The 115343-nt window shown below is 69.6% G+C and carries 110 protein-coding genes, 4 pseudogenes and 1 riboswitch (2 of these 115 cut by a window edge); of the genes and pseudogenes, 63 read left to right on the forward strand and 51 right to left on the reverse strand.

From position 1 onward, the window contains the following. Positions 1-310, forward strand: the final stretch of a protein-coding gene (locus ACH442_RS16400; protein ID WP_396338836.1) for a hypothetical protein. The gene continues 1565 nt to the left of window position 1, outside the view; only the last 310 of its 1875 coding nucleotides appear in the window; its start codon lies off the left edge, out of view; its stop codon occupies positions 308-310. Here ACH442_RS16400 and ACH442_RS16405 read toward each other — a convergent pair. From ACH442_RS16405 to ACH442_RS16415, 3 genes are all read right to left on the reverse strand, one after another. Continuing rightward, positions 291-3119, reverse strand: a complete 2829-nt coding sequence (locus ACH442_RS16405) for a BTAD domain-containing putative transcriptional regulator (RefSeq protein ID WP_396338837.1) — start codon at positions 3117-3119, stop codon at positions 291-293. The genes ACH442_RS16400 and ACH442_RS16405 overlap by 20 nt on opposite strands. Before the next feature lie 111 nt (positions 3120-3230). Then, positions 3231-4499 (reverse strand): exo-alpha-sialidase, encoded by a 1269-nt coding sequence (locus tag ACH442_RS16410; RefSeq protein WP_396338838.1) that lies wholly within the window; start codon positions 4497-4499, stop codon positions 3231-3233. A 324-nt stretch (positions 4500-4823) separates the two neighbouring features. Next, positions 4824-5438, reverse strand: coding sequence for a TetR/AcrR family transcriptional regulator (locus ACH442_RS16415; protein ID WP_396338839.1), 615 nt, complete (start codon positions 5436-5438; stop codon positions 4824-4826). Between the two features lie 384 nt (positions 5439-5822). Here ACH442_RS16415 and ACH442_RS16420 point away from each other — a divergent pair, with 384 nt between their 5' ends. Continuing rightward, a complete protein-coding gene (locus ACH442_RS16420; RefSeq protein ID WP_396338840.1) occupies positions 5823-6893 on the forward strand; it encodes a M35 family metallo-endopeptidase in 1071 nt (356 codons plus the stop codon). Between the two features lie 294 nt (positions 6894-7187). Next, the gene (locus ACH442_RS16425; protein ID WP_396338841.1) at positions 7188-7748 is read left to right on the forward strand and encodes a hypothetical protein; all 561 of its coding nucleotides are present in this window, start codon (positions 7188-7190) and stop codon (positions 7746-7748) included. A 261-nt stretch (positions 7749-8009) separates the two neighbouring features. Here ACH442_RS16425 and ACH442_RS16430 read toward each other — a convergent pair whose 3' ends face one another. The 4 genes from ACH442_RS16430 to ACH442_RS16445 all read right to left on the reverse strand — a co-directional run bounded on the left by ACH442_RS16430 (position 8010) and on the right by ACH442_RS16445 (position 11091). Continuing rightward, on the reverse strand, positions 8010-8426 hold the full coding sequence (locus ACH442_RS16430) for an SRPBCC family protein (RefSeq protein ID WP_396338842.1): 417 nt from the start codon (positions 8424-8426) through the stop codon (positions 8010-8012). A gap of 164 nt (positions 8427-8590) precedes the next feature. Beyond that, positions 8591-9439 (reverse strand): NAD-dependent protein deacetylase of SIR2 family, encoded by an 849-nt coding sequence (locus ACH442_RS16435; RefSeq protein ID WP_396338843.1) that lies wholly within the window; start codon positions 9437-9439, stop codon positions 8591-8593. Beyond that, complete coding sequence (locus ACH442_RS16440) at positions 9436-10248, reverse strand: protein-ADP-ribose hydrolase (RefSeq protein WP_396338844.1); 813 nt, start codon at positions 10246-10248, stop codon at positions 9436-9438. Before ACH442_RS16440 ends, ACH442_RS16435 begins: the two co-directional genes overlap by 4 nt. An 84-nt stretch (positions 10249-10332) precedes the next feature. Next, positions 10333-11091, reverse strand: coding sequence for a nuclear transport factor 2 family protein (locus ACH442_RS16445; RefSeq protein WP_396338845.1), 759 nt, complete (start codon positions 11089-11091; stop codon positions 10333-10335). Positions 11092-11188: 97 nt separating this feature from the next. On the opposite strand from ACH442_RS16445, the gene ACH442_RS16450 reads away from it, so the two are divergent. Then, complete coding sequence (locus tag ACH442_RS16450; protein WP_396339014.1) at positions 11189-12106, forward strand: helix-turn-helix domain-containing protein; 918 nt, start codon at positions 11189-11191, stop codon at positions 12104-12106. A gap of 151 nt (positions 12107-12257) precedes the next feature. Continuing rightward, positions 12258-13079, forward strand: coding sequence for a helix-turn-helix domain-containing protein (locus ACH442_RS16455; RefSeq protein ID WP_396338846.1), 822 nt, complete (start codon positions 12258-12260; stop codon positions 13077-13079). On the opposite strand, the gene ACH442_RS16460 is transcribed toward ACH442_RS16455, so the two are convergent. Continuing rightward, the gene (locus ACH442_RS16460) at positions 13072-13296 is read right to left on the reverse strand and encodes a DUF397 domain-containing protein (RefSeq protein WP_396338847.1); all 225 of its coding nucleotides are present in this window, start codon (positions 13294-13296) and stop codon (positions 13072-13074) included. The two genes, ACH442_RS16455 and ACH442_RS16460, sit on opposite strands and share 8 nt — an antisense overlap. A gap of 313 nt (positions 13297-13609) precedes the next feature. Between ACH442_RS16460 and ACH442_RS16465 the strand changes: the two genes are divergently transcribed. Further along, positions 13610-14542 (forward strand): diguanylate cyclase domain-containing protein, encoded by a 933-nt coding sequence (locus tag ACH442_RS16465; protein WP_396338848.1) that lies wholly within the window; start codon positions 13610-13612, stop codon positions 14540-14542. Between the two features lie 16 nt (positions 14543-14558). On the opposite strand, the gene ACH442_RS16470 is transcribed toward ACH442_RS16465, so the two are convergent. Further along, a complete protein-coding gene (locus ACH442_RS16470; RefSeq protein ID WP_396338849.1) occupies positions 14559-15485 on the reverse strand; it encodes an NADP-dependent oxidoreductase in 927 nt (308 codons plus the stop codon). Positions 15486-15746: 261 nt separating this feature from the next. Here ACH442_RS16470 and ACH442_RS16475 point away from each other — a divergent pair, with 261 nt between their 5' ends. Beyond that, positions 15747-16313: an RICIN domain-containing protein gene (locus ACH442_RS16475; protein WP_396338850.1), complete on the forward strand. Its 567-nt coding sequence runs from the start codon at positions 15747-15749 to the stop codon at positions 16311-16313. Between the two features lie 82 nt (positions 16314-16395). Here ACH442_RS16475 and ACH442_RS16480 read toward each other — a convergent pair whose 3' ends face one another. Genes ACH442_RS16480 through ACH442_RS16490 form a run of 3 tightly spaced genes read right to left on the reverse strand, consistent with a single transcriptional unit; the run spans position 16396 to position 19772 of the window. Next, the gene (locus ACH442_RS16480) at positions 16396-17052 is read right to left on the reverse strand and encodes a response regulator (RefSeq protein WP_396338851.1); all 657 of its coding nucleotides are present in this window, start codon (positions 17050-17052) and stop codon (positions 16396-16398) included. Further along, positions 17049-18245, reverse strand: coding sequence for a sensor histidine kinase (locus tag ACH442_RS16485; protein WP_396338852.1), 1197 nt, complete (start codon positions 18243-18245; stop codon positions 17049-17051). The genes ACH442_RS16480 and ACH442_RS16485 overlap by 4 nt, the downstream gene beginning before the upstream one ends. Before the next feature lie 39 nt (positions 18246-18284). Continuing rightward, on the reverse strand, positions 18285-19772 hold the full coding sequence (locus ACH442_RS16490) for an alpha/beta hydrolase (protein ID WP_396338853.1): 1488 nt from the start codon (positions 19770-19772) through the stop codon (positions 18285-18287). 243 nt (positions 19773-20015) lie between these two features. Between ACH442_RS16490 and ACH442_RS16495 the strand changes: the two genes are divergently transcribed. Next, complete coding sequence (locus tag ACH442_RS16495) at positions 20016-21461, forward strand: dienelactone hydrolase family protein (protein ID WP_396338854.1); 1446 nt, start codon at positions 20016-20018, stop codon at positions 21459-21461. Between the two features lie 136 nt (positions 21462-21597). Here ACH442_RS16495 and ACH442_RS16500 read toward each other — a convergent pair whose 3' ends face one another. Both ACH442_RS16500 and ACH442_RS16505 read right to left on the reverse strand, forming a co-directional pair. Then, positions 21598-23109 carry a GGDEF domain-containing protein gene (locus ACH442_RS16500; protein WP_396338855.1) on the reverse strand — a complete coding sequence of 504 codons (1512 nt, stop codon included), beginning with the start codon at positions 23107-23109 and terminating at the stop codon, positions 21598-21600. Between the two features lie 27 nt (positions 23110-23136). Further along, positions 23137-23484, reverse strand: coding sequence for a hypothetical protein (locus ACH442_RS16505; RefSeq protein WP_396338856.1), 348 nt, complete (start codon positions 23482-23484; stop codon positions 23137-23139). A 254-nt stretch (positions 23485-23738) separates the two neighbouring features. Between ACH442_RS16505 and ACH442_RS16510 the strand changes: the two genes are divergently transcribed. From ACH442_RS16510 to ACH442_RS16530, 5 genes are all read left to right on the forward strand, one after another. Beyond that, positions 23739-24671, forward strand: coding sequence for a GlxA family transcriptional regulator (locus ACH442_RS16510; protein ID WP_396338857.1), 933 nt, complete (start codon positions 23739-23741; stop codon positions 24669-24671). Between the two features lie 19 nt (positions 24672-24690). Then, the gene (locus tag ACH442_RS16515) at positions 24691-25332 is read left to right on the forward strand and encodes a DJ-1/PfpI family protein (protein WP_396338858.1); all 642 of its coding nucleotides are present in this window, start codon (positions 24691-24693) and stop codon (positions 25330-25332) included. A 229-nt stretch (positions 25333-25561) separates the two neighbouring features. Next, the gene (locus ACH442_RS16520; protein WP_396338859.1) at positions 25562-26392 is read left to right on the forward strand and encodes a lysostaphin resistance A-like protein; all 831 of its coding nucleotides are present in this window, start codon (positions 25562-25564) and stop codon (positions 26390-26392) included. Next, on the forward strand, positions 26389-27543 hold the full coding sequence (locus ACH442_RS16525) for a sensor histidine kinase (RefSeq protein WP_396338860.1): 1155 nt from the start codon (positions 26389-26391) through the stop codon (positions 27541-27543). Before ACH442_RS16520 ends, ACH442_RS16525 begins: the two co-directional genes overlap by 4 nt. After that, the gene (locus ACH442_RS16530; protein ID WP_396338861.1) at positions 27540-28199 is read left to right on the forward strand and encodes a response regulator; all 660 of its coding nucleotides are present in this window, start codon (positions 27540-27542) and stop codon (positions 28197-28199) included. The genes ACH442_RS16525 and ACH442_RS16530 overlap by 4 nt, the downstream gene beginning before the upstream one ends. A 92-nt stretch (positions 28200-28291) precedes the next feature. Here ACH442_RS16530 and ACH442_RS16535 read toward each other — a convergent pair whose 3' ends face one another. Further along, positions 28292-29800, reverse strand: coding sequence for a gluconokinase (locus ACH442_RS16535; RefSeq protein ID WP_396338862.1), 1509 nt, complete (start codon positions 29798-29800; stop codon positions 28292-28294). Between the two features lie 303 nt (positions 29801-30103). Beyond that, complete coding sequence (locus ACH442_RS16540) at positions 30104-31048, reverse strand: NAD-dependent epimerase/dehydratase family protein (RefSeq protein ID WP_396338863.1); 945 nt, start codon at positions 31046-31048, stop codon at positions 30104-30106. A gap of 85 nt (positions 31049-31133) precedes the next feature. Here ACH442_RS16540 and ACH442_RS16545 point away from each other — a divergent pair, with 85 nt between their 5' ends. Beyond that, positions 31134-31571, forward strand: coding sequence for a MarR family winged helix-turn-helix transcriptional regulator (locus tag ACH442_RS16545; protein ID WP_396338864.1), 438 nt, complete (start codon positions 31134-31136; stop codon positions 31569-31571). Between the two features lie 159 nt (positions 31572-31730). Here ACH442_RS16545 and ACH442_RS16550 read toward each other — a convergent pair whose 3' ends face one another. Further along, on the reverse strand, positions 31731-32594 hold the full coding sequence (locus ACH442_RS16550; protein WP_396339015.1) for a LysR family transcriptional regulator: 864 nt from the start codon (positions 32592-32594) through the stop codon (positions 31731-31733). Positions 32595-32663: 69 nt separating this feature from the next. Between ACH442_RS16550 and ACH442_RS16555 the strand changes: the two genes are divergently transcribed. From ACH442_RS16555 to ACH442_RS16585, 7 genes are all read left to right on the forward strand, one after another. Continuing rightward, complete coding sequence (locus tag ACH442_RS16555; protein ID WP_396338865.1) at positions 32664-33410, forward strand: SDR family NAD(P)-dependent oxidoreductase; 747 nt, start codon at positions 32664-32666, stop codon at positions 33408-33410. 95 nt (positions 33411-33505) lie between these two features. Continuing rightward, positions 33506-34261, forward strand: a complete 756-nt coding sequence (locus ACH442_RS16560; protein ID WP_396338866.1) for an ArsR family transcriptional regulator — start codon at positions 33506-33508, stop codon at positions 34259-34261. Then, positions 34258-34653, forward strand: a complete 396-nt coding sequence (locus tag ACH442_RS16565) for a VOC family protein (protein ID WP_396338867.1) — start codon at positions 34258-34260, stop codon at positions 34651-34653. Before ACH442_RS16560 ends, ACH442_RS16565 begins: the two co-directional genes overlap by 4 nt. Continuing rightward, on the forward strand, positions 34646-35815 hold the full coding sequence (gene chrA / locus ACH442_RS16570; RefSeq protein WP_396338868.1) for a chromate efflux transporter: 1170 nt from the start codon (positions 34646-34648) through the stop codon (positions 35813-35815). Before ACH442_RS16565 ends, chrA begins: the two co-directional genes overlap by 8 nt. 248 nt (positions 35816-36063) lie before the next feature. Then, positions 36064-36270, forward strand: coding sequence for a heavy-metal-associated domain-containing protein (locus ACH442_RS16575; RefSeq protein WP_396338869.1), 207 nt, complete (start codon positions 36064-36066; stop codon positions 36268-36270). Positions 36271-36273: 3 nt separating this feature from the next. Further along, complete coding sequence (locus ACH442_RS16580) at positions 36274-37236, forward strand: hypothetical protein (protein WP_396338870.1); 963 nt, start codon at positions 36274-36276, stop codon at positions 37234-37236. Between the two features lie 12 nt (positions 37237-37248). Beyond that, a complete protein-coding gene (locus tag ACH442_RS16585; protein WP_396338871.1) occupies positions 37249-39513 on the forward strand; it encodes a heavy metal translocating P-type ATPase in 2265 nt (754 codons plus the stop codon). Between the two features lie 94 nt (positions 39514-39607). Here ACH442_RS16585 and ACH442_RS16590 read toward each other — a convergent pair whose 3' ends face one another. From ACH442_RS16590 to ACH442_RS16605, 4 genes are all read right to left on the reverse strand, one after another. After that, positions 39608-40207 (reverse strand): C40 family peptidase, encoded by a 600-nt coding sequence (locus ACH442_RS16590; RefSeq protein ID WP_396338872.1) that lies wholly within the window; start codon positions 40205-40207, stop codon positions 39608-39610. Positions 40208-40213: 6 nt separating this feature from the next. Continuing rightward, a riboswitch (cyclic di-AMP (ydaO/yuaA leader) is annotated at positions 40214-40390 on the reverse strand. Between the two features lie 651 nt (positions 40391-41041). Beyond that, positions 41042-41341 carry a metal-sensitive transcriptional regulator gene (locus tag ACH442_RS16595; protein ID WP_396338873.1) on the reverse strand — a complete coding sequence of 100 codons (300 nt, stop codon included), beginning with the start codon at positions 41339-41341 and terminating at the stop codon, positions 41042-41044. A 244-nt stretch (positions 41342-41585) separates the two neighbouring features. Then, positions 41586-41960 (reverse strand): hypothetical protein, encoded by a 375-nt coding sequence (locus tag ACH442_RS16600; RefSeq protein ID WP_396338874.1) that lies wholly within the window; start codon positions 41958-41960, stop codon positions 41586-41588. Positions 41961-42337: 377 nt separating this feature from the next. Then, on the reverse strand, positions 42338-43633 hold the full coding sequence (locus ACH442_RS16605) for a serine hydrolase domain-containing protein (protein WP_396338875.1): 1296 nt from the start codon (positions 43631-43633) through the stop codon (positions 42338-42340). Between the two features lie 177 nt (positions 43634-43810). Between ACH442_RS16605 and ACH442_RS16610 the strand changes: the two genes are divergently transcribed. Beyond that, positions 43811-44026: a hypothetical protein gene (locus tag ACH442_RS16610; RefSeq protein WP_396338876.1), complete on the forward strand. Its 216-nt coding sequence runs from the start codon at positions 43811-43813 to the stop codon at positions 44024-44026. A gap of 142 nt (positions 44027-44168) precedes the next feature. Beyond that, a pseudogene (locus ACH442_RS16615) lies at positions 44169-44455 on the forward strand (hypothetical protein); the annotation flags it as partial. Between the two features lie 10 nt (positions 44456-44465). Here the strand turns inward: ACH442_RS16615 and ACH442_RS16620 are convergent. Further along, entirely contained in the window at positions 44466-45320 is an 855-nt protein-coding gene (locus ACH442_RS16620; protein WP_396338877.1) for a hypothetical protein, read from the reverse strand. A gap of 65 nt (positions 45321-45385) precedes the next feature. Between ACH442_RS16620 and ACH442_RS16625 the strand changes: the two genes are divergently transcribed. Together ACH442_RS16625 and ACH442_RS16630 are read left to right on the forward strand one after the other, a co-directional pair. Continuing rightward, positions 45386-45904, forward strand: a complete 519-nt coding sequence (locus ACH442_RS16625) for a nitroreductase/quinone reductase family protein (RefSeq protein WP_396338878.1) — start codon at positions 45386-45388, stop codon at positions 45902-45904. Next, a complete protein-coding gene (locus tag ACH442_RS16630; RefSeq protein WP_396338879.1) occupies positions 45901-46575 on the forward strand; it encodes a YceI family protein in 675 nt (224 codons plus the stop codon). The genes ACH442_RS16625 and ACH442_RS16630 overlap by 4 nt, the downstream gene beginning before the upstream one ends. A gap of 753 nt (positions 46576-47328) precedes the next feature. On the opposite strand, the gene ACH442_RS16635 is transcribed toward ACH442_RS16630, so the two are convergent. From ACH442_RS16635 to ACH442_RS16650, 4 genes are read right to left on the reverse strand one after another with little or no spacing between them, the layout of a single operon-like run. Continuing rightward, on the reverse strand, positions 47329-47583 hold the full coding sequence (locus ACH442_RS16635; RefSeq protein ID WP_396338880.1) for a hypothetical protein: 255 nt from the start codon (positions 47581-47583) through the stop codon (positions 47329-47331). A 2-nt stretch (positions 47584-47585) separates the two neighbouring features. Next, positions 47586-48107 (reverse strand): GAF domain-containing protein, encoded by a 522-nt coding sequence (locus ACH442_RS16640; protein ID WP_396338881.1) that lies wholly within the window; start codon positions 48105-48107, stop codon positions 47586-47588. Beyond that, on the reverse strand, positions 48104-48400 hold the full coding sequence (locus tag ACH442_RS16645) for a hypothetical protein (RefSeq protein WP_396338882.1): 297 nt from the start codon (positions 48398-48400) through the stop codon (positions 48104-48106). Before ACH442_RS16645 ends, ACH442_RS16640 begins: the two co-directional genes overlap by 4 nt. 24 nt (positions 48401-48424) lie before the next feature. Then, positions 48425-50026: a methyl-accepting chemotaxis protein gene (locus ACH442_RS16650; protein ID WP_396338883.1), complete on the reverse strand. Its 1602-nt coding sequence runs from the start codon at positions 50024-50026 to the stop codon at positions 48425-48427. Positions 50027-50185: 159 nt separating this feature from the next. Between ACH442_RS16650 and ACH442_RS16655 the strand changes: the two are divergent. Then, positions 50186-50566: pseudogene (locus ACH442_RS16655) on the forward strand (MerR family transcriptional regulator); the annotation flags it as partial. Between the two features lie 508 nt (positions 50567-51074). Then, positions 51075-52364, forward strand: a complete 1290-nt coding sequence (locus ACH442_RS16660; RefSeq protein WP_396338884.1) for an SLC13 family permease — start codon at positions 51075-51077, stop codon at positions 52362-52364. On the opposite strand, the gene ACH442_RS16665 is transcribed toward ACH442_RS16660, so the two are convergent. From ACH442_RS16665 to ACH442_RS16690, 6 genes are all read right to left on the reverse strand, one after another. Next, the gene (locus ACH442_RS16665; RefSeq protein WP_396338885.1) at positions 52361-52777 is read right to left on the reverse strand and encodes a CBS domain-containing protein; all 417 of its coding nucleotides are present in this window, start codon (positions 52775-52777) and stop codon (positions 52361-52363) included. The genes ACH442_RS16660 and ACH442_RS16665 overlap by 4 nt on opposite strands. A gap of 45 nt (positions 52778-52822) precedes the next feature. Then, positions 52823-54088, reverse strand: a complete 1266-nt coding sequence (gene nhaA, locus ACH442_RS16670; protein ID WP_396338886.1) for a Na+/H+ antiporter NhaA — start codon at positions 54086-54088, stop codon at positions 52823-52825. Between the two features lie 170 nt (positions 54089-54258). Further along, positions 54259-55455: a hypothetical protein gene (locus ACH442_RS16675; protein ID WP_396338887.1), complete on the reverse strand. Its 1197-nt coding sequence runs from the start codon at positions 55453-55455 to the stop codon at positions 54259-54261. A gap of 233 nt (positions 55456-55688) precedes the next feature. After that, the gene (locus ACH442_RS16680) at positions 55689-56792 is read right to left on the reverse strand and encodes a glycoside hydrolase family 11 protein (protein WP_396338888.1); all 1104 of its coding nucleotides are present in this window, start codon (positions 56790-56792) and stop codon (positions 55689-55691) included. Between the two features lie 402 nt (positions 56793-57194). Continuing rightward, positions 57195-57470: a response regulator transcription factor gene (locus ACH442_RS16685; RefSeq protein WP_396338889.1), complete on the reverse strand. Its 276-nt coding sequence runs from the start codon at positions 57468-57470 to the stop codon at positions 57195-57197. Between the two features lie 133 nt (positions 57471-57603). Next, positions 57604-59181: an MFS transporter gene (locus ACH442_RS16690; protein WP_396338890.1), complete on the reverse strand. Its 1578-nt coding sequence runs from the start codon at positions 59179-59181 to the stop codon at positions 57604-57606. 98 nt (positions 59182-59279) lie between these two features. On the opposite strand from ACH442_RS16690, the gene ACH442_RS16695 reads away from it, so the two are divergent. After that, positions 59280-59828 carry a CGNR zinc finger domain-containing protein gene (locus ACH442_RS16695; protein WP_396338891.1) on the forward strand — a complete coding sequence of 183 codons (549 nt, stop codon included), beginning with the start codon at positions 59280-59282 and terminating at the stop codon, positions 59826-59828. Positions 59829-59970: 142 nt separating this feature from the next. Here the strand turns inward: ACH442_RS16695 and ACH442_RS16700 are convergent, their stop codons facing one another. Continuing rightward, on the reverse strand, positions 59971-60312 hold the full coding sequence (locus ACH442_RS16700; RefSeq protein WP_396338892.1) for an ABC transporter permease: 342 nt from the start codon (positions 60310-60312) through the stop codon (positions 59971-59973). A 61-nt stretch (positions 60313-60373) separates the two neighbouring features. Here ACH442_RS16700 and ACH442_RS16705 point away from each other — a divergent pair. Then, a pseudogene (locus tag ACH442_RS16705) lies at positions 60374-60810 on the forward strand (transposase family protein); the annotation flags it as partial. 1108 nt (positions 60811-61918) lie between these two features. Here ACH442_RS16705 and ACH442_RS16710 read toward each other — a convergent pair. Both ACH442_RS16710 and ACH442_RS16715 read right to left on the reverse strand, forming a co-directional pair. Further along, positions 61919-62296 carry a hypothetical protein gene (locus ACH442_RS16710; protein WP_396338893.1) on the reverse strand — a complete coding sequence of 126 codons (378 nt, stop codon included), beginning with the start codon at positions 62294-62296 and terminating at the stop codon, positions 61919-61921. Between the two features lie 47 nt (positions 62297-62343). Next, positions 62344-64122, reverse strand: coding sequence for an APC family permease (locus ACH442_RS16715; protein ID WP_396338894.1), 1779 nt, complete (start codon positions 64120-64122; stop codon positions 62344-62346). Between the two features lie 256 nt (positions 64123-64378). On the opposite strand from ACH442_RS16715, the gene ACH442_RS16720 reads away from it, so the two are divergent. Both ACH442_RS16720 and ACH442_RS16725 read left to right on the forward strand, forming a co-directional pair. Beyond that, positions 64379-64981, forward strand: coding sequence for a hypothetical protein (locus tag ACH442_RS16720; RefSeq protein WP_396338895.1), 603 nt, complete (start codon positions 64379-64381; stop codon positions 64979-64981). 75 nt (positions 64982-65056) lie between these two features. After that, positions 65057-65293, forward strand: coding sequence for an integrase core domain-containing protein (locus ACH442_RS16725; RefSeq protein ID WP_396338896.1), 237 nt, complete (start codon positions 65057-65059; stop codon positions 65291-65293). A 238-nt stretch (positions 65294-65531) separates the two neighbouring features. Here the strand turns inward: ACH442_RS16725 and ACH442_RS16730 are convergent, their stop codons facing one another. Both ACH442_RS16730 and ACH442_RS16735 read right to left on the reverse strand, forming a co-directional pair. Then, complete coding sequence (locus ACH442_RS16730) at positions 65532-66185, reverse strand: STAS domain-containing protein (protein ID WP_396338897.1); 654 nt, start codon at positions 66183-66185, stop codon at positions 65532-65534. After that, a complete protein-coding gene (locus tag ACH442_RS16735; protein ID WP_396338898.1) occupies positions 66182-66979 on the reverse strand; it encodes an ATP-binding protein in 798 nt (265 codons plus the stop codon). Before ACH442_RS16735 ends, ACH442_RS16730 begins: the two co-directional genes overlap by 4 nt. Positions 66980-67395: 416 nt before the next feature. On the opposite strand from ACH442_RS16735, the gene ACH442_RS16740 reads away from it, so the two are divergent. Both ACH442_RS16740 and ACH442_RS16745 read left to right on the forward strand, forming a co-directional pair. Next, a complete protein-coding gene (locus ACH442_RS16740; RefSeq protein ID WP_396338899.1) occupies positions 67396-67899 on the forward strand; it encodes an HXXEE domain-containing protein in 504 nt (167 codons plus the stop codon). Positions 67900-68215: 316 nt separating this feature from the next. Beyond that, positions 68216-68359 carry a hypothetical protein gene (locus tag ACH442_RS16745; protein ID WP_396338900.1) on the forward strand — a complete coding sequence of 48 codons (144 nt, stop codon included), beginning with the start codon at positions 68216-68218 and terminating at the stop codon, positions 68357-68359. Between the two features lie 63 nt (positions 68360-68422). Here ACH442_RS16745 and ACH442_RS16750 read toward each other — a convergent pair whose 3' ends face one another. Then, complete coding sequence (locus ACH442_RS16750; RefSeq protein ID WP_396338901.1) at positions 68423-69238, reverse strand: hypothetical protein; 816 nt, start codon at positions 69236-69238, stop codon at positions 68423-68425. 319 nt (positions 69239-69557) lie between these two features. Between ACH442_RS16750 and ACH442_RS16755 the strand changes: the two genes are divergently transcribed. Both ACH442_RS16755 and ACH442_RS16760 read left to right on the forward strand, forming a co-directional pair. Further along, complete coding sequence (locus ACH442_RS16755) at positions 69558-70190, forward strand: trimeric intracellular cation channel family protein (protein ID WP_396338902.1); 633 nt, start codon at positions 69558-69560, stop codon at positions 70188-70190. A 400-nt stretch (positions 70191-70590) separates the two neighbouring features. After that, a complete protein-coding gene (locus tag ACH442_RS16760; protein ID WP_396338903.1) occupies positions 70591-72759 on the forward strand; it encodes a heavy metal translocating P-type ATPase in 2169 nt (722 codons plus the stop codon). Positions 72760-72831: 72 nt separating this feature from the next. Here ACH442_RS16760 and ACH442_RS16765 read toward each other — a convergent pair whose 3' ends face one another. Beyond that, complete coding sequence (locus ACH442_RS16765; protein ID WP_396338904.1) at positions 72832-73260, reverse strand: MerR family transcriptional regulator; 429 nt, start codon at positions 73258-73260, stop codon at positions 72832-72834. 9 nt (positions 73261-73269) lie between these two features. Between ACH442_RS16765 and ACH442_RS16770 the strand changes: the two genes are divergently transcribed. The 5 genes from ACH442_RS16770 (at position 73270) to ACH442_RS16790 (ending at position 77030) form a co-directional block, all read left to right on the forward strand. Continuing rightward, entirely contained in the window at positions 73270-74052 is a 783-nt protein-coding gene (locus ACH442_RS16770; RefSeq protein WP_396338905.1) for a methyltransferase domain-containing protein, read from the forward strand. Between the two features lie 74 nt (positions 74053-74126). After that, complete coding sequence (locus ACH442_RS16775) at positions 74127-74570, forward strand: DUF6153 family protein (RefSeq protein ID WP_396338906.1); 444 nt, start codon at positions 74127-74129, stop codon at positions 74568-74570. Positions 74571-74656: 86 nt separating this feature from the next. Beyond that, positions 74657-75331, forward strand: coding sequence for a DUF305 domain-containing protein (locus ACH442_RS16780; protein WP_396339016.1), 675 nt, complete (start codon positions 74657-74659; stop codon positions 75329-75331). 134 nt (positions 75332-75465) lie between these two features. Then, the gene (locus ACH442_RS16785; RefSeq protein ID WP_396338907.1) at positions 75466-76632 is read left to right on the forward strand and encodes an HAD-IC family P-type ATPase; all 1167 of its coding nucleotides are present in this window, start codon (positions 75466-75468) and stop codon (positions 76630-76632) included. An 89-nt stretch (positions 76633-76721) separates the two neighbouring features. Beyond that, positions 76722-77030: a (2Fe-2S) ferredoxin domain-containing protein gene (locus ACH442_RS16790; RefSeq protein WP_396338908.1), complete on the forward strand. Its 309-nt coding sequence runs from the start codon at positions 76722-76724 to the stop codon at positions 77028-77030. Between the two features lie 253 nt (positions 77031-77283). Here the strand turns inward: ACH442_RS16790 and ACH442_RS16795 are convergent, their stop codons facing one another. Further along, positions 77284-79629 carry a PAS domain S-box protein gene (locus ACH442_RS16795; RefSeq protein ID WP_396338909.1) on the reverse strand — a complete coding sequence of 782 codons (2346 nt, stop codon included), beginning with the start codon at positions 79627-79629 and terminating at the stop codon, positions 77284-77286. 1825 nt (positions 79630-81454) lie between these two features. Here ACH442_RS16795 and ACH442_RS16800 point away from each other — a divergent pair. The 16 genes from ACH442_RS16800 (at position 81455) to ACH442_RS16875 (ending at position 101957) form a co-directional block, all read left to right on the forward strand. Next, positions 81455-85165, forward strand: a complete 3711-nt coding sequence (locus ACH442_RS16800; RefSeq protein ID WP_396338910.1) for a nitrate reductase subunit alpha — start codon at positions 81455-81457, stop codon at positions 85163-85165. Next, complete coding sequence (gene narH, locus ACH442_RS16805; protein ID WP_396338911.1) at positions 85165-86862, forward strand: nitrate reductase subunit beta; 1698 nt, start codon at positions 85165-85167, stop codon at positions 86860-86862. The genes ACH442_RS16800 and narH overlap by 1 nt, the downstream gene beginning before the upstream one ends. Continuing rightward, positions 86859-87482 (forward strand): nitrate reductase molybdenum cofactor assembly chaperone, encoded by a 624-nt coding sequence (gene narJ / locus ACH442_RS16810; RefSeq protein ID WP_396338912.1) that lies wholly within the window; start codon positions 86859-86861, stop codon positions 87480-87482. Before narH ends, narJ begins: the two co-directional genes overlap by 4 nt. Next, positions 87479-88201 (forward strand): respiratory nitrate reductase subunit gamma, encoded by a 723-nt coding sequence (narI, locus tag ACH442_RS16815; protein ID WP_396338913.1) that lies wholly within the window; start codon positions 87479-87481, stop codon positions 88199-88201. The genes narJ and narI overlap by 4 nt, the downstream gene beginning before the upstream one ends. Positions 88202-88238: 37 nt before the next feature. Then, positions 88239-88571 carry a cupin domain-containing protein gene (locus tag ACH442_RS16820; protein WP_396338914.1) on the forward strand — a complete coding sequence of 111 codons (333 nt, stop codon included), beginning with the start codon at positions 88239-88241 and terminating at the stop codon, positions 88569-88571. Positions 88572-88640: 69 nt separating this feature from the next. Then, positions 88641-89300, forward strand: a complete 660-nt coding sequence (locus tag ACH442_RS16825) for a molybdopterin-binding protein (RefSeq protein ID WP_396339017.1) — start codon at positions 88641-88643, stop codon at positions 89298-89300. A 306-nt stretch (positions 89301-89606) separates the two neighbouring features. Further along, positions 89607-90779 (forward strand): MFS transporter, encoded by a 1173-nt coding sequence (locus ACH442_RS16830; protein WP_396339018.1) that lies wholly within the window; start codon positions 89607-89609, stop codon positions 90777-90779. Next, entirely contained in the window at positions 90772-91248 is a 477-nt protein-coding gene (locus ACH442_RS16835) for a hemerythrin domain-containing protein (RefSeq protein WP_396338915.1), read from the forward strand. The genes ACH442_RS16830 and ACH442_RS16835 overlap by 8 nt, the downstream gene beginning before the upstream one ends. Before the next feature lie 569 nt (positions 91249-91817). Next, a complete protein-coding gene (locus tag ACH442_RS16840; RefSeq protein ID WP_396338916.1) occupies positions 91818-94259 on the forward strand; it encodes a molybdopterin oxidoreductase family protein in 2442 nt (813 codons plus the stop codon). Then, complete coding sequence (locus tag ACH442_RS16845) at positions 94259-94729, forward strand: hypothetical protein (RefSeq protein ID WP_396338917.1); 471 nt, start codon at positions 94259-94261, stop codon at positions 94727-94729. Before ACH442_RS16840 ends, ACH442_RS16845 begins: the two co-directional genes overlap by 1 nt. Before the next feature lie 244 nt (positions 94730-94973). Next, on the forward strand, positions 94974-96743 hold the full coding sequence (locus ACH442_RS16850; protein ID WP_396338918.1) for a thiamine pyrophosphate-dependent enzyme: 1770 nt from the start codon (positions 94974-94976) through the stop codon (positions 96741-96743). Further along, positions 96743-99736, forward strand: coding sequence for an FAD-binding and (Fe-S)-binding domain-containing protein (locus tag ACH442_RS16855; protein ID WP_396338919.1), 2994 nt, complete (start codon positions 96743-96745; stop codon positions 99734-99736). The genes ACH442_RS16850 and ACH442_RS16855 overlap by 1 nt, the downstream gene beginning before the upstream one ends. Further along, a complete protein-coding gene (locus tag ACH442_RS16860) occupies positions 99726-100835 on the forward strand; it encodes an enolase C-terminal domain-like protein (protein WP_396338920.1) in 1110 nt (369 codons plus the stop codon). Before ACH442_RS16855 ends, ACH442_RS16860 begins: the two co-directional genes overlap by 11 nt. A 23-nt stretch (positions 100836-100858) precedes the next feature. Then, entirely contained in the window at positions 100859-101365 is a 507-nt protein-coding gene (locus ACH442_RS16865) for a MarR family winged helix-turn-helix transcriptional regulator (RefSeq protein ID WP_396338921.1), read from the forward strand. A 77-nt stretch (positions 101366-101442) separates the two neighbouring features. Then, on the forward strand, positions 101443-101640 hold the full coding sequence (locus ACH442_RS16870) for a hypothetical protein (protein ID WP_396338922.1): 198 nt from the start codon (positions 101443-101445) through the stop codon (positions 101638-101640). Next, complete coding sequence (locus ACH442_RS16875; RefSeq protein WP_396338923.1) at positions 101637-101957, forward strand: hypothetical protein; 321 nt, start codon at positions 101637-101639, stop codon at positions 101955-101957. Before ACH442_RS16870 ends, ACH442_RS16875 begins: the two co-directional genes overlap by 4 nt. 93 nt (positions 101958-102050) lie before the next feature. On the opposite strand, the gene cysK is transcribed toward ACH442_RS16875, so the two are convergent. From cysK to ACH442_RS16890, 3 genes are all read right to left on the reverse strand, one after another. After that, positions 102051-102938 (reverse strand): cysteine synthase A, encoded by an 888-nt coding sequence (gene cysK / locus ACH442_RS16880; protein ID WP_396338924.1) that lies wholly within the window; start codon positions 102936-102938, stop codon positions 102051-102053. Then, positions 102935-103444, reverse strand: a complete 510-nt coding sequence (epsC, locus tag ACH442_RS16885; protein ID WP_396338925.1) for a serine O-acetyltransferase EpsC — start codon at positions 103442-103444, stop codon at positions 102935-102937. Before epsC ends, cysK begins: the two co-directional genes overlap by 4 nt. Before the next feature lie 193 nt (positions 103445-103637). After that, entirely contained in the window at positions 103638-103880 is a 243-nt protein-coding gene (locus ACH442_RS16890; RefSeq protein WP_396339022.1) for a hypothetical protein, read from the reverse strand. Between the two features lie 61 nt (positions 103881-103941). Between ACH442_RS16890 and ACH442_RS16895 the strand changes: the two are divergent. Continuing rightward, positions 103942-104319, forward strand: a pseudogene (locus tag ACH442_RS16895) (Tn3 family transposase); the annotation flags it as partial. Between the two features lie 85 nt (positions 104320-104404). On the opposite strand, the gene ACH442_RS16900 reads toward ACH442_RS16895, so the two are convergent. Beyond that, positions 104405-105454, reverse strand: coding sequence for a helix-turn-helix transcriptional regulator (locus ACH442_RS16900; protein ID WP_396338926.1), 1050 nt, complete (start codon positions 105452-105454; stop codon positions 104405-104407). Positions 105455-105588: 134 nt separating this feature from the next. On the opposite strand from ACH442_RS16900, the gene ACH442_RS16905 reads away from it, so the two are divergent. The 6 genes from ACH442_RS16905 (at position 105589) to ACH442_RS16930 (ending at position 109690) form a co-directional block, all read left to right on the forward strand. Beyond that, the gene (locus ACH442_RS16905; protein WP_396338927.1) at positions 105589-106002 is read left to right on the forward strand and encodes a DUF1761 domain-containing protein; all 414 of its coding nucleotides are present in this window, start codon (positions 105589-105591) and stop codon (positions 106000-106002) included. Positions 106003-106132: 130 nt separating this feature from the next. Continuing rightward, positions 106133-106594 (forward strand): VOC family protein, encoded by a 462-nt coding sequence (locus tag ACH442_RS16910; protein ID WP_396338928.1) that lies wholly within the window; start codon positions 106133-106135, stop codon positions 106592-106594. Between the two features lie 77 nt (positions 106595-106671). Continuing rightward, positions 106672-107706 carry an aldo/keto reductase gene (locus ACH442_RS16915; protein WP_396338929.1) on the forward strand — a complete coding sequence of 345 codons (1035 nt, stop codon included), beginning with the start codon at positions 106672-106674 and terminating at the stop codon, positions 107704-107706. 278 nt (positions 107707-107984) lie between these two features. Further along, complete coding sequence (locus ACH442_RS16920; protein WP_396338930.1) at positions 107985-108653, forward strand: recombinase family protein; 669 nt, start codon at positions 107985-107987, stop codon at positions 108651-108653. A 134-nt stretch (positions 108654-108787) separates the two neighbouring features. Continuing rightward, positions 108788-109084, forward strand: a complete 297-nt coding sequence (locus ACH442_RS16925) for a hypothetical protein (protein ID WP_396338931.1) — start codon at positions 108788-108790, stop codon at positions 109082-109084. Positions 109085-109246: 162 nt separating this feature from the next. Continuing rightward, entirely contained in the window at positions 109247-109690 is a 444-nt protein-coding gene (locus tag ACH442_RS16930; protein WP_396338932.1) for a hypothetical protein, read from the forward strand. Positions 109691-110196: 506 nt separating this feature from the next. Here ACH442_RS16930 and ACH442_RS16935 read toward each other — a convergent pair. The 7 genes from ACH442_RS16935 to ACH442_RS16965 form a co-directional block, all read right to left on the reverse strand. Continuing rightward, positions 110197-111582 carry a rhodanese-like domain-containing protein gene (locus tag ACH442_RS16935; protein ID WP_396338933.1) on the reverse strand — a complete coding sequence of 462 codons (1386 nt, stop codon included), beginning with the start codon at positions 111580-111582 and terminating at the stop codon, positions 110197-110199. A 40-nt stretch (positions 111583-111622) separates the two neighbouring features. Further along, positions 111623-111748 (reverse strand): hypothetical protein, encoded by a 126-nt coding sequence (locus ACH442_RS16940; protein ID WP_396338934.1) that lies wholly within the window; start codon positions 111746-111748, stop codon positions 111623-111625. A 115-nt stretch (positions 111749-111863) separates the two neighbouring features. Further along, positions 111864-112640: a sulfite exporter TauE/SafE family protein gene (locus ACH442_RS16945; RefSeq protein ID WP_396338935.1), complete on the reverse strand. Its 777-nt coding sequence runs from the start codon at positions 112638-112640 to the stop codon at positions 111864-111866. A gap of 52 nt (positions 112641-112692) precedes the next feature. Beyond that, complete coding sequence (locus ACH442_RS16950; protein ID WP_396338936.1) at positions 112693-113280, reverse strand: rhodanese-like domain-containing protein; 588 nt, start codon at positions 113278-113280, stop codon at positions 112693-112695. 34 nt (positions 113281-113314) lie between these two features. Continuing rightward, positions 113315-113623, reverse strand: coding sequence for a rhodanese-like domain-containing protein (locus ACH442_RS16955; protein WP_396338937.1), 309 nt, complete (start codon positions 113621-113623; stop codon positions 113315-113317). A 108-nt stretch (positions 113624-113731) separates the two neighbouring features. After that, the gene (locus ACH442_RS16960) at positions 113732-114001 is read right to left on the reverse strand and encodes a metal-sensitive transcriptional regulator (RefSeq protein WP_396338938.1); all 270 of its coding nucleotides are present in this window, start codon (positions 113999-114001) and stop codon (positions 113732-113734) included. A 274-nt stretch (positions 114002-114275) separates the two neighbouring features. Next, positions 114276-115343, reverse strand: the 3' portion of a protein-coding gene (locus ACH442_RS16965) for an ATP-binding protein (protein ID WP_396338939.1). 555 nt of this gene lie beyond the right edge of the window; 1068 of the gene's 1623 nt are visible here — the last part of the coding sequence; its start codon lies beyond the right edge, outside the window; the stop codon is at positions 114276-114278.

Raw genomic sequence — 115343 nt, forward strand, 5'->3', positions numbered from 1 at the left:
CAAGGCGTACGGCTGGGACTTCTGGTACGACTTCGCCCAGTCCAAGGGTCTGCCGTTCGCCCTCGCCGAGTACGGCGTGATCTCCGCGAACGTCGCCTCCAACCACTCGGGCGCGGACAACCCCACGTACCTGACGTACGTCTACAACTGGCTGTCGGCGAAGAACACGGCCAAGCCCGGCTCGATCGAGTTCGTGTCCTACTTCAACGACACCGACGCGAAAGGCTGGAAGTCGAGCGTCTACCCGACGACGACGAACCCCAAGGCCGCCGCCCGGTACAAGGCGATCATCACCTCGCTGAAGAACTGATGGCTTCCCGTAACAACGACCGCGTCTGCTCCGCGGCGTTGACGAGTCCCATCTCGCGGTAGCCGGCCTCGGCCGCGGTCAGCAACGGGACCGCGGCCGCGGGCCGGCCCTTGATCAGCTCGATCCGCCCGGCTGCGCGCCGGGCGGACGCGACACCCCAGCGGTGTCCGGCCGCCAGGGCCCTCGCGAGGCACTGCTCCGCAAGGGCCCGGGCATGCTCGACCGAGCCGAGCTCCAGGTAGACGTTCGCCAGCACGATCTCGGCGACGGTCAGCTGCATCTGGTCGCGCAACTCGGCGTACGTGTGCACTGCGGCCCGTGCGTGCCGGGCCGCGACGGCGGGCAGCTGCCGGCGCCGGTAATCCTCGGCCAGGAACGTGTGCGCCTCCGCGCCGCCCCAGGTGTCGTGCGCGGCCTCGAAGATCTCCAGCGCCCGGTGCAGGGCAGCGGACTCCTCCTCCGGCGTGGAGCTGATCGGCCGGCGGAACGCGAGGTGCACATAGCCCGGTGTCGGTGTGCCGTCGAGCACGGCAACCTGCCGGACCGCCCGGTCGTACGCCGCCAGGGCCTCCGGCAACCGGCCCAGCTGCTGCGCGGCCACGGACCAGCCCAGCGCGGCCCCGGCCATGCCCGCGGCGTCACCGAGTTCGTCGTACAGGTGATAGGCCCGGCGCAGATGCGGCAGGGCCGTGGCGTTGTCGTCACGGAAGCGTTGGAGGCTGCCCACGCTGAGCGCCAGCAGAGCCGCCGTCGCCGGGGTCAGCTCCGCGCCGGCCGGGATCGCCTCGTGCGTGGCGGCCCAGTCGTCGACCCGCCCGCGCAGCACACAGAAGTTGACTGTCGCCGTGGCCAGCCGCGCCGCCAGGTCCACGTGACCGTGCCGGATCAGCAGCGGGATCAGCGCCCGGATGCCCTCCAGCTCCGTCTCGAACCACTCCACGGGAGCGGCCGAGGCCTCCACCACAGCTGTGGTGGGGGCGGGCAGCGCCATCGGCCGGCCGGGCAGCCGCCGGTTCGCGGAGAGGGCCGCGGCCAGGTACACCCGTCCGGCCGCGGCGACGAGTTCCTCGGCCGGTGGTCCGGCCTGCTCGCTCGCGGAGAGCCGCACCAGGTCGTGCATGGCGTAGCGCTCGTCGCCGGTACGGCTCAGCACCTGCGCCTCGCAGAGCTGTTCGGCGAGGTGGTGGGCTCCCGGCTCGCCGATGCCGAGAAGGGCCGCGGGCAGCCACGGCGAGAACGTCCGCATCGGCAGGATGCTCATCATCCGCAGCAGGGACAGGGCTTCGGGGCGCAACCGGCGGTAGCTGAGGGCGAGGCTGGCCCGCAGGTCGATGTCGCCCACGGTGAGCCGGTCGAGGCGCTGATGCTCGTCGGACAGCCGCGCCGCCAGCCGGGCCAGGGAGAGGGCCGGCCACGCCGCCGAGCGGACGCCGACCGCACGGATGCCCAGCGGCAGGCCCCCGCACAGCTCGGCCAGCGCGGCGGCGGCCTCGGGCTCGGCTGCGACGGCGTCCCGCCCGGCGATCCGGTCCAGCAGCGCCACCCCGGCCGCGGTGTCGAGCGGCCGTAGCTCCATCAGATGGGCACCCGGCACGGTCAGCACCGCCCGGCTCGTCACCAGCAGCGCGCTTCCCGGCCCCGGCATCAGCTGCCGCACCTGTTCCGCGTCCACCGCGTCGTCGGCCACGATCAACACCCGTCGTCCGGCCAGGAGCGATCTGAGCTGCGCGGCTCGCTCCACCCCCGCAGGAGCCAAACCCTCTTGCGGTACGCCGAGAGCGCGCAGAAACCCGCCGAGCACCCGGCTCGGCGGCACCGGGGTGCCGTCCGACTCCTGCAAGCCGGCGTAGAGGCACCCGTCCGGGAAGGAGCCGGCGACCTCGTGGCCGACGCGGACCGCGAGGGTGCTCTTGCCCGTGCCCGCCATGCCGGTCAGCACCGCGGTCAGTCCCGCTCCCGGCACCGGCTCCCGGTGGCGCAGCAGCCGCTTCAGGTGCTCGATCTCCGCCTCGCGACCCACGAAGTCCGCCACTGAGGGCGGCAGCTGGAACGGCACCCCCAGCCGACTGTGCTCCCCGGCCAGCAGCCGGTCGTCGTGGCGCAGCACGGCCCGATGCAGCGCCGCCAGCTCGGGGCCGGGATCGATGCCCAGCTCCGCGGCGAGCGCCGCCCGTGCCTCCTGGTAGGCGGCCAGCGCGCCGGCGGGGTCACCGCTCTGATAGATGGCCAGCACCAGCAGGCTGCGCAGGCGTTCCCGCAGCGGATGCTCGCGTACCGTGGCCCGGAGCAGCGTCCGGGCGGCACCCGTGTCCCCGGCGCGCAGCAGCAGCTCGCAGTAGGTCTCGACGGCCGCGAGATAGTCGTCCTGGGCGGCGGCGGCGCGTGCTTGCAGCACCGGTCCGATCGGTTCACCCTCGAACGGCTGCCCCCGCCACAGGCTCAGGGCCTGCCCCAGCCGGTCGCGTGCCTCAGCGGGCCGGTCGGCCGCCCGCGCCCGGCCGGCCGCGACCAGCGCGGAGAACTCGGCGAGGTCGAGCTCGCCGGCCGCGACGGCGAACCGGTAGCCGCCCGGCTCGGCCTCGATCCGGCCGGGCAGCAGCCGCCGCAGTTGTGAGATGTAGGTCCGCACGTTCGCCAGGGCCGAGGCCGGCGGTCGCTGTGCCCACACCTCGTCGATCACGTTGTCCAGTGAGACGACCCGGCCGCCGCTGGTCAGCAGCAGCAGAGCCACCAGGCGCGGCTTGGCCGCCATGCGAACCGGGCCGGCCCCGGACCGGAGTTCGGTCGGGCCGAGTACCCGGAACAGCATTCGTCCCTCTTCCCGCGGCCGCCATGATGATCAGTCCATTCTCGATCATTCCGGCGGCCGTGGGCTCAAGGGGAGTGCCAACTCACACGTCGCTGCGATCCCGCGGGCGCGTCATGAACAGGTGCCCGGGCCGGCGAAGACCCAGCGCAGCTTCATCTTGCGGAAGACGATCGAGCGGTGCGAGGTCGCGCTGGCGTCCGTGTCCTCGTTCACCTCGACCAGGGCGCCGATGGTGAGGTCGGCGGTCTTGGCGATGCTGGAGTAGCCACCCTCCTTGACCGCGAGGCTGCCCAGGCCCGACCAGCCTGGCGCCGTGTGCGACGGCAGGGGCGCGTCGTTGAGAGAGCGGTAGCAGGGCCAGGTCTTGCCCTCGTCGTTGCTGATCTTCACCTCCATCTTCGTCCGGCTGATGGTGCTCGCGGAGTTGAGGAAGACAATGCGGGCGGGGGAGCTGAGGTTGTAGCGCATCGTGGAACCCTCGGCCGGAGGGTCCAGCAGGCGGTTGTCCGGCGCGTACGTGTCGAAGCCGTCCTCGATCGTGCCGCGGCTGACCCAACGGCGCTGGGTCGAGGGCACGTCGCGGTCCCAGTAGGCGCCGGTGGCCCGGTCGTTGCGGTAGAGCCGGCCGTCGGTGAGCTCCAGCACCGTGCCCTCGCTGGTGCCCTCCATCGGGTTCCCGGTGCCCTTCTCGGTGATGACCTGGGCCTTCCATGTCACGCCGTGATCGTCGCTGTAGATGTTGCGGTTGATGGCGGGGATCACCAACCGGCCCGCGTGCTCGCCGCCGGCGATTTGGATCCCCACGCCGGGCCCCACGGCGTCCCAGGCCCGGACGGTGCCGTTGCCGAGGGTCCTGGGCTTGACCGCATCGCTGATGTCGACCGGCGTGGCCCAGCTCACCCCGTCGTCGTCGCTGGAGGTCACGTAGACGCGGCGCTGGTCCCACTCGGTGATCTCGGTTGTCCCGGACAGGCCGTGCTGGCTGTAACCGGCCGGGTTCCACGACATGAACAGCCAGATCTTGCTGTTGCTCTGGTCCACCACCGCGGTCGGGTTGCCCCAGGTGCCGGAGCCCGCGCCGACCACCTCACTCAGCGCCGACCAGCTGGCACCGTTGTCGGTCGAGCGCTTGTAGACCAGGTTGATGTTGCCCCAGTCGGAGTTGTCCGCCGCGCGCCCCTCGGCGAAGGCGAGCAGCGTGTGCTTGGTGGTCTGCACCAGCGAGGGAATGCGGAACGAGTGGTAGGTGATGCCGTTGAGGACCTCACTACCACCACCGTCGAAGAGCAGTCTCTCTGTATGGTCGTCCTCCGCGGCACCTGCCGGTGCCGGTGGGATGACGGTGGCGACCCCGGCCGCCAGCAGCGAGACGGCCGCCACGATCGCAGTACTGCGCCGTCCCAGCTTCCGGATTCGACGAAGAGAACCTGCCGTCGGCACTGACAATGTCATCCCTCCCGTAACGGTGTCCACGAAGGACGCCGGTCGACTCATGATCGACTCGGGTAACTGTATGGACGCCGCATGGCCGGCTCAAGTGCCACCGGGCCCGGGCCCCGGACGCGGGTCCTGATACCGGTCGCAGCCGACGGCCGTCGTCCTTTCGGAAGGCGGCGGTCGCCTCGGCGGCCGACGAGCGGGCGGACGCCGGCGACGGGGAGCGGACCGTCTGAACGGCAAGCGTTGCGCTCGGACGGGTCGGCGTCAGCCGGCGGACTTGCGCTGGCCGTGGATGCGGATCAGGCCCTCGATGCCGCGGAGGAAGGTCTCGACCGCCAGGGCGGGGTCGGCCAGGCAGCCGGCGGCCATGGCACCGTCGCGGAGCATGACGAAGTGACGCGCGGCTGCGTCCGGCGAATCCTCGGCGACCTGCGTCATCAGCGTGGTGAGGGTGTCCAGGAACCACTGCCGGTGGGCGATGATCTGCTGGTGGACGGGGTGGCCGGCGTCGGGGAACTCCGCGGCGGCGTTGAGGAAGGCGCAGCCGCGGAATCCCGGACGCTGGATGCCCGCGGCGATGGTGTTCGCGATGGCCAGAAGTGAGCCGGTCGCCGTCGTGTTGGCGGCGATGGCCGCGGTGACGGCGTCGCGATCCATCTGGTGCACTTCCTGCAGGTAGCTGACCACGAGGTCGTCCTTGCCGGGGAAGTGGCGGTAGAAGGTCGCCCGGGTGATCTTGGCCTCGGCGATGATCCGGTCGACCCCGACGGCGTGGATGCCGTCGGCGTAGAAGATCTCGATGGCCGTGGTGAGAAGCCGTTGCCGTGCCTCGGAAGGCCGGGCCTTGGAGGGTGGGGTGTCGGCTACGCCACGCGTCATCCACCCATCTTAGCGGATAGAACGTTCGGTCTTAAGGCTGTGGCCGACAGTCGGCGCACCCAGCACCGCCGCGCCTCGACGCTGATCTGACGCTACCGGAGACGCCGCCACTGGCACGGCCGCACCACCGTCCGGCGGCGGCGCTTTCGCCGCCCGGCACCGTGGGCGACCGGCTCGGGAGCTGGAAGGTCTGCTGACGAAGGCTCGGCCGCGTCGTGTGCCCTGTCGTCCCATCGCGATATGACCCATCAGGGATGAAAAGTTTTATCAGCGAGAGAAGACAACCATATAGATTGATGCAAATTGATGTACGTGCGTCGGCTCCCGAACCTTCCCCGATGGAGGGTCAGCCCGGGGGCGTCGATGGCCGGGAAAGGAAACCACGTGCGCATCTCTCGACCTTCGCTCTGGGCAGTGTGCCTCGCTGTCGGGGCGGCCGTTCCGGCGGCCGCCACCGTCGGGGTGGGCGCGGCGGCAGCCGCCGGTAACGCCGGTCTCACGGCGACCGTCCAGATCGGCCAGGTGACCGGCAACGCCCTCGACGTGCGTGTCACGATGCGGAACACCGGGTCGTCGGCGGTCGACGTGCTCTCCCGGGACCTGCCGCAGGCCCGCGAGACCAAGGCCGTCCTGGCCGTGACCAGAGACGGTGTCCCGGTCCCGTACCGGGGCAAGGTGGTCAAGTCGGCGGCCGAATACACCCACATTCCCGCCGGTGGCACCTACGCCGTGACCGTGAATCTGGCGGGCGACTACGACCTGTCGCGGCCGGGGACGATCGCCGTCGGGCTGGCATCGACCCAGGTGCGTTCCCTGGCCGGGGCGAAGACGCTCCGGGTCGACGCCGGTCGCGCGACCGTTCGCACCGGCACCGGCATCCGGGCCGCCGCCGGCCCGGCCGCTGCCGCGCCGACGACCACCGAGCAGGTGAAGGTCGCCGCCGCCCGTGCCGCGGTCACCATCACCTACCGTGGTTGCACGACGAGTGAGAAGACCGCGCTGGCGACCGCCGTCACCAACGCCGCGACGTACTCGCAGAAGTCCCAGACCTGGCTCGCGGCGAACCCGTCCGGTGGGGGCGCCTACACCACCTGGTTCGGTACCTACAGTTCGTCGCGGTTCTCGCGGGTGACCTCGGCCTACAGCAAGATCACCAACGAGCTGACCAGCAAGACCGTAACGCTCGACTGCACCAGCGACGAGGACTACTACGCCTACGTCTACCCGGATGACCCGTACGTCATCTACCTCTGCAACGCGTTCTGGACGGCGCCGGCCACCGGTACCGACTCGAAGGCCGGAACCCTGATCCACGAGTCGAGCCACTTCACCGTCAACGGCGGGACCGACGACCACGCGTACGGCCAGACCGCGGCGAAGCAGCTCGCCGCGTCGAACCCCGGCAACGCCGTCGACAATGCCGACAACTACGAGTACTTCGCCGAGAGCCGCTGACCGACGATCGGCACAAAGCAGTTCCTACCGATTCTGTAGGCAATTGGTCGACTGCACGAAGAGTCCGGGAGCGCCGTCCGAGTGAACTCACTCGGACGGCGTTGTCGTGTGCGCGGGCCGATCGGGCGAAACCGGTCGCCGATCAGGCCGACCCGGCAGAACGCTTGTTCTCGCGTCGGTCATGCTCGCCTTCAAGCGGGATAGAACGTTCGGTCTTGACACGGCGATTGTCGCTCGCCATGCTCTGCTCGACAGAACGTTCGATCTCCTGAGAATTCGACCGAAGGGGTCACCGTGACCACCACCGCTGCTTCGCCCGGCATCGCCGCGACCGCGTCCGCGCTGCGCCGGCTGTACTTCGTCCGCTTCGCGTTCGCCATCGTGTGGGCCGTCGTGGCGACGACGACCGCGAAGGAGATCGACCCGTTGACGGTGACCCTGTTCGTGCTCTACCCGCTCTTCGACGTCGGCGCCGCCGTCTACGACCTGCGCTCGTCGCGGACCACCAACTCGCCGGCCCTGCTCTCTGTGAACATCGCGGTCAGCCTGCTCACCGCTGTCGGACTGGGGGCCGCGGCCACGTCCGGCATCCCGGCGATGCTGCGCGTGTGGGGCGCCTGGGCCGTCCTGGCCGGCCTGGTCCAGCTGATCGTGGCGATCCCGCGCCGCAAGATGGGCGGCCAGTGGCCGATGATCGTCAGTGGCGGGATCTCGGTGCTCGCCGGTGGCTCGTTCATCGCCGGTGCCTCCGCGGACAACCCGGCGCTGACCAACGCGGCCGGCTACGCCGTGCCGGGCGCCGTCTTCTTCCTGATCGCCGCTCTGCGTCTCGGTCGTGCGGCCAAGGGCAACTGAAACTGCCGCCCGGCGTCTTGCCGCGCAGCCAAGGGCAGCTGGCCTGACTCCGGCACCGGCCGGTCGGGAGGGCAGGTCGCTGACGCGCTGCCTGCCGGGACCCGGCAGGCGGCGGTGGCTACGCCGGTTGAATCGACCGGCGTCGCCCCGTCGCGTGCTCGCGGCGGGGCGAAGTCGTCGTGACCGGACCGCGCGTCCTCAGCGTCCCCGGCTTCCTCACCTTGCTCGGCTTCCTCACCTTTCTCACCTTCCTCACCTTCCTCACCTTGCTCGGCCGACGAGCCGGCGCAACGCCCAGCGAGCGACGGGCAGGTAGCTCAGCACCACAGGGGCCGGACCGTCGACGGTCAGCCCGGTCCGGGTGCCGGCGTCCACCGACTCGACGGTGTGTCGCAGCACCAGCCGCAGCCCGGCCACCGACACGGCCCACGACCAGCTGCGGACTGGTCCGGTCGGATCGACGGCCAGCACCCGGAAGCGGACGCGGAGACCGGCCGGGCCGTGCACGACCCCGCCGGTGCCCGGGCGCAGCGTCTCGCCGGGATAGTCCACCGCCCGGATCTGTGGCGACCACTGCGGCCAGCGTTGCGGACGCACGTAGCTCTCCCACACGGCGTCCGCGGCGCGCGGGCCGCGGACTTGGATGTGGCGACGTGTGGCGGGCCGGCGCAGCTCCATGACTCCGGATTCCCTCCACCGTTCGAACCAATCCACCGGTCGGAGCAGGCCGTTCACGCCGGGCAGCCGGGCCGTCCTGCCCTCGAGGAACGCCCGTCGGCAGACGTTTCTCAGTGATCCACGTGAGGTGGCCCGGTGGATCCGTGCGGGCGGGCAGGTCGCGGCTACTTCGCCGTGGCGAGCGCGGCGAGCACCGGGCCCGCGTCCCAGCCCAGACCGAGCCCCCGGTCGTCGAGTTCCTCGGGGACCTCGGGATGGTCGCGGTTGATCCGGATCAGCCGGGCGTTCGGATATCCCACGGCCAGCCGTTCCATCGGCCGCCGCACCACGGTCGGGGTGTTGTAGCCGGTGCCGATGTCCAGGACCACGATGTGCTCGTCGGACGGCAGGTCGCGCAGCCACTGCTGCATCCGGCGGCCGGTCGGGAGGTACGGGTCGACGATGAACTCCGGTCCCTTGCGCACGTTGAGGAACACCTCGCCGCCGCAGCGTGGACAGGCGGGGATCGCCGCCGGGTCGGTGACCTGACCGGACTCGGGGTCGTAGGCGTCCAGGGCGGCCTCGACGATCGGTTCACTGTCCCAGGTCTCGCGGCTGCACGGGATCTCGCACTGGTAGCGCGCGTAGTCGCCCTGCGGCGTGAACACCCGCTCTGCGTCGAAGCCGTTGCGGGCGAACAATCCGTCGACGTTGCTGGAGAGTACGTAGTGGTCGCGGTCGCCGGCCAGCGTGCGAAGGTTCTGGTAGACCGGGTGCCGCCCGAGGCCGAACCGGATGTCGGCGACGTGCGTGGCCCAGTAACCCCACATCAGCGGTGGCGGCAGCCGGCGGCCGATGAGCTGATAGCGGGCGCGCAGCCCTCGGCGGTGCATGGCCGGGAACAGTTCCTCGAACCGCCGGGTGTCGGTGTAGTCGAACCCGGCCGCCGCGGACAGGCCGGCCCCGGCGCCGATGACGATCCGGTCCGCCTCGGCCAGCCACTGACGGGCCTGGTCCAGTGATGCTTGGTTCACAGCGCTTCCTCATAAACAGCCAGGTCGTCGGGGGAGAAGGCGTCGAAGACGACCCGATCCAGCACTCCGGGGTGCTCGTCCAGCCACGCGGCGGTGGTGTCCAGGGCGATCCGGGCGGCCGGCGCTTTCGGGAAGCCGAACAGGCCGGTGCTGATCGAGCAGAACGCGACGGTGCGGATGTCGCCCACCTCCGCGGCAAGATCCAGGCAGGAGCGGTACGACGAGGCGAGCGCCGCCGCGTGCCCGGCGCTCAGCGACCCGTCGACGATCGGGCCGACGGTGTGCAGCACGTACCGGGCGGGCAGGTGATAGCCGCGGGTGACCTTCGCACCGCCGGTCGGTTCGGGGCCGCCCTGCGCCGACATGATCGTGTGGCAGTCCTCGCGCAGCCGGGGGCCGGCCACCGCGTGGATCACGTTGTCGACGCAGCGGTGGCTGGGCTGGAAACAGCCGAGCAGGGCGCTGTTGGCGGCGTTCACGATCGCGTCGGCGCGCAGTGTGGTGATGTCCCCGCGCCACAGCACCCGCGTCCCGTCGGCGGTCGGCAGGGTGCGCACGTCGACGGTGGGACGCAGCGATCGTTCGCCGCCGAGCAGGGCGTCCAGCGGACGCTGCCCGGACGGCATGAGAGCGCCGGGCTCGCGGACGGTCAGCATCGAGCGCAGCGTCTGCCGGTCCCGGGTCCGATCTCCGGTGATCTCGGCGATCAACTCCTCGAACCGTTCGGGCGGTGCTGGATCGGCCGTTGGCCGGAACGGCCGATCCAGGTCGATGAGCTGCCGATAGTCGTCAAGTACCAAGGTCGGCAAGGAGGTCTCCAGGCGCGGCTGGTGGTCCGAGACCGGGCAGGCCTCGGGCCACGGGAGATGTTCCGGGCCCCGGGCCGCGAGCGATCAGAACAGGCCGTTGTCGTGCGGCAGGTCCGTCTTGATCTCCGGTGTGATGTCCCAGTGCTCGACGATCTTGCCGTTCTCCACCCGGAACAGGTCGTAGAAGGCGGTCGGCGTCGGCCCGAACGAGCCCTCCGAGACGGTCACCACGAAGTTGCCCTCGGCGATGACCTTGTGCACCGTGTGGTAGACCATGGTCACGCCCTGCTCGGCGAGCGCGGTCAGGGCGGCGCCCAGGCCGTCGAGGTTGTCACCGATGCCCACGTTGTGCTGCGCGTACGACTCGGCGCTCAGGTAGTCGGTCAGGCTGCTGACGTCCCCGCCCTTGAGCACGTTCTCGACGAAGCCCTTGACCAGCGCCCGGTTGGCGTCGGTCCGGTCCAGGCCGGTGACCTCGATCGGGCCGTCGGTCTGCGAGCGGCCGGATACGGTCTTCTCCACCACCGGGGTCAGCGCGTCCCAGTGTTCGGCCAGCTTGCCGTCCTCGACCCGGAAGATGTCGAACGCGACGAGCGGGTCCGGGCCGAAGCCGTGGTACGTGCCGTGCAGCGCGACCAGGTCGCCGTCGGCGATCACCCGGTGCAGGTCGTAGCTGAAGCCGTCGGGAAGGCTCGCCACCAGGCCACGCAGACCCTCGGGGCCGTCCGGGGCCAGAGAGCTGTGCTGCTTGTAGGTCGGCGCCACCCAGCGGTCGACGGCCGACGGGTCCTTGTCACCGAACAGCTGTCCCGCGGCTGACAGAACGGTCTCTTTGGCGGTCATCGACGATCGCTTCCCCTCATGGTCATGTCCGAGATGAGCTTGCTGGTCAAAGGTAGGGGCGCCAGAACGGGCCGAGGGGGTACGGTGGCGACTCGTGATGGTAAAAAACCGACACACCCGAGCCGGAGACATCCGGGATCTGGACTTCTCGGCGCCCGCCGGGATCCCGGACGAGGTCGAGGTGATGAGCCTGCGGCAACTACGCTCGCGCACCGGCCGCACGGGCCTCGGCACACCCCAGCGGCCGACCTTCCACCACCTGCTCACCCTGGAGCGCGGCGCACTGCACCACACCGTCGATTTCACCGGGTACGACCTGGTCCCCGGGGCGTGGCTGTGGGTGCGCCCCGGGCAGGTCCAGCAGTGGGGCGACCTCAGCGACGTCGACGGCACCCTGATCCTGTTCGAGCCGGCGTTCCTCGAACCGTCCACCGCGATCAGCGCCGGGCTCGACGACCCGCACGCGCCCACCCGCTACACCTTCGCCGGCGCGGATCAGCAGCGGCTGTCGGTCGCCACCCGCCACCTCGCCGGTGTATTCGCCGGCCCCGGCTCGCTGCCGTTGGAGGTGCGGCGGACCATGCTGCGGCACCTGCTGGCCGTCCTGGTCCTGCAACTGGCCCATCTGGGTGCCGACACGGTCGGCCCGACGCCCGGATCCGACGACACCTTCCAGCGCTTCCGCGACGCGCTCGAACGCAGTTTCACCCGTGTCCACAAGCTCGACGACTACGCCCGATCGCTCGGCTACTCCGCCCGCACCCTGTCCCGGGCGACGCAGGCCGCGGCCGGGGTCAACGGCAAGGAGTTCATCGACCAGCGCATCATCCTGGAGGCCAAGCGGCTGCTCGCGCACAGCGGCCACACCGCCGCTCAGGTCGCCGCTCGCCTCGGCTTCGTCAGCGCCACCAACTTCAGCAAGTACTTTCACGCGCGTACGGGCCTGACCCCGATCGCCTTCCGCGCCGGCCTGACTGCGGCGGCGAGGTCCGGTCAGACGGTCCGGGAAAGATGAGCGACCCGGGCGGCCAGGATTTCGTGTGGCCCGATTCGAGGCCGTTTCTCCGACCCCGATCGGTGGGGCAACGACGGGTTGCCTTTTGACAACAGGGTGTCGCGGGTACGTTGGTCATTGTCCACAAGGGTTGGCAAGGTGGAGGTCAGGCGTGCCGGTCACGGGCCAACGCGTCGTGCGGCGGGCATTGGGGCGGCGGCTGACGCGGCTGCGCACGGCGTCCGGGATGAGCCGGCGTGACGTGGTGGAGGCGCGGCTGGGCATCTCGGAGCCGACGCTGCACCGCATCGAGACGGGCAAGGTGCCGGTCACCGGGGCCAACGTCCGCGCGCTCTGCTGGCTCTACGGTGCGGACCCGAGCATCACCGACGCGCTCGCCGATCTCGCGCTGGGCACGTCACAGCAGGAGTGGTGGGACGCCAGTCCGGTGATCCCCGAGTGGTTCAAGCTGTACGTCGGGCTGGAGGCGTCCGCGTCCCGGATGTTCGGATACGACGGCGAGGTCGTTCCCGGCGAGCTGCAGACCTCGGAGTACGCCCGAGCGGTGTTCGGCGCCGACCAGCCGGTCGACTCCGAGATCGCCGAGCGCCACATCAACCTCCGCCTGCAGCGGCAGAAGACGCTCTTCGCCCGCAACCCACCGGTCCGCCTCGTGGCGGTGCTCGGCGAGGGGGCACTGACCCGGGCGGTCGGCGGGGAGCAGGTGATGAAGGGGCAGATCGAGCATCTGCAGCGGCTGTCCCGGGAGGACGCGGTCGACATCCGGGTGCTGCCGTTCTCGATCGGGGCGCACGCGGCGATGGCCGGCGCCTTCCGAATCCTGGAGTTCGACGACCCCGAGGATCCGGACGTGGTCTACCTCGAGTCGCACGTCGGCGCGCTCTACCTGGAGGAGCAGGTCGAGGTCGACGAGTACCGGCGGATCTTCGGTCTCATCAGCAAGGCTTCCGTACCGGTCGGGGAATTCAGCTGACGCCCTGCTCTCGGTCGGTCAGGAGCTGGTCGAACTCGCCGCGCTTGGCGCCGAAAAGGAACGAGTCCCACTCCTCGATCGTGAACACCACGGTGCCGGCTTCGCGAGCCTTGCTGTTGCGGACCTCGATGAGCCCATGCCGGCGACGGGCCTCGACGCAACTGCCTCCGTTGGCTGTCGACATGCTGGACATGATCCAGCCGGTTTCACTACTCATCAGCGTCCCTCCCGGCCCTGCTTACTGTGAGTAATTGTTTCGCCACCGAATCCCCGCCAGGAGCAGTGTTCAAACCCTGTCTGACGTGCAAAATTGGGATTCCACGTCGCAAGGCGAATCTTTCATCACGAAAGTGTACGTACTCAGAGTAGCTGACGACCCTTCGGGGGTGCATCACGTCACCGTGACAACTGTCGCCGTGAAATCTTGCACGGGCCTCGGTCGACTGTCATGATTCCACTGTGGCGCTCGGCGATCACTCGCCGTCGACTGACAGCTCCCGCTGGTACGCCGCAGTCTGAGAGGACGGCCGATGCGGATCCTCGATCCTGCCGCCGCCGACCCGGGCGGCGCATTGCCAGACGACGATCAGGCGCGGATCGAGCCCGACACGGCCCGCCTCCAGGCCCGCATCGATCAGCTCGCGGCGCACGTCCAGCGGCTGGAGCAGGAGCGCGCCTCGCTGCGCTGGATGGCCGGTCACGACGAGCTCACCGGACTCGCCAACCGCCGCCTCTTCCACGCGCTCGCCCCCGGGCTCCTGCGCGGCGACGACTGTTCGTCGGCCGTCGTGATCCTCGACCTCAACGGCTTCAAGCCGATCAACGACACGTACGGGCACGACGCCGGCGACGAGGTCCTCCGCGTGGTCGCCCAGCGCATGGCCGCCTGCCTCGGTGATCACCTGGTGGCCCGGTTCGGCGGGGACGAGTTCGCCGCGCTGCTGCGCGCCCCGCGCGCCGACGTCCCGGAGGCGTGGTGGCACGACGTGGCCGCCTCGCTGAGCGCCGCCATCGCACCCCCGATGGACGTGAAAGGCCACACCGTGTCGGTCACCGCCTCGATCGGCGTCGTGCCGGCCGAGGGCTCCGCCGATCTTCCCCATCTGTTGCGCCGTGCGGACCAGGCGATGTTCAGTGCCAAACGGAGCGGGAACGTCACTGACCGGGCCGGCATCACCTGGGTCGTGGCCACCGGGAACGGAGACCACATCCGGACGTACGAGCCGGGCCCGGCCACCTCCGGAACCGTCGAAGCATGCCGGCCCGGCGACCCGGTATGGGTGCACCGGAACAGCACCCGTCGCGCCGGAGTGGTCGAGAGCGCCTGCGAATGGGCGGCCCTGGTCCGCTACCGATCGCCGAACGGCGCCGGCACGATGGTCGACACGATCCCCACCAGCTGTCTCTCGATCCGGGAGGAAGCCGATCCGTACCTGGATCGGCAGTCACTCCCGTACCGGTGATCGCTGGCGTCGGCCGTCAGCCCACCGTCAGCACGATCTTTCCGCGCAACCCGCCGGCCAGCACCCGCCGGTGAGCGTCGGCCGCCTCGGTCAACGGCATCGTGGCCGCCACCCGCGTGCGCAGGCGACCCGCCGCCACCTGACCCACCAGGTCGGCCAGCAGCTCGCGGTCGAGCCGGATGAGTTGCAGCTCCTGGCGCACCCCACGGGCCGGAATGATGGGCGCCGTGGGCCGGGTCGCGACCACGATGCCCCGGTCCTCGACGGCAGCGGCCACCGCCTCACCGACGGGAACCGCGTCGTACACCGCGGCCACCGGCCCCACCGTGGCCAGGTCGGCGGAACGAGAGATCACCTCGTGGGCGCCGAGACCGCGCACCCATTCCTCGTCCCCGTGGCTGGCCTGCGCCACGACACGGTAGCCGGCCTGAACGGCGAGCTGGGTGACGAAGCCGCCGACACCGCCGCTGGCCCCGGTCACCAGCAGGCTGCTCCCGGCCGGGAGCAGGGCCAGCGACACCAGGGAGAGCCCTTGGTGTGCGGTCTGGGCGTTGAGCGGCACCGTGGCCGCGGACACGAAGTCGAGCCCGCCCGGCAACCGCACCAACCAGTCCGTGTCGGCGGCCACGAACTCGGCATAACCACCCGGCGCACCTCGGGTCAGATACCACGGGATCATCCCGACGACACGATCACCCACCGCGAGATCGGCCGTGCCGGGGCCGACCGAGGCCACCTCGCCGGCGATGTCCCAACCGGGCGCGAACGGCGGCGTGTCCGGGCCTAGGGGAATCTCTCCGGTGGTGGCGGCGACGTCGGCCGGGTGCACACAGACCGCCCGGACGCGCACCACCACCTGCCCGGACCCCGCCTTGGGCTCCGGTAGATCGGTCACCTGCAACACCTCAGGACCGCCGAGCGCGGTCGCGACGACTCCCCGCATTCGTCCACTCTAGACCGCCGCCCCTGGATGCACAGCCTGTGACCCCTCCGGGCGTTTCCTCTTCGTGGCCGCTCGGAGGGTGTGCCCGCAGGCAGCACGACCGCGTACGTCAGTCGCGGTGATCGGGTCCGCCGGCGGTCCGCCGGAGGGTGGGCCGGGAATTCCCGGTACGCCAATCCGACGCCGTCCGATGGGTGACAGTCCGGCGCGGACGCATCTCATAGCCTCACCGTGATCGAAGTCGATCTATTGAGGAGAGTTATGCGCATCGGCAGACTGCTTACCGCTGTCACCACCGTCGCCTTGTCCCTGCTCGCCCTGCTCGTCGCCCCGGCGGCGGCGCAGGCCGCCGGCCCGATCTACATCAGCGTGCTCAAACCGACCAGCATCAGCCCGACCCGGGTTCTCGACATGACCGGCTGGTCGATGGACGACCTGACCCAGGCCCAGCTGTGGATCTACCGGAACCAGGACGAGGTGCGTAACCAGCGCTGGTATGTCGACCTCATGTACAAGGACTCCGGCATGGGCGTCTACCACCTGCGCAACGCGCTGAGCAACAAGTGCCTGGACCGCCGCCTCGACGGCTCGCTGGACAACGGGGACGTGGTACAGCAGTACACCTGCAACAACTCGAGCAAGAACCAGCAGTGGCGCGCCCACGTGATCCCCCAGCAGACCGGTGACACGAACCTGAACTGGGTCCGTCTGGAGAACATGTCCGACGGCCGGTGCCTCGACGTCACCAATGCCAGTCACACCGACGGCGCGAAGCTGCAGGTCTGGGACTGCGGCTGGGCCTGGAACCAGCGCTGGAACATCTACTGACCGGGGATCACGAAGGTCACTGGCGGCAGCCGGCCGTGGACGCGTCGGCACGTCGACGGTGATCCTGCCCGGCCGTGACGGGTCAGAGCAGGGCGTTCTCGTAGGCGTAGATGACGGCTTGAACACGGTCGCGGAGGTCGAGCTTGGTCAGCAGGTGCGAGACGTGGGTCTTGACCGTCTGTTCACCCACGTACAGGCGGGCGGCGATCTCGGCGTTGGAGTGGCCGCGGGCGACCTCGATCAGGATCTCGCGTTCGCGGGCGGTCAGGCGGTCCAACTCGGCCGGGGCGTTCGTGGCGGGCGTGGGGGCGAGGCCGTCGGTGAAGCGAGTGACCAGCCGGCGGGTCACCGACGGGTCGATCAGGGCGTCGCCGCGGGCCACGATGCGGATGGCGCCCAGCAGTTCTTCGGTCGGCATGCTTTTGAGGCAGAAGCCGCTGGCCCCGGCGCGCAGGCCGCGGTAGATGTAGCTGTCGTCGTCATAGGTGGTCAGCAGCATGACGCGGGTGGGTCCGCCGCCGGCCAGGACGGTCTCGGCGGCGGCCAGCCCGTCCATCCGCGGCATGCGTACGTCGAGCACCGCGACGTCCGGCCGCAGCCGCTCGATCTCGGCCACCGCGGCCCGCCCGTCGCCCACGTCGGCAACGCAGTCGAGGTCGGGCTGGGTTTCCAGGGCGTTGCGGAAGCCCGAACGGTAGAACTCGTGGTCGTCGGCGAGCAGCACGCGGATGGCGGTCAACGGGACTCCTGAAGCGGAAGGGTCAGCCTGGTGCGCCAGGTGCCTGGCACACCAGGGTCGGGCCCGGTGGTGGCCGAGCCGCCGAAGAGCGCGACTCGGTGGCGAATGCCGTCCAGCCCCCGGCCGGTGCCCGGGGCACGAGGCGCACCGTGGTGGTCGTAGCCGTTGGCGGCGGTGACGTGCAGGTCGGTGGGAGTTTGTGTGACGGTCAGGGTGAGCGGACCGGTGCCGTGGCGCAGGGCGTTGGTGAGGATCTCCTGGACGATGCGGTAGGCGGCCAGGTCCAGCGACGGGGGCAGCGACTTCGGGGTCAGGCCGTCGAGGGTCGACTCGACGACCAGGCCGGCGCGGCGGGTGCCGTCGACGAGGTCGTCCAGAGTGCCGAGACCTGGTTGGCGGACGTCGTCGGACCCGTCGCCGTGCAGCAGGTCGAGCATGCGGCGAAGGTCGGCCAGGGCGGAGCGGCTCGACGTCTCCACCTGCTCCAGGGAGGCCACTGTGCGCGGCTGGTTGGCGGCCAGGCCGGAGGCCAGGCCGAGGCGGGCTGCGGCGGCGTGGACACCGACCGCGCTGACGTGGTGGGAGATCGTGTCGTGCAGGTCGCGCGCGATGGCCACCCGCTCGGCCTCCACGGTCGCCGTGAGGGAGTTGGCGGCGGCGCGGCGTTGCTCCTCGGCTTTGCGGCGGACCTCGGCGATGTAGCCGCTGCGGCCCGTGGTGTGCCGGCCCAGCATCCACGGGATGACGGTGTTGGTGACGGTGAGCAGGAGGTTGTCGGCAGTGGCGCCGAAGCCCTGCACGATTTGGGTGGCGGTCATGCCGAGCACGAGGGCGCCGAGGGTGACCCAGGAGCGGCGGCCCCGCACCCAGGCGCCGGCCCGGTAGCCGGCGACGACCAGGCCGGTGGCGTTGCCGATGCCGTTGTCGTGGATGCCGGTGGCGGTCAGCAGCAGCGCCGCCACGCCGACGCGGACGATCGCGTGGAGCACGGCCACCGGGCCGGCCGTGCGGGCCGGCAGCGCGAGCGCCAGGTCGGCGACCACGATGGCGGCCCCGGCGCCCCAGACGGCCGGGTGGGCGGGCCACTGGGACGCCTTGAGCAGGAAGGGGGCGCCGTCGCCGAGCAGGCAGCTGATCGCGATCAGCAGCGACCACCGGCGCAGGGTGCGGTTCTCGTCCTGCTGCGGGCGCACGGCTCCCCTCCCCGTCAAGCGCACGATGCTCCTCGGTTCTCAGCCGCGGATGAACTGGATGATCTCGCGTACGCCCTCGGGGGTGCTGGCGGGGGTGTGGCCCGCGCCCTCGATCACCTTTGTGGTGGCGTGGCGGAATTGGGCCGCGGCGGCCTCGCCCGACTCGATGGGCGTGTTGGCGTCCAGGTCGCCGCTGAGGACCAGCACCGGCACGTCCGGCATGGCGGCGCCGGGGGCGAACGGGGGACGCGCGGTGCGGTCGGCGGGCCACTGCAGGCAGGCGCCCGTGTCGTAGTCGGCGCGGGTCACCCAGGCCTTCGCCGAGAAGGGAGCGAAGTCGGCGTCGCGCAGCTCGGCCTGAGCGGCGTCGTACTGCCGTTCGCGCTGGGCGACAGGGGCGCCGTAGTCGAAGTCGCGCAGATAGTCGTGGCAGCTGACGGCCCAGGACTGGGTGTCGGAGACGATCCCGGCGCCGTACGAATAGATGTCGGCCGACGCGATCAGGCTCTTGCTCACCAGGGCCCGTACGGCGGAAAGGTCTCCCCGGCGGGCGGCGGCCGCGGCCGAGACCAGGGCGAGCTGGGCCTGGAGGTCGGGCTTGTTCGAGTAGACCAGGCCGGCCACCGAGGTCATCCGCCACTCGTCGAGGGCGACGCGGTGCTCGGTGCCCTTGTAGGTGACGTCGAGCGTCGCGGGGTGAGCGCGAAGCCGTTTCATCAGCGCGGCCAGGTCGGCCAGCGCCTGGTCGCCGGAGCACTCAGCGGTGCGCCGGCAGACCAGGCGCACAGCCCGGCGGAAGGCGGCGGCGCCGACCTGGCCGGTGGTGTCGACGTTCACGGCGTACGCGCCGGCCAGGCTCACCGTCCGGACGTGCCGCGGGTGACGCTGGGCGTAGGCGGCCATCAGGTAGGTGCCGTAGGAGACGCCGAGCAGGTCGAGCTTGCTCAGGCCCAGGGTGGCGCGCACGGCATCGATGTCGTCGGCCACGGCGATGCTGGTGTAGTCGGCCGCCCGGTCGCCCAGTTGCCGGCCGCACTGGCCGATCAGCCGGCGCTGCCGTGGCAGCGGGGCGAAGACGCGTGTCGGCCCGTCGAGCGCGGGGCAGGTCAGCGGGGCCGAGCGGCCGACCCCGCGGGTGTCGATGAGAAGCAGGTCGCGCCGATCGAGCAGTGGGGCCAGTGCCTCGGCGAAGGCGGTCCCGCCGAGGTCGATGGTCGAGCTGCCGGGGCCGCCCGGGTTGGGGACGATCGTGCCCAGGCCGGGCTGCGACGTGTCGGTGTGCGGGACGAGCGCGAAGGCGATGTCGACAGTGCCTCGCGCCGGCCGGCCGCGGTCGAGCGGCACGGTGATGTGCCCGCAGCGTGCGGTGGGCAGGCTGTCGAGCTCGGGGCATGCGGCCAGGGTGGCCACTGTTTCGGCGGACGCGCTCAAGGCCGGCTGCGCGCCGGGCGGGGCACCGGGCGAGGCGGCGCAGCCGGTGACGAGGGCGGCCGCTGCGGCCAGGACCACGGTCAGTCGTGCTTTCATGAGGGTCAATCCTCGGGCCGCCGGGCGGCCGAGTCGTCACCTCGCGGCGGGAACTTCCCTCACTCTCCAGGGGGAAGACCGGGACCCTCCCCGAGGTGACGACGCTCCCGTTGTTCGCGGCCCGGGTTGACCCGCGGATCAGGGCATGTCGATTTTCTGACGGGGGCGTTCCAGTGTGATCCTCTCTTCGTGGTCCGTCCTCGGCGGGGGAAGAGTTGACGGAACCGGAGCCGGGGAGAGTCCTTGAAACGTCTTCTGTTCGTTCTGCTTCTCCTCGCGGCCGGCGGCAGCTGGCTGATCGCGGGGGCCGGGCACGGCTTGCGTCACGCTCATGTCATGTCGGCCGGTGTTCCGCTCGACGAGGTGCATCCGTCCGCGAGCGGCCGGCATCCCGGTGTCGTTGTCGCGCACGGCTACGCCGGGTCGGCGAAGCTGATGGCTCCGTTCGGCGACTCGCTGGCGGCCCGTGGCTACGTCGTCGTCCTGCTCGACTTCGCCGGCCACGGCGCCAGCACCAGGCGCCTTCCGAACCAGGACTCGACCGAGGTCCTGCAGCACGATCTCGATGTGGCATCGGCCCACCTGCGATCGTTGCCGGACGTCGACGCGTCGAAGGTCGCGCTGGTCGGGCACTCGATGGGTGCCGGTGCCGTCACCCGGTACGCGGGCGCCCACCCCGAGGTGACCGCGACCGTGGCGATCTCCCTGCCGGATGCGGCCGACGCTTCGGCCGGCCGGCCCGCGCGGCTGCTCACCATGGCCGGCGCGCTGGAGTTCCCCGGCTTCCGGTCGGTCGCCGGCAGCGTTGCGGCCGGCCACGGCGACCGTGCGGTCCGGATCATCCCCGGCGTCGAGCACATCACCATCCTGTACGCCCCGGAGACGCACCGGCAGATGGTGGAATGGCTGGACGGCGCGTTCGGCGGGCCGCGCAACGACCATGCGATCCCGTTTCCCGCCCGGCGTCTGATCGGCACGGTTCTGCTGGTGCTGGCGTTCTTGCTCGGGTTCTATCCGCTGGTGGCCTGGCTGTCCGGCGCGTCCGCCCGCCCGGGGCCGCGATTCTCCGGCTTCTCCTGGCGTGCGGCGGCTCGGATGGCGGCGGTGACCGGGGTGGCAGCGGTCGTCGGGGCGGTGGTCGCCCGCTTCCTGCCCACGACCCGGCTGCCCCTGGCGATCGCCGGGTACGTCGTCGGCTATGCGGCCGTCACCGGGGCATTGCTTCTCGCCTATGCGAGCAGGCGTTCCGGGTATCGGCCCGCGGCTGCGATCAGCCGTCCCCGGTTGCTGCCGGCTGTTGCGTACGCGATCGTCTCCGTCGCCGTACCGGTGCACTGGGGAATGACTCATGCCTGGCCGGTCGGCGATCGCTGGTGGCTGCTGGTGATCGTCTGGGCGGCGTTCGCCGTGCTCGCCTACGGTTCGGAGAGGCTTGCCGGCGGCGTCGCACTCAACCTGGTCCCGATCGCGGCAGTGTTCGTGATCGTCCTGGTCGCCGCCGCCGTCGCCGGCCTGACCAGCGGCTTTGTGTTGCTCGTGTTGGTCCCGCTGATCGGTTTGCTGTGCTGGCAGGCGTTGTGGAGCGCGTTCCTGCACCGCTTCGCTGCGCCCAGGTGGGCCATCGCCCTGACCGGCGCCGCCGTCGTGGCCTGGCCGCTGGCGCTCACCCTGCCCCTCGCCGGCCCCTGAGACCGGGCCGCGGCCGGGGCACCGATCGGTCTCGGCCCGAGCCATGTCGGGGATTTTGAGATACGGCTGAGGAAGGCGCGCCACTCGCATCTGTCATCGCCGATGAGCACGGCCGCGCTGCGGTCGACGTGCCGACTCATCGGACCGGTTGACCGTGCCTGGTGCCGGATGCGGCGCCCGTCGAGGCAGCCACGACGCGGTTGCGGCCGGCGGCTTTGGCGGCGTAGAGAGCCTTGTCGGCGGCACGCAGGAGGTGGGCCGGGTCGACTGACGCGCCGGGGGACCAGGCCGCCCCGATGGAGGCGGTCACGGTGATCAGGGTGTGCTCGGTGGCCTCGATCGGCAGGTCGGCGAGACTGCGCCGGATCCGCTCGGCGAGCGGTACCAGCTCGTCCTGGTCGACGTGCGGCACCAGCACGACGAACTCCTCCCCGCCGTAACGCGCGAGCACCGTCCCGGCCCGCCGTCCGGTGAGCAGTCGCTGTGCCATGTCGTGCAGTACCCGATCGCCGGCTTGATGCCCGTACGTGTCATTGATGTTCTTGAAATGATCCAGGTCGACCATGAGCAGTCCGATCCCGTGGCCGCTCCGAGCCGCCCGCCGGCACTCGGTGACAAGCTTGGTCTCGAAGTGACGGCGGTTGCGCACCCCGGTGAGGGCGTCGGTCACGGCCGCGCGGTGCTGGGCCCTGATCAGTTCGGCCATGCGCATCATGACGAGCATGAACATGCTGATGCAGCTGACGCTGGCCACGGTGACGTTCAGGTCGGTGCCGAACAGGTGCTCGACCAGTTGCAGGCCGGGCACCATGAGCACGGCGACGGTGAGTCCCGCGAACCGCACCACGCTGTCTTCGCGAGCGGGCGTGGGGCTGCGCTGGTCGAAGTCGCGCATGGCCGGGTGCAGCGCGCATGCGGCGAGCATGCCGAGGGAGAGCATCCAGAGTCCGCCGAGGTAGGCCTCGGAGGCATTCTCGCCGCCGACGATGCCGACGACGGCGTAGGCGCTGTCGGCGGCGAACATCAGCACCAGGTATCCGAGGAGCAGACGCAGCACCGTGCTGCGGTTTCCGGCGCCCAGCACCAGCCGCACCGCCAGGATCAGGAGCATCAGATCCAGCATCGGGTACGCGGCCTCGGTGAGTTTCGCGGCCATCGGCATACTGGTCGCGGCCAGTGGCTGGATGAAGAACACCCACGTGAGCAGACCCGCGCTGAGTGCCACGATGAGCGCGTCGACCGCGGTGGCGAAGTTCCAGCCCGGGGTGCGCCGCCGGATGAAGCCGAACACCGCGACCCCGACCAGCGCGTAGCTGCTCAGATAGCAGATGTCGGCGGGCGCCGGTTCGACGAAGTCCCCGGTGCTCCACACGTCGAAGATGGACAACGCGTCTCCGGCGGCGTATGCGGTCTGGCCGGCGCACAGGGTCAGCCAGCCGGAGCGCCGCGGCGGCCGGTTCAGCAGGACACCGGCCGCGATGATCACCGGTGCGCCCGCCGAGACGACCAGGTAGGGGATCTCGTACTGCAGGTAGGAGGCCCCCAGATCCGGGAGCACGACGCGCATCAGCGCACACGCGGCGACCAGAGCCAGCCACAGCCGCCATGCCAGGAGCCTCGGGCGTACGGCGCGCCGGGCAGAGGTCATCGCTCGTGGCATCGTGACGCCGGCTTCCTAGGACCGGACCGCGACGGGGGACAGCGGAGCGACCAGGGCGATGCCGATCGCCGGACGGATCCGGACCACGACGTCACCGACGTCCACCAGCAGTTTGCGACGTGACGGGCCGCCCTCACCACGGGGCAGAAGAAGCAGCCCGGTCAGCATTATCGGATCGAAGGCCATCATCATCGGGCCGGCCACCGCTTCGATGTCGCGCTGACCGTGGAAGTCCCCGAGCAGCAGGTAGCCGACAATTGCCACCAGCAGGCCGCTCGCCACGCCGTAGAAGACCACGGACCGCCATCGGTAACGCATCGACACCTCGGTTCTGAACTCGTCGACGTTCCCATCGGCGCGCAACAGCAAGATCTGAACGGCGCAGGGACGCTGCACCCGGCGCGCAACCGGACCGTGGCAGAAAGCCCCATCGCGGGCGACCGGCCGGCGCGGCATCGCCGCACACGCCGACGACGCCGAGCCGGTGGTCGCTACCGCGCGCCGGCCGGGACCAGTTCGACGCCTGCGGCGTCAACCTGAGCGGCGCGGGTGCTGGTGGCAGGAAAGGTGGAATCTACGACATTGCTGTCAGGGCCGGCGGCCAGGATGCTGGGTTCGTGCCAGGCCGCGACGTGTTGATCATCATCTTCGAGGGTGTGCAGAGCCTTGATGTCACCGGTCCGCTGGAAGTGTTCGCCGGCGCCGGTCCAAGGGCCTACCGGGTCACCACGGCGAGCCCCGACGGGACGCCGGTGCGCACGTCGAGCGGCCTGACCCTGCTTCCCGACCTCGACCTCTCCGCCGCGCCGCCGCCGGACACGGTGGTCGTGCCCGGCGGCGAAGGAACCCGCAGCCACGACCCCGCGGTGGTGGACTGGTTGCGGCGGCACGCGTCGCGAGCGCGGCGAGTGGCCTCCGTGTGCAGCGGGGCGTTCCTGTTGGCCGAAGCGGGGCTGCTCGCCGGCCGCCGGACAACGACCCATTGGAGTGTCTGCGACAGCCTGGCCCGGCGCTACCCGGACGTCGAGGTGGACCCACAACCCATCTTCGTACGGGACGGGCCGATCGCCACCTCGGCCGGCGTCACTGCCGGCATCGACCTGGCCTTGGCACTGGTGGAGGAGGACTGCGGCCGCGAGATCGCGTTGGAGATCGCCCGGCATCTGGTGATGTTCCTGCGGCGGCCGGGCAATCAGGCACAGTTCAGCACCCAATTGTCGGCGCAGCTCGCGGCGCGGCCGGGGCTGCGTGAGGTGCAACGGTGGGTCGCCGACAACCCGCACGCGGATCTCAGCGTGCCGGCCCTGGCCCGGCGGGCGAGCCTGTCACCACGCCAGTTCGCGCGCGCCTTCGCCGGCGAGGTCGGCCAGACACCGGGCCGCTACGTCGACAACGTACGGCTGGAGGCGGCCCGCCGTCTGCTGCTCGACGGTGACGACGGGCTGGAGCGCATCGCCGCCCGCTGCGGGTACGGCACGGCCGAGACGATGCGCCGCGCGTTCATCCGCGAGTTGGGCGTCTCGCCCGGCGAATACCGGCGCCGGTTCTGACCGATCAACGGAGGTTCTCATGCAGATTGCCGTCCTGCTCTTCGACCGGTTCACCGCCCTCGACGCGGTCGGCCCGTACGAGGTACTCGCCCACCTGCCCGGAGCGCATGTCGTGTTCGTGGGCGAACGACCCGGCCCGGTACGCACCGAGGTCGGCAGCCTGGCGCTGACCGCCGACGCAGCCCTGTCCGAGGTGGGCCGGCCCGACGTGGTCGTGGTGCCCGGCGGGCCCGGGCAACGCCACCACATGGGCGACGGGCCGATCCGCGACTGGCTGCGCGCGGTGGACACCACCAGCACCTGGACCACCTCGGTCTGCACCGGCTCGCTCCTGCTCGCCGCCGCGGGCCTACTCACCGGCCGGCGCGCCACCACACACTGGCTGGCACATGACCAACTCGCCCCGCTCGGAGCAGTCCCGGTCGCACAGCGGGTGGTGACCCACGGCAAGTACATCACCGCCGCCGGAGTGTCCGCCGGACTCGACATGGCCTTCACCCTGGCCGGCCGCATCGCCGGAGATGCCGTGGCCCAGGCCGTTCAGCTGGCTCACGAGTACGACCCGCAGCCGCCCTACCAGGCCGGTTCACCGGAACGGGCGCCACGCGAGGTGCTCGCCGCAGTGCTCAGCCGCAAGGATTTCATCTTGACCCGAAGCTGACGAGGAGCCCTGGACAGCATGCTCGTGAGTGATCAGCTCCAGCACCAGGGCGTCCTTGTCGCCGGCACGCCGGTGCCGTTGACGAGCCCGGTACGGCTCCGGCCGGGTCCTTGTCCCCCGAGCGAGCTACCGGCAAGTGTCCACCGAGCGGTGACGATCTCCGGGCCATTGACCCATAGCGTTCCTTCCAGCCGCGGCGCCCCGGCGCGGACCTGGTGAAGGAGTCGACATGCGTTTCGTGAAGCAGTTCCTGGCCGTGCTGGCGGTCATGGTGGTGTGCGGTCAAACGACCGCCGCGGTGCAGGACAACCCGTGGCTGACCCTCGCCGCCGGCCTGCTGTCGGCGATCCTGACCATCGTCACCTACCGCTGGGTGGTGCGGCGAACCGAGCACCGCGATGTCACCGAATTGGCCGCCGGTGGTTCGCGGTTCGCCGTGGGGGCGCTGATCGGCGCCGCGATGTTCGCGTCGGTCGCGGTCAATCTGAGTCTCAACGGCAGTTTCCACGTCGGCGGCATCGGCTCGGTGCCGAACACGTTCGGCATCCTCGGGTTCATGGCGGCCGCCGCGGTGACCGAGGAGGTGCTGTTCCGAGGCGTACTGTTCCGGATCGTCGAGGAGCGGCTCGGCACGTACCCGGCACTGGTCCTGACCGGTGTGGCCTTCGGCGCGATGCACCTGATGAACGACAAGGCCACCCTGTGGGGGGCGCTCGCCATCGCCGTCGAAGCCGGGTTCATGCTGGCCGCCTGCTTCGCTGCCTTCCGCAGCCTGTGGGTGCCGATCGGCCTGCACTTCGCCTGGAACTTTCTGCTCGCCGGCATCTTCAGCCTCACGTCGTCCGGCAACGGCCTCGGCAAGGGCCTGCTCGACGTCACGATCACCGGCCCGGAGCTGTTCACCGGCGGCGAGTTCGGACCCGAGGGCGGCGTGGCAGCGGTCGGCGCGGGCACCCTGCTGACCCTGGTCTTCCTGGTTGTCGCCCACCGTCGCGGTCATGTCGTCCGGCCGGGCGGCCGGAGCATCGCCGTCGCTGCGGACGCTACGGTTGCCCGATGATCGACGTCGGGTGGGCGGTGGAGCGGTGGCGCCGGCTTCCCGTTCCGGTTCGTGACCTTCCGCTGGCACTGGCGCTCGCCCTCGCCTCGCTGGCGCCCGGGGTCAACAGCCACGGCACGCAGCTCGGCGACGTGCCCACCCGGCCGTTGGACGCGTTCGCGGTCGCCGTCGTCGCCGTGGAGTGCCTGCCGCTGGCGATCCGTCGCCGCTGGCCCGCCGCCGGCCTGGCGCTGGTGTCACTCGGGTTTGCCACCGACCAGCTCCGCGGATATCACACCCTCGCCGCCACAGCGCTGACCATCGCCGTGTTCAGCGCGGGCGCGCACCTGGAGCGGTACCGGCGCCCCACCGTCCTGCTGGTCACCGTCGCTTACGTGCAGCTGGTCGTGGCACTGTCCGGGACCGGAGCGGCCGAGAGCCCGGCCGGCTTCGTCACCTTCTACGCGGGGATGGCGGCGCTGTGGTGGTTCGGCGCCAACCTGCGGACCGGCCGCGCTGCCGAGGCGGAACGCCGCCGGGCCGTGGCCGAGGCGAGCCGCGCGGCCGAGCGGGCCCGCATCGCCCGGGAACTGCACGACGTGGTCACCCACCACGTGACGGCCATGGTGGTGCAGGCCGAGGCGGCTCGCTACCTGACCGCCCGTCCGGAACGCCTCGAGCAGACCTTGGCCGCGATCACCGGTACCGGTCGCCGCGCCGTCTCCGACCTGCGCAACCTGCTCGACCTACTCAACCCGGAACACGGCGGCGAGCCGCGCACCCCGTCCGTCGGGGAGCTGCGCGCCCTGGTGGAACAGACCCGGCAGGCCGGGCAGCCCGTCGAGTTCACCGAGGACGGGGGACCCCCGCAGACGGCCGGCAGCACCGAGGTCGCGGTGTACCGGGTCGTACAGGAGGCATTGACGAACGCCCTCAAGTACGCGCACGGCAGCCGCACCGTCGTTCACGTGCTGCACGCGCAAGGCGGGACGACGGTGGAGGTCAGCACCGAGGGTGCGGGGTCGGGGCATGCTTCTCCGGGCGGCAGTGGCCGTGGCCTGGCCGGGCTGCGCGAGCGCGTCGGCGTGCTCGGCGGCGAGTTCAGCGCCGGCCGCGGTGTGGACGGCGGATTCGTCGTGCGGGCCCGCATCCCCGCCGGGAGCCCGTCGTGACGGCCCCGGTCCGGGTCCTGGTCTGCGACGACCAGGCGCTGATCCGGACGGGTTTCACGACGATCATCGACGCCCAGCCCGACCTGGAGGTGGTCGGCGAGTGCGCTGACGGCCGCGCCGCCGTCGGCCTGACCGCCCGGGTGCGGCCCGACGTCGTCGTGATGGACGTGCGCATGCCGGTGCTCGACGGCATCGAGGCCACCCGGCTGCTCGCGGGCGCCGGCGTCGCCGAACCCGTCAAGGTCCTTGTCGTCACCACCTTCAACCTCGACGAGTACGTATACGAGGCGCTGCGCGCGGGCGCGAGCGGCTTCCTTCTCAAGGATGCCCCGCCGGCCCAGCTGCTGCACGGCATCCGCACGGTGGCCACCGGCGCCGCGCTGCTGGCGCCCGAGGTCACCCGGCAGCTCGTCGGCCGGTACGCGGCGCGCATCCGGCCCACGGACGACGCCACGGGCGACCCGGCGCTGACCCCGCGCGAGCTGGAGGTGCTGCGCCTGATCGCGAACGGCCTGTCCAACAGTGAGATCGCCGCGACGCTCGTGATCAGCCAGGAGACCGTCAAAACATACGTGTCACGCATCCTCACCAAGCTGGGCCTGCGCGACCGCGTGCAGGCGGTCGTCTACGCCTTCCGCCAGGGTTTGGTCACCTGAACCACTGGTCGCTGCAGAGCGGCGCCGGCGAGCTTCGGCTCGGCAGCCGTCGGCGACGATCACGCGTACCGTGCCGCTCGCCGCTGATCGGCTCACCGGGCCGAGGCAGGCCCTTTCACGCCGGGCCCGGGCACTGTCACGTCGTACAGCTCGGCGAAGCGGGCGCGGCGCTGCGCGTAGTGCTCGGCATACGCCGGGCGCGGCTCGTAGGTCGCCCCGGTGGTCCGCTGCGAGCGTTCGACGTCGGGCGCCAGCACGTCGAGCGCGAGCAGGGCCGTGCCGCGCTGCGTCGCGCGTCGCCGGGTCACGTGGGTGACCGGCCGCCCGAGCACGTCGGCGAGGATCTGCAGCCATTCCGGGTGGTCGTTGCTGACCCGGCCGGCCGCGGCCACCTGCACGACTTGCGGTGCGGCCGGGCTCAATTCGTCAGCGACCCGCGCGTACGTCATGGCCACGCCTTCGATGACGCCGCGGAACATGGCGTCGGCGCCGGTGGCCGCCGACACTCCGCCGAACAGAGCGCGCGCGCCGCCGGCCCAGCCCGGCGCCCGTTCCCCGGTGAGGTAGGGCAGCACCAGCGGCGTCGCGTCGCTGGGCGCCGCGGTGAGCACGTCGGCGAGACCGGGGCTCAGCCGCAGCGTGTCCTGCGCCCAGCTCACGGCGCGGCCCACGTCGTTGATCGCCCCGCCGAGCAGGGACCGGCCGGCGTCGACCCGGTAGTTCCACAGGCCGAACGGCAGCGGATCGGCCGGCCCGTCGAGCAGCACCCGCAACGCGCCGCTGGTCGCGGTCGCGGCGGTGAGCACCGTGGCGTCGGTCGCGCCGGCGCCGATGTTGCTGGCGAAGCCGTCGGTGATGACCGGAAACCACACGGCCCGCGCGAGCGCCGGCCAGCGCGAGAGCGTCACCGCGGGCGCCGGGTCGCTCAGGTCGCGCGGCGGGCTGAACTGCTCAGGGCGAGCGCCCACGGCGTTCAGCAGCTCGGCGTCGAGTTCACCGGTACGGCGATCCACCAGGCCGGTCCACGCCACCGTCGAGGTGCCGGCCAGTGGCTGCCCGGTCAGCCGGAACCACACGTACTCACCCAGCGACCACCAGGACGCGGCCGCGGAGGCGACCTGCGGCTGCGTGGCCGCGAGCCAGCGCAGCCGCGGCGCGTGATAGCTGGTGTGCAGGCGGGTGCCGGTGCGTTGCTGCACCGCGTGCTCGTCGAGCTGCTGCCGCAGCGCCGTGACCGCGCCGGCGCTGCGCGAGTCGGCGTAGGTCAGGCACGGGGTCAGCGCGTGGCCGGTCCGGTCGACGGCGATCAGCGAAGCGGCGAAGGTGTCCATCGCGACGCCGGCGATGCGGTTGCTCAGCCGCGGAGCGCCGGCCACCGCGTCGAGTACCTGCTCGACTTCCGCGGTCACCTGGTCCGGGTCGATGACCGACGTGCCGTCGGGCGCGACCGTGAAAGCGTGCGGAACCTTGTGCTGCAGGCCGTGCACCCGCCGGCCGGTGGCGTCGTGCACACCGCCGCGGGTCGCGGTGGACCCGATGTCCATCGCCAGCACCAGCGGATCCACCGCCGCATCGAGAGCGACGTCGTCGTTGCGGGTCATCGCACTCCTCGTCGTCGGCGGCACCTGTTCTCACCGGCCCGGCGCGCCGTGAAAGCCCGGACCAGGCCGATGTGCCCGCCGGAGCTGCTCGAGAAACCGGCCCTCGAGGAGGTGAAGCCCGCCAGTTCCGCGACGCATCCCCACAGAGATCGCCTCGTATCAGTGCCCTCGTCGTGCTCGGCAAGCCGGCATCGGCCCCCGCGCCGCCCACCCCGGCATCGGGGTCCTCGCCGGAGACGATGCGTGGTCGTCTCCGGCAAGGCCACGATCACCTGTGCCCGACGGCAGCCGAGGAGACCGGAGTCAGCGCTGATTCCCCGCGCGCAGCCAAGCGATGTAGTCCGCGGCGGCGGTGGCGGTGTCGTACCGGGGCTCGAATCCGGTGTCCTCGCGCAGGCGTGCGATGTCGAGCCAGCTCACCGGGCGATTTCCGCCCGTGGGGAGTTCGCATCGGAACCCGGGCTCGACGGACTGGATCGCGGTGAGGACGTCGGCGTTGCTCGTAGCACGACCGGAGGCGATGTTGTACGTGGAGTGCTGCAGTTTCGGCGCGAGTTGGAGCAGCGCGAGCGCGCGACCGGTGTCCTTGACGTAGAGCAGGTCGAGGGCGTCCTCGGCGTGCGGCGGCGCGATGAGACCCGACAGGTCGGGTTCGTCGTGCCGGGCTGCGGCGTGGAGCAGGGACGGGGCGGCGAAGAACGGGTCGGGCAGGTGCCCGCCGGGACCCCAGGTCCCCGAGATGCGTGCGTTCACGATGTCCACATCGGTCACCTGCGAGAGGTGGCCGGCGAGGAGCTCGGTGATCTTCTTGAAGGTGGGGATGGCGTGGAAGTGCTCGAAGGAGATCGGCACGTCCTCGGTCAGCGCGCCTTCGGACGTGAGGCCGTACACGCCGATGGTGCTCGCAGTCACGACACGGCGCACACCCCAGGCCTGCGCGGCGCGGGCGATGTTGAGGAACGCCTCCAGGGCCGCCCCCGTGGCCTCGATCGGGTCATCGTCGGTCACCGGCCAGGGCAGCGCGACGGCGAGGTGCACGATCCCGGTGATCGGGTACTGCCGGCCGACGGCGAGCAGGGCGTCGAGGTCGGCGACGTCGGCCTGGACGACGTGGACAGGCAGGTCCGCGAGGTGCGGGGGAACCTGCGGAGTGCGGCGCTGGAGCAGGACGCACTCCTCGCCGGCTTCGGTGAGGGCACGGACGGTGTGGGAGCCGATGAAGCCGGCCCCTCCGGTGACGAGGATCATGGTGTGCCTTTCATGGAGAGCCTGATCGTCATCTAGACAGATGATCAGTTCTACTGACGATCAGTCTAAGCCTAAGATGAGGGTCATGTCCACCGAGCCGAGCACCAGTGCTGACCCGCGCGATGTCCTGGGGTACCTCCTCAAGCACGCGGCCATGAAGCTCACGGCGTTGACCGACGCGGCACTCGAACCGTTGGGGATCGACAGCAAGGATTTCGGGGCCCTCCGGGTGCTGGCTCACCGTGAACCGGCGTCGCAGCTACAGGTGGCGCAGACGCTCGGCATCGACCGCACCACGATGGTGGCGCTGCTCGACGTGCTCGAACGCAAGGGCATCGTCACGCGACGACCCGACCCCGCGGACCGGCGCAGGAACGTCGTCGAGCTCACCGAGCAGGGATTGCAGACCTACGACGCGGCGCAGGTCGCGCACGGGAGGGCCGAGAGCGCGTTCCTGGCCGGGACCAGCCCGAGCGCGTCGGATCAACTCCGCCGGACGCTGCGAACCCTCATCGAGAACTGACGCGAGCCGTGGCGGTGACCGGTCGCCACGCTCGGTCCACGTGCATCGACGAAGTGGGCGGTGCGCATCCCCGTCGCCCCATCCTGGGCGTTGGCCGATATGGCACGACCACTCGGTCGTAGCTCCCGGATTGTCGCGCCACAGCGGGGCAACGATCCATCAGCGGGGAACGGGACGCCAGGCGTGGTGAGGCGCACCGGTGGCGGAGATTGCGGTACGGACGAAGGCGGCGATCTGTCGCGAGGTGGATGCCTGAGGCCAGGCGATCACGAGTGTGGCCGGCTCGGCGTCTACCACCGGGCGGCTGACCGTGCCCGACGGCAGGCGGTCGCGGACGGATTCGGGGAGCACCGCGACCATGCGGCCGAGCAGGATGAGCTGCAGCAGGTGGTCGGTGTCGGTGATGGGGTGGCCGGTCACTCCGGGGCGGGCTTCCGGCCAGCGGGGCTGGGTCTCGTCGCGGAGGTCGGCCATCGACACTGCGGTGCGCGCGGCCAGCGGATGGCGGTCGGGAAGCACCACGACTTGGCCCTCGACGTGTAGGTCGTCGCTGTCCAGACCGGTCAGGTCGTTCTGCGGCCGGTGCAGGAGCGCGAGGTCGGCGCGACCGTCGCGGACCATCGCGGCGCGTTCGCCCACGCTGAAGGCGAGGTCGACCGGCAGCGCGCCGGGGGCGGCGGCGTAGCGGTCCAGGATGGGGCGCAACAGGTCGGCGTCAGCGCCGGGTTTGAGCGCCAGGACCAGGCGAGGAGTGGTGGCGGCCGCCCGTTGGGTACGACGTACCGCGGCGGTCACCGCGCCCAGCGCGCCGCGCCCCTCGGCCAGGAGCATCGCGCCGGCCGCAGTGAGGCGTACCTCGCGACTGGTGCGTTCCAGCAGGGTGACCCCCATCCTGCGCTCGAGCAGACGGATCGCCCGGGACAGCGGCGGTTGGGCGATCCCGAGCCGGCGGGCGGCCCGCCCGAAGTGCAGCTCCTCGGCGACGGCGACGAAGTAGCGCAGTTCCCGGGTCTCGACATCAATACCGTGCGGGTATCGCTTGGGACCGGTCCGATCCTGGTCTACGGAGTCGGGCAGTGGTCGTGTGGACACATGAGCAATGATGCAGCACTCGCGTTGGTGACCGGAGCGAACAAGGGCATCGGACGGGCCGTCGCGGGCCGATTCGCGGAGCTCGGGATGACGGTGCTTGTCGGCGCCCGGGACTTGGACAAGGGCGCCGCGGTCGCGGCCGAGATCGGCGCGGCGGGCGGAAAGGCGTACCCGGTCGGCCTCGATGTGACCGACCAGCGCGGCGTGGCCGCGGCGGCCGAGGAGATCGGCGGCCGGTTCGGCCGCCTCGACGTGTTGATCAACAACGCCGGCATCGCCGGCGACCTGGAGGCGCAGTCGCCGGGCTCGGTCCGGCTCGACGGGATGCGGACGGTGTTCGAGACGAACCTGTTCGGTGTCGTCACCGTGATCGAGGCGATGCTGCCGCTGCTGCGCCGCTCACCCGCGGCCCGGATCGTGAACGTCTCCAGCGGCACCTCGTCGATGGCCTGGACGACCGATGCCACCCATTACCTGAGCCGGATGCCGGGGTCGCTGGCCTATCCGGTGTCGAAGGCCGCGCTGAACATGCTTACGGTGCAATACGCCAAGGCTCTGTCCCGTGACGGGATCCTGGTGAACGCGGTCGCGCCCGGCGCGTGCGATACAGATTTCGCCCGTGGCCTGCCGTTCCGGCTGACCCGCACCGCAGCCGACGGTGCCGCGATCGTGGTGCGGCTCGCCACGCAGGGGCGCGAGTGCCCGACGGGCGGCTTCTTCGACGACGGCGGCAGGGTGCCCTGGTGAGCGGTTCGACGGGGCAGCGAACCCATCCACAGATCTCGGGTCCTCGTTCACCTCGATCCCTATTACATCAAACCAGTTTGATGTAATCTGCGGGCGTGACCCCAGAGTCGCTCGACGCCGCTGATCTCCCCGGGTTCGTCACCGCCGCCGGCCACCCCGTGCGATGGCGGCTGCTCGGTCAGCTCGCCCGCGGTGACCTCGCCGTGCGCGAGCTGACCGCGTTGCTCGGCCAGCCGCAGAACCTCGTTTCGTATCACCTGGGCAAACTGCGCAAGGCTGAGCTGGTCACCGCGCGGCGCAGCAGCGCCGACGGCCGTGACACCTACTACTCGCTCGACCTTGCCCGCTGCGGTGATCTGCTGTCCGGCGCCGGCGCCGCCCTGCACCCAGGGCTGCGGCTGACCGGGGCTGCGCCCGCCGTCCCGGGGACCGGGCGGGTGTTGTTCCTGTGTACGGGCAACAGCGCGCGGTCACAGATGGCCGAAGCGCTGTTGCGGGACCGTACCGACGGGTCCGTGCAGGCATTCAGCGCCGGGAGCAAACCGAAGCCGATCCATCCGCGCGCGGTCAGCGTCATGGCGGTCCGCGGCATCGATCTGGCCGCGGCCCGGCCGAAACACCTCGATGAGTTCACCGGCCACCGGTTCGACATGGTGATCACGCTGTGCGACCGGGTCAAGGAAGTCTGTCCCGAGTTCCCCGGCCATCCCCGGCCGTTGCACTGGAGCATCGCCGACCCGGGCGCCGCGCCGGACGGGCCCGCCGCGTTCGAGCGCGTCGCCGACGAACTCGCCAGTCGCATCGGCTTCCTCCTGCACACCCTCGCCCATCGTCTGGAGAAGACGTCATGAACGATCCGTCCGAAGACGGCACCGTCAGCGTGCGTTACCTCGTCGACGACGTTGCCGCCGCGCTCGACTTCTACACCGCACATCTCGGGTTCACCCCGATCACCACGTTCCTGCCCGCGTTCGCCGACGTGCGGCGCGGCAACCTGCGGCTGTTGCTGTCCGGCCCGGCCAGCTCCGCCGGGCGCGCCATGCCCGACGGACGCCGTCCACAGCCTGGCGGCTGGAACCGCATCCACCTGATCGTCGCCGACATCGACGCAGAAGTGGCTCGGCTCCGAGCGGCCGGCGTCGGGTTCCGCTGTGAGGTCATCAGCGGGCCTGGCGGCCGCCAGATCGTCATGGACGACCCAGCCGGCAACCCGGTCGAGCTGTTCGAGCCCGCCCGTGCCTGATCTTCCCGCCACCACGCACCGCGCTGATCTGCGGACGGTTCTCGAGGAATGGGGCCGGATCGGCTTCATCGGTTTCGGCGGCCCGCCCGCGCATATCGCCCTGCTGCGCAAACTCTGCGTCGACGACCGGAAGTGGCTGGACGCGCAGGAGTTCGAGGACGCCATCGCGGCCTGCAACCTGCTGCCCGGCCCCGCCTCCACGCAGCTCGCGATCTTCTGTGCTTGGCGGGTCCGCGGCCGAGCCGGTGCGCTGGTCGGCGGGGCGGCGTTCATCCTGCCCGGCCTGATCGCGATCCTCGCGCTCGCAGCGCTGTTTCTCGGCGACCCGCCGACCTGGGTCAAAGCCGCCGGAGCCGGTGCCGGCGCGGCGGTCGCCGCGATCGCGTTGCAGGCCGGCACCAGCCTGATCCCGGCCGGATGGAAACGGGCAGCCCAGCAGAGCAACCGGGTGCGGTGGTCGATCTACCTGCTGATCGGCGGAGCCGCCGCAGCGGCCGTCGGGCCGTGGCTGGTACTGCTGCTCATCGCTTGCGGCATCGCCGAGGTCCTGGCCCAGCGCGCACCTGCTGGCGAACCTCGGCCGGTGGTCGCCGTTCCGGTGCTCGCCGCGGCAGGCCTCGGCGGCGGGGTTCTGCTCCCGTTGGCCTGGACCGCCCTGAAAGTCGGTGCGCTGTCGTACGGCGGCGGATTCGTGATCATCCCGCTCATGCAGGCCGACGCGGTCGGCCGGCACCACTGGATGAACGCCGGTCAGTTCCTCAACGCCGTCGCGCTGGGCCAGATCACCCCTGGCCCGGTCGTGCACACCGTCGCCGTCGTCGGCTACGCCGCCGCGGGACTGGGCGGCGGCCTGCTCGCCGCCGCTGTCGCATTCAGCCCGTCGTTCACCTTCATCCTGCTCGGCGCCGACCGCTTCGACCGGCTCCGCGGCAACCAGCGCGTACGGGCGTTCCTCGACGGAGCCGGGCCCGCCGCTGTCGGTGCGATCCTTGGCTCCGCCGTTCCGCTGATCCGCGCCCTGAACGAGCCATGGCAGTACGCGGTGCTCGCCGGCGCCGCCATCCTCACGCTCGGCCTGCGGCGGGGCCCGGTTCTGACGTTGCTGGCCGCCGCGGCGGCCGGCGTCATCATCGTTGTCGGCGGTGCCGGCCTTCCGCGGTGAGTGTTCACCCGGCGGTGAGCGGCCGCGGTGGCGCGGCCGCTGCCCTACCGGGCATTCCCCGGCAGGCTGCGCCGATGACGCCGGGCAGGCGCGTCGGTTGCTGCTGCTTGTCGGCGAGAAATCGCAGCGTGGGATCGTGCCGCCCGGTCACGACTCCCCGCGCTCACATACCCTAGGGGGGTACGGGTATGGTGGTGGTTGGAGGGCGGCACTGTGCCGTCCGTCGTCCAGAGCTGAGGGAGATCGTGATGGCGACCCAGACCTACACCGTGACCGGCATGACCTGCTCGCACTGCGTCAACTCGGTCAGCACCGAGATCGGCAAGCTGCCCGGCGTGACCGATGTCCAGGTCGACCTGCCCGCCGGGGCGGTCACCGTCACCAGCGACCAGCCTCTCGAGCAGGCCGCGGTCGCCGCGGCCGTCGACGAGGCCGGCTACGCCCTGGCGAGCTGAGCCGTGAACACCGCCGGCAAACTCGGCGGCTTCGGGCTCGGGCTGGCGGCCGTGTTCACGGCCGCCCTCGGCCTCGGCCACGTCGCCGGGCCGACCCGCGCCGCCGAGCCGTCCGCAGCCCACGCCGGGCACACCACTCCCGCCGCTGCGGCTGAGCCGGCCGGTGCACTGCCGGCCGGGCTTCAGATCAGTCAGGACGGCTACCGCCTCACCCCGCTGACCACCCTGTCCACCGGGGCACCGCAGGACTTCCGGTTCCAGATCACCGGGCCCGACACCCGGCCGGTCACCGGCTACACCACCAGCCACGACAAGGACCTGCACCTGATCGTGGTCCGCCGCGACCTGTCCGGCTTCCAGCACGTACACCCCGCACTCGGCGCCGACGGCACCTGGTCGGTCCGGTTGGCGGTGCCCGCCGCCGGGCAGTACCGGGTCTTCGCCGACTTCCAGCCCACCGGCCATGACGGTCTCGTCCTCGGCGCCGATGTTCCCGCCGCCGGCGACTACCAGCCCACCCCACTGCCGGTGGCGTCGCGGACCACGACGGCCGACGGCTACACGGTCACCCTCACCGGTGACCTGACGCCCGGTACGTCGTCGCAGCTGACCCTGTCGGTCAGCAAGGACGGCCGGCCGGTCACCGACCTGCAGCCCTACCTCGGCGCGTACGGGCACCTGGTCGCGCTGCGCGACGGCGACCTGGCCTACCTGCACGTACACCCGGACGGGCAACCCAGCGACGGCCGCACCACCGCCGGCCCTGACGTCGCCTTCCAAGCCGAAGTGCCGTCCACCGGCGCCTACCGGCTGTACCTGGACTTCCAGCATGACGGGAAGGTCCGTACCGCCGAGTTCACCGCCGTTGCCGGAACGGTCACCGGTGTGCCGAGCCCGGCACCACCGGCCGCCTCCGCCACGCCGAGTCCGTCCGGGCACGGCGCCGACGGCCACACCCACGACTAGAAGGAGAGCGTCATGGCATCCGTCGCCGGGCCGCTGCCCCTGGCCCCGAACCGGATCGAGCTGTCGATCGGCGGCATGACCTGTGCCTCCTGCGCCGCGCGGATCGAGAAGAAACTCAACCGCATGGACGGCGTGGTCGCCACCGTCAACTACGCCACCGAGAAAGCCAGCGTCGCCTACCCCGACGGCGTGAGCGCCGAGGATCTGATCGCCACCGTCGAGAGGACCGGCTACACCGCGAAGCTCCCGCCGCCACCACAGCGACCCGGCGACGATGCGGCAGAACAGGCGCAACCGGTCGACGAACTGCACGCCCTGCGGACCCGGCTGCTCACCGCTATCCTGCTCAGCCTGCCGGTGGTGCTGCTGGCGATGGTGCCGGCCTGGCAGTTCACCTACTGGCAGTGGCTGTCACTGACCCTGGCCGCGCCGGCCGTCGTCTGGGGCGGGCTGCCGTTCCACCAGGCGGCCTGGACCAACCTGCGCCACGGCGCCGCGACCATGGACACCCTCATCTCCATGGGCACCATCGCCGCGTTCGGCTGGTCACTGTGGGCGCTGTTCTTCGGCTCCGCCGGCACGCCCGGCATGACGCACCCGTTCACCCTCGACATCGGCGCCTCCGACGGGGCCGGCGCCATCTACCTGGAAGCCGCCGTCGGGGTCACCACGTTCATCCTCGCCGGCCGCTACTTCGAAGCCCGCTCCAAGCGCCGTGCCGGAGCCGCCATGCGCGCCCTGCTGGAGCTCGGTGCCAAGGACGTCGCGGTGCTGCGCGACGGCACCGAACGCCGGATCCCGGTCGCCGACCTCGCTGTGGGGGACCGGTTCATCGTGCGGCCGGGCGAGAAGATCGCCACCGACGGCGTCATCGAGGACGGCACCTCGGCCGTCGATGCGAGCATGCTGACCGGCGAGTCCGTGCCGGTCGAGGTCGCCCCGGGCGATCCGGTGGTCGGTGCGACCGTCAACGCGGGCGGCCGGCTGATCGTGCGTGCCACCCGGATCGGCGCCGACACCCAGCTCGCGCAGATGGCGAAACTGGTCGAGCAGGCCCAGACCGGTAAGGCCGCCGTGCAACGGCTCGCCGACCGGATCTCCGGCGTGTTCGTGCCGATCGTGATCGCCCTCGCGGTCGCGACGCTCGGCTGGTGGGTCGGCACCGGCGCCGGGTGGACCGCCGCGTTCACCGCCGCCGTCGCCGTGCTGATCATCGCCTGCCCCTGCGCGCTCGGCCTCGCCACGCCGACGGCGCTGCTGGTCGGCACCGGACGCGGCGCGCAGCTCGGGATCCTGATCAAGGGCCCCGAGGTGCTCGAGTCGACCCGGACCGTGGACACCGTCGTGCTGGACAAGACGGGCACGGTCACCACCGGCCGGATGAGCCTGGTCGACGTGGTGCCCGCCGCCGGCGTCGACCGTGAGCAGTTGCTGCGCCTGGCCGGGGCGGTCGAAGCCGCCTCCGAGCACCCCATCGCCCAGGCGATCGCCTCGGCCGCCGCCGACAGCGCGCCGCTACCACCGGTCACCGGGTTCGCCAGTACCGAAGGCCTCGGTGTCACCGGCACCGTCGACGGTCACACCGTGCACGTCGGCCGCCCGGCGCTGCTGCGCCAGGCCGGGCTGAGCGTGCCCGCCGACGTCGAGCACGCTGTCACCGCCGCCCACGCGGCGGGACAGACCGCCGTGGTCGCCGGCTGGGACGGCCAGGTCCGCGGCGTCCTCGCTGTCGCCGACACCGTCAGAGCGACCAGCCGCGACGCTGTGGCCCAGCTGCGGACGCTCGGCCTGTCGCCGGTGCTGCTCACCGGCGACAACGAGACCGTCGCCCGGGCCGTGGCCGCGCAGGTCGGCATCGACGAGGTGATCGCCGAGGTCCTTCCGGCCGACAAGGTCGACGTCGTCAAACGGCTGCAGGAGCAGGGCAAGGTCGTGGCGATGGTCGGTGACGGCGTCAACGATGCCGCCGCCCTGGCCCAGGCCGACCTCGGGCTGGCCATGGGCACCGGCACCGATGCCGCGATCGAGGCGTCCGACCTGACCCTGGTCCGCGGCGACCTGATGGCCGCCGCCGACGCGATCCGGCTGTCGCGGCGCACCCTGCGCATCATCAAGAGCAACCTGTTCTGGGCCTTCGCCTACAACGTGGCCGCCCTGCCGCTGGCCGCAGCCGGCCTGCTCAACCCGATGATCGCCGGCGCGGCGATGGCGTTCAGCTCGGTGTTCGTCGTCGCCAACAGCCTGCGGCTGCGCCGCTTCACCAGCATCACGACGTAAGCCGTACGACAGCGCCGCCTGCACCCACCGAGACGGGTGCAGGCGGCGCTGTGTGAAGCCCGGCCGCGAAGCGTGGTCCGTCGGGAGGACCGACTCAGACCAGGCGCCGGACCACGTAATTCGTGCTCCAGATCTTCTGCTTGGTCACCGTCTTGCCGGTTCGCGGGGCCGCCCACATCTTGCCGCCACCGGCGTAGATGCCGGCGTGCGTGCCGCGCGTGCCGGACCGGATGATGATCAGATCACCGGGACGGGCCTGGGACTTGGCGACGGCCTTGCCGTATCGCTGCTGCAGGTTCGCCTTGTGCGGCAGCTTCTTGCCCGCTGCCTTCTTGTAGACGTACATGGTGTAGCCCGAGCAGTCGAACCGCTTGGGCCCGGCGGCGCCGAACTTGTACTGCTTGCCCTTGTGCTTCGCCGCTTCGGTCATGATCCGGTTCGCGGCCATCCTGGACGCTGCCGCCTTGGACCGGGCGGCCTGGTACGCCGCCGCCTTGACGGTGATGCCGCTCTGGCTGAATGCCACGCTGGTCTGCGGAAACACCTGCGTGGTGGCGACGGCCGAGGACGGGGTCGCGGCGGAGGCCGACTGCGGTGAGCCGATCCCGCCGGTGAGAAGACCGAGACCCACGGACAGGGCGATGGTGCCGACTCCCAGGGTACGGGCGGGCCGGCTCAGGGTACTTACGCGCACGGTGAAGGAATCCCTCCGGCACGCCTGCGAGGTTAGCTGTCGGATTCGGGCGCGAAGGTTGCCCGGCCGCACGCTGGCGGCTTCACCCCGAGGTCCTCATGTCCCGGTCGCCGCAGTACGGCGTGCCGGTCGAGGACCGATAGTGGTTCCCCCGTCCCTGCCCCCGATTGCCTCATGACTCGTCATGCGGGTTCGCGCCGCCGGACCGGGGCAGGGCTCGGCGTGGTCCAGGTCGGCGCGACCGGCGAGCCTGTGCCCGCCGCCCTTCCTTGATAGCCCACCTCGCGACCGCCCCGGTTCCCCAGAATGCTCACTCATAGTGACGGCCATGCCGATGTGTGTCCGTTTCGGAAGACCGGTGCGAAGTTTGTCAGTACGTTCTGCTCACGGATGGTAGACCCAGAGTGGTTTTGATCTGTGAAAGGGAACACTTCAAATCTGTGCGGTCGCTGTGAGTAGCCTCGGCTGGGTTCCCCGGCACGGCGCGTTCCAGGCGACCGTCGGCCCGTTGATCGTGGCCGACCGTCCGGCCCTCATTGCCCGAACCGATGACCTCCCGCAATCGAGGGTCACCGAGTGGGATACGCAGGTGATGTCCGTTGCGCCGAGGATCGCACCCGAAGGCGGTCGCCGCCGCGACGCAACCGAATCGCCACAACAGGACTTTTCAACCGGTCGTGCCGTGCCCGACTGCACAACCAGCGCACACCGGTCCCGGCTGCGGCCGCACCGATCGTCACCGCACCCCACGAGGGCAGACGGCAGCAGCACGCGATCGGGCCGGTCGGCCCGGGCCGGACCGCGCAGCAGCCCCGCGAATGGATTGGACCCGGCTCAGGACTTCACGAGCCGGGCGATCGCCGCGCTCGCCTCCTTGATCTTCGAGTCCACGTCGCCTTCGACGGCGGCGTGGACCACGCAATGGCGCAGATGGTCCTCGAGCAAGCCGACGGCTACCGCGTGCAGGGCGCTCTTGGCGGCCGAGATCTGGGTCAGGATGTCGATGCAGTAGGTGTCCTCGTCGACCATCCGCTGGAGTCCGCGGATCTGCCCCTCGACCCGCTTCAGCCGGGCCATCAGCGCTTGTTTCTCCGCCGAATACCCGTGCGGCCCGGCCGGTTTCGCCTCACTCATGCCGTGCAAGATACCCGGCACCCGTATCAGCCCGGCTCGGCTGCGGACACGCCCTGGCGGTAACGCGCCCGCTGGGGTGACCAGCCGACCGTGCCCGCGCACCCGGCCCACGCCGAACCGAATCAGCGGGGGCCAGGAAGCTCTGCAGGGATCGGAGTCGTCGGGAACGGCGAGGAACCACGCCCCGCTTCCTACTCTCCTGGACGACGTCCTCGGCGGTGGGCAGGTCGTCGACCAGGAACCCTTACGCACCCGAGCTCTGCTTCAGCACAGCGAGCTCTTGCGCCGGAAAGGGACGGTTCCCCCACAGGCCGCCGTAACTGTCTCCGGCACCTGCGTCAGATACGGCCTGCGTCATACGGATGGTGGCCCGGATAAAGGCTGCCACAGAGATCCGCTCGTCCCAGACCCGAGTGACGCCGATCCAAGGGTCGTCCTGTCGGAGGTCCGGCATGTGAAGGATCTGTAGGTACACGTCCTCCGCCGCTCCACCGAACTGGAACATGTAGCCGTTGGGCATGCCGTATATACCGGCGGTCGTAGCACTGGACCCTATCTGCAGGTCCCGTGCCGCCCGCAAGAGATTCTCCAGGCTCCTGTCGAGGTATGACGTGTTCATCCTCAGCTCGTAATCGTCTGCTTGCCACGTGAACCGAGCCCAAGCGGAACTAGTGATGGTCCAGCTCATGTCGAAGCGCGCAACAGCCACTGAGACTGTCTACCCCATGATCATTCCCGTTGCGAAACGGAGCGCCGCGGTGAAAGGCCCGGGCCGAGGACGAGTCCGTGGGTGTCGGCCAGTTCGGTGGCCTGTCGGCGCAGTTCTTCGAGCCTGTTGTAGCAGTCACGGGTGTCGTCCGGCCTGTTGCTCTGCGTCGGCCCACGCTCGCCAGGTGCGCGACCATGGCGTGAATGCGGCCTCGACTCCAGCGTGAATGGTGCCGGCTTCGCCGATGTCGTCGAGCGTCGATTCGGGTCCTTTCGAATCGTCCCGGGTTATAGGTGCTTGGCGATGGTGGTGGCGGCTTCGGCGCGCATGGGGTCGGGGTTCGCCCAGGTCCAGTTGGGGTGAGCGCGGTTGGTGAGCAGGGACAGCACCAGTTTGCGGCTCGGGTCGACCAGTAGGGATGTGCCGGTGAAGCCGGTGTGCCCGAACGTGGTTGCGGACGAGAGAGTGCCCATGAACCATGGTTGGCGCAGGGTGACGCCCAGTCCGTGGTAGGAGGGGCGGCCCGGCCGTTCCGGGTCGACCGCGGGCAGTCCTTTGTTCTGGTTGGTGAGCATCTCTTTGACGATCGCGGTGGAGAGCAGGCGTTTGCCGCCGTAGGTGCCTGCGTTGAGCAGCAGCTGGCCGATGACGGCGACGTCGTAGGCGGTGCCGAACACTCCGGCACTGCCGATGATGCCGCCCATCTGGTTCGCGACGTCGTCGTGGACGACACCGCGTAGCAGGCCGCGGGAGGTGCGGGCGTCGGTGGCAGCCAGCCGCGCGGCCTGCTGGGTTTTGCTCAGCCATGTCAGTGGGGTGAAGCCGGTGCCGCGCAGCCCGAGTGGTGTGGTGATACCGGTCTTCAGGGCTGCGTCGAGGGTGGTTGCGGTGACCTTCTCGACCAGTTGCGCCGCCACCATCAGTCCCACGCTGGAGTAACGGAACACCGTGCCGGGCGTCGCCCCCTTGACCAGTGGGGTGGCCAGGACCGCGGCACGTTTGGCGGCCTGCGACGGCAGTCCCTTGATGCTCGCGCCGACGGGCAGGCCGCTGGTGTGGGTGAGCAACATCCGTACCGTGATCTTGTTCTTGCCGGTACCGGTGAAGCCGGGCAGATACCGCACGACCGGAACGTCGAGGTCGACACGACCCTTGTCGACCTGCTGCAGCAGCAGGATGGACGTGTAGACCTTGGTGAGCGAGGCAAGGTCGAAGATCGAATCGGTGCGCATCGCCACCCGTTTGGACGCGGGCAGCTGAACCGGACCGGCGGCGTAGCGCAACGCGTGACCCACGGCGAGAGTGGCGGTCACCTTGCCGTCGACCATGACGACGGCGGCTGCCCCGGCATAGGTGGGGTGCTTGGGGTTGGCCTCGGTGGGTTTCAGGTATTTGGTGAGGACCGCTTTCAGCGGCGCGACATAGGGCGCAACTGCTGTGCTGGCGGCCACCGGTGTCGTCGCTGCATCGCCTGCGGTGCCACGAGCTGTCTGCGAGGGTGAGGAACTGCTCTCGCAGCCGGTCATCAGGGCGGTGGCCGCGGTGAGCCCGGCGCCGAGCAGGCCGCGACGAGTCATCGGCATAATCGCGCATCATGCCAAGCCGGTTCGCCTTCGGCAATCACCTCAGCTGTTCGCATCAAATCTGTGTGTTCCCGCAGGCAGGTGGATCAACAGCATCGCCTGCGACGCGTTCGACAAGTGGACCCGGAACCTGCCGAGCAGCCGATGCCGGCCGATCGCGTACCGCAGAAAGTGGCAATGGTGAGCAAGAAGAAATCCAGCAACCTTCTCGTTCTCGGATTCATGTTGGTCCTGACCGTGATCCTGCGACCCAGCGTCATCCACGACGGCGGCTGGCGCGCATGGGTCGCCACGGGCGCGAGCTTCTTCGTGGTCGGATTGTTCGTCACCGAGCTGAGCACACCGCTGCGCCGGCGACGACCGTCGGAGTCGGCTCACGACGAGCAGGACTGACCGGGCCCGCAGCACATCGCAAGCCGACGATTCCGACGATGACGGCGACCACGACCGCGATACCGATGCCGCCAAGGATTTGGTTCTGACACTGAAGTCAGCCGGCGACATTCTTCTCCGGCGGGTTGCCCGAACGGTGCCGGCCGAGCTGGATCTGATGCTGGTCCCGGATGCCCACCTGGGGCGCATGCTGCTGGCGTGGTCGGGACCGGGCCGACCTCGGTGACGCCGGTGGCGGTGAAGGGTGAGTTGGAGAAGCTGGCCTACCTGCGTCGGCTGGACGCGCCCACGCTGGATCTGTCGATGCGGCCGGCGGATCGGCGCCGGTTCCTGGCCGGGGCGGGCCGGCGGTTGACCGGGCAGGCGTTGCAGCGGCGCGAGCCCGAGCGGCGGTATCCGATCTTGCTCACGCTGATCGCGCAGTCGGCGTTCGGCGGCGTCACCGGCGCGGGCCGGCCCAGGCATCCAGGGCGGTGTGGATGGAGGCGAGTCGCGCGTCATCCCACTTGGTGGCCGGGTCGGGCTCGAGGAAGGTCATCGCCGTGCTGGCCATGGCGAGCGCCGGCAGCGACCATTCCTCCTCGGTGGCCGCGCCCGACGGCCGGGCGAGGGTCACCCGGGTCGCGACCTCTGGGGTCGACAATGAGGTGATCACCAGGCCGCGCATGGCGGCGCTGAGCAGTGTCGCGACGGTGTCGAAGCCGCAGCCGAGCTCGGGGCGCAGCCGGTAGCCGAGTAGGCCGGCGAGCTGCTCCCAGGCCTTGGCGATGAGCGCGGTCTGGCCGGCCTCGGCCTGGGCCAGGGCGGCCTGGACCTGGTTGCGCAGGTCGCCGTCGGCCAGGCCGGAGAAGGTGGCGTGCAGGGCTAGGTAGGTGCGCCAGCCAGGCGAGCTCAGCACGGTGCGGAAGTCAAGCAGGGCGAGGCGGCGGACCAGCTCGAGGATGAGCCCGTGTCTGCCCTCGGGGGTGCTCAGCCAGTCCTCGTGCTCGACGACGATGTGGCGGATCAGCGTGACCTCGTCGGCGATGATCTCCGGGCTGGCCGACCGGGCGAGCTCTTTGATGAGGTCACTGAAGAACAGATCGCGGTACGGCCAGTGCCGGTACGCGGTGCTGCGTGCCACGTCCGCGTCGCGGATGACGTCTTCGAATCGGATGTGGTCGAGGCTCACCGTCAGTCCGGTCCGCTGGATGGTGTCCAGCGCGGCCCGCAGCATCCTGGCTCGCGTTTCCTCGTCGGACAGCCGTCGGTGCCGCCGCCCGAGCCCGGAGGGCACGGGGCTCTCGTTGCGCATGCCGACAATCTAGCAGCGGGACTTTAGACTCTGTGTCTCAAGTCTAAACCCATTCAGAATTGACGATGACCAGAGACGACGAGGAGCGCACCATGAGACTGTGGCCGTACGGGGAGAGCGATCTCCGCGCCATGTACCGCGGTGGGCGTGGCAACGCCACCGCCCGCCGCTTCGCCCGCTTCTGGGCCGTCGTGCAGGGTGCCGGCGTGCTACCCCGGCGCTGGGTGACCCTGGAGGTGCCCGGGCGGCGGACCGGGCGCACGACCCGCTTCCCACTCGGCATGGCCGACTGGAACGGTCACTGGTATCTCGTGTCGATGCTCGGCAACGACTGCAATTGGGTGCGCAACGTACGCGCCGTCGGCGGCGCCGTGACCATCCGGCACGGCCGCGCTCGTCCCCGGCGGCTGGTCGAAGTGCCGCCGGCCGAACGCGCCCCGATCATCAAGCGCTACCTGCAGAAAGTGCCCGGCGGCCGGCCCCACATCCCCGCGCTCCCGGACGCCCCCATCGCCGACTTCGAGGCGATCGCGGCCCAGTACCCCGTCTTCCGCATCGACGCCGTCGAGGAGCGTGTCGCATGAACGCCGAGACCTCCGCGCTGCCCCGGCGCAAGCGGCACTGGCTGCGCTGGACCCTGGCCGGCGTCGCGGCCCTCCTGGTGCTCCTCGTGGCCGGCGCCGTCGCGGCCGTGAAGCTGCAGCCGGTGCCGTCGCCGCTGACCCTGCCGGTGAACCCCGCTCCGTCCAGCGGGCCCCTGAACGGCGCTTACCAGCCCACCACAGGGTCGCTGGCCGGCTTTCGCATCCAGCAGTCCTTCCTCGGCGTCACGAGCGAGATGGTTGGCCGTACCCCCGACATCACCGGCACGGTGACGGCAACCGGCGACCGGGTCACCGCCGCGAGCCTGCGTATCAACCTGCTCGCGCTCACGTCGGGCGGCAAGAAGCCCGCGCCGCAGTACAACATCAGCCTCGACACCGAGCATTACCCGGACGCCACGGTCACCCTGACGCAACCGGTCGCGCTCAGCCAGGTGGCCACGGCGACGGGAACGCTCACCCTGCACGGCGTCACACGGACCGTCACCGCGACGATGTCGATCCGCCAGGACGGCGCGGGCCTGGACGTGGCCGGCTCGCTTCCGGTCGCCTTCGCCGACTACCGGTTGGCCCAGCCGACAGGCTACGGATCGCTGGGCTCCCTCGCCGACCATGGCACGGCCGAGTTCCTGCTCCTGCTACGTCGGCCATAAGTCAGTAACCACCGGCGCTCGATCACCGCGGCCTCCGGGCCTCGGCGGCTCGTGAGCGGGTCGACGAGGTGTCGTTCCCGGGCAGTCACGTGGCCTGGAGCGCCCCACCTACCGCTACCACGTTTGTGAAGTCAGAGACGTCGACGGAGTTGGCCCCACAAATCGACTACTCACGGTTACCGCCGAATGTGAGACACAGCCGTTCTCTTTGCAGACCCGCTCGATTCCGCGGACCGGTTACTTCATGGTTGCTGAGAGGGCAGCGGGGACCACGCCAGGAGCGGTGTTTCCGGCCCGGCACGCCGAGCTGACAAACCTCGCGGGATGGGCGCCGTGGAGGGCGGCCGCTGTCGCCGGAGCCGGCCGCTGTGGCGTCGACGGTGGCCGACCGAGACCCGCGATGGGGAGCTGGCCTTGATGCGGTCCGCCCAGCATGACCTCGAACGGATTCGAGCGAGTTTCGCTCATGACGCGTGCCGTCTGAGCGCGCCCCGTCCGGCGATTTCGTCGCACGTCCGGCCCTGGTATACCGATACCATCTGGGCCGGTAGCGGATGCCGTAGCCACCGACGGCCGGGGCACGGGTCGACTTCGTGGCCCGGTGCCCGGCGTACATCTGAGATGTGGTGGTGTGCAAACCGGGGGAGCGGCTGGGCACTCGGACCGCATAGACCCCGTCATCTGTCGATGATCATGGCGGACCACACCTCTACAGGGCCGCCGGTTCGGGTCAACCTGTCGGCAGAGCCACATCTAAGGCAGATCTGCAGTGAGGCGGTCCGCGTCGCGTAACAATGCTGTCCGCGCCCGGGTCATCGTGGTGATGGCGTCGCTGACCTGGTCCAGACCGTCGGGGTCGGTGATCGCGGGATGGTGGGCGAGCTTGTGGAGTTCGTCGAGGGCGTGGGAGATCTGCAGAGCGCCGTGCAGCAGGTGATTGACCAGGTCCTGGACCGCGTCGCCGTCTGGCGCCGGCTCCGGGGTGTCCGGAATGCCGTCGGTATGCACGGTCAGGCGAGGCGGTGCCTGTCGAGAATCCGCATGATCTCGGCAGCACCCTGGGTGAGGACGTCGAGGTCTTCCTCGGTGAAGTGCCGGGGTGTGGCGTCGAGGACGCAGTGCGCGCCCAGGACGTGTCCGCTGTCGTCGGTCAGGGGTACGCCGGCGTAGCTGCGCAGGCCGGTCATGTTGAGCAGCGGGTTGTCGGCGTGCCGGGGGTCGGCGGTGTTGTCGGTCAGCAGGAACGGGGCTCCGGCGAGCACGGTGTGGGTGCACAACGCCCATTCCGCCGGGGTGCCCTGCAGGTCGTCGCCGGTGTCGGGCAGGCCGTGGCGGCCGATGATCAGTTGGGCGCTGTCGAGCAGGATGGATGCCATGGAGACCGGTGCGTTCAGCTTGTGCGCACTGTGGGTGGCGATGCGGTCGAGGTGGTCGCGCAGTTCCGGGTGCAGCAGGTCGTAGGCGGCGAGGTGTCGCATGCGGGCGGGTTCGCCGAGCCGGTCGAACAGGTCGGTGTTGGTGGTCGAGTTCACGCGGGGCTCCTGGTGGCGAGGTGCGCGGCGGCGAGGTGGGTGTGGGAGGTCATGCGGATGCGCAGGGCCTGGGCGCACAGCCGGCTGACCGGGTCCAGATGCGTCATGGCCTCGATCAGGCGCAGCAGGGACGGTTCGTCGGTCTCGGCGCCGGTCAGTTTCGCGGCGTCCAGCAGGGATGCCCAAGCCGAGCGGCCGGTGTGGCCGTGCACGCGGTGCATGGCGTCCTGGGCGTCGGCCATGGTGGGGCGCGACAGCCCGTAGGCGGCGCCAGTTGTTTCCGGTGTGGTCACGTGGACTCCAAGTGCCCGTGGGCGTCAGTGGCGGAAGCCGCCGACGAGGTTGGTCAGGTCGCTGGCGAGCCGGGTGAGGTCGGAGGCGGCCTGCTGGGTGGCTTTGGCGCCGTCGGCGGTGGCGGCGGCTACCTCGGCGACTCCGGAGACGGTGCGGGCGACGTCACCGGAGTTGGTGGCGGCTTCGGCCACCGAGCGGCTCATCTCGGCGGTGGTGGCGGTCTGTTCCTCGACCGCTGAGGCGATGGTGGTGGTGTAGTCGCCGATCTGACCGATGACCTCGGTGATCTCGCCGATGGCGGCGGCGGCCGTGCCGCTGGAGGTCTGCAGGGCGCCGATGCGGGCGGTGATCTCGTCGGTGGCGCGGGCGGTCTGCTGGGCCAGCTCCTTGACCTCGCCGGCGACCACGGCGAAGCCTTTGCCGAGTTCGCCCGCGCGGGCGGCCTCGATGGTGGCGTTGAGTGCTAGCAGGTTGGTCTGTTCGGCGATGCTGGTGATCAGGCGGACAACGTCGCCGATCTCCGCGCTGGCCGAGCCCAGTTCGGCCACCTGGGAATTGGTGCGGCCGGCGACGCTCATGCCGCGCTGGGCGACCTCGGCGGCCTGTCCGGCGCTGGAGGCGATCTCGGTTATCGACGCGCTCATCTGCTCGGCGCCCGCGGCGATCGACTGGACGCCGGCGTTGACCTGCTCGGAGGCGTGTGAGGCGGAGTTGGCCCGCTGGGCGGCGTCGGCAGCACCGGATTGCAGCTGGGCGCTGACCGCGGACAGTTCCTCGGAGGCGCTGGCCAGCGTCACCGCTGATCCGCCGATGGTGGTCACCGTGTCGCGCAGGGTGGTCAGGGCTTTGTCCAAAGCCTGGCCCATCTGGCCGGGTTCGTCGCGGGACCGCAGGCCGGTGCTCTGGGTCAGGTCGCCGTGGGCCAGTGCCTGGCATACGTTCTTCACTCTGCTCAGCGAGCGGACGATGGTGGTGGCGGCCCAGGCGCCGAGGGCCAGCGCGGCCGAGCAGCCGAGGATCAGGATGATGATCGAGGTCAGGCGGCTGTTCTCGTAGCTGGATCGGGCGGCTGCGGCGTTCTTGGCGGCGTCAGCGGTTTCCGCGGCGCTGAGCGTGTCGATGTCCTGCTTGATCTGGGTCAGGTGCGGCAGTGCCTCGGTGTCGCGGACCTTCTGCCAGCCCACCATGTCGTTGGCCTTGCCGAGCGCCAGGAACTTGGTCTTGACGAGGTCGGTCCACGCGTTCCAGTGCGTTTGCAGGTCGGCGAGAACGGCGGGATCACCCGATGGCTCGCTGGCCTGGTAGGCGGCGACTGCGGCATCGACCGCGGTCAGGTCCGCGGTGAATGCGTCGGTGTACTTCTGCACGGTCGGCGCGTCCTGAGAGATCGCCTGGTTGCTGACGTCCAGGCGGGCCTGCCGGGTTGTCGCCTCGATCTGACCGATCGTCTTTATGCTGGCCACGTTGCTGTTGTAGAGAACACCCGCGGAGTCGCTGGCGTTGCCCAGCGCCTGCAGCCCGACAACGCCGATGACGACGGCGACCAAGACCGCTACACCGATCCCGCCGAGGATCTTGGTCTTGACGCTCAGATCGGCCAGGGAAAACCCGCTACGGCTGTTCACAGGACTGTTCGTGCTCACGGCGGTTCTCATCTCGTGCGCGCCAGAGGCAGTGGCCCGACCAGCACCGGACACTGTCGCGGCCGGTGCGGGACCGTCCGCATCAATCCGATCGACTGAGACTCGAATTTGCTGAGGAGCGCCGACGGGCAGACTGAGCCGATGACCGGCCGGCACATGCAGATCGGCGAAGCCGCGGAACGGGTGGGCTTGAACATCCGCACCATCCGCCACAACGATGACGCCGGGCTCATCGTGCCGTCCGCTCGCAGCGACGGCGGCTTCCGCCTCTGCACCGAACCCGACCTCGACCGGCTCCGCGTCGTTGAACGCATGAAACCGCTCGGGTTCACCCTCGACGAGATGCGCGACCTGCCGCAACTCCTGGGCGACCTGTCCGCCGGCACCGGTGACCGTGATGTCCTGCTCGAACGGCTCGCCGGATATCACGAAGCAGCCCGAACCCGGGTGCAGACGCTGCGGGACCAGCTCAGCAATGCCGACGGCTTCGCTCAGCAGATGAGCGAGCACCTCGACCAGCACAGCCGCTGGATACCGGGCGAGGCCACTGCGCCGACGCCCGATTCTGCGGCTCACCGCTGGCTGAGGCCGAGCAGACCCGCCGCGTCGTGGTACTCACCCTTGCTGCCGCAGGACCTCCACCTCGCCGTCATCGTCCTTGATGGGCACGTTGACTCCGAGGGAGCCTGCATCGCTGCGGGTCTGCGGGTCTGCGGGTCTGCGGGTCTGCGGGTCTGCGGGTCTGCGGGCCTGGTCGGTCAACGGGGTGGCCGACGTGTGCGACGCGTTGTGTCATCGAGCCGGGAGGCGGCCGCTTGTCGCCGTGATGAGTTCGCTGCGGACGCGCCCGCTCACCGCCATGGCTGGTGATCGGGTCGGAAGCCATAGTCGGTAGCCAGGCGGCCAGCGGTGGCTGATGCGCTTGATCACGGTCGGTTGATGGGCGGACTGATAGGTTGATCGCGGGTGTGCCGGGAAGTCTGGTCGGCGAGTGGATGACTGCTGTCCGGATCCGAGAGGCGCTCGCACCATGACCACGCTTTCCTGGATCGCTGTCGCGGTGTTCACCGTGGCGTACGTGCTGATCGCCACCGAGAAGATCAACCGGGTCGCGGTGGCGCTCGGCGGGGCGTCGATCATGCTGGCGCTGGGCGCGACCGACGCCGAGCACGCGTTCTTCTCCGAGGACGCCGGCATCGACTGGAACGTCATCTTCCTGCTGCTGGGAATGATGTTGATCGTCGGCGTGCTCAAACGCACGGGTCTGTTCGAGTACGTGGCGATCTGGGCGGCGAAGAAGGCCCGCGGCCGTCCGTTCCCGATCATGGTGATCCTGCTGATCGTCACCGGCGTCGTGTCGGCCGCTCTGGACAACGTCACCACGGTTCTGCTGGTCGCCCCGGTCACCCTGCTGGTCTGCGAGCGGCTCGGGGTGCCGCCGGTGCCGTTCCTGATCGCCGAGGTCCTCGCCTCGAACATCGGTGGTGCCGCGACGCTGGTCGGTGATCCGCCGAACATCATCATCGCCAGCCGGTCCGGGTTGACCTTCAACGACTTCCTGAGCGTGATGGCGCCGTTCGTGCTGGTGGTCTTGGTGGTCCTGGTCCTGCTGTGCCGGATCATGTTCCGCAAGGCCTTCCGGTACGACGCCGAACGCGTCAAGCGGGTGATGGCGTTGCGGGAGGCCGACGCGATCCGGGACCGCCGGCTGGTGGTGATCAGCCTGGTGGTGCTCGGCGCGGTGCTGGTCGCGTTCAGCCTGCACACCGTGCTGCATCTGGAGCCGTCGGTGGTGGCGCTGCTCGGCGGCCTGTTGCTGCTGGCCCTGTCGCGGCTGGACGCGACCGAGGTCGCCAAGGACGTGGAGTGGCCGACGCTGGTGTTCTTCGCCGGCCTGTTCGTCATGGTCGGTGGCCTGGTCGAGACCGGGGTCATCGACGCGATCGCGCGGTCGGCCACCGACGCGGTCGCGGGCAAGTTGTGGCCGGCCACAATGTTGATGTTGTGGGCCTCGACCGGCTTGTCGGCGATCGTCGACAACATTCCGTACGTGGCGACGATGAGCCCGATCGTCAGCGAGCTGGTCAACGCGGAAGGCGGCATGGGCAAGGCGCAGGTGCTGTGGTGGGCGCTGGCGATCGGGGCCGATCTCGGTGGTAACGCCACCGCGGTCGGTGCGTCGGCGAACGTCGTGGTGCTGGGCATCGCCGAACGCGCCGGCCACAAGATCAGCTTCTGGGGCTTCACCAAGTACGGCCTGATCGTGACGGCGATCTCGGTGGTGCTGGCCGTGCCGTACCTGTGGCTGCGGTTCTTCTAGAGCAGCACCCGGTCGAGCAGCCCGTCGAGGGTGATCGCACCGGTCATCACGCGGGCGGAGTCGACGACGGCGACGAGGGGCACGTTGGAGCGAGCCATCACCGACGCGACTTCCAGCAGAGTCGCGTCGCCGCTGACCGCGGGTAGTTCCGGCCGATTTTTCGGCAGCAGGTCGGCGACGGTGCGTTCGCCGATGCCGGCCAGGATGACGTCGGCGGCGGCCTCGTCGATCACCCTGGCCAGGGCAGGGTCGTCCTGGCAGTAGGACGGCAGCGCCATCCGTAATACCTGGGTGCCGGCCAGCACGGTCAGCGGCCGGCCCGTCGCGTCGACCACGATCAGCCCGGGCAGGTCCTGCGCGGCGAGCAGGCGGGCGGCCTCCCGGGCCGGCGTGCTCTCGACCACAGTGCTCATCGACGTTGCTACGTCGCTGCACGCATGACCCGACCCTACGCCCGGTCAGCTCTGGTAGACGTCGGGGATATCGTCGTTGTCGTGATCGACCTGCTCCGCCTCGTGGATGCGCCGGTAGGTGCGATCGCGGGCCCGCAGGACGACGGCGGCCAGCACGGCCGCGATCAGCGAGCCGAGCAGGACGGCGACTTTCACCCGATCGTCGGCGCCGCTGTTGTTACCGAAGGCGAGTTCGCCGATCAGCAGCGAGACGGTGAACCCGATTCCGGAGAGCACTGCCAGCCCGGCCACGTCGATCCAGGCCAGGCCGGTGTCGAGTTCGGCGCGGGTGAAGCGGGCGGTCAGCCAGGTCGCGAGCAGGATCCCGATCGGCTTGCCGAGGACCAGGCCGAGCATGACGCCGACCGCGATCGGGTCGGTGAACACCGCGGACAGGCCACTGATCGCCACCCCGGCGGACATCAGCGCGAATACCGGGACGGCGATCCCGGCGGAGATCGGCCGGAACCGGTGCTCGAAGTGCTCGGCCAACCCCGGCCCGTCCCCTGCGCCCGGTGACCGCAGCACCGGGACGGCGAAGCCGAGCAGCACCCCGGCGACGGTGGCGTGCACCCCGGAGGCGTGCACCAGTGCCCAGGTCGCGAATGCCAGCGGCAGCAACAGCCACCAGGCACGCACCCGCCGCTGCACCAGCACTGTGAAGACGGCGAGCGGCGCCAGCGCGGCCAGCAGCGGCAGGATCGACAGGTGGGCGGTGTAGAACACCGCGATGATCACAATGGCCAGCAGGTCGTCGACCACGGCCAGGGTGAGCAGGAACGTGCGCATCGCGGTGGGCAGGTTACGGCCGACCACGGCGAGCACGGCGAGGGCGAACGCGATGTCGGTCGCGGTCGGGATCGCCCAGCCCCGGACCGCTCCACCCCAGTTGACCAGGGTGTAGAGCAGCGCGGGCGCAAGCACTCCGCCGACCGCGGCGGCCACCGGCACCGCCGCACGCCGCGGGTCACGCAGGTCACCGGCGACGAACTCGCGTTTGAGTTCGAGCCCGGCCACGAAGAAGAAGATCGCCAGCAGCCCGTCGGCCGCCCACGTCCCCAGGGACAGATCCAGGTGCAGAGCGTGCGGGCCGACGACGAACCCGGTCATCGCCTCGTAGCGGTGCGCCCACGGTGAGTTCGCCCACCCGAGGGCGATCAGGGTGCCGACCAGCAGCAGCGCGCCGCTGATGGTCTCCTTGCGCAGCACGTCGGCGATCCGGCGGGCCTCGGTCCACGAACCACGGCCCAGGACACGGGGTGCAGAGTTCACAGGGCATGCCTACTTTCGGGGTCGGCTCAACTCAACTTGCCGACCAGGCTTCCCGGCACACCGACACCAACCTTACCCGCACTGTCGTGGTCCCACCGGCTACTACGGTGCCGGCGGGCGGTGATCCGCGGCTCGTAGCAGACGGTTGCCGACGCCGAGGATGGCCGCCATCACGATCGCAGGTCCCGTCTGCGGTACCCGGCGACACCGCCCGCGGTCAGGAACCCCGCCAGGACGGCCATCATCGCGGTGGCAGGCCAGTCGGCGGCGGTCAACGGCACCGCCGCGAGGTGGGCGAAAGGTGACAAGCCGCGCACCCAGCCGGGTGCCGACACGCTCTCGGCGACGACGAGCAGCAGGAACCCTCCGGTCGCGGGCAGGGCGCCGACGACACCGACCCATCGTGGCGCCCAGCCGACCGCGAACACGGCGGCGCCGAGGCTGAGCCCGACGATCGGTAGCGTGTTCCACGCCCCGGCCAGCGCGGCGGCGAGCCCGAGCTCGCCACCGGCCATGGTCACCCCGGACCAGGTCACCAGCCCGGCGATCGTGACCAGAAGGGTCGCGGCGGCCATCGTCACCGCGACCTCCGCGCCGAGCAACCTGGCCCGGCTGATCGGCGCAGCGGTGAGCAGGACCAGCCTCCGGTCCGTCTCGGCCGTGACGTAAGCGCCCATCCGTACCGCGGTGAAACCACCGGCCGGCACCGCAAGAAGGGCGAACAGCACAGCGGCGAAGCCCGCCACCGCGCCGAGCCCGTCGAAGCCGGCCTCGGCTGCCTGGCCCGCCATCGCCGGGTTGTCGGCGAGGAACTCGGTGACCGACACCGAGGTCAGGCCGATCAGCAGGTAGTAGGCGCCGATGCCGATCGCCCAGCCGGTCAGCGGCCGCAGCACCCGGCGGACCGCGAACGCCTCCACCGCGCCGAGCAGCGCCAGCCGGGGGCGCCGCCCGGCGCCGGCCGGCACCAGGCCACCACGAACCTCCCGCCGGCCGGCGAGGGCCACCGCCACTGCCGTGATCGCCGCTGACGCGGCAAGAAGGATCAGGAGCGGAAGACCCCGATTGTGTACGAAGGGTCCGCTCAAGGCCGTCAGCCCGAACGGTGACAGCCGGCGGATCCCGCCGAGCCGCGGGACTCCGTCGCCGATCATGCGCAGCAACAGGGTCACCCCCAGCACCGCGACCGCCGCCCCGGTCGCCACCGACCGCACCGGAAACACCTGAGCGGCCAGTGCCGCCACCGCGACGAAGACCATGCCGAGCAGACCGGTGCCGGCCCCGTGGACCAGCGCGCCGCCGACCGGTGTTCCCGCCAGGATCAGCACCACGGCCAGCAGGCAACCGGTGACGGCAGGGACGAGCATGACGGCGACGACGTGCCGCAGGACGGCCTCGCGCAGCGGAACGCGCCCGGCGCGATCCGAAGGGCCTGGACAGCAGAAAACCCCGGTAGGAATCGCGTGAAACGCGAATAACCTACAGGGGTTTAATGTGTCTAGATATGACACCAGCCAATGAAAATTCGATCACACGAACTCCGGCCCCTGGCGTACGAGGGGGCCGGAGCCGTGAATGGCCGGGTGCCGGTCCCGGTGGTTCAGGAGCAGGCTGCTCCGTTAAGGGTGAAGCCGCTCGGCGCACCGGTGTTGCCGCTGTGGTCGGCTTGGAAGCCGATGGTGGTCGAGCCGCCCGGCGGCAGTGAGCCGTTGTAGCCGGCGTTGGTAGCGGTCACCTGGCCGCTGCTGGGTGAGTACGTCGCGTTCCAGCCGCTGGTGATCGTCTGTCCGGAGGGCAGGGTGAACTTCAGGGACCAGCCGTTGATCGCGCTCGATCCGGTGTTGGTGATGGTGATGGTGTCGGTCAGGCCGGTGTTCCAGGCGTTGACCGCGTTGGTCACCCGGCATGCGCCGGAGCCGCCCGGGTCGGGCGGGGTGCTGCTCGGCGGGGTGCTGCTCGGCGGGGTGCTGCTCGGTGGCGGGCTGCTCGGACCGGAGGCCTCGCTCACCGTGATGTTGGAGCTGCCGCTGCTCTGGTAGCCCTCGGTCGCCATGATCTGGTAGTCGAAGGTGCCCAGGGTCAGGCCGGCCTGACGCCACGCGTTGAAGTGATTGGCGACGGTGATCGTCCCGCTGCTCCGGTGCTGCCGCCGGACGCTCCAGTACTGGTAGAACGTCGAGCTGTTGCCCTCGATCGAGGGCTGGTTGACGCGCTGGGTGCGGTAGATGTCGTAGACGCTGCCGTCGCTGGTGACCGAGCCCAGTGACTGGGTGCCGGTCGAGGGGTTGTAGCTGCCGAAGTTCTCGACGATGTAGTACTCGATGAGGGGGTTCCTGGTCCACCCGTACAGCGCCAGGTACCCGTTGCCGTTCGGGCTGAACGTGCCGGAGTAGTTGATGGTGTGGCTGGATCCGGGCTTCCAGCCCTTGCCGACCACGGCGTTGTTCATGTTGCTCCACTGGACGCTGTAGTTTCCACCTGCGCCCAGGGTCATCGTGACGTTGCCGTTGTCCTTCCAGTACGAGAAGAAGTAGCCGTTGTGGTATCCGGTCTCGTTCGCAGTGACGGTCCGGTTCGCGTCCGCGTAGGCGATGCCGGTGACGGTCGTGACGGTGATCGCCAGCACGGCGGCGGTGACACCGCCGGCCAGCAACCGCCAACGGGGACGTCCGCGTTCGGGGGAGAGAGCGGGTTGGTCGTTCACACTGGTTCGTCCCTTCTGGTCACGGCGGTCCGGCGACGGGCCTGAGAACGGAACCCGCGCACGCCGGTGGATGGGGCCGGCCCGCCAAGGTGACGACGTTCATCGATGTCCGAAGTATCCGAGAGGTTGCGCAAGATTGCAATGTGTCGCGGAAGTTTCGGAGGTGTGAATGCATCTCGGAGACGGCGAGAGAGGGCAGCTTGGGCGCCTGGATGCCTGGGGTGATGACCGCGGAGTCTTCGGGTTCGATCGCGCACCGATCGGAGCAATGTCGGAAGTTTCAGAGAGCGGAACGCCGGCCCCGGCGCGCTGCGCAACCGAACAGGTTTCCGCCAGACCGCCGAGGCGATGCTGCAGACCACGGCGCGCTGCTGATGCTGGACCTCAACGGCTTCGAACAGGTCAACGACTCTGGTCCGGGTGCGGGGTGTACACGACCAGGGCCGGCCGATCCAAGATCCGCCCGACGAGCTCGCGCACGAACGGCGCGTCCATCGCACCTTCCGGACACAGGCCGATGACCACGACGTCGGGCGCCTCGGCGTGCAGCATCCGCAGGGCCTGCGAACGGGTCGCCGCCGTGCCGACCACCTCGAGGTCCGGCTCACCGGTGAGCAGACCGGCCACTCCGTCGCTGGTCAATGGGCGGTCATCGTAGATCAGGACGCGTAATGTCATCGGAACCTTTCCGGGAGTCGGGGCCACGGCACGCGTTGCCCAGGCGCGCCGAATCTGCGCTCAAGACCCGCAACCCGCTGCCCTATGCCCGTCCACAGTGGCCTGTATCGATGTACTTGTCTGGAGCGCCGCCCTACCGGCGGACCACCGCAGCGCCCTCGGGCCGGACTCGCCGGGAACGCACCGTCAGCACGACGATCGTCGCCAGCGCGGCAAGCATGACCAGCGAGGCCGTACCACAGACGACCGCGAATGCCGCCTCGAACGCCGATCGCGCGTGGGCTATCAGGTCGTCGCCTCGCGTACCGGGCAGGTCACCGGCGACGGCGAGGGCATCACCGAGTGTCTGACGCGCGCCGGTCGCGGCGTCGGGCGCCAGCCCGTCGGTCGACCCGGCAACCACGGTGCGGTAGACGGTGACCCCGAGCGATCCGAGCAGCGCGATGCCCAGCGCTCCACCGAGCTCGACCCCGGTCTCGGCCACCGCGCTCGCCGAACCCGCCCGCTCGGGCCTGGTGTTGGCCACGATGAGGTCGGTCGACATCGTGTACACCGGCGCCAGACCGAACGCGAAGATCACGCTGGCGGTGACGACCACTGCCAGGTTGCTGACCGGGCCCAGGATCACCGCGACGAAGACGGTGCAGCCGGTCACCGAGGTCAGCAGGCCACCGGCCAGGATCTGCAGCCGGGAGAACCGGGCCACCAGCACCGGCCCGATCGCCGTGCCCGCCAGATAGGAGACCACTGAGGGCAGGGTCCACAGCCCGGCCTGCAGCGGCGACAACCCGAGCACCCACTGCAGGTACTGCGCGAGCAACAGGTTGGTGCCGTTGAGCGCGAAGAAGGTCAGCGTGCTGGCGAGCAACGCGTACCGGACCAGCGGGCTGCGGAACAGATCAGGCTCGATCATCGGAGTCGCGGCCCGGCGTTGGCGCCGGATGCAGATCACGGCTAGCCCGATGCCCACCACGGCGGCGACCGCGGCGGTCATCAGTCCACGGCCTTCGGCCACCCGCTTGATCGCGTAGACGATGGCCAACAGCGCCAGCAGGCTCTGGGCCGCACCCAGCACGTCGAAGCGAGTGGCGGCCGGGTCACGAAACTCGGGCAGGACCAGCGGGCCGATCACCAGCAGCAGCAGGGTGACCGGCACCGCCAGCAGGAAGACCGAGCCCCACCAGAACCGGTGCAACAGCAGGCCGGCGACCACCGGGCCGAGCAGCCCGCCCAGGGAGAAGCTGGCACTCCACACCCCGAGCGCGACGGTACGCTGCCGGGCGTCGGCGAACATGCCGCGGATCAGCGCCAGCGTCGAGGGCATCAACGCCGCTCCGGACAGGCCCATCAGGACCCGGCCGCCGATCAGCTCGGCCGGCGTGTCGGCGAAGGCGGCGACCAGTGACCCGCCGGAGAAGAAGGTCACGCCGATCAGCAGCAGCCGCCGCCGCCCGATCCGATCCCCGATCGCGCCCATGGCCAGCAGGGACCCCGCCACCATGAACACGTAGCCATCCATGATCCACAGCAGCTGGGAGCCGCTCGGACGTAGATCGGTGACGATCCGGGGCGCCGCGAGGTTGAGCACATGACCGTCCATCGAGACCAGGAAGCACGGCAGGACCAGGGCGAGCAGTCCGATCCAGTCGCGCCGGGTGGCACGCTGCACGGCCGGCTCATCCTCGACATCGAGCGGAGAAGTGGCGCTCACTCGGCACCTCCGTAACGTAAAGGCCGTCTTCATGACGTTACGACGCCCTCCACGGCGGCGCAACGCGAACTCGGCATTGATGGCGTTACTATCGAGGCGTGACCACGCTCGTCCGACCCCTGCTTCCCGAGGAGGTCGTCGCCCTGGTGAACGACTGGGGCACGTCTCCCCGGCGCGTCGGCGCGCGGCCGGAGGATCCGCAGTCGACATCGTCATACCCGCGAACGGATCCGGCCACCGCGATCGCGGTGGCCGATCGGGTCCACGTTGTCTTCGCCGCCACGGAGCCGGCCGAGCAGGCCCGGCTCGTCACGGCCATGCTCGACGAGGCAGCCCCGCGCCCGGTGATGACCGTGGCCGGCGGCGAGGCCATCGCCGCCTGGTCCGTGGCCGGCCCGGGCGATCAGCTGCTCGCGGCGGCCTCTCTGGCGCTGCGCGAGCATCTCACCGACCACCCGCATCGCCTGGGGGTCTGCGCCGATCACCAGTGCGCCGACGTCTACGTCGACGCCTCGCCGGCCGGCCGGCGCCGGTTCTGCTCCTTGACCTGCCAGAATCGCGCTCGCGCCGCGGCCTTCCGGGAACGCCGGCGCGCCGCGAGCGACGCACCGGGCACCGTGTCAGGCGGTCAGCAGGAGGCCCGGTGACCGCGGTGCGGGGCGGCCCGGCGCGGCATGGCACCAGCCGGCCAGCTGCCACCGCTCGGCGTCGAGCGCGTCGCGCGCGACGGTCGCCTACGGGCACAGCTGATGCCGGGCCGGACTTCTCGTCCGGCCCGGCGATCGCCGGTCAGGTGCCGCTGAGTGCTTCGGTGGGCATGAGGCGGGCGGCTCGCATCGCCGGGTAGGCGCCGGCGACCGCCCCGATCAGCGCTGCCCCGCCGAGGCCGGCCAGCGTCGCTCCGGCGGGGATGACCACCGGCCAGTTCTGCGACCAGGCGTATCCGGTGGTCGCGGTGATGCCGAGCGGGGTTCCGCCGATGCCGCCCAGCGCGGACAGCACGACCGCCTCGGTGAGGAACTGGGCTCGGATCTGACCGCGGTGGGCACCCAGTGCGCCGAGCCGGGGCACACCCGGCTGCTGTCGACCACGCTCGGCCCGGTCGAGGTCACCCGGATCGCCTACCGCCATCCGGTAGTGTCCAATCTGCACCCGGCCGGCGCCCGGCTCGCCCTGCCCGTGGGCCGGTACTCTGTGGTGGTCCGGAAAACATGACAATCATGGCGGCAACATCCAGGTCGTCACCGTGCCCGACGGCTGGCCGATCTGGACCTCGGACGTGCGACCCGGCCGCGAACACGACATCACCGCAGCCCGCACCCACGCAATCCTGCCCGCGCTCACCGAGGCCGGCGACGACCAGCACACGCTCGGCGACCTTGGCTACGACGGCGAGCCCGGCATCATCACTGTCGGCTTCAAGAAACCGAAGAACGGCCGGCTGACCCCTGCCCAGCAGCAACTCGACAAGGCCCACAACAGTCTGCGAGCCATCGGCGAACGCGGAACTCCCTGCTCAAGATGACCTTCAAGGCTTTACGCAACATCAGCCTAAACCCATGGTGCATCGGCAAAATCGTCGCAGCGGCCCTGGTGATCCTCCACGTCGAGCATGACCGCACCACATGACAACCGTCAGTAGTCACAACCTCGCGCGGAATGGCTCACTGAAGACGGTCCGGCTCAACGTGGTTAATAGAGCATCGGTTCGGGCTGCTGGATGCGATCACCCTGCCCACACCACCATCGTGAGATAGGCGAGTCCGACTGCCCAACTTGAACTGGCCCCGTCCGTACTCGATGGGATGATGTTGACGGCCTAATCGGGTCCCTCCCAGGAGGCCGGTGCGGGGATCGGCAGGACGCAGCCGGGAGGCGGCCGGAGGTGTGGCTGCGGTCGCGAGCAGGAGCACCACGTCGAGGACCATTTTGGGGTGTCGCGGGTGTCTGATGGTCACGGGAACTAACACCACGATCGAAGTGGTACGCGCCATGGCGGCCGCTCTCCAGCCTCCAGCTAATCGCCGGCGGGAGCGGCTTATTTGGCGGAGTTCGGGTCGGCCAGGTGTCCTGCTGGTGCGGCGCACGAGTGAGGCGCACCGCGCTGCTGTCGAGTCCGACGACCGCGGACACGGTGCTCTTTCAAGCCGGGTGGGACGTCGAGGGCGAGAACGACGAACCTGCTCGCCCCCGGAGAGGATGATCGCAGCGACGTAGACGGTGCGAGGTGGTAGCCGCGGGCCGATCCAGCCGGCAAGACCGACAGCGAGGACGGCGCATACGCCGCAGATGCCGCGGAGCAATTCGCCCAAGCCGGCGGTGCAGCTATGAGCCTGCGCCCAAACCGTGACCAGCATCGCGAGTAGCGCACTATCCAGGAACTCGTGATCACAGATGTCGTCACGATTTCGCGCAGCGACCGTTCGAGGCTCAGGAATACGGTACCGGCCCGCATTTTGCTGCCAGTAGGTTCCGCTCTCAGCGGCCGTGGCCGCGACGTAGCGGGTGGCGCAGGAGTCCTCCACCATGGCGGTGACGCTGGCGCCCAGAAGATCGAAGGCCGTCATCTGGCCGGCACGGGGCTGGTCGACCTGCATCGATCCGGGCGCTGCTCGGATTCTGGGGTAGTAATGCAAGGACGACCGTCGTCTTTCTGACGTTGCCGCTCCGTTGGCGATGGCAAGGCGGCGCGGCTCAACCTGGAGAACGCATCGGGGCAGTATGCCGCAGTCAGGACTCAGACCCCGTCGAGCGCCTGATCGTTGGTCAGCGCGCCGGACCGCGCCGGCCTGGCGTTGTTCGCGGTACGGGCGTCGAACCTTCGCAACACGAACAGGCTGGCCAGCACGGCGACGCCGGGTCCAGACAGCGACGCGGACAGCCATACGTGGCCGCGCAGCCCAACCACCACCGCGGCGGTGATCATGCCGATGACCACTACGAATCCCGCGCCCAGACCCCAGGCGAGCAGGGCGTGGGATCGGGCGGCCGCGGCCTCGCGCACCCGGCTACGTTCCTGTTCCATCCGTAGTTCGTGGTTACGGGCCAGTTGCGCCTCGGCGGTCTTCAGTGCCAGCTTGAAGTGATCGGGAGGCAGTTGGGCCAGGGCGATCATCCACCCTTCGAACTCTTGAGGCCCACCAGGCGGCGCGGGTGTGGGCGTCATCGGTCCCGCTCCGACGCCAGCGCCGCCACCTCACGCACAGCGCCGATGGTGTCCACGAGGGCTTGCCGTACCTCGGCCTGCCCTTCACGAGCGATCAACGAACGGAGTTGCTCCAGCTGCTGGGCAACGACGATGGATTCCGGTCGCCCAGCCAGTGCGCCTTGGGCTTGACCGGAGTCCTCGAACTCGACACGCCATAAGTCAAGATCGGGCATGACGCCGGGTTCTCGTTCACCGCGTGCAGGTCTCTCGTCGGTACGGCTCGCGCCGAGGCCGATGCCGCTGTAGACCTGCGGGCGGGAACCCTTCAGGAACAGGCCCCAGATGATGCCCAGGACCAGGACCACGCCGAACGACGCCGGGACGATGATCGCCGGGTTGCTGCCCAGCTCGACGCCTAGCAGCGTGGCGATGTTGTCCAGCGCCAAGTACGACATAGTCACCAACAGGATCGCAGCGACAGCCGGGGCGACGACCCGGTGCATTAGGTCCTCACCCCTGGGGTGTGCTTGGAAGTAGCCGATGACCGCGAACGCGGTGAGCGTGATCAGCAGCAGGACGCCGAGGCCACCACCGGTGCCGCCCCAGAAGAAGAGCTGGACCAGCGGGTCCCAGCCGGCCACCGCGTACACCACAATCACGATCAGGCCGACCGCGGACTGGGCCAGCGAGCCGTTCTTCGGGGCGCCGGTGCCCGGCACGGTCCGGCCGAACAGGCGCGGCAGCACGCCCTCACGACCCAGCGAGAACATGTACCGCGAGATGATGTTGTGGAACGAGATCATCGCGCCGATCAGCGAGGTCAGGAACAGGATGTGGCCCAGGTGCAGCGCGATGCTGCCGAGCGGGCCGGACGCCAGGTTGAAGAAGAACTCCGGGCCCTCCTCCCTGGCACGGGCGACGGCCTGGTCGGCGCCGGCCGCGGAGATCATCGCCCAGGACGCGAATGCGTACAGGACGGCGATCAGGGCGATCGCGATGTACGTCGCGCGGGGCACGGTGCGCTTCGGGCCGCGGGACTCCTCAGAGAACACCACCGACTGCTCGAAGCCGACGAAGCCGGTGATCGCCATGACCAGCAGCGCGCCGGCGCCCGCGCCGGTCAGCTGGGACACGTCCACCGGCTCCGACGAGGCGTGGAAGCCGCTCGACAGGATCTCGGCGATGCTGAACACCACGGTCAGCGCGATCTCGGCGACCAGCAGGGTGGCCAGGACCCTGCCGTTGACGGCGACGTCACGCACGCCCAGGATCGCGACCAGCGCCCAAGCGACCAGGCCGAAGGCCCACCACGGGGCGTCCAGGCCGAACCAGTCGACGAAGAGCGGCTGGGCGATCGCGCCGAAGCCGCCGTACGAGGCGACCTGGAACATGTTGTAGGCGAGCAGCGCGACCCAGGAGGCACCGACGCCGACCGGATGGCCGAGGCCCCGGGAGACGTACGCGTAGAACGCGCCCGCGTTGGAGATGTGCCGCGCCATCGCGACGTAGCCGACCGAGAAGATCGCCAGGACCAGCGCCACCGCGACGAACGCGACCGAGATGCCGGTCAGGCCGGTGACCGCGAGACCGGTCGGCACCACGCCGGCGACCACGGTCAGCGGGGCGGCCGCGGACATCACGAAGAAGACCACGGCGGCGACGCCGAGACGATTCTGGGCCAGAGTATTCCGCAGCGGATTCTGCGGATCTGCCGCAATGGTGGCCACGAGCGTCGGGGACTGGACGGGCTTCTCACCCGCGGAGCCCAGCTCCGGAGTTCCAGAATCGCTCACGGGCGGAATTGTCACGTGGCGGGCCGCCGCCGTCAACATTGGTGCATTCGCATGCGTTGACAGACGTTCGAGTCGACCGGGAACCAGTTCGTCGCCGACTGAGCACCCGTGACAGCAGGGCTGCGGGTGTCGAAAACCTCATCCACCCTGGTCAAGCCAGCTTGGGTCATCGACGCGTGGACCTCGCTCAGGGCCGGTTTCAGCGACCGGACCTCGGCGGTGCGTGGTGCAGAGTGTTCCGCGAGGATGATCGTTTGTGTTGTTGCGGCTGGCCTGTCTCGGCGTGACCAACGCGCTGGCTCTGTTGCGGCTGTTGCCGATGAGCGACCGCGACAAGGACGCTGAGATCCTCGCTCTGCGGCACCAGATCATGGTGCTCGAACGACAATTGCATGGCGAACGGGTCCGGTTCAACCCTGTAGACCGGGCTTGGCTGGCCGCTCTGCTGCACCCGCTACCCCGAACGGCGCTGCCGTGGCCGCGGCTGCTCGTACGCCCGGCGTCGAAGAACGGCGGTTGGGGCTACCGCCGTATCCACGGCGAACTACTCGTTCTCGGGGTGAAGGTCGCCGCGTCCACGGTCTGGGAGATCCTCGGCGACGCCGGCGTCGACCCCGCGCCCGAGCGCACTAACAGCACGTGGGCAAGGTTCCTGCGCTCGCAAGCCCAGACTATCGTCGCCGCGGACTTCTTCGAGACGGTGACGTCGACCGGCGCCCGCCTCTACGCCCTGGCGGTCATCGAGCACGCCACCCCCGCATCCGGATTCTCGGCGTCACGCCCCATCCGAGCGCAGCCTGGGTCACCCAGGCTGGCCGGAACCTGGTCATGGACCTCGACAACACCGGCTGCCAGGTGAAGTATCTGATCCGCGATCGCGACGGCAGGTATCCGGCCCCGTTCGACACGATCCTCGCGGAACAGGATCGAGGTCGTGCTCAGCGGCGTCCGCATGCCCCGGATGAACTCGATCATGGAACGGTGGATCCAAGCCTGCCGCCACGAGGTGCTCGACCGCACCTTGATCTTCAACCAGGCCCATCTACTACGTGCTCTGCGCGAGTACGATCACCACCACAATCAGCATCGGCCGCACCGGGCATCGCCGACACCCGGCCGCTCACGCTGTTACCCGAACCGATCACCGACCACGACCGGCTCGCTCGCCTGAACATCCGCCGACGGGACCGGCTCGGCGGTGTCCTTTACGAATACGAGCACGTCGCCTGGCCAGCACGGATGGCATTATCGGCACCCGCAGGGCCGCGGCAACGCCGACGACCTCGAGCGCCTGCCGGAGCACGTCAACGGCCACATGGTCGGTCAATAAATGCCTTCACGATGTGCTGGATCGGAGAAGCGGTGAGGTGCATGGAGCTTTACCGATGTGGTGGAGGATCTCAGTTTCGTCAGGCCTCGCGCTGACCGTCTCGCTGAGGTGGTTCCGTATTTGCGGTTTCGCGTTGTTCGAGGTCGTGTTCTCTGGCGTTGGCGAGGTCCTCGCGGATGTCTTCCCACCGCTGGTGCTCTTTCACTCGGTGAGCTCGTTCGTCCAGGAGCCGGCCCCGTTCCCGATCGAGCAGGTCCCGGTCGTCGGCGCGCCGATCGCGGTCGTCGGGGGGCTCGGTCGGGTGGTGCCCGGCAGTCGGGGCACGCAGTGGGGTCGGTGTGTTCTGCGGCCAGGGTGTCGGTTGATCGTCGGCGTCATCACTCTCGCCGGCGCCGATGACGGCGCGGTCGTCGAGGAGAAGATCCGTGGTGCCGGTGCGGCGTAGCAGCCACACGACATGTGAGGGTGGGTTCCGAATGGCCAGAGTGCCACCACGTTCGCCGGCGGCCTGATACACCTGAAGCAGGGCGCGCAGCCCGGCCAGGTCGCAGAAGCTGAGTTGTGCCATGTCGAGGCTCAGATGCCGGACGCTGGTCGCGGTGTTCAGCAGTTGGACCAGGACAGGGGCGGTGAGCAGATCGAGTTCGCCGGTGAGTGTCACCGTGCAGTGGTCCTCGGCTGACTCGACGACCGTGTGCAGCCGTGGAACGTCCTGGTGATCTGGTGCGTTCATGGGAGGGGTCTTCCGCCGATCGCGAGAGTGGCCCAGACGGTCTTGCCGTCAGGGCACGGCAGGGCTCCCCACGCCGTGGCTGCCTCGGTGACCACCCGTAACCCACAGCCTCGCGCGAGCAGGGCCGTCGAAGCCGGCCCGGGGCCGGCCTCGATCAGGTGGGGCTGCTGTGGGTCCTGGTCTCGGACGGCCAGATGCAGCAACGGGCCGCGGACTGACACTTGCACCGCGAAGTCGGTTTCCGCATGCTCGACCGCGTTGGCGGCCAGCTCGGAGATGATCAGGCGAGCCGGGTGGATCAGATGGGCCAGGTGGTATTCCACGCACGCCGCACCGGCGAGGGCCCGGGCTGCTACCACCGAGGCAGGCTCCGGCGGCAGACGCAACGCGAATCGACGATGATTCCACCCTTGGAACGGGCCCAGCAGAACGCGTGCTGCGCCGATACTGTCGGCTACCGCCACCGGGTAGCGTGCGGACTCGGCTGTCAGCCGGCGCCGCACCCGCGGTGGCGCCGCACACACCAGTATCCTGGTCGGTATCCGGCTCTCCGACGCGAAGCGCGCCGCGGTCTGCCATGTCTGTGCCGAGTTGCCGGCCGGATCACCAAGATCGCTGAGGTCGGCCAGCACTGCCCGCGGTGTCTCGGTCACACATGCTCGCAGCGCCCGTGCTGTCTCGGTACGCAATTCGGCGTCCCACTGCCCGCGTACGGCGATGCTGGTCAACGCTTCATCAGGATCACTGGTGCAGCTCACCCGTGAGGTCTGAGCCACCAGGAACGTCTTCTGCACGACGACAGCCTTCTGTGAATCCGTCCGACACCCCCTGTTGGGCTCTCACCTGCGACACTAGCCACCCGCACCATCCCGGGCGTCGAGCGCGCGACGGATTCACCGTGACCGCGATTTACGCATCCTATGGATACTGCTAAAAGCCGCAATCTCTGCATTCGTATCGGTCAACGGATGTGTGTGGCAATGCCGAGTGTCGGCAGCGCCGTCTTCGCCTGACGGCCTGCGGACCTCAGGCCGGATGGCCCCGATGCGGGGTCCGAGGACTTTTGCCCCTGGCCCCAAAGGTGCGGGACGGCTGACGATGCGGGCGGAGACACGGTGTGGCGGGCGGGGGTTTCTCGCTGGGGGAAGTCGCTGTGAGATCGGGATGCGAGGCTGCGCCGGCGGCGCGCACGACCCGGGCAGGAGGCGTGATGGCACCGATGAACAAAATCGCGGCTGGGCTGTTTCTCACCTGGGCGCTCAGCGATCTTGAGGAGTTGTGGACGATGAGCCGCAGCAGCCGGTATGTCTTGCCGCGGTTGCCGGCGGTGTTACCGATTCCGCAGCGACTGCGCCGTGACGGTGTCTCGCAGCGGCATGTCAGTGCGAGTATCGCCATGATGGGTCTGCTGATCGGCGCTGCTTCGGTGGAGGGGGCCCGAACGCAAGGGCGTTCACCGTTCTTCCGCGGAGTTCTGCTGGCCTATGGGCTGCACGGATTCGGCCATCTCGGGATGGTCGCTGTCGCACGCCGGTACGTCTCGGGCGCGCTCACGGCACCGGTGATCGTCATCCCGTACTGGCTGTGGGCTCGCCGGGAGCTCACCCGGCAGGGTGTTGCCGAGGTCGACGTGGCTGCGGTGGCCGTCGCGGTGGCGGGCCCGGTGATGTTGATGGGTGTCCACGCGCTGATGTACCGGCTGATGCACGACTGACCCGGCATCTGCCCTCGGCCGATACGGTCGCCGCGAGTCCAAGGCGGCGCTGTAAAAGCCGATCGAACTGCGCTGAGTGCGTTGATGCGGGCCCGCACCCGAACACGATCCACGCGAAGTGGGCCCGCAGGCTGCACTGCCTGGAGGTGGGTCCGGTGACGGCTCCGCATGTGCAGCGGATCTTCGCGTGCCGACTCGACGGCTGCAGTGCTGGGGGGATCGCGCGGGAGCCGAACGAGCGGCAGGTGCCCCCGCCGGGGCGTATGACCGTACGCGCAATCCTCACCGGCTGCAGGCGGTGTTGACGTTGCGGACGGTGGCGACCATCCTCGCCAATCCGCGGTACACGGGCCGGCAGGTGTGGAATCGGCAGTTCACTGATCATCGTGAGGCCAGACCCGGTGACAAGCGCTCTGGCCAGGGCCGGAGCGGGTGTCGAATCCGCGCGCCGACTGGGTGATCTCCACTCGGCGGACGCATGCCGCGCTGGTCAACGATGCTGACTTCACCGCCGTGCAGCGAATCACGGCGTTGGCGATGCCACAGGACGGGCAGTCCCGGCGCTACGCTCTGACCGGCCGCTCGGCGGCATCGGCAGGTCGGTGCCGAGCGCCACACCGCTGCGGGGCGCTTCGTGGCCTTGTGGCTCCGTCCCGCTCGGCGGCATCGCCAGGTTGATGCCGAGCGCCACACGATCTCCTCCGCGGCAGATCAAACTCTTCACCCCCGGGATCCACTCGTTTTCGACCGCCTCCCGCAACGCGGTGTACTTGGCCCGGACCGCGTCACGCAGCGACGCCAGGTCCAGCGCCTCGGGGCCGCCTTCAACCCCGACCGCGATAGCCTCGGCGAGATTGCTGGTCAACGGGTCGATCTCGGAAGTGAACAGCATGTCTCGCCCGCCTGCGAGCAGCGACATGCGGTCCGGTTCGGTGTCGACCAAGCGGAGGAAATGCGACAAGGAGAGAGCGAAGTCCGGGCAGTCCAGCAGCACCACCAGGCGGGTGGCCGCACTGTCACGCATGATCTGCGCGACGGTCGCCAACTCGGACTGGTCGCTGATCGGGCCGGTCACGCAGTAGGAGAACAGCAGGGTGTCGGACACCGCTGCGGCAGCCCCGCGCATCGCCTCGATGACCTCGGCCGGGGAGGAATTACCGACCAGCTCCGCGACGCTCGTCGTCGCGAAGGTCTGGTGGGCCGGTGAGAGCAGGACCTGACTCAGCTGCGTCGTCGCCAGTTCGGCCGACTCCCAACCGCGGCCGAGACCGTAGTCGACGTCCGGCTCGGGTACGTCCCGGCCGACCAGAACGGCCCGGGAACAGGCGAGCACGGGCAAGAGCGGGTTCCGCGGCATGACTCCATGATGAACCAGCTCTGCCAGGCCGCCCGGCAGGGATCGACATGAGCCAGACCTCCCGGACCCGAAACGCCACGACACAAGACGGCAGGGTCAGCCCCGTTCGCACCGCACGCCACAACTCAGCCGAAAAGCTTCAAAGCGATCAACCAATGTCAATCGCACTCCACTCTCGCGTCATTGACCTCTACGGCGAGCCCTCGCCAAATCGCTGAGACATCCTGATCTGCCGCGAGACTCGGCCGGGCACCGGCAGGTCGTCGCCGGAGGCCGAACATCGCGCTGACAAGCTGTCCGCATGTCGGCAAGCACCGTGGTCAGCGTTCTCGAACTCGCCGGCCTCTACGTCTTCGCCACCTCCGGCGCCCTGATGGCGATCCAGAAGAAGTTCGACGTCGTGGGAATCGTGATCCTCGCGCTGCTGACCGCGCTCGGCGGCGGCATCGTCCGCGACGTCGTCATCGGCAACACACCACCGGCCGCCTTCAGCAATGGCATCTACCTGATCATCCCGCTGATCGCAGCGGCGGTTACTTTCTTCGCCCACCCGCTCGTCCACCGGTTGTCCTTTCCGGTGCTCGTCTTCGACGCCGCGGGGCTCGGCCTGTTCTGCGTGACCGGGACGCTGAAGGCTCTGGAGTGCCACCTCGGCCCCGTCCAAGCGGTGCTTCTCGGCGTGGTTACCGCAGTCGGCGGTGGTGTTCTCCGGGACATCACCGCCCGCGAGACTCCGGCGCTTGTCCGGGTCGAGACCGACCTCTATGCGATCCCGGCCGGCGCCGGCGCGACGATAGTCGCCGTCGCCGACCGCGCCGGGCTGCACATGCCCGTCATCGCGACGAGCGCGGCGCTCGCCGTTTTCCTGTTCCGGATCCTCGCCATGGTCCGCCACTGGACCGCCCCGACCGCCCCCGCCGGGCGGAAACGATAAAGCCACCGCCCTTCTGTTTGACCGGCGCGACTCGGCCCCGCTTGCAGGCACAATCGCTCGTGCGGATCCGAGCCGGCCGACCCTGGATATTGCGCTGTCCGTGCTCGCCCACCGGGCACCCTTGAACGCTTTCGGTCGGGCAGTTCACCCGGGCAAGCGGTCGAGTATGGGGCCGGTGCGGGTGTGGAATTCGCGGTCGGATGGGGTGGTCTCGGCGGAGCAGACGCATCCGGTCTGCGACCGCAGCCTGGCGGCTGCACCTGCGGATTTAGCTGTGTCGGTGCACTGAGCGTGCCTTGGTGGGAGCCGCCTGAGGCGGGTAATGCAGGTAGCGCCGGGGCTCACAGCCACTTGCCGTATACCCCAGGGGGGTATAGCTTGGGTGGTGGAGGTGGTCGACATGATGAGCGAAGACCACAACGACCACGGGTTCCGCGATTCGGCCGTGATGAGTCCGCAGGGCCGTGATCAGAGCATCAGAGCAAACACCCAGGACACGCAGACGTCGGTGTCGCACGCCGCCCATGCCGGCGCCGTGTCGCACGATGCCGTTCACCATGCCGGGCACGACAAGCATGCGGGCCACGACCCGGAGGTGTTCCGCCGCAAGTTCTGGCTCAGCCTGGCCCTGACGGTCCCGATCGTGGCGACCAGTCACATGATCATGGATTGGTTCGGTTACACCCTCGACTTGCCCGGGTTGTCCTGGGTGGGCCCGGTGCTGGGCACCGCAGTGTTCTTCTACGGTGGCTGGCCGTTCCTGGCCGGTGCGGTCACCGAGGTGCGTGACCGTGCGCCGGGGATGATGCTGCTGATCTCCATGGCGATCACGGTGGCCTACACCGCGTCGCTGGTGACCAGCTTCGGCTGGTTCGATCTGGACTTCTGGTGGGAGCTGGCCGCGCTGGTGACCATCATGCTGCTCGGGCACTGGCAGGAGATGAAAGCGATCGGTCAGGCCCAGGGCGCCCTCGCAGCGCTCGCCGCGCTGCTGCCCGACGACGCCGAACGGGTCACCGCTGACGGCGGTGTGGAGCGGGTCGCCGTGGACGTTCTGACGGTGGGGGACACCGTGCTGGTGCGCTCCGGGGGCCGGGTCCCGGCTGACGGGCGGATCGTCGACGGCACGGCGGAACTGGACGAGTCGATGATCACCGGCGAGTCACGGCCGGTGTCGCGGGGCCCCGGTGATCGGGTGGTGGCCGGCACTGTCGCGACGGATTCGGCGATCCGGGTCCGGGTGGACGCGGTCGGGGAGAACACGGCCCTGGCGGGGATCGGGCGTCTGGTCGCGCAGGCTCAGGCGGCCGGTGGTCGGGCACAGGTGCTCGCGGACCGGTTCGCGGCGATGCTGTTCTACATCGCCACTGCGGCCGCGCTGGTCACGTTCGTGGTGTGGTGGGCGATAGGTGACGTCGACCAGGCTGTCGTGCGTACCGTGACCGTGCTGGTGATTGCGTGCCCGCACGCGCTCGGCCTGGCCATCCCGCTGGTCATCGCGTTGTCGACGGCGTTGTCGGCCAAGGCCGGGATCCTGGTCAAGGACCGGCTGGCCCTCGAGCGGATGCGTACCGTCGACGCGGTGCTGTTCGACAAGACCGGCACCCTGACCAAGGGCGCCCACGCGGTGACCGGCACTGCCGTTACCCGCGGGTTCAGCCAGGACGAGGCGTTGCGGATCGCCGGGGCGGTCGAGGCCGACAGCGAGCACCCCCTCGCTCGGGCGTTGACGGCGGTGGCTCACGAGCGCGAGCTGCACGCTGCCGCGACCGGTTTCCGGTCGCTGACCGGTCGCGGTGTGCAGGCCGTCGTCGACGGCGACACCTACGCCGTCGGCGGCCCGGCACTGCTGCGCGAACTCGGCGCAAGCATGCCCGACGACTTGCGGGCCGTGGCACAGCAGTGGTCCGGCCGTGGTGCGGCGGTGCTGCACCTGTTACGCGTGCAGGAGCCCGGTGAGGCGTCGGTGATCGCCGTGTTCGCGCTGGAGGACGAGGTCCGGCCGGAAGCCCGGGAGGCCATCGCGCAGCTGCGCGCCGCTGGGATCGGCAAGATCGTCATGATCACCGGGGATGCCCGGCCGGTTGCCGAGGCGGTCGCTGCGGACCTGGGGTTCGTTGCGGGGGCCGATGAGGTGTTCGCCGAGGTGTTGCCGGCCGACAAGGACCGGGCGGTGGCCGAGTTGCAGGCGCGCGGTCTGCGAGTGGGAATGGTCGGTGACGGTGTCAACGACGCCCCGGCGCTGGCCCGCGCGGATGTGGGCCTGGCCATCGGCGCCGGTACCGATGTGGCGATCGAGTCCGCCGGCGTGGTGCTGGCATCTTCGGATCCGCGTGCGGTGACCGGGGTGATCCGGTTGTCGAAGGCGTCGTATCGCAAGATGATCCAGAACCTGGCGTGGGCGGCCGGCTACAACGTGCTGGCGATCCCGCTGGCCGCCGGGGTGCTGGCCTTTGCCGGGATCACGTTGAGCCCGGCGGCCGGGGCGGTGCTGATGAGCGCTTCGACGATCGTGGTCGCGCTCAACGCCCAGCTGCTGCGCCGGGTCCACCTGACGCCGCAGGCATAGCGGAACCGCCGGCCGGCCCGCATCCCGGTCATGGTCGGCGGCCGTGTCTGCCGGGTGGATTCGCTGCCGGTGTCAGGTCAGGCCGGCGCGCTGGGCGATTACCTGCTGAAAGTGCGGGCAGGTGGCGACATCCGGATGGCTGCAGGTCAGGGCGCAGTCCAGCAGGGCGAGCGCGGCTTGCTGGCGGGCGATGCGCTGGGCCAGGACGTCGCGCTGGTGCTGCAGCGTCCGCTGCCGGACGTCCGGATCGTCGCAGGTGATCATCTGGTGGATGGCGTCCAGGCTCAGGCCGGCGTCCTTGGCGCGCAGGATGACCGCGATGCGGATCAGGTCGGCCCGGCGGTAGCGCCGGTGACCGTCACGGGTGCGTTCCGGGCTCAGCAGGCCCATCGACTCCCAGTGCCGCAGCACGTGCGCGGCGACGCCGAAGCGCTGCCCGGCCTGCCCGATGCCCATGACCGGATCGTCCGAGGTTGACTTCAGGTCGACCTGAGACTCCACCCTCGCAGGATGACACACGACGCGCACCACGCCACGACCCGTGATGACATGGCCACGATGGTGGCCCTGCTCGACGCCGCCGAGCAACGACCCGAAGCGGTCACCCTGCGGCAGCACTCCTACGACCTGCTGCACCTGCGCGCCGGGGACACAGTGATCGACGTCGGGGCCGGCACCGGCCGGGCCGTGGCCGAGCTGGCCAGCCGGGGCGTCACCGCGATCGGGGTCGACGTGTCCGAGGCCATGGTGAGTCTGGGCCGTAGCCGGTATCCGGGTGCCGATTTGCGGGCCGGGTCTGCGGAGCAGCTACCTCTGGGTGACGGTGAGGCCGCCGGGTACCGGGCCGACAAGGTGTTCCACGAATTGAGCGATCCCGCGGCGGCCTTGGTCGAGGCGCGGCGGGTGCTGCGGCCGGGTGGCCGCATCGTGCTGCTCGGCCAGGACTGGGACACCATCGTGATCGATGCCGATGACGGCATGCTGACCCGGCGCATCGTGCAGGCCCGCGCCGACAGTGTTCGCCGGCCCCGGGTGGCGCGCGCTTACCGGACTTTGTTGCTTGACGCCGGCTTCGATCAGGTGTCGATGGAGGTGCGCACGGGCGTGTTCACCGGCGAGTTCATGCTGCCCATGCTCACCGGCTTCGCTCATGCTGCGGTGAGGGCTGCGGCGATCACGCCCGAGCAGGCCGACACCTGGCTGGCCGAGCAACGTGATCGCGCGGCAGCCGACCGGCTCCTGCTCGCCCTGCCCATCTTCGTCGCCGCCGGCACTGGTCCCGGTCGCGGATAGGCGACCGGCGACCACGTTCGGCGTGGTCGATTGCGGCCGAGATCGGCTACGGTGTGCGCGCTATCGTGGTCGCCGTGACCGGCGCAACCGCGGCAATGATCGGGCGTGGCGCCCGGGCGATGCTGCTGTTGTGCACCGTGTTCGGGCTGGCGATGATGCACACCCTGGGCCACGCCGGCGTCCGCGTCGAGGATCACGCCCCGGCGTCGATGACCGCCATGGTGCCGGCGGTGAGCCTGCCGACGGTGTCATTCGTGGCCGCCGCGATGACGGGGGACTGCCCGGACGATCACCGCAACGGCCACCACGATCACGGGCACATGAGTGCGTGGAGTGTGTGCCTGGCCATTCTGGGCGGGCTCGCCGTGGTGATCCTGCTGGCGATGGTGTTGCTGGCCGCCGCCCGTTCCGGTCCCCGGCCGCGTGGCCTCGGCGGGTCGCAGCGGCACGCCAGCCGGGCGCCGCCACCCACCGGTACGGGACTGACCCTCGCTTCGACAGCGGTGCTGCGCATATAGGAGCCCCACCCCGCGGCCACGGCATGCGTGCCGGGCTGCGAGGCGCTCGCGCATTCACTCGTTTCTGTCGAAAGGTCAATACTGCGATGTTGCATACCTCCATGCTGCCTTCTGCCACCTGGCGCCGTGGCCTGATGGCGGGCGCTGCCGTGACCGCCACGCTCGTGCTTTCGGCCTGCGGTGGCGGGGACGGCACCTCGTCGGACTCCGGCATGAACCACGGCGGCATGACGGCGACCACGGCCGCCTCCGCCGCGGCAGCGACGTTCAACGACGCCGACGTCATGTTCGCGACCATGATGATCCCGCACCACCAGCAAGCCATCGAGATGGCCGTACTGGCCGACGGCCGTGCCGCCAGCGGCGACGTCACCGACCTCGCCGCGAAGATCAAGGCCGCCCAGCAGCCCGAGATCGACACCATGACGCAGTGGTTGAGCGCGTGGGGCCACCCGATGCCGATGACGAGCTCGGCCGGCATGCCCGGCATGAACGCCTCGGCCATGCCCGGCATGGGCCACGGCGCGATGCCCGGCGCCATGTCGCAGGCCGACATGGACACGCTGAGCAAGGCCAAGGACGCCGCGTTCGACAAGCAGTTCCTCACCATGATGATCAGCCACCACGAAGGCGCGATCACCATGGCCCAGCAGGAAGTCGCGCAGGGATCCAACGCCGACGCCAAAGCCCTCGCCCAGAAGATCATCACCGATCAGCAGGCGGAGATCACCACCATGAAGGGCCTGCTCAGCAAGCTCTGACCGCGCTTAACAGGTCATAGTCCGACGCCCGGTGCTGCGCGACATGCGCAGCACCGGGTCCCGGTCGACGGCATCCGCGAACCGCGCGTTCACCCTCTGTCTTCGCCTCGCCTGGAAGGTTGCTCCACACCACCATGACGTCTACTTCACAGCTGCCCTTGTCCCGCTGGCGCAAAGGCCTGCTGGCCGGCGCTGCCGCCTGCGCCGTTGCTCTGCTGTCCGCCTGCGGCGACACCACCGCTGACTCGCCCGGCGCCCACGACGCCGGGCCGGCAGCGACCGCGGCCTCGACCGCGGCGTTCAACGATGCCGACCTCGCCTTCGTCCAGCAGATGATCCCGCACCACCAGTCGGCCATCACGATGGCCGCCATGGCCACCGGTCACGCCGGCGATCCCCGTGTCACCCAGCTCGCCACGGCGATCAAGAGCGCCCAGCAGCCCGAGATCGACACCATGAACCGGTGGCTGGCCGCGTGGGGCAAGCCCATGCCCAGCGCCAGCGCCGGCGGCGACGCGATGGGGGGCATGGACCACGGCGACATGGCCGGCATCGACGAACTCGACATGACGGCCCTGATGAACGCCGAAGGCCCCGTCCTGCTCGACACCGTTACCGACCACCCCGGCCCCCTGGCTCAGGCGCGTGCCGTCGCGGCGAGCGCGCAGGCCGCTGGGCGTACTGCCGTGGTGGTGCTCGTCGACGGCCTTCCCGCCGGTGTGCTCGCGCTGGCCGACCGCATCCGGCCCGCCGCCCCCGCCACCGTGTCCGCGCTGACCATGCTGACCGGCACCCGTCCGGTGCTGCTCACCGGCGACAACCCCGGTGCCGCGGCCCGGCTCGCCGACGAAGCCGGTATCAGTGACGTGCACGCCGGGCTGATGCCGGTCGGCAAGGTCGAGCACGTCCACACGCTGCAGGCTGGTGGGCGGCGGGTGCTGCTGGTCGGTGACGGTGTCAACGACGCACCCGCGCTGGCCGCCGCCGACCTGGGTGTCGCGATGGGCGCCCGGGGTTCCGACCTGGCCCTGTCCAGTGCCGACGCGGTCCTGGTCCGCGATGATTTGGCCGCCCTGCCCACCGCCATCGCGTTGTCGCGCCGCGCCCGTCGGCTGGTCGTGGCGAACCTGGTCATCGCCGGCACGTTCATCACCGTGCTCGTCTGCTGGGACCTGTTCGGCCATCTGCCGCTGCCGCTTGGTGTGGCCGGCCACGAAGGCTCGACCGTCATCGTCGGCCTCAACGGCCTGCGCCTGCTGTCCAACCGGGCCTGGCGCCGTGCTCCCGGTGCCGCGTCGTGAGCCGCCGGTCCCGGCCCTCCGCCGGTAGCGGCCCGGCACCCGGCTGCACCGTCACCGTGTGCCGGGGCTGCTGCTGCGGCACACCCAAGGTGTCCGGCGTCGACCATGCCGCGCAGCTGTTCCAGCTGCGTCAATCGCTGGCCGCGACGGCGCAGGTCCGCGTCAGCGGCTGCCTCGACGCGTGCGAACACGCCAATGTCATCGTCGTGCAGCCCTCGCCCGAGGGCCGCCGGGCCGGCGGCCGGCCGGTATGGCTGGGCCTGGCCAACGATCCCGGCATCGCGGACGACATCGCCGCCTGGATCCGCGCGGGCGGCCCCGGTCTGGTCGATCCGCCCGGCATCCTCGACCTCTACGTCATCACCCCGGCCCGCCGTGTCCGTCAGCAGCTGGCCTGACTCCCTCGGAGGACGTCCCCTGGCGGCCGCTCGCCACACCCTCATGACCAGGTGACCCCAGGCCAGGCGGTGGGCAGCAGTGGCACGACGACGAGAAGGTTCCCGGAGCCAGTCACCACATCAAAGCCGGCAATGGGTTCGTCGACTCCAATGTGGTGAGCGGTCCGAGTGTCACCGGTTGAAGTGCGACACACGATGCGCCTTCGGGGCAGGAAACACCGCTCCTGGCACAGTTTAAGTACAGGCCGGAGTATCAGTTGGCCGTGGTGAGAGCGTCGATCAGTGCGGAGGCGGTGAATGGCTTTTCCAGCAGATAGATACTTTGGTCGTCGGCATGGCGGGTGTTGACCAGTGGTTCGGCGTACCCGGACATGTAGATGACTTGGATGGTGGGGATCAGGGCGGTGACGTGCTCGGCGAGTTCGGCGCCGTGCATGTTCGGCATGATCATATCGGTGAGCAGGATGTCGATATTGGCTTCGTGTTGCCGGGCCAGGTTCAGGGCCTGCTGCCCGTCAGCGGCGGTGAGAACGTGATAGCCGTGACGGGTCAGCACACGGGCGGTCGATTCGCGGACGCCTTCTTCGTCGTCGACCAGCAGAACGGTGCGTTGGGGTGTCGACCGGGCGTCGCCGCTGGTCGTGGTTCTGCCGGTGTGGGTAGGTGGTTGCTCGTCGGTGACTGGTAGCAGGACGGTGACGGTGGTGCCGGCGTCCGGTTCGGATTGCAGGCGCAGGCAGCCGTTGGCTTGGCTGATGATGCCGTAGACGGTCGCTAGTCCCAGGCCGGTGCCGCGTCCTTTGGGTTTGGTGGTGAAGAAGGGCTCGAAGGCTCGCTGGGCAACCTCGGCGGGCATGCCGTGGCCGTCGTCGGTGATGCGTAGCCGTAGATACGTTTGGCTGGCATCGGGCTCGGGTTGGTATCCCGGATCGTCGTCGGAAGGTAAGCCGGCGTCGGCGGTGATGCGCAGGTTTCCGCCGTGGGGCATGGCGTCGCGGCTGTTGACGGCGATGTTGACCAGGATTTGTTCGAGTTGTCCCGGATCCAGTCGTACGGCGGGAAGGTTCGGTTGTATGTCGACGTGTAGCCGGTTCTGCTCGCCGATGGCCGAGTGCAGCAGGGGACGCAGGTTGTTGAGCACGGTGGCGGGATCGAGGACTTGAGGCTGGTTGACGTCGCGACGGCTGAACAGCAGTAGTTGCTGGGTGAGAGCGGCGCCGCGCTGGGCGGCGTGTTCGATCTTGGTAAGGTCGTCGGCGAAGGACTGCCATCGTTGGGGGTCAGCCTCGGCGAGGTCGGCGATGTCGCTGCCGAGCAGGCTGGCGTAGTTGAGAACGATCGCCAGCAGGTTATTGAAGTCATGGGCGACGCCGCCGGCGAGCTGGCCCAGCGATTCCATGCGTTGCGCGCCTTGGGCGGCCTGTTCCGCTTTCTGCCGGGCGACCTGAGCCACCAGTTCGGCGCGTTCCGCTTCGGCAGCCAGCCGGTCAGTGATGTCGCGCCCGGCTACCACCAGCATCTCCTCGTCCTCGGCGATGAGGTGCGCCACGGTGTTTTCGGTGACCATCCGGTTGCCGTCGGCGCGGATAACGTCGGCGTATACCGTTCGTGGCGACGAGCCTGGCGCAGCGTCGAATACCTCGACGAAGGTTTGGTGGACAGCGTCGCGGGACGCATCCGGCAGCAGTTCCACGTAGGGGCGCCCGAGCAGCGCGGTTCGCGGCTGACCGACCAGTCTCTCGGTGGCTTCGTTGACCAGCGCGATCCGCCAGTCCCGTCCGATGCCAGTGATTGCCTCGGGGATCACTTCCAGCAGGTTGTGCAGCTTCGACTCGGCGCGCCGCAACGCGGTCAGGTCCCGGGTAGCGGTGATCATCTGCGGATCTCGGGCGTCGTGCAGCCAGCTGATCGTGGTTTCCGCGGCGAAGACGCTTCCGTCTTTGCGCAGCATGCGAGTGGCGATCGTGCGTGTTTCGGCGCGCAGTGCCGGATCGGTGAACAGTTGCGTTCTGAGGTCGATCATCGCCTGTCGCATGTCGTGGGTGAACAGGGTTCGGGCGGGTCGGCCGATCAACTCCTGGGGCTCGTAGCCGAGCATCCGATCGCACGATTCGTTGGTGAACGAGATGAGCCCGTCTGCGCCCACCCCCATGACGGCGTCGGGTGAGGCTCGCAACAGTGCTGCCATCCGGGCTTGTTCACGTAGTTCCTGGGTCAGCTCGTGGGCGATGCTGACCACTCCGCTGATTGTCGCATCGGCTTCGACGATCGGCGCGAACGACATCCGCATCGGCACGACCTGACCGTCACGGCGCTGACGTGCCGTCTCCAGTTGCGGGGTCGGTTCGCCGGCAAGGGCGCGATCGAATACTCGCCGATCTCGGTCGGCGACCTCGGGCGGATACAGCATCATGACCCGCCGGCCATGCACCTCGTCCCACCGGTAGCCGTAGATCCGCTCCGCAGCCGGATTCCACAGGGTGATCCGGCCTTGCCGGTCGCAGGCGATGACCGCGTCGGCTGCCGAGGTCACCACCGATGACAGCACCGCACCGGCATGATCGCCGTCCGCAGGTGTTTGCCGATCGCCGGTGCTCATCAGTGGCACCTGACGCTCCTGCCGTCCAGAACAGCGCCCACGACTCGCAAGACCAGCCACGCCCGGCCAGCCGCTTGCGCGCTGTGCCTGTCGCATTCCCGGTGGGCCAGCCGACGGAATAGATCTAGCCTCGACACGTCAGCCACCTCGATGCCCGGTCACGACCCGCATGAACGGTATAAACACTCCCGGCGCTCGGTACTGAGCTCGGCGATACCGCAGCCGGCACTGCTCGCTGAACATCGGTCATCTCTGGCGAGCTCGACATAGGGATCACTTCCTTGACCACGCCGAGATCCGACTTTGGCAGCTTTACCTGGTTAATACCACATCCAGGAGTGCCTGGTGTCGTCTTCGCGTGAAGGCAGGCCGATCGGCCGATCGATCCTTCGAGCCTGACACGTGCAGCCCTACGCCCGGTGCGGCCAACCGTAGGTCGCGGCGGCTGCCGTGCACACGGCGATCGTGTTTCGGCCGCGATCGAATACCGTCGCCTGCGCCGACCACCTGCACCGGGATCAGCACTCCGGCCGGTGTGGGTTTTGATCGACTGTCGTCTGCTCGTCTGGTGAGAGGAAAGCCGAGCACGTCACCGCGGCGACCTTCGGACCTGCGGCATGACGAGCGAGGCAAACCGCCACGTCTTCGGCTTGCGCGCAGAGCGACGCGGCTTGCTCGGTCGTCGATCGTGGGTCCGACGCCCAGGTTGAGACCGGACGGCGATCCGCTCGCCGGTCTCGGTCTATGGTGGATGCCGACGTGGTCGGCGTATGCCAGGCCCTGGACGATGTGGAGCCAGAGGCCGGTGCCCTGCACCGTGCCCGCGTGGATCGGGCGAGCCGTGCGGGCAACTGTGGTCCGGCCTCCCCTGGACACCGAATCGTTGCTCTCCACCCCCCGATGCACCTAATGCGCGCAGAGGTGGAGTTGTCGTCCGCACTGATGCGGATGGCGGCGACGCCGTCCTTGGCGGTGGTGGGCGGCAAGTTGACTAAAATCTGCTGCCGGTGACCTCGGTGGAACAGCACATCGTGTCCGGGCCAAGCATGGGCGGGCCGGCCCGGCCTGCGCTGCTACCTCGCCCCGCCGGGCCGGGATCGCCAAGCCGGTCGGCGTCTCGCAGATGTACGTCTCCTGTCTGCTGACCAAGGCCCCGCGAAGCTGCGCCAGTCGACCTGCCGAGAAACCTAGCCTCGGCAGGGGGGCGGTTATGCAGGATGTCGAGCAAGCAGAACTACGGTCGGCTGTTCGGTGGATGTGTCGGTAGCTGACAGCTATGAACCAGAACAACCCGTACCGAGACCTCTAGACCGTCAGGATTTAGTTCCCTGCCCCGCACCCAGAACCAGGCGCCATCCGCGCGCTGCTGGGGCCGCGACCATGCAATCGACTCGACCGTCATCCGCAGCGCACCGTTCTCATCAACCTGGCCGGCGTCGTAGTCGCCTCCCGCTAAGGTCATGATCGGCGGCAGCGGGCCACGATTCGCGCGGATGACATGGCTCTTCATCACCAGCTGAAGCCTTTCTGTCATCGTGTTGCGTCCACCTGCGGTTCAACGAGCATCGGCCCATCCGGATTCAGGGAAGTCCTGACTTCAGCATCGCTACGATGCCGATCGTGCTGCCCGCGACACGACGGCAGCTGTCATGTATGCCCTGGTCACAGCTTGCCGATCACCTCCTGCCGACTTGAGGGCGTGTGTCTCTGTCGCTATCGAACGAGATGTTTGCAGTGAGCAAACGCTGCATGTGGCCCCGGATATCGCTAGTGTGAAGATCGCCAGGGACGTCGATAACGGCCTCTACGGGCCGGGGGATGGGACATGGTCAGCACACCGCGCGCATCGTCAGCCACCGGGACTGAAACCGCCGGACTCGACGATCCGCTCACCCAAGCTCTCGTCGGGACGAGACGGTTCTTCACCAAGGGGCGGGTCTCGCCGGACCGGCGGGCGCTGTACCAGATCGGTGGCCGGCAGGCGGACGTCTTCTACCGGGACCGGTGGTCGCACGACAAGGTGGTGCGGTCGACGCATGGGGTGAACTGCACCGGGTCGTGCTCGTGGAAGGTGTATGTCAAGGACGGCATCATCACCTGGGAGGCTCAGCAGACCGACTATCCGAGTGTCGGGCCGGACCGCCCGGAGTACGAGCCGCGGGGCTGCCCCCGCGGGGCGGCGTTCTCCTGGTACACGTATTCACCCACGCGGGTGCGATATCCGTACGTCCGGGGGGTTCTGCTGGAGATGTTCCGGGAGGCCCGCAAGCGTCTCGGCGATCCGGTGGCGGCCTGGGCGGAGATCACTGGCGACCCGGTGAAGGCTAAGAAGTACAAGTCGGTGCGGGGTAAGGGTGGTCTGGTCCGGGCGGGGTGGGACGAGGCGGTCGAGATGATCGCGGCCGCGCACGTGCACACGATCAAGAAGTGGGGGCCGGACCGCCTCGCGGGCTTCTCGCCGATTCCGGCGATGTCGATGGTGTCGCACGCGTCCGGCGCCCGGTTCTACAACCTGCTCGGCGGCGCGATGCTGTCGTTCTATGACTGGTACGCCGATCTGCCGGTGGCGTCCCCGCAGGTGTTCGGCGACCAGACCGACGTGCCGGAGTCGGGCGATTGGTGGGACGCCGGCTATCTGATCATGTGGGGTTCGAATCTGCCGGTGACGCGCACGCCGGACGCGCATTGGATGGCTGAGGCGCGTTATCGCGGGCAGAAGGTGATCGCGGTCGCTCCGGACTATGCCGACAACGTGAAGTTCGCCGACGAGTGGCTGGCCCCGGCCCCGGGTACGGACGGCGCCTTGGCCATGGCGATGGGTCACGTCGTGCTGAAGGAGTTCTTCGCCGGCCGCCAGGAGCCGTACTTCGCCGAGTACGTGTCGAAGTACACCGATCTGCCGTTCCTGGTGACGCTGGACGACGCTGGGGATGGTTCATATCGGCCGGGCAAGATGCTCACCGCGGCGCAGCTGCCGGGCGCCCTGGCTGATGCCGAGAACGCGGCGTTCAAGACCGTGCTGCTCGACAGCGACGGCATGCCGGTGGTCCCGAACGGCTCGCTGGGACACCGGTACGGCGACGCGGGCGCCGGGAAGTGGAACCTCGATCTGGGCGAGGTTCAGCCGCTGCTGTCGGCCGAGGGCGGCACGGAGCCCGCGGTCACGGTGGTGCTGCCGCGGTTCGACACCGGGGACGGCACGGCCGCGCCGATGCGCCGGGGCGTGCCCGTGCGGCGGATCGGCGATCACCTGGTCACCACGGTCTACGACCTGCTGCTCGCGCAGTACGGGGTGGTCCGCGAGGGGCTGCCGGGCACCTGGCCGACCGGCTATGACGACGCCGCCGAGGCGTACACCCCGGCCTGGCAGGAGACGATCACCGGTGTGCCCGGGCCGGCGGCCGCGCGGATCGCCCGCGAGTTCGCCCGCAATGCCGCCGAGACCCGCGGCCGCTCGATGATCATCATGGGCGCGGGCACGAACCATTGGTTCCATTCGGACACGATCTACCGGGCGTTCCTGACGCTGACCACGCTGACCGGCTGCCAGGGCGTCAACGGCGGTGGCTGGGCGCATTACGTCGGGCAGGAGAAGGTTCGCCCGATCACCGGCTACAGCGTGCTGGGCACGGCGTCGGACTGGGCGCGGCCCGGCCGGCAGATGATCCAGACGGCGTACTGGTACCTGCACACCGACCAGTACCGCTACGACCCGTTCTCGGCCGCCACGCTCAACGCCAGCCCCGGCGGCGGCACCTTTGCCGGACGTAGCACCGCCGACCTGATCGCCCAGTCGGCGCGGATGGGCTGGATGCCGTCGGTGCCGCACTTCAACCGCAACCCGCTCGACCTGGTGGAGGACGCGAAGACGGCCGGGAAACCGGTTGCCGATCACGTGGTCGACCAGCTGAAGTCCGGGGATCTGCGGTTCGCGTGCGAGGACCCGGACGCGCCGGAGAACTTCCCGCGGGTGCTGACGATCTGGCGGGCGAACTTGCTCGGCTCGTCCGCGAAGGGCAACGAGTACTTCCTGCGGCATCTGCTCGGCACCGACCACGGCGTGCGCGCCACCGAGGCCGCGCCCGACGCCCGGCCGAAGGACGTGACCTGGCATGATCAGGCGCCGACGGGCAAACTCGACCTGCTGCTGACGCTGGACTTCCGGATGACGTCGACGACGGTGTACTCCGACGTCGTGCTGCCTGCTGCCACCTGGTACGAGAAGCACGATCTGAACACCACCGACATGCACCCGTTCGTGCACTCGTTCAACCCGGCCATCGCCCCGCCCTGGCAGACCAGGACGGACTGGGACGCGTTCATGACGATCGCGAAGGCGTTCAGTGCTCTGGCCAAAGACCATTTGGGCGTACGCACGGACGTGGTCGCGGCGCCACTGTTGCACGACACGCCGGATGAGATGGCCAACCCGTACGGCCGCGTCCTTGATTGGAAAGCCGGCGAGTGCGAGCCGATCCCCGGAAAGACCATGCCGAAGCTGGTGACCGTCGAGCGGGATTACACGGCGATCGCCGAGAAGATGGCGTCGCTGGGCCCGCTGCTGGACACTCTCGGCGCGACCACGAAGGGGGTGACGTTCGAGGTCGGCCCGGAGCTGGAGTACCTGCGGCACAAGAACGGCGTGGCGCCGAACGGGCGGCCGTCGATCGCCCGGGACGTGCAGGCGTGTGAGGCGATCCTGGCGCTGTCCGGCACCACCAACGGGCGCCTGGCCACGCAGGGCTTTCATCAGGTGGAGAAGCGCACCGGGGTGAAACTGGCCGATCTGGCCGCGGAGCATGAGGGCAAGCAGATCACGTTCGCCGACACGCAGTCGCGGCCGGTCCCGGTGATCACCAGCCCGGAGTGGTCGGGGTCGGAGTCGGGCGGGCGGCGCTACTCACCGTTCGTGATCAACGTGGAGCGGCTCAAGCCGTGGCACACGTTGACCGGGCGGCAGACGTTCTTCCTCGATCACGACTGGATGGCCGAGCTGGGGGAGTGGCTGCCCACCTACCGGCCGCCGCTGAACATGCACGCGCTCTTCGGTGAGCCCGCGGTCGGCGACAAGGGCGAGCTGGGGATCACGGTGCGGTATCTGACGCCGCACAACAAGTGGTCGATCCACTCGGAGTACCAGGACAACCTGTTCATGCTCTCGCTCTCGCGGGGTGGGCAGCTGATCTGGATGTCGAAGGAGGACGCCGCCAAGATCGGGGTGCACGACAACGACTGGATCGAGGCGGTCAACCGGAACGGCGTGGTCGTGGCCCGCGCGGTCGTCTCGCACCGTATGCCGGAGGGCACGGTTTACATGCACCACGCCCAGGACCGGTTGATCGATGTGCCGCGCACCGAGACCAACGGGCGGCGCGGCGGCATCCACAACTCGCTGACCCGGCTGCTGATCAAGCCCAGTCACCTGATCGGCGGGTACGCGCAGCTGTCGTTCGCGTTCAACTACCTGGGCCCGACCGGCAACCAGCGCGACGAGGTGACCGTGATCCGCAGGCGTTCGCAGGAGGTCGAGTACTGATGCGAGTCATGGCGCAGATGGCGATGGTGATGAACCTCGACAAGTGCATCGGCTGTCACACCTGCTCGGTCACGTGCAAGCAGGCGTGGACCAACCGCTCCGGCGTCGAGTACGTCTGGTTCAACAACGTCGAGACCCGCCCCGGACAGGGCTATCCCCGCCGTTACGAGGACCAGGAGCAGTGGAAGGGCGGCTGGACGCTGAACCGTCGTGGCCGGCTCACCCTCAAGGGCGGCGGCCGGATCAAGAAGCTGTTCAGCATCTTCTCCAACCCGAAACTGCCCGCCATTCAGGACTATTACGAGCCTTGGACGTACGACTACGAGACGTTGACGAACGCACCACTGCAGGAGCACACCCCGGTGGCCCGTCCGAAGTCCCTGCTGACCGGCGAGGACATGAAGATCTCGTGGTCGGCGAACTGGGACGACAACCTCGGCGGATCACCTGATCACGGGGACAAGGACGTACTGCTCAAGGGCATCGCCGACAAGGTGAAGTTCGAGTTCGAGCAGACGTTCATGTTCTACCTGCCGCGGATCTGCGAGCACTGCCTGAACCCGTCGTGTGCCGCGTCCTGCCCGTCCGGGGCGATCTACAAGCGCGAGGAGGACGGCATCGTCCTGGTCGATCAGGACCGGTGCCGGGGCTGGCGGATGTGCGTGTCCGGTTGCCCGTACAAGAAGGTGTACTTCAACCACCGCACCGGCAAGGCCGAGAAGTGCACGTTCTGCTTCCCCCGGATCGAGGTCGGCATCCCGACCGTCTGCTCGGAGACGTGCGTGGGCCGGTTGCGCTACATCGGTCTGATGCTCTACGACGCGGATCGGGTCCTGCAGGCGGCTTCGACCACGAACGACCATGACCTGTACGAAGCTCAGCGGCGCGTCTTCCTGGACCCGGCCGACCCGGCGGTGGTCGCCGAGGCGGAACGGGCCGGGATCCCACGGGACTGGATCGAGGCGGCCCAGCGCTCCCCGGTCTACGCGCTCATCAACAAGTACCAGGTGGCGCTGCCGCTGCATCCGGAGTACCGGACCATGCCGATGGTCTGGTACATCCCGCCGCTGTCCCCGGTGGTCGACGTCGTGCGCGACACCGGCTACGACGCCGAGGACCGCGGGAATCTGTTCGCCGCGATCGACGCGCTGCGCATCCCGGTCGACTACCTCGCCCAGTTGTTCACCGCCGGGGACCCGCGACCGGTGGACGCGGTGCTGCGCAAGCTGGCGGCGATGCGCTCCTACATGCGCGACATCAACCTCGGGCGCGACACCGACGAGACGATCCCTGCCGCGGTCGGTCTGAGCGGCGAACAGATCTACGACATGTACCGGCTGCTGGCTCTGGCCAAGTACGAGGAGCGGTACGTCATCCCGCCCGCACACGCCGAACAGGCACACGGCCTGGAGGAACTGGCCACCGAGTGCAGCCTCGACTACGAGGGCGGCCCGGGGATGGGCGGCTCGGGCCCGTTCGGCGAGATGTCCGGCGCGCCGACGCCGATCGCGGTGGAGAACTTCCACATGCTGCGCGAACGGCAGACCAGCGGCGCGCTGACCGACCCGGCCGACAAGGCGGCCCGGGTGAACCTGCTCAACTGGGACGGCAAGGGACGGCCTGCCGGGTTGTTCCCGCCCCGGCGCACCGACGACGCCGGCGGCGACCCGAACGCGCAGGTGGAGCCGAAGCCATGACCGACCCTGTGATGCTGGCCCGGGCCTGGCAGGTTCAGTCGCTGCTGATCGGCTATCCGGACGAGAGCCTGTATGAGCGGACCGGTCTGCTGCGGCAAGCCGCTGCGAGCCTGCCGGAGCCGGTCGGTGGGCCGCTGCTGCGGTTCCTCGACGACCTGACCGCCGTCGCGCCCGGCGCATTGGCCGCCGACTACGTGGCCACGTTCGACCACCGCAAACGCTGCTGTCTGTTTCTGACCTACTACGCGCACGGTGACACGCGCAACCGTGGCATGGCGTTGCTCAGCCTCAAGCAGGCCTACACGGCGGCCGGTCTGGAGCTGACCGACGAGGAACTGCCCGACCACCTAGCGGTCGTCCTTGAGTATGCCGCCATCGACCCCGAGACCGGCCTCGACCTGCTCGTCGCGCACCGGGCTGGGCTGGAGTTGTTGCGGCTGGCGCTGCACGACGCCACGTCACCGTGGGCCGCCGTCCTCGACTCGATCTCGGCGACCCTGCCGCCACTGGTCGGCGACCAGCGCACCGCGGTCGCCAGACTCGCCGCCCAGGGGCCACCGGCCGAACAGGTCGGGCTCACGCCGTTCGCCATGCCCCGTCCGGAAGGAGTCCCGCGATGACCGGCACCCTGCTGTTCGTCGTCGTGCCGTACCTGTGCCTGGCGATCTTCGTCGGCGGGCACGTCTGGCGCTACCGGTACGACAAGTTCGGCTGGACCACCCGCTCGTCCCAGCTCTACGAACGCCGGCTGCTGCGCATCGGCAGCCCGATGTTCCACTTCGGCATCCTGCTGGTCGCCGTCGGCCACATCGGCGGCCTGCTCATCCCGGAGTCCTGGACGGACGCCGTCGGGATCAGCGAGACCGCCTACCACGCGGTCGCGGTCGGCCTCGGCACCGTTGCCGGATTCTGCACCCTCGCCGGCGCGGCCATCCTGATCTACCGCCGCCGTACGGTCGGACCGGTCTTTTCCGCCACCACAGTCAACGACAAGATCATGTATGTGCTATTGATCGGCACCATCCTGCTCGGCCTGGGCACTACTGTGCTCGGCAACCTGACCGGGCATCCGCACGACTACCGGTTGACCGTCTCACCCTGGTTCCGGTCGATCTTCTACCTGCAGCCCGACACCGGCCTGATCGAGTCCGCACCGATCGGGTTCCGGTTACATGCCCTGGCCGCCTTCACCCTGTTCGCGTTCTGGCCGTTCAGCCGGCTCGTGCACGTCTTCTCGGCGCCGCTGGGCTACCTCACCCGCCCCTACATCGTCTACCGCAGCCGCGATGCGCGGCTCGGCAGCCGGGCACCGCGTCCCGGCTGGGAACGCGTGCAGTGAGCAGCCGGGAATTCCACCGATGTGCCGGGAGAACACCATGCAGAAAACGTCGTTGACCGCACTCGCCGAGCAACAGCTGGCCGCCGCCCGCGCTGCTTCCAGCGGCCGCAGCGCGCACACCGTGCACGGCGGCCATGCCAGCACACTGCGGCAAACGCTCATCGCTCTGGCCGGTGGCCAGCAGCTCGACGAGCACGAGAACCCGGGTGAGGCCACCGTGCACGTGTTGCACGGGACGGTCCGGATGACCGCCGGCGACGATACTTGCGAGGCCACCGCGGGTGAGATGATCGTCGTGCCCGATGCCCGCCACAGCCTGCAGGCTCTGCAAGATGCTGTCGTGCTGCTCAGCGTCGCCAAGATCGGGTGAGCGCCGGCACGCGGGAACGGCGTCTCGACGAATCCTCCACCACGACGTCTGCCTGTTCAGGGCACGCGAATCCGGCATTGTCATGGCACGAGGGTCACCGGTGACGAGATCGTCGCCAGCGGTGTGCCGCCGCACAGCAAGGTCCGTGACGCGATCAGTCCCGTTCTCGCCGCGCTCCTGACGAGTTGGAATGTCACCGTCGACAGCAGCCGGGTCAGTGACCAGCCGGCGGAAGCACTGACCACCGCGGTTAGCGAAGCACTTGACCGTTACGACATCACGGTGGTGTGCGGATCGTCCTCGGTCGGACCGGCCGACGGACTGCGCCACACTGTCGCCGAGGCCGGCGCGAGAGTGCACGTCGACGGGGTCGCCTGCCGCCCCGGCCATCCGCAACTCCTCGCCCAGCGCCGCCAGCACCGGCTTGTCGGCGTTCCCGGCAACCCGTTCGCCGCCCTCGTCGCCGCCGTCACGGTTCTGCAACCACTGCTCGCCGGCCTCAACGGGCGCGACCTGCCGGACCTGCCGACCGCGCAGCTTCACGGCACAACACACGCGGCGCCGCACGCCACCAGGCTCGTGCCGATACACCTGCAGCAACAGCAGGCACACGTCATCAACGGCGCCCATCCCGGCTACCTCGGTCCGGCAGCGCACGCCGACGCTCTCGCCGTGATACCGCCCGGCTGGGATCACGAGCCCGTCGAACTACTGACGCTGAACAGCTGAGCCGACCGCTGTCTGACGGTTGGCGGCTGGGCATACCAGCCGATAGGCGCGGCTACAGCTGAGCTGCGCGTGACCCGCATGTGTCCCGCACCGCCGGGTACAAAGTCCCTACCAGCGCAGACTTGCGGTCCAGCATGCTGGTCGGGTAAGGCACCCGCTATCGCGGACACCGCCCCCGCAACCAGGTGACAACAGCAATCATGAGATGCGAGCCGTTTCACCGACGATCAACAGCGGAGACTTGTCATGAGCACTGCGTCGCCCCGCAGCGTGCGGGAGTCTGACACCTCCGGCCGGGCCGGCCTGATGCTGGCCGTGGCCACGATCGGATTCGCGGTCAACTTCTGGGCATGGGCGCTGCTGAGCCCCCTCGCCGTACGATTCACCGCCGCGCTCGGCCTGAGCTCGTTCCAGCAGGCGCTACTGGTCGCCGTACCGGTCGTGGTGGGCTCAGTGGGCCGGATTCCCGTCGGGGCACTCACCGACCGGTTCGGTGGCCGCATCATGTTCCCCCTGGTCTCCCTGGCGACCATCGTGCCGGTGCTGTACCTGGGCCTGTTCGGCCACGACTCGCTGGCCGCTTTGCTGATCGGCGGATTCTTCCTCGGCATCGGCGGCACCACGTTCGCTGTGGGCGTGCCGTTCGTCAACGCCTGGTTCCCGCCGCACCGCCGCGGCTTCGCCGTCGGCGTCTTCGGCGCAGGCATGGGCGGCACCGCGATCAGCGCCCTCACCACCGTCAGACTCGTCGACGCCGGCGACACCGCCACCCCCTTCCTGCTGACCGCCACCGTGCTCGCTGCCTACGCGATCGGCTCCTGGCTGCTGCTGCGCGACGCCCCGAACCGGCCGGTACCGTCGGCGCCACTGACCGCACGGCTCGCCGCCACCCTGCGACTGCGCATCACCTGGCAGGCCTCCGCCCTGTACGCGGTCGCGTTCGGCGGCTACGTGGCGTTCTCCGTCTACCTGCCCGCCTACCTCAAAACCGCCTACGGGCTCACCCAGGCCGACGCCGCGAACCGCATGGCCGGCTTCGTTCTGCTCGCCGTGGTGATGCGACCGGTCGGCGGATGGCTGTCCGACAAGATCGCCCCGAGCCGCGTCCTGGCCGCATCGCTGATCGTCGTGGTCGCCGGTGCCGTGGTACAGGCCTTCACCCCCGGTCTCGCCCCGGTCGGCACCATCGCGTTCCTGGGCATGGCCGCCGCCCTCGGCGCCGGCAGCGGCGCCACCTTCGCCCTCGTCGCCCAGGTCGCACCGGCCAACCAGGTCGGGTCGGTCACCGGCGTCGTCGGTGCCGCCGGCGGGCTCGGCGGCTTCGTGCCGCCACTGGTCATGGGTTCCATCTACGGACACTTCGAGTCGTACGCGCTCGGCCTGGTCCTGCTCGCGATCGTCTCCTCCGCCGCGCTGCTGCTGGACGTGGTCTCCGTCGGCCGTAACACCACGAACAAGGGAAAGGCCGCTCATGTGTGAGTACTGCGGTTGCCAGGAGGTCACAGCGATCGGTGACCTCACCCGCGAACACGACGAGGTCGTCGGCCTGATCGGCGCGGTTCGCGCCGCGCACGCAGCCGGTGACATCGACGCTATGGCGGCGCAAGCCCGCCGGATCGCCGAGATCCTGGCCCCGCACACCGTCGTCGAAGAAGAAGGCCTGTTCCCGCTGATGACCGAGGACTTCCCCGAACAGGTCGCCATCCTGCGCGCCGAGCACCGGCACGTCGAACAGGTCCTCAACGCCGCGGCCACCGCAACACCGGCCGACCCGGCATGGCCCGACGCGCTGATCGAAGTCCTGCACGAACTGCGTGTGCACATCCTCAAGGAACAGGACGGAGTGTTCCCCGCCGCGCTGACCACGCTCGACGGCGACGGCTGGGATCGTGTCGACGCCGTCCGGGCCCGGGTTGGCATCCGCGTGCCACCCGCGGAAGTCCATTAGCGGCACAAGCTGAACCAGCCACCTATTCGCGGATGGCTGTCCTCCTCGAGTCGCGTCAGTCGGTGTCTGGCGCCGCAGGGTCCCCCAGTCCTGTTGGTTCGGTTTGAGTGCACCGAGTCCAGCGAAGTGATCGAGGCAATCGGGCAGTGTCGGACCGTTTGCTCCGGCGTGATCTGCCTGATGGGCCGGTCTGGCGGAGGGCCGCCTGGTGCGCAACTGGCGCTGGCTGGCGGACGGCTCCTGGCTGGAACTGCAGCTACCAGGCGGGTCGACGCTGACGCCGCCGATGCATCGGACCGGCTGGTAACCGGCGGCCGGCTCGACCGGGGTCATGGCTCGCCAGCAGTCTTCAGCAATGCCCTGCGGCGTCCGCCGGTCACGCTGGGTATTCGCCTGAGCCGGCGTCCTGCCGACTTTCGGCCATGCAAAGGTTGCTCTATGCAAACTTTGCATGCCTTCTCGGCCGTAGAAGGGTTTAGCGTCGTTGATCGGGTGGTAGGAGGGCTCGGACAACAGCTGGCCGGGAGGGTGATGTGGCGGACCGAATCGCAGATATCTGGGGCCCGGGCATGCCGCATCCCCGGGGCACGGTGTGGCCGGCGCGGGTGGATCTGCACCTGGCCGACGGGTTGAGCGAGGATCAGGTCGACAGGTGGGTTCCCAGTGCCTGCCTGCTGTGCAGCAACGGTTGTGGCTGTGACATCGCGGTCAAGGACGGCCGGATGGTAGGCATCCGTGGCCGGGCCGGCGACGTGGTCAATCACGGCCGGCTCGGGCCCAAGGGGCTCTACGGCAGTACCGCCTGGGCGCACGCCGCGGACCGGCTGACCCGTCCGATGGTTCGCGACGGCGGTGTGCTGGTGGAATGCGACTGGGATACGGCGATGGGCCGGATCGTCGAGGTCTCGCAGCGGCTGCTGGCCGAGAAGGGACCGCTGTCGCACGGCTTCTACACCAGCGGCCAGTTGTTCGTCGAGGAGTACTACACCCTCGCCGTGCTCGGCAAGGCCGGCATCGGCACCCCGCACATGGACGGCAACACCCGATTGTGTACGGCCACCGCGGCGGCCGCCTTGAAGGAGTCGTTCGGCGCCGACGGGCAACCGGGCTCCTACACCGACATCGAGCACTGCGACGCGATCTTCCTGTACGGGCACAACATGGCCGAAACACAGACGGTGCTCTGGACCCGGATCCTGGATCGGACCCGCGCGGATGATCCGCCGGTGCTGGTGTGTGTCGACCCGCGGCGCACCAAGGTCGCCGAGGAGGCCGAACGCACCGGCGGCGTGCACCTCGCTCCCCGGGTCGGCACCAACCTGGCCCTGATGAACGGTCTGACCCGGGAACTGTTCGAGCACGGCTGGGTCGACGAGCAGTGGGTGGGCGCGCACACCCTCGGCGTCGAGGACCTGCGCACGATCGTTGCGTCGTACACCCCGGAGCGGGTCGCCGACATCTGCGGTGTCGACCCGGACGATTTGCGCCGCGCGGCGCGGATCTTCGGGGAGAGCCGCAACGTGCTCTCCACCGTGCTGCAGGGTTTCTACCAGTCGCATCAGGCGACCGCGGCGGCAGTGGCAGTGAACAACCTGCATCTGCTGCGCGGGCTGATCGGCCGGCCGGGCTCCGGGATCCTGCAGATGAACGGCCAGCCGACCGCGCAGAACAACCGGGAGTGCGGCGCCGACGGCGACCTGCCCGGCTTCCGCAACTGGGACAACCCCGAGCACGTCCGGCAGCTCGCCGACCTGTGGAACGTCGACGAGCTGGTGATCCCGCACTGGGCGCCACCGACCCACGCGATGCAGATCCTCAGTTACGCCGAGGAGGGCTCGATCGGGTTCCTGTGGATCTCCGCGACCAACCCGGCGGTCTCCATGCCGGAATCCGCCCGGGTCCGGCGCATCCTCGCCGGTGACCAGTGTTTCGTGGTGGTCCAGGACCTGTTCCTGACCGAGACGGCCCGGCTCGCCGACGTGGTGCTGCCGGCGGCCGGCTGGGGCGAGAAGGAGGGTACGTTCACCAACGTCAACCGGACCGTGCACCTGTCCGGCAAGGCCGTCGACCCGCCCGGCGAAGCGCGCAGCGACCTGGACATCTTCCTGGCCTACGCGGACGCGATGGACTTCCGTGACCGCGACGGTGACCCGCTGATCACCTGGCGGACACCGGAGCAGGCGTTCGACGCGTGGCGGGCAGCGACCCGCGGCCGCCCGTGCGACTACACCGGCCTGACCTTCGACAAGCTGCGCGGGCCGACCGGCATCCCCTGGCCGGTCAACGAGGCCGCACCCGACGGCACGGACCGGCTCTACGCCGATGCGGTGTTTCCCAGCGCGACCGAGACCTGCGAAACCTACGGCCACGACCTGCTGACCGGTGGCACCGTCACCGAACAGGAGCACCGGGCGCTGCGCCCCGGCGGGCGGGCATTCCTCAAAGGGGCCGAGTACACGCCGGCCCACGAACCGGTCAGCGAGGAGTATCCGCTGCTGTACACCACCGGCCGGACCGTCTACCAGTTCCACACCCGGACCAAGACCGGCCGGTCCCGCTCGCTGCGGGAGGCGGCGCCGGACATGTGGGTCGAGTTGTCCCCGGCCGACGCCGACGAGCTCGGCGTCGCCGAGGGCGATGTGGTGCGGGTGGAGTCACCGCGCGGCGCGATCGAGGCGCCGGCCCGGATCGGGCGGGTGATGCCCGGGGCGGTGTTCGCGCCGTTCCACTACGGCACGCCGGGGCTGCCGGGGGAGATCGGCCGGCAGGCGAACGAGCTGACCATGACGGTCTGGGATCCGGTGTCCAAGCAGCCCTACTTCAAGACCGCCGCCTGCCGGGTCCGCAAGATCCGCGACGGCGGGGCGCCAGCGCCGGCGCCGACCACTGCGGCCTCCGCCCCGGCCCGGGACGCCGCAGTGCCGCCGACCGGCGGGGGAGCGCCGACGATCAGCCGGCCCGCGCCGACTCCGGCATACCCGAACGATCCTGCCGTGGCGGGAGGCCGCTGATGTACCTGGTTGTCTATCTGGGCCTGGCGCACCGAGGCGAACAGACCTTCGCCGACTCGCTGCGAACCGTCGGCGAGGGCCACGCGAAGCACCCGGACGTGCTGTTCACCTGCGAAGCGCTGGCCAAAATGAGCGACGAGCACGTCCGCCGGCTGACGCCCATCGTCGAACGGTACGGCGAACGCCGGCGTGGTGGTGGCGTCGACGAGCCGGAGCGGCTGCACGCTGACGGCCTGGCCGAGGTCCGTTCCGGCCCGGTCGGCCTGTTGCGCGACCTGCAGGATCTGCACGTGCTCGGCACCCTGGCCCAGACGACCTGGACCGTCGTCCGCCAGGCAGCCCAAGGGCTGCGCGACGTCGAACTGATCGAGCTGTGCGAGCACGCCTCCGGACAGAACTCCCGGCAGCTGGCCTGGCTCAACACCCGGTTGAAAGCCGCTGCTCCGCAGCCGCTGATCGTCGCCGGCTGATGCCCGATCATCGCGGTGCTGGTCGCCTCCGTGGAAAAGGCTCTGCACCTGGGGCATCAGCCGGGCTGTCGACCGCCGGCATACCCCTGACGTTGTTCCTCGCGGTCAGGCCGCCTTGATTCGATCTGGATGGAAACATCGACGAAAATGCTGTTCAGAGCCCCGAAGTGGCTGGCGGTCTGGCGACGCCAATTTACTTGCAGTATGCAATGTTTGATATCTGCACAGCGGGTAAGTCGCAAGTATGGAGACGACGACCTCGGAAGTTCTGATCTCACGGCTGGCCGACTGGGGTGTGGACACGGTCTTCGGTCTGCCGGGCGACGGTATTAACGGCCTGATGGAGGGCCTGCGCCGCAACACCGACAAGATCAAGTTCGTGTTGGTGCACCACGAGGAAGCGGCAGCATTCATGGCGACCGCCTACGCCAAGGCCACCGGGAGGATCGGGGTGTGCCTGGCCACCTCGGGCCCGGGCGGCGTTCACCTGGCCAACGGCTTGTACGACGCGAAGCTCGACCATGCACCGGTGCTGGCGATCACCGGCATGCAGGAGACGTCGGTGCTGGGCACCGGCTACCAGCAGGAAGTGGACCTGACGAAGTTGTACGCGGATGTCGCGGTCTACAACCAGATGGTGGTCAACCCGCAGCAGTTGCCCGCGCTGGTAGACCTGGCCATCCGCAACGCGTACGCCGGACGTGGTGTCGCGCACCTGTGCGTGCCCAACGACATCCAGGTCGCTCCGGCCGAAGCCGACCCCTATCAGCACGTCGCGCCGGCGAACCCACCCGCCACCGCCCCGATCTACCTCGGTCCGCCGGTCCGGCCACGCGACGAGGACCTGGAACGCGCCGCCGCGCTGCTTAACGACGGCGGGAAGACCGCGATCCTGGCGGGTATCGGCGCCCGCGGAACCGGCCCGCTGATCGAGGCGCTCGCCGACACGCTCGGTGCCCCGGTGGTCAAGACGCTGTCCGGCAAGATGGTCCTGCCCGACGACTCGCCGTACACCACCGGCGGGATCGGGCTGCTCGGCACCGCGCCCAGCGAGGAATTGATGGGCGACATCGACACGCTGGTCATGCTCGGCACCAACTTCCCGTACACCAAGCATCTGCCGCAGCCCGGTGCGGTGAAGGTGGTGCAGGTCGACGTGGAGCCGTCGCGGGTCGGCACCCGGCTGCCCACCGACGTCCCGCTGGTCGGCGACGTCGCGGCCACGATCGAGGCGCTGCTGCCGAGACTGCGTCGCCGCACCGAGCGGATGCACCTGGAGCGCTACCAGGGCGCGATGGGGGAGTGGCGGCAGAAGATGGCCGCGCTGCAGGACCCGGAACGTGACCCGATCGCCCCGCAGTACCTGGCTGCCTGCCTCGACGAGCTTGCCGCCGATGATGCGGTGCTGTGCTGTGACTCCGGGACGATCGCCACGTGGGCGGCCCGGCATTTCACCATCCGCGGCGACCGCGAGTTCTACCTGTCCGGCAACCTGGCCACGATGGCGCCGGGCCTGCCGTACGCGATCGGCATCCAGCACGCCTTCCCGCAGCGGCAGGTGATCACGCTGCAGGGTGACGGCGGGTTCGCCATGCTGATGGCCGAGTTCAACACTGCCTGCCGTTACCGGCTGCCGATCACCGTGGTGATCAACAACAACAGTTCCCTCGGCCAGATCCTTTGGGAGCAGATGGTCCTCGGCTACCCCGAGCACGGTGTCCGCTTCGAGAGCCCGCAGCCCGACTACGCCGCCTGGGCGCGTGCCTGCGGAGGGTTCGGCGTGCACATCGCCAAGCCCGGCGATCTGCGGCAGGCCCTCGCGGAGGCGCTTGCCCACCCGGGCCCGGCCCTGGTCGACGTAGCGGTCGACCCGAACGAGCCGCCGATGCCCGGCAAGGTCAGCTACGAGCAGGCGAAGCAGTTCGCGGCCGCGTTCCTGCACGGACAGCCGCACAAGGCGGCCATCGCCACCACCCTGTTCAAGGACAAGCTCACCCAGTTGCGGGGTGAGTGATGGCTAGGACCGCGCTGCCCGCGCCGGTACGGGCCACCGACACTCCCGCGATCGATGCCGAGGCGCTGGCGGCCGCGCTGCGCGAACGCGTCCGCGGCGGCGTGCGCTTCGACCGGGGCACCCGCGCCCTGTACGCCACCGACTCGTCAAACTACCGGCAGGTCCCGATCGGCGTGGTGGTGCCGCGCACTCTTGACGACGTGGTGGCGACGGTCGCGACGTGCCGGGAGTTCGGCGCTCCTGTGCTGTCGCGCGGCGGTGGCACCAGTCTGGCCGGCGAGTGCTGCAACGTCGCCGTGGTGATGGACTTCTCGAAGTATTTGACCGCGGTGGAGTCGTTCGATCCGGAGCAGCACCGTGTGGTGGTGCAGCCCGGGTTGGTGCTCGATGAGCTGAACAAGCAGACCCGCCCGTACGGCGGATTGATTTTCGGTCCGAAACCCTCGACGCACGACCACTGCACGCTCGGCGGGATGATCGGTAACAACTCCTGCGGCTCGACCGCGCAGTGGAGCGGCACGACGGCCGCGAACGTGCACCGGCTGGAGATCCTCACCTACGACGGCGAGCGGATGTGGGTCGGCCTCACCAGCGACGACGAATACGCCGCGATCGTGCGGGCCGGCGGCCGGCGCGCCGACATCTACCGGCGAGTGCGTGAGCTGCGCGACCGGTATGCCGAACAGATCCGAGCGTTCCCGCAGCTGCCACGGCGGATCTCCGGCTTCAACCTGCCGGCGCTGCTGCCGGAGCACGGCTTCGACCTGGCGCAAGCGCTGGTCGGCAGCGAGTCGACGTGCGTCACGGTGCTGCGCGCTGAGCTGCGGCTGGTGCCCGAACCGAAAGAACGCGTGCTGGTGCTGATGGCGTTCCCGGACATCGCGGCCGCCGCCGACGCGGTCCCGACGGTCAACAGGTTCGGCCCGGTGGCGCTGGAAGGCATCGACGACAAACTCGTGCACTACGAGGGCGAGGAGCACATGCGCCCGCAGGCGCTGAAGCTGCTCCCCGACGGCGGCGCCTGGCTGATGGCCGACTTCGGCGCCGACACCGCCGACGAGGCGAAAGCCACCATCCACCACATGCTCGCCGAACTCGGCCACGACGAGGCGAAGATCTACGACGACCCGCAGCATCGCGAGCAGATGTGGGCGGTCCGCGAAGCCGGGCTCGGCGCGACCGCCCGCACGCCCGGCGGCGGCCCGGACACCTGGCCCGGCTGGGAGGACTCGGCCGTCCCGCCCGAGAGGCTCGGCGACTACCTGCGCGAGTTCCAAAAGCTGCTGCACCGCTACGACTACGACGCGGCCAGCCTCTACGGCCACTTCGGCGACGGCTGCCTGCACACCTCCATCCCGTTCGACCTGGTCACCGCCGACGGCGTACGCGCGTTCCGATCCTTCGTCGACGAAGCAGCCGACCTGGTCAGCAAGCACGGCGGCTCCTACTCCGGCGAACACGGCGACGGCCAAGCTCGCGGCGAACTGCTGACCAAGATGTACGGGCCGGAGATGGTCGTCGCGTTCGAGGAGTTCAAGGCGATCTTCGACCCGGACAACCGGATGAACCCCGGCAAGGTGGTGCACGCCAACCCGCTCGACGGTCAGCTGCGATTGGGCGCCGACTACGCACCGGCTGAGCCGGAGACCTATTTCCGGTACGCCGACGACAACGGCAGCTTCGCCCGGGCGGCGTTGCGTTGTGCCGGGGTGGGCCTGTGCCGCCACCACGAGCCGGGCGACGGCGTCATGTGCCCGAGCTACCAGGTGACCCGCGACGAGCAGCATTCCACACGCGGCCGGGCCCGGCTGCTGTTCGAGATGCTGCGCGGCGAAACGCTCGACGGCTGGCAGGAGCCCGCGGTCGAAGAGGCGCTCGACCTGTGCCTGGCCTGCAAGGGCTGCAAACGGGACTGCCCGATGCACGTGGACATGGCCACCTACAAAGCCGAGTTCCTGGCCCACCGCTATCACGGTCGACTGCGCCCGCTCGCGCACTACTCACTGGGCTGGCTGCCCGCCGCCGCCCGAGCCGCCGCGCTGGCCCCCGGCCTGGTCAACGCCGTCACCCACGCGCCGGTCCTCGGCGGCATGGTCAAACGCCTCGGCGGCATCGACCCGCAACGCGACGTGCCGCGATTCGCCCGGGCCGACTTCAGACGCTGGTTCCACCGCCGGATACCGCGCGGCAGCGGCGAGCGCGGCACGGTGCTGCTGTGGCCGGACACCTTCACCACCTACCTGTCACCGGGCATCGCCGCCGCCGCCGTCGGCGCCCTGGAACAGCTCGGCTTCCGCGTCGAGATGCCCCAGCAGCAGGTGTGCTGCGGCCTGACCTGGATCTCCACCGGACAGCTCGGCGTCGCCCGCAAGGTGCTGCGCCGCACCGTCGACGTCCTCGCGCCCTGGCTGCGCGCCGGAGTCCCGGTGATCGGCCTGGAACCCTCGTGCACCGCGGTGCTGCGTTCCGACGCGGCCGACCTCCTCGGCCCTGACCAGGACGTGCAACGGCTCAAGCGGCAGACCCGCACCTTCGCCGAACTGCTGGTCACCGACCACGACGTACGCCTCCCGGAGCTGACCACGACCGGCGGCGACCGACCACACGCGATCAGCCAGGCGCACTGCCACCACCACGCGGTGCTCGGCTACGACGCCGACGAGGAACTGCTGCGCCGCGCTGGCCTGGACAACGAAAAGCTGGCGTCCGGCTGCTGCGGGCTCGCCGGCGACTTCGGGATGACCCCCGAACACAGGGACGTGTCCCTCGCCGTGGGGGAGCAGGTGCTGCTGCCGGCCGTGCGCGCGGCCGCCGACACGACACTCGTGCTCGCCGACGGATTCTCCTGCCGCACCCAGATCCAGGACGCGCACACCGGCCGACAGCCCGTGCACGCGGCCGAAGTCGTCAATGCCGCCCTGCGCGGCGTCCGGCTTCGCCGGCTTCCCGAGCAACAGATCTCGGTACGGCCGGAGGTGCGCCGTGGATGCTGACGTCCCGATCGAGGCGGTGACGGCAGCCGCGTACCGGATACCGACCGACAGCCCGGAGGCGGACGGGACCATCACCTGGACCGAGACGACGATGGTCACGGTCCGGGTGCACGCCGGTGAACAGACCGGGACCGGCTGGACCTACGGCGCGGCCGCAGCCCGTGCCCTGGTCGCCGACAAACTCGCCGGAGTCGTGGTGGGCCGTGACGCGATGGACGTACCCGGCGCGTACGACGCGATGTCGTGCGCCGCCCGCAACCTGGGCCGGCTGGGCATCGCCGCCTGCGCCATCTCTGCGGTCGACGTGGCGCTCTGGGATCTGAAGGCGCGACTTCTCGGTGTACGCCTGGCGCGTCTGCTGGGTCGTGCCCGCGACACCGTGCCGATCTACGGCAGCGGCGGCTTCACCAGCTACGACGACGCCCAGCTCGAATCCCAGTTCACACGCTGGGTGCACGAGCAAGGCATCCCCCGGGTGAAGATGAAGATCGCCGAGGGGTGGGGCAGCCGCGAAGAGCGCGATCTGACCCGCATCGCCCAGGCCCGGCGGGTGATCGGCCCGGACACCGAGTTGTTCGTCGACGCGAATGGCGGGTACGGCCGTAAACAGGCCATCCGGGTCGCCCGGGCGGTCGCCGACCACGACGTTCGCTGGTTCGAGGAGCCGGTCTCCTCCGACGATCTCGATGGGCTGCGCGAAGTCCGTGACAACGTCACCGCCGACGTCGCCGCCGGAGAGTACGGGTACGACCTGACCTACTTCGCCCGGCTGGTCCAGGCCGGCGCCGTCGACTGCGTCCAGGCCGACGTCTCCCGCTGCGGTGGCATCACCGAATGGCAGCGGGTAGCTGCCGTGGCCGCGGCGAACAACCTGCACATCTCCGGGCACTGCGCGCCGCACCTGCATCTGGACGTCGCGGCCGCCACCTCGAACCTGCGTCACCTGGAATGGTTCCACGACCATGTCCGGATCGAGCAGATGCTGTTCGACGGCGCCGCACAGCCGCAACCCGGCGGTGTGCTCGTCACAGACCTCGACCGGCCCGGCCACGGTCTGCAGTTCCGTGACGAAGCGGCCTCGCCCTACCGGATCGGGTGAGCCAGGGATGCAAACATGTCCGCATGCAATCATCTGATCCAGCTCCCGGCGCCGCCGTGCAAGCTTTGATGCTGGCCAGCCGAGCTTTCGTGGGCATCACTGTCCGGTCGCTGGCCGCGGCCGACGGAGACGTCACCCTGCCACAGTTCCGGACGCTGGTGGTGCTGGCCGCGCGTGGCCCGCAGCGCAGCATCGACATCGCCGAGGAGCTCGGGGTCAACCCGTCCACCGGCACCCGCATGCTGGACCGGCTGACCCGCAAAGGGCTGGTCCGTCGCACCCGGTCGGCCAGCGACCGGCGCGTCGTGCGACTGCGGCTGACCCCGCCCGGCCGCGAACTCGTCGACAAGATCCTCGAGGAACGCCGGGCGGGCCTCGAGCAGCTGGTCGCCCGCACTTCCGGCCTCTGGCAGCCGGCGGTGATCGACGCGCTCACCGCGTTCGCCGAGGCGGCCGGCGAGCACGCCGAGGACTGGTGGCTGGGCTGGGAGGACGGCGACGACGCCACGAACGACCTCGCTGTCAAATGAAGAAATACTTGCACAGTGCAATGATCGTTGTAGGCATGGAAGACCTGAGATGAAGGACAGCCGATGAGGAGGACGACATGGATTCCACCGGTGGACACCATGTAGCAAGGATCGACGACACGGTTACCGCAGCGACGCTGCACGAGCGCGCCGAAGCGGTCGCGGTGCCCGACTTCAACTACCTCGAGCAGACCGTCGAGGCGATCGCGGCCGGACTGACCGGCCGCCGGGCACGCGCACGTGGCACGGACCGGCCCGCTGAAGCCGGACGATGACCGCCGTCGTCGCGCCCGGCGCCGAACCGGGCCAGTGGCGCCTGGTCAACCGCACCACCACTGGCGCCGACGTGCTGGTCCAGGCTGAACACCGGCCGGCGGCAGCGCCTTGGCGGCGCTCACTGCAACGTCTTCGCGACAGTGCCGGACGGCTGTCGGTGGCCGCGACCGACGATGGCCACTTTCGCTGGGTCTTCACCGGTGAGGACGGCCGGGTCGTCGCGGAGTCGCCGGCGGCCCATCGCGACGCCGAGAGCTGCCGGCTCGCGTTCGCCGACGCCCAGCGTGCCGCCCGCATCGCCCTCAACCGGGGATGACGCCGTTGCCGGTGTGACTGCAGTTCGCTCGTTCGAGGCCGCGGGCTGCCCGTACCAGCGAACGCGGACGCTGCTGCTGGCCGGCTGGCGGCGTCAGAACAGCGGCGTGCTCAGGTAGCGTTCGCCGCCGTCGGGCAGGATCACCACCACGGTCTCTTCCCGGGTGGTGACGATGGTGGCGGCGTGCAAGGCGGCGCCACTCGACACCCCGACAAGCAGGCCTTCGGTGCGGGCCAGTCGCCGGGCCGCCGCTCGCGCCTGGTCGACGTCGACGCGGATCACCTCGTCGTACACGTCCGGGTCGAGGACGTCCGGGACGAAACCGGCGCCGATGCCCTGGATGCCGTGCGGGCCGGGCGGCCCACCCGAGAGGACCGGTGACTCGGCCGGTTCGACGGCGATGACCCGCAGGGCGGGGTTCTTCTCCTTGAGCACCTGGCCCGTCCCGGTGATCGTGCCGCCGGTGCCGACGCCGGCCACGAGCACGTCCACGTCGCCGTTGGTGTCGTCCCAGATTTCGACGCCGGTGGTGGTGCGATGGGCGTACGGGTTGGCCGGGTTGTCGAATTGCCGGGGCAGGAACGCGTGCTGTTCCCCGGCGATCTGCTGGGCTCGCCGGACCGCGCCGGTCATGCCCTCGGCGGCCGGGGTCAGCTCCAGGTGGGCGCCGTAGGCGGTGAGCAGTGAGCGCCGTTCCAGGCTCATGCTCTCCGGCATGGTCAGGGTGAGCCGGTATCCGCGGGCGGCCGCGACAACGGCCAGCCCGATACCGGTGTTGCCGCTGGTCGCCTCCACGATCGTGGCGCCCTCGGGCAGTCCCGCGGCGTCGATCATGGCGATGGCGATGCGGTCCTTGACGCTGCCGCCCGGGTTCGCGGCTTCGAGCTTGCCCAGCAGGCGGGCGGGGTGCCCGGCGCTGAAGCGGGACAGCCGGATCAGCGGGGTGCGGCCGATCAGTTCGGTCACGTCGTTGTAGATCACGTCGACTCCAGAGCGGGGATGCGTAGCCGGGCGCCGGCCGGCACGTCGGTGAGGACCAAGCAGTGCGCGCCGATCTCGGCGTCGGCGCCGACATGCACTGCTCCGAGGACGGTGGCGCCGACGCCGAGGATGACCCGGTCGCCGATGCTGGGGTGGCGCCGGCTGCCTTTGCGGTCGCGCTGCCAGCCGCGGCCGCCGAGCGTGACGCGGTGGTAGAGGGTGACGTCGTCGCCGATGCGGGCGGTCTCGCCGATGACGACGCCGGCGCCGTGATCGATGAACAGACGCCGGCCGATGGTGGCGCCGGGGTGGATCTCGATGCCGGTCAGCAGCCGGGTCAACTGGGACAGCGCCCTCGGCAGCAATGGCAGACCCCAGTGGTGCAGGCGATGGGCGACCCGGTGCGACCAGAGCGCCCACACACCGGGATAAAGAACAACTTCGATTTTGTGTACGCCGTGAAGCGCGGGATCACGGTGACAAGCGGTTCGCAGATCGGTCAGCACGTCGGCTCTTCACTGGGGACGGCGGGTCGGCTGGGCTGGGGTCAGCGCAGCGGACACCATTCGTCGAAGACGCCCCGCACGTGTGTGCCGGTCATCGGCACGGCGAACCGGTAGCCCGCGAGACGGCCGAGGCTCTGCTCGGATGTGCTCATGATCGTCAACCTAACCGCGCGCATGGCAGGCGGTCAGGGCCTTATGCCCCTGCTCTCCGGGTCGACGGCACCGTGACGGCGACGCTCGCCCCGGTGTCACCGCCGCACCCGCCGCACCCGCACCCGCCACCGGGCGGGGTGTCGCCGCCGATCAGGTCGTGCAGGCCGTCGAGCAGCCCGGCCGGGCTCACCCCGCCGGCATCGACCAGCAGCGGCACGAACAGGTCGTTCTCCTTGCCAGGTGGGTGGTGGAGACGGCCTTGGTTTGAGTCGCGAGTTCTCACGACCGAAGTCAGATCGAGCGGGCACCGACCTCGGCGCCCGCACGTAGTTCTCGGCGGCATACTGGTCGTCGGGGAGCTGTGCTCGTCCAAGCGGCAGAAGAACGCGCTGACCAGCGCGATCAAGGAGTACGGGGCGTTGCGCCGCACCCTGTATGTCACCCGCTATCCGGCCGATGAAACGCATCGGAGGCGGATCTCCCGGCAGCTCAACAAGGGCGAGAACCTGCACGCCCTACGCCGCTCACTCGCGTACGCCGCCGAGGGGGCCGCGCGGCGCCGGCACCACGAGCGGCAGTCCGAACAGACGTGGTGTCCGACCGTGGCCACCAACGCCATCGTGTACTGGTCGACCGAATACCACGGCCTGGGCGTCGCTGCGCTGCGCCGGACCGGCCGCGCGGTCGACGACGAGGTCCTGGCGCACATCTGGCCACATCCGCCACGAGAACGTGCACTGCTACGGCACCCACTCGGTCGACATCGACGGCGGACTCGCCCAACTCGACGCCGACGGCAACCGGCCACTATGCCCCGTCGCTCCGCTCTTCCTGGTCTGATGACCGCCCGCACCTGTCTCTACCGCCGGGAGGGGGCTGTGTGGAGGCGTGGCCTGCTGCGGTTCGGGTGAATCGGCGGGCGAGGTGCGCGAAGGCCTCGGTCAGTTCGTCCGGGCCGACGACGTCGATGTCGGCGTCGTAGCGGGCGATCGCGGCGGCCAGGCTGGGCCAGGACCAGGACCCGAGGGTGAGCCGGCACCGGCCGGGGCTGATCTCCTCGACGAGCCCGTCACGGGTGTAGAGCGCCACGGTGGCGGCCGGCAGATCGAGCAGCACCGTGCCCTGGCACGGCCAGCTGCCGGAGGCGTCGCCGGATCCGCGGAAGACGCCAGTGACGTACGCGGCGACGTCTGCGCCGGGTAGCGCACGGGGAGTGAAGCGTGGCCCGTTGGGGGTGCGCGGGCTGATCCGGTCGACGCGGAAGGTGCGCCAGTCGTCGCGGTCGAGGTCCCACGCGATGAGGTACCACCGCCCGTCCCGGGTGATCACGTGGTGTGGTTCGGCGCGGCGCGGCGGTTTGGTGCTGTCGTCGCCGTAGTCGAAGCGCAGGATCTCGCGGGCGCGCACGGCGGCGCTGATGGTCAGCAGCACGGCACCGTCGACCGGTTCGGCCGGGCCGGTGGTGGGTCGCTGGACCGCGGTGACGTCGAGTGCGCCGAGGCGGTGCCGTAGCCGAGACGGCATCACCTGACGGATGGTGTTCAGCGCCCGTTCGGCGTCCTCGGCGAGGCCGCTGTCCGGGGTGGTCGCGGCGATCTGCAGGGCGACGGTGAGAGCGACGGCCTGGTCGTCGTCGAACAGCAGCGGGGGCAGTTCGGTGCCCGCGCTGAGTCGATAGCCGCCGTCGGGGCCTTTGACTGCGGCGATGGGATAGCCAAGCTCGCGCAGCCGGTCGACGTCGCGGCGCACGGTGCGAAGGCTGATGTCCAGGCGGTCGGCCAGCACTGTGCCGGACCAGTCCCGGCGGGTCTGCAACAGCGACAGCAGGGCCAGCAGTCGCGCGGAGGTTTTCGGCATGAACCTGATTCTGCTCACAGTAGGTGCCACATCCTGTCACCTACTGCTGAGAGTCTTGAACTCGAGCCGGTCAAGCACGGTGCTTCGGCGATGCCGAGAGCCGCTCATCCCCCTTCCACGTACGGAGTCAACACATGTTCGATGTTCTGGGCGATCTCAACTGGCTCGGGATCCTGGTCGGCTTCATCGCCTTGACGTTGCTCGGCGGTCTCTGGTTCGCAGTCCTGTTCCCCAAGGCGTACAACCGCTCGCTCGGCCGCGACACGAACGCGAAAGCACCGTCGACGCCGCTGTTTTTCGCCGGGCCGCCGCTGACCAGCCTGATCATCACCTTCACCAGCGCAATCCTGTTCGCCGCGCTGAACATCGACGCCTACGGCGACGCGCTGCTGTTCGGCCTCATCGTCGGGTTCGGCTACCTCACCGCGAACACCGTCACCATCGCCATCAACCCCAACTTCCCGCGACCGCTGCTCTACGCGGCGATCTCCGGCAGCTACAACATCGTCGGCAGCCTCATCGTCAACGCCATCCTGCTGGCCATCTGAGACGCACCGGTAGCGGTCGGATCGAACGATCCAGCCGCCCACCACTGCCTGCTCTGGTTCCCTCACATGAGGTCCAACCAGCCCATATCGGGCTGATCCTGCCCGAGAACAACCACCCGAGGAGCCCCGCATGGCCATCACCACCACGACGCACCTGAACTTCCGCGGCGACGCCCGCGCGGCGCTGGAGTTCTATCAGTCCGTCTTCGGCGGCCACCTCACCGTCGTGGCCTACGGCGACTTCGGTATGCCCAAGGAACTTCCGGACGCCGACAAGGTCGTCTTCGGGCAGGTCACCGCCGACAACGGGTTCAGCATCATGGCCTACGACGTGCCCAGCCAGGGCGCCGCCGCCGCGCCGGCCGCGACCACTACCCGTGAGAACGGCATGACCTTGACCGGCGAACGGTTCTTCGTCTCCGTCCGTGGTGAGACCGCCGAGGAAGTCGGTGCGCTGTGGGACAAGCTCGCCGCCGGCGCTGAGGTCATCGAGAAGTTCGGCCCCTCGCAGTGGGCGCCCGGCTTCGGGATGCTCACCGACCGGTTCGGCGTCACCTGGATCCTCGACGTCGCCGTGGCCTACGCCGGCTGACCCACTACACCCTTTCCGGTCCGGGGCCGCCGAGCCAGGCCGCCCCGGACCGCTCCCGTCCCGCGAAGGAACAGCACATGCGCATGCGCCCCCTCGGCCGCACCGGCATCCAGGTCAGCCCCTACTGCCTGGGCACCATGATGTTCGCCCCGTTCGGCAACCCCGACCCCGACGACTGCGCCAGGATCATCCACCGGGCCCTGGACGCCGGCATCAACTTCATCGACACCGCCGACGTGTACGGCGGCGACGGCGAGACCGAACGCATCGTCGGTAAAGCCTTGAAAGGCCGCCGTGACGACGTCGTGCTCGCCACCAAGTTCAACGGCGTCATGGGCGCCGACCCGAACCGGCGCGGCAGCTCACGCCGCTGGATCGTCACCGCGATCGAGGACTCCCTGCGGCGCCTCGGCGTCGACCACATCGACCTCTACCAGGTCCACCACCCCGAACCCGGCACCGACATCGAGGAGACCCTCGCCGCCCTGACCGACCTGATGCGGGCCGGAAAGGTCCGCGCGATCGGCCACTCCAGCATGCCGGCCGCCGACATCGTGGAAGCCCAATGGACCTCCGAACGCCGCGGACTGGCACGCTTCCGCACTGAACAACCGACCTACTCCATCCTCAACCGCGGCATCGAACGCGACGTCCTCCCCGTCTGCGAACGCTACGGAATGGGCGTACTGACCTGGAGCCCACTCGCGTCGGGCCTGCTCACCGGCCGCTTCCGTCCCGGTGGCGAACAGCCCTCCGCCGGGCGCATGCACTGGGTGCCGAAACACATGACCGACCCCCGCAACCACGCGGCCATCGAACAACTCGTCCCGATCGCCGAGCAGGCCGGCCTATCGCTGACCCACCTGGCCCTGGCGTTCGTCGTCAGCCACCCCGCTGTCACCTCGGCAATCATCGGCCCGCGCATCATGGCCCACCTCGACGACCTGCTCGCCGGCGCCGGCACCACCCTCGACGACGACACCCTCGACCGGATCGACGAGATCGTCGCACCCGGGGTCAACCCCGGGACCCTCGACATCGCCTGCACACCGCCCGCCCTCACGCACACAGACCTGCGCCGCCGACGCACCGGCGACCGCGCCGCCGCCTGAACGCTCGCCGGCCAGGCGCATGTTCAGAAACGGTCCATTGTGGGAACGGATCGACGGACCGGCCCCGAGAGACGGTTTCGGGCCGGTCCGGTTCTCAGAACTCATTCTCACGCAAGCATGTCGGAGTGAGGTTGTGAGAAATGTTTGTGCGAATCTGGGTGTGATCGTCGATGAAAGCCGGTGAATCCGACTCGCGTGATGCCGGCGAAGTCGAGCGGCATCCGTGCCCGCGGTGTCAGGCGCAACCTGACTCGCCGTGCCGGTCCCGGTCCGGGGTGGTGGCCACGTCGTACCACACCGGCCGGTTCACCAAGGTCGGCCGGCTGAGCAAAGCGCTACGCGTCCTGACCCCCGTCGACCGCGGCCCGGGCCAGTCGTGGCGGCCGGGCACCCCGCCGCCGGCGCCCCTGCCGGCCGACACTCCGGCGGCGGACATCCGGATCGGGTACGCCCGGTGCAGCACCCTGACCCAGGAACTGCAGTCACAGCTGGACGCGCTCGCCGCGCACGGCATCGGTCGCGACAAGATCTTTTCCGAGAAGATCTCCACCCGGATGCGGGTCCGGCCGCAGTTCGAGGCGGCCCTCGCGCTGGCGCGGGAGATCAAGGCCCACGCCCCGCACTGCCGGGTCATCCTCACCGTTGGCGAGATGAAGCGCCTCGGTCGCGACGCCGCCGAACTCACCGCCCTCGCCGACCACCTCGTCGCGCACGGCCTGGTCCTGGAGATGCTGGCTGGCCCGCTGCCGGGCATCTACGATCCGACCGGGCCAGGGCGGATCCTGTTCGCGTTCTTCGCCGCCCTGGCCGAGACCGAACGCCCCCGCTACACCGGGGTACTCGCCGCGGCGACCGGTGACGCCGTCGTCGCCGCAGCCAGCCGCAAGGACCTGGCCGAGGCATTGGCCGCCGTAGCCACCACCGATGGGCACGACAACGAGACCTAAAGCCTGTCCGGCGCCCGATCGAGCCGGGGGAAGGACTCGTCTACCGGTTCACCGCGACCAAGGCCGGCATCTGGATGTACCACTGCTCGAGCATGCCGATGCTCTGCCACATCGGGAACGGGATGTACGGCGCGGTGATCATCGACCCGCCCGATCTGCGGCCGGTCGACCACGAGTTCGTCCTCGTACAGTCCGAGCTCTACGGCGGCGCCCTCGCCAGGATGCGGTCCGAGCAGCCCGACGCGGTGGTTTTCAACGGCTTCGTTTCCCAGTACGTCCACCGGCCGTTGACCGTGCACGCCGGTGACCGGGTCCGGCTCTGGGTGCTCGACGCGGGACCCAGTCGTGCGAGCGCCTTTTTTCAATCTTGCGCCGTATTGGGATCAGCTCTCTGCGGCAACCGGCGCGCGCCTGCGACGGCGAACCGTTGAACCTTGTGGAGCCCACCACTCCGCGCTGAGCCATCTCGGGGTCCGCTGTTCGCGGGGGATTGGCTGGCGCCCGCCCATCCGGCGGGCCGGTTGGTCAGCCAGCCGGGTTGCTGTCTGCCGTTACGCTGCCGATATCGATGTCCCCGGGCGAAGGGATGACGGATGACGGACGTTGACGGGGGCGCTTCCGACCCCGGCCCGCAGACGACCGGGGGCGACGGCCCCGCGGATCGGGAACTCGACAAACCCGTCGAGACGTCCGGCGGAGGCGCCGCGATCCTCTTGATGCTCCTCGTCCTCGTCCTGCCATACGGATTTTTGATCTTCATGTCGGCCGAGAACGGTCATGACATGTCTACGCTGCGCTGGTCCATACCGTTCACGTTGATCAGCCTGACGGCGTTCGGCCTCGGCTGGTCGTCGGCCAGCGTGCCATGGGATCGCCTGTCGGCGTACTGCACCGCGAAAGGGTGGGGCTGGGCCGTCAACGCCCTGAGCGTGGCGCAATTGGCGTTCGGGTTCCTCGTGCTGGCGGGCAACATCTGTACCATCATCGGCTTTGTCATCTCGGTTGTGTCCTCTATCGACGTCAGCCTGGTGGCGTAGATCGCCGGGCGCTGCGGACGTGGAGTGGCCGGGCGGAGAGCGCACCTTCTGACCGGCCTCCCAGGTTCTGCCACCGTGGAGGTTATCGCCGCTGAGTCCGGCCGTGCCGGGTCTCCTTCGGTGACAGTTTGGTCGAGGCTGGGCCGGCTCGCCGCTCGGCGGCCATCGCCGACACGGTCGAGGTGCGACCGGCGGATGGGTGCGAGTCTCTTCTGATCGAGAGTGATCGACCGGCTGATCGGTTGCGGGCAGCAGCACCGGGCGACCCGAACATTTGGTCGTGTGTGACGCGGGCTATGACGTGACGCGGCTGCCCTGGGTGCTGCGTGACTTGCCGGTCGAGGTGGCTGGGCGTATCCGCCTGACCGGGTCCTGCGGCTACCCGCCCCGCCGCGCGAGTACAGCCCGAACGGCGGTCGTCCGCCGAACCCTGGCTGTGCCGGGGGCTGTGGAGGGTGCTCGACGGGCGACGAGGACTGCACCTGTCATGGTGCGGCCGGTGTGGGTCAGGCGGTGGCGGTGTCGGCGGTCAGTTGCCAGGCGTTGTAGCCGCCGAGCAGGTCGGAGACATCGGGGTGGCCGTTGGTGCGCAGCAGGCTGGCGGCGACCGAGGAGCGGTAGCCTCCGGCGCAGTGCACGACGACCGGCCGGTCGGTCGGGATTTCGGTGAGGCGGCGGGGCAGCTCGGTCAGGGGGATGTGCCGGGAGCCGTCGATGGCGCCGTGTTCGCGTTCGCTGGCGCCGCGGACGTCGAGGACCAGGGGCGGTTGCGCGTTGTCGAGGGCGGCGCGCAGGTCGGTGGCGGTGATGCGGCTGGCCCGGGTGAGTTCGGATTCCATCTGGGGCAGGGCGTTCTCGGGGTCGCGCAGGTAGCCGGGGACCCGGTCGAAGCCGATGCGGGCCAGGCGGATGACGATCTCCTCGGCGCGGTCGTCGTCGGCGACCACGAGCAACTGGTCGCCGGGCTGGGCTACGGTGCCGGCGGTCTCGGCGAACCGGCCGTCGGCGGGGATGTTCAGTGCGCCGCGCAGGTGCCCGGCGGCGAACTCGTGGGGGTCTCGGGCGTCGATGACGAGGGCGCCGGCGGTACGGGCCTCGGCGAACGCGGCGACGGTCAGCGCCTGCGGTGCGACGTTGTGGTCGAACAGGTCGCGGGACTGGCGGTTGAGGGCGGCGTCGAAGGCGAAGTAGCCGGGTGCGGCGGGCTGCCCGGCGGTGACCAGGTCGAGGAACTGCTCGACGCTCATCGGCGCGCAGGCGTAGTTGGTGCGGCGCTGCTCGCCGATGGTGGACTGCCGCTCGGTGGACAGGTTCTTGCCGCAGGCCGACCCGGCGCCGTGGGCGGGGAACACCCGTACCTCGTCGGGCAGGGCCATGAGTTTGTGCTGGACGCTGTCGTAGAGCATGCGACCGAGTTCGTCGGCGGTCACCCCGGCGGAGGCGAGCAGATCCGGGCGGCCGACGTCGCCGATGAACAGTGCGTCGCCGGTGAGCACGCCGTGCGGCACGGTGTCGGTGGCGTGTTCGTAGACGAGCACGCTGATCGACTCGGGGGTGTGGCCGGGGGTTTCCATGATCTGCAGGGTGACGTCGCCGAGGCTGATCCGTTCGCCGTCGGTGAGTTTGCGGATTCGGTATTCGGTGTCGGCGCGCTGTCCGTAGCCGATCCAGGCGCCGGTGGCGGCGGCGACTTCGAGGTGGCCGGCGAGGAAGTCGGCGTGGAAGTGGGTGTTGATGACGCCTTCGATGATCAGGCCGTGGGTGCGGGCGTCGGCGAGGTATTCGCCGATGTCGCGGCGTGGGTCGACCAGCACGGCGCGGCCGGTGGTCTCGTCGGCGATCAGGTACGACGCCTGCGACAGGCAGTCGAGGTAGTACTGCGTGAACAACATGGTTTTCGCCTTCCGTCGGTGGGGGTCTGGTGGTGGGTGGTCAGGCCAGGCGGCCGGGGCGGCCGCCGTTGGCCTTCAGCGGCATCCCGGCGCTGGTCCAGGCGATCAGGCCGCCGGTGAGGTTGTGCACCTGCCGCCCGTGGCCGGCGAGCAGGGCGATGGACATGGATCCCCTCGATGCTGGGTGGTTGATCGGTCACCTCTCCCATCGGATACCCATGGGGGTATCTGAGGGCGGTGGTTGTGGTGTTCATCGCGGGCCGGTAGCTGTTCGTAGGGCCTCAGGCAGCGGTGGGGTTGGCGATCGCCTGAATGACGACGAACGCGGCGATACCGAAGACCAGCCAGGCGAAAGCACGTTGCAACCGCTGGGTGGGCAGCCGGGGCGCGAACCGGTCGGCAACCAGGGAACCCGTGATGGCGGCCAGGGTGAACGCCGCGGCGATACGGAAATCGATGGCTGCGTCGCCGGCGTGCGCCGCGAACCCGGCGGCGGAATTCACCACGATGATGAACAGTGAGGTGGCGACGGCGGCGGGCATGCTCAGACCGAGCAGCAGCACCAGGGCCGGGATGATCAGGAAGCCGCCACCGACGCCGAACAAGCCGGTGAGGAAGCCGACGCCCAGGCCCGCGGCGATGGATTTGGGCAGGCAGCCGCGCCAGTTGATCCCGCCGCCGGGCAGGGCGCAATCGCCGCCGCAGTCGCCGGTGCCGCCCAGCATCCGCCACCCGGCGGTCGCCATGAGCGCGGCGAATCCGATCAGGACCAGGCGTGGATCGAGCAGCCGGTTCACGGCGGCTCCGGCGAAGGCCGCGGCGGCGCCCGTGCCGCCGACGATCGCGGCGATACGCCACTGGACCAGGCCGGCCCGTAGCCGCGGGATCAGGGCGGCGGCCGAGGAGATGCCGACGACCAGCAGGGCGGTGGGCACAGCCGCGGCCAGAGGTAGTCCGGCGCCGTAGACCAGGGCGGGCACGGCGAGGATGGAGCCGCCGCCGCCGAGCAGGCCGAGCAGGATCCCGATGAGCGCGCCGAGCCCGACGACGGCGATCATGAGCGGCTCCGGCCCAGCCGGAGGCCGACGCAGGGGAGGCATGGCATGGCGTCTACCGCCGGTCGCTGGTCAGAGCGGTGACAATCTGGTGGAGGTCGGTGCGCGGGCCGCGGTTGTACGGCAGTCTGGCCAGCATCATGCCCATCGCGCAGGTGTTGGTCAGTGCGGCGAGTGCGAGGCCCGCGCCGATGACCGCGGCTACCCACTTGGCCGGTTCGGCCAGGGCGCTGGCGAGCACGGCGAGCAGCACTGCGGTGCCGGCGACCAGGCGGACTTGTCGTTCCAGGTCCCAGCGCGGCGTGCCGGTGGTGACCGGTGCGTGGGCGGTCTGCCAGGCGGTGATGCCGCCGGTGAGCACCCGCAGATTCGGTAGGCCCGCCCCGGCGAGGGCGTGTTCGGCCCGGGTGGCACGCTGCCCGGAGCGGCAGACGAGCACGACCTGCTCGTCGAGGTGGTCTCGTAGTTCGTCGCGGTGCTCGCGCAGCAGGTCCAGGGGCACGTTGTAGGAGCCGGGGATGTGCGCGGTCTCGAACTCGGCCGGGGTGCGCACGTCGATCAGCCGCGGTGCGTGGCCGGTGGCGAGCAGGTGTTGCAGGGCGGGGACGTCGAGGGCGGCTGGGGTGCCAATGGGTGTGGTCATGGGGGTGCGGGTTCTCCTTGCTTGTCGGCGCTGATCAGCGGCTTGTCTCGACCGGGTGCCCGGCCTGGCGCCACGCCTGGGTCCCACCGGCCAGCGACTGCACCCGGGCGCCCGCGGCGGCCAGTAGCCGGGCAGCGGCCAGACTGCGGGCACCGGAGTGGCACACCGTCACCACGTCCTGCCCGGCGTACTGGGCGGCGACCGCGGCGACCTCGTCGAGGGGCACGTTCACCGCACCGGGAAGGTGGCCACCGGCGTACTCGCCGGGGCTGCGCACATCAAGCAGAACGCGGCAGAAGCTGTCGCGCTTCAACTGATCAACAGAAATCTCACTCAACGTCACCTGCTACTCCAATAAGTATATACCCCGGGGGGTATGTGAAGGGCGGAATGCGGCCGTGGAAAAAGCCGTCCTCCCGCTCCACTCTCGTGAAGCGGGAGGCTGGCGGGCTCAGGAGAACGACATGAAAAGCTTCTCGAGCTCGTCCTCACTCATCGGCGGCTCCTCGCCGCGCCCGCGTGCGGTCTGGCATTCCCGCATCCCGGTCGCAATGATCTTGAAGCCCGCCCGGTCGATAGCGCTGGACGCCGCGGACAACTGCGTGAGCACCCGCCGGCAGTCCTCGCCATTCTCGATCATCGCGATCACCGCGCCGAGCTGCCCCTGCGCCCGCTTCAAGCGGGTCAGCGCGTCCTTCAGCAGGACCGGGCTCATTTCCATGGATGCCACCTCCGTCGCACCGATACCCTGCGGGGTATTCGTCTGTCCCGAGAATACCCCCGGGGGTATCGAGTATGTCTACGGTTTCCCGCATCACGGCCGAATGTCACACCCAGAGCACCTCCCGGTCACCCCGGAGCCGCCCCGCTGATGGCGGAACCGGAGGTTGAGCCTCGCGCGGAGATCTCGGTTCTGGGCGTCTACATCGAGCCGCCTTGAGACTTGATCATCGGCGCGTTGTGGCGGCTGATGCCGATGCGTTGGTAGAAGCCGGTCAGCCGGGTCGCCGATGCGCCGCTGGTAGGGAGACGACGAAGGTCGCTCCGGCCTCTGCCGTGGCTTCGTAGGCGATGTCGCCGCCGTTGGCGCGGGCGAGTTCCCGCACGATGTACAGGCCGAGCCCGGTGCCGGGAACGCTGGCCGAGGTGGTGTCGGAGCGGGCGAAGCGTTCGAACAGTTGTGACCGGAACGGCTCGGACACGCCTGGTCCGTCGTCGCTGACCCGGATCAGGATGCGGTCGCCGGCCTGGTCGGCGGTGATGCGGGTGGAGCCGGCTCCGTATTTGGCCGCGTTGGACAGCAGGTTGACGATGATCTGCTCGAGGTGCCGGGGGTCGACCGCAACGGCCAGGTCGGACGGGCAGACGATCGACGCCGGGTTGCCGGCGGCCTGCCCGACGACGGCTCGTAGATGCGCGTGCAGAGTGATGTCCTGCGGGCGGGCGGTGAGCCGGCCCGCATCGGCGGTGACCAGCGCCAGGACGTCATCGACGATGAGTGCCAGCCGGCGGGCGTTGCGGTCGATCGTCTGCACATCGCGCAAGCGGCTGTGCCGGTCGTTCTCGTCCCAGGTTTCGATCAGCATCTCGGCGTACGCGCGGATGGCGGCCAGCGGGCTTCCGATTTCGTGGCCCAGCATGCCGATCAGGTCCTGCTTGAGCTGATTGGCGGCGGTCAGCTCCCGGTTGCGGTCCGCCAGTTCAGCGGCGGCCTGATCGCGGGCGGCCAGCGCGGCGGTCCGCTCGGCGAGCAGGGTGCTGTTCTGCGTGTAGGCGTCGGCGTGCCGCAGCGCCGCGGAGAGGCTGCTCGCCAGCAACTCCAGCTGGTGCGTGTCGTCCGCGTGAAAGGTGTGGGCTCGGGCGGCGGCCACCTTCAGCACGCCGATCGGCTTTTCTGCGCTGAACAGTGGGGCGATGCACATGGAGCGGATGCCGACCTGGCGGCAGGCCTCGCGGTTGACGCGGTCATCGGTCTCGGTGTCGTCGCAATGGACGGTGACGCCGGTGGCCATCGCGATCCCGGACAAAGATCCTGCGATGCTGAGGCGTACGCCTCGATGCGG

It is taken from the genome of Actinoplanes sp. NPDC020271, assembly GCF_044388125.1.
GTDB lineage: Bacteria > Actinomycetota > Actinomycetes > Mycobacteriales > Micromonosporaceae > Actinoplanes.

Coding starts and splice junctions, on each gene's coding strand:
- ACH442_RS16405 (WP_396338837.1), bottom strand. CDS start 3,119: ATGCTGTTCCGGGTACTCGGCCCGACCGAACTCCGGTCCGGGGCCGGC.
- ACH442_RS16415 (WP_396338839.1), bottom strand. CDS start 5,438: ATGACGCGTGGCGTAGCCGACACCCCACCCTCCAAGGCCCGGCCTTCC.
- ACH442_RS16430 (WP_396338842.1), bottom strand. CDS start 8,426: ATGGAGCTGCGCCGGCCCGCCACACGTCGCCACATCCAAGTCCGCGGC.
- ACH442_RS16445 (WP_396338845.1), bottom strand. CDS start 11,091: ATGACCGCCAAAGAGACCGTTCTGTCAGCCGCGGGACAGCTGTTCGGT.
- ACH442_RS16450 (WP_396339014.1), top strand. CDS start 11,189: ATGGTAAAAAACCGACACACCCGAGCCGGAGACATCCGGGATCTGGAC.
- ACH442_RS16460 (WP_396338847.1), bottom strand. CDS start 13,296: ATGAGTAGTGAAACCGGCTGGATCATGTCCAGCATGTCGACAGCCAAC.
- ACH442_RS16465 (WP_396338848.1), top strand. CDS start 13,610: ATGCGGATCCTCGATCCTGCCGCCGCCGACCCGGGCGGCGCATTGCCA.
- ACH442_RS16470 (WP_396338849.1), bottom strand. CDS start 15,485: ATGCGGGGAGTCGTCGCGACCGCGCTCGGCGGTCCTGAGGTGTTGCAG.
- ACH442_RS16475 (WP_396338850.1), top strand. CDS start 15,747: ATGCGCATCGGCAGACTGCTTACCGCTGTCACCACCGTCGCCTTGTCC.
- ACH442_RS16490 (WP_396338853.1), bottom strand. CDS start 19,772: ATGAAAGCACGACTGACCGTGGTCCTGGCCGCAGCGGCCGCCCTCGTC.
- ACH442_RS16500 (WP_396338855.1), bottom strand. CDS start 23,109: ATGACCTCTGCCCGGCGCGCCGTACGCCCGAGGCTCCTGGCATGGCGG.
- ACH442_RS16515 (WP_396338858.1), top strand. CDS start 24,691: ATGCAGATTGCCGTCCTGCTCTTCGACCGGTTCACCGCCCTCGACGCG.
- ACH442_RS16520 (WP_396338859.1), top strand. CDS start 25,562: ATGCGTTTCGTGAAGCAGTTCCTGGCCGTGCTGGCGGTCATGGTGGTG.
- ACH442_RS16525 (WP_396338860.1), top strand. CDS start 26,389: ATGATCGACGTCGGGTGGGCGGTGGAGCGGTGGCGCCGGCTTCCCGTT.
- ACH442_RS16535 (WP_396338862.1), bottom strand. CDS start 29,800: ATGACCCGCAACGACGACGTCGCTCTCGATGCGGCGGTGGATCCGCTG.
- ACH442_RS16540 (WP_396338863.1), bottom strand. CDS start 31,048: ATGATCCTCGTCACCGGAGGGGCCGGCTTCATCGGCTCCCACACCGTC.
- ACH442_RS16545 (WP_396338864.1), top strand. CDS start 31,134: ATGTCCACCGAGCCGAGCACCAGTGCTGACCCGCGCGATGTCCTGGGG.
- ACH442_RS16555 (WP_396338865.1), top strand. CDS start 32,664: ATGAGCAATGATGCAGCACTCGCGTTGGTGACCGGAGCGAACAAGGGC.
- ACH442_RS16565 (WP_396338867.1), top strand. CDS start 34,258: ATGAACGATCCGTCCGAAGACGGCACCGTCAGCGTGCGTTACCTCGTC.
- ACH442_RS16575 (WP_396338869.1), top strand. CDS start 36,064: ATGGCGACCCAGACCTACACCGTGACCGGCATGACCTGCTCGCACTGC.
- ACH442_RS16585 (WP_396338871.1), top strand. CDS start 37,249: ATGGCATCCGTCGCCGGGCCGCTGCCCCTGGCCCCGAACCGGATCGAG.
- ACH442_RS16595 (WP_396338873.1), bottom strand. CDS start 41,341: ATGAGTGAGGCGAAACCGGCCGGGCCGCACGGGTATTCGGCGGAGAAA.
- ACH442_RS16600 (WP_396338874.1), bottom strand. CDS start 41,960: ATGAACACGTCATACCTCGACAGGAGCCTGGAGAATCTCTTGCGGGCG.
- ACH442_RS16605 (WP_396338875.1), bottom strand. CDS start 43,633: ATGCCGATGACTCGTCGCGGCCTGCTCGGCGCCGGGCTCACCGCGGCC.
- ACH442_RS16610 (WP_396338876.1), top strand. CDS start 43,811: ATGGTGAGCAAGAAGAAATCCAGCAACCTTCTCGTTCTCGGATTCATG.
- ACH442_RS16620 (WP_396338877.1), bottom strand. CDS start 45,320: ATGCGCAACGAGAGCCCCGTGCCCTCCGGGCTCGGGCGGCGGCACCGA.
- ACH442_RS16625 (WP_396338878.1), top strand. CDS start 45,386: ATGACCAGAGACGACGAGGAGCGCACCATGAGACTGTGGCCGTACGGG.
- ACH442_RS16630 (WP_396338879.1), top strand. CDS start 45,901: ATGAACGCCGAGACCTCCGCGCTGCCCCGGCGCAAGCGGCACTGGCTG.
- ACH442_RS16660 (WP_396338884.1), top strand. CDS start 51,075: ATGACCACGCTTTCCTGGATCGCTGTCGCGGTGTTCACCGTGGCGTAC.
- ACH442_RS16665 (WP_396338885.1), bottom strand. CDS start 52,777: ATGAGCACTGTGGTCGAGAGCACGCCGGCCCGGGAGGCCGCCCGCCTG.
- ACH442_RS16675 (WP_396338887.1), bottom strand. CDS start 55,455: ATGCTCGTCCCTGCCGTCACCGGTTGCCTGCTGGCCGTGGTGCTGATC.
- ACH442_RS16685 (WP_396338889.1), bottom strand. CDS start 57,470: ATGACATTACGCGTCCTGATCTACGATGACCGCCCATTGACCAGCGAC.
- ACH442_RS16700 (WP_396338892.1), bottom strand. CDS start 60,312: ATGGCGGTAGGCGATCCGGGTGACCTCGACCGGGCCGAGCGTGGTCGA.
- ACH442_RS16710 (WP_396338893.1), bottom strand. CDS start 62,296: ATGATCGCCCTGGCCCAACTGCCTCCCGATCACTTCAAGCTGGCACTG.
- ACH442_RS16730 (WP_396338897.1), bottom strand. CDS start 66,185: ATGAACGCACCAGATCACCAGGACGTTCCACGGCTGCACACGGTCGTC.
- ACH442_RS16740 (WP_396338899.1), top strand. CDS start 67,396: ATGGCACCGATGAACAAAATCGCGGCTGGGCTGTTTCTCACCTGGGCG.
- ACH442_RS16755 (WP_396338902.1), top strand. CDS start 69,558: ATGTCGGCAAGCACCGTGGTCAGCGTTCTCGAACTCGCCGGCCTCTAC.
- ACH442_RS16760 (WP_396338903.1), top strand. CDS start 70,591: ATGATGAGCGAAGACCACAACGACCACGGGTTCCGCGATTCGGCCGTG.
- ACH442_RS16770 (WP_396338905.1), top strand. CDS start 73,270: ATGACACACGACGCGCACCACGCCACGACCCGTGATGACATGGCCACG.
- ACH442_RS16780 (WP_396339016.1), top strand. CDS start 74,657: ATGTTGCATACCTCCATGCTGCCTTCTGCCACCTGGCGCCGTGGCCTG.
- ACH442_RS16785 (WP_396338907.1), top strand. CDS start 75,466: ATGACGTCTACTTCACAGCTGCCCTTGTCCCGCTGGCGCAAAGGCCTG.
- ACH442_RS16795 (WP_396338909.1), bottom strand. CDS start 79,629: ATGAGCACCGGCGATCGGCAAACACCTGCGGACGGCGATCATGCCGGT.
- ACH442_RS16800 (WP_396338910.1), top strand. CDS start 81,455: ATGGTCAGCACACCGCGCGCATCGTCAGCCACCGGGACTGAAACCGCC.
- narH (WP_396338911.1), top strand. CDS start 85,165: ATGCGAGTCATGGCGCAGATGGCGATGGTGATGAACCTCGACAAGTGC.
- narJ (WP_396338912.1), top strand. CDS start 86,859: ATGACCGACCCTGTGATGCTGGCCCGGGCCTGGCAGGTTCAGTCGCTG.
- narI (WP_396338913.1), top strand. CDS start 87,479: ATGACCGGCACCCTGCTGTTCGTCGTCGTGCCGTACCTGTGCCTGGCG.
- ACH442_RS16820 (WP_396338914.1), top strand. CDS start 88,239: ATGCAGAAAACGTCGTTGACCGCACTCGCCGAGCAACAGCTGGCCGCC.
- ACH442_RS16830 (WP_396339018.1), top strand. CDS start 89,607: ATGCTGGCCGTGGCCACGATCGGATTCGCGGTCAACTTCTGGGCATGG.
- ACH442_RS16835 (WP_396338915.1), top strand. CDS start 90,772: ATGTGTGAGTACTGCGGTTGCCAGGAGGTCACAGCGATCGGTGACCTC.
- ACH442_RS16840 (WP_396338916.1), top strand. CDS start 91,818: ATGCCGCATCCCCGGGGCACGGTGTGGCCGGCGCGGGTGGATCTGCAC.
- ACH442_RS16845 (WP_396338917.1), top strand. CDS start 94,259: ATGTACCTGGTTGTCTATCTGGGCCTGGCGCACCGAGGCGAACAGACC.
- ACH442_RS16850 (WP_396338918.1), top strand. CDS start 94,974: ATGGAGACGACGACCTCGGAAGTTCTGATCTCACGGCTGGCCGACTGG.
- ACH442_RS16855 (WP_396338919.1), top strand. CDS start 96,743: ATGGCTAGGACCGCGCTGCCCGCGCCGGTACGGGCCACCGACACTCCC.
- ACH442_RS16865 (WP_396338921.1), top strand. CDS start 100,859: ATGCAATCATCTGATCCAGCTCCCGGCGCCGCCGTGCAAGCTTTGATG.
- ACH442_RS16870 (WP_396338922.1), top strand. CDS start 101,443: ATGGATTCCACCGGTGGACACCATGTAGCAAGGATCGACGACACGGTT.
- ACH442_RS16875 (WP_396338923.1), top strand. CDS start 101,637: ATGACCGCCGTCGTCGCGCCCGGCGCCGAACCGGGCCAGTGGCGCCTG.
- ACH442_RS16900 (WP_396338926.1), bottom strand. CDS start 105,454: ATGCCGAAAACCTCCGCGCGACTGCTGGCCCTGCTGTCGCTGTTGCAG.
- ACH442_RS16905 (WP_396338927.1), top strand. CDS start 105,589: ATGTTCGATGTTCTGGGCGATCTCAACTGGCTCGGGATCCTGGTCGGC.
- ACH442_RS16910 (WP_396338928.1), top strand. CDS start 106,133: ATGGCCATCACCACCACGACGCACCTGAACTTCCGCGGCGACGCCCGC.
- ACH442_RS16915 (WP_396338929.1), top strand. CDS start 106,672: ATGCGCATGCGCCCCCTCGGCCGCACCGGCATCCAGGTCAGCCCCTAC.
- ACH442_RS16930 (WP_396338932.1), top strand. CDS start 109,247: ATGACGGACGTTGACGGGGGCGCTTCCGACCCCGGCCCGCAGACGACC.
- ACH442_RS16935 (WP_396338933.1), bottom strand. CDS start 111,582: ATGTTGTTCACGCAGTACTACCTCGACTGCCTGTCGCAGGCGTCGTAC.
- ACH442_RS16940 (WP_396338934.1), bottom strand. CDS start 111,748: ATGTCCATCGCCCTGCTCGCCGGCCACGGGCGGCAGGTGCACAACCTC.
- ACH442_RS16945 (WP_396338935.1), bottom strand. CDS start 112,640: ATGATCGCCGTCGTCGGGCTCGGCGCGCTCATCGGGATCCTGCTCGGC.
- ACH442_RS16950 (WP_396338936.1), bottom strand. CDS start 113,280: ATGACCACACCCATTGGCACCCCAGCCGCCCTCGACGTCCCCGCCCTG.
- ACH442_RS16960 (WP_396338938.1), bottom strand. CDS start 114,001: ATGGAAATGAGCCCGGTCCTGCTGAAGGACGCGCTGACCCGCTTGAAG.